This window comes from Fictibacillus sp. NRS-1165 (assembly GCF_050468105.1).
GTDB lineage: Bacteria > Bacillota > Bacilli > Bacillales > Fictibacillaceae > Fictibacillus_C > Fictibacillus_C terrinigri.
The window spans coordinates 115,343-228,472 of record NZ_JBDPNU010000025.1 but is presented as its reverse complement, the minus strand read 5'-3'; the positions used below and the strand labels follow the sequence as shown (position 1 = coordinate 228,472).

Genomic DNA, 113,130 nt, shown 5'->3' with positions numbered 1-113,130 from the left:
GGATTGATCATAAAATACTTCTCCATGGTGGGAGCGTACGGCATGGCAGGCACATCTGGCCCGGCAAGACGTTTGATCGGTGCATCCAGTTCGAAGAGGCAATGTTCACCGATGATCGCGGAAACTTCACTCATGATGCTTCCCTCTTTATTATCTTCAGTCAAAAGCAATACTTTGCCTGTTTTTGAGGCGGCTTCAATAATCGCTTCCTTATCAAGCGGATAAACCGTCCTCAAATCAAGAACATGAGCTGAAATTCCGTCTTTCTCAAGCTTTTCTGCAGCCTGGAGCGCAAAATGTACACATAAGCCATATGTAATCACCGTAAGATCTTCCCCTTCACGTTTTACGTCCGCTTTGCCGATCGGCAATGTATATTCTTCTTCCGGAACTTCGCCTTTAATCAAACGGTAGGCACGTTTATGCTCAAAGAATAAAACTGGGTCCTCGTCACGGATCGCAGCCTTCAGAAGGCCTTTTACATCATACGGTGTGGACGGCATAACAATTTTTAATCCCGGAACATTGGCGAACAATGCTTCCACCGATTGGGAATGGTACAAAGCACCATGAACGCCTCCGCCATATGGAGCACGTATTGTGATCGGGCACGTCCAGTCATTATTTGAACGGTAACGGATTTTTGCTGCCTCTGAAACGATCTGGTTTACGGCTGGCATAATGAAATCAGCAAACTGCATCTCTGCTATCGGCCGCATGCCATACATTGCTGCACCGATTCCAACACCTGCAATAGCAGATTCAGCAAGTGGTGCATCAATCACACGGTCTTCACCGAATTCATCAATCAATCCAGCAGTAGCACGGAACACGCCTCCGCGCACTCCCACGTCTTCCCCTACCACAAATACTCTTTTATCTCGTTGCATCTCTTCGCGTATAGCCTGTGTTACTGCATCTATATATGAAATAATCGGCATCGTTTCTCCCCCTTACTCTGCATAAAGAAAGCGCATGGCCGACTCTGGGTCTGCATACGGCGCTGCTTCTGCATAATCAGTTGCTTCGTCAATAATCGCTGTGATCTCTTCATGGCATTGTTTCTCATACTCGTCAGTTAGAACGCCTGCATCTTTTAGATATTCAGCAAATGTAAAGATGGAATCCTTTGCTTTTGCTTCTTCCACCTCTTCGCGCGTACGATAAGCACGGTCATCATCATCACTGGAGTGAGGAGTCAGCCTGTAAGAAACGGCTTCGATTAATGTAGGGCCCTCCCCGCGGCGTCCTCGGTCTGCAGCTTCTTTTACAGCTTCATATACCGCTAATGGATCGTTTCCATCAACAGTCACACCAGGGATGCCATAACCTAAAGCACGATCTGAAACATTTTTGCACGCCAACTGCTTCTGAATAGGTACAGAAATCGCATATTTATTATTTTCACACATGAAGATTACAGGAAGTTTGTGAACACTGGCAAAGTTGATGCCTTCGTGAAAATCCCCCTGATTGGAAGAACCTTCTCCAAATGTGGTAAATGTAACAAGGTCTTTTCCTTCAAGTTTGCCGCCAAGTGCCATTCCCACGGCATGAGGCACCTGAGTGGTAACCGGGGAAGAACCCGTCACGATGCGGTATTTTTTCCCGCCGAAGTGGCCGGGCATCTGCCTTCCGCCGCTGTTTGGATCTTCAGCTTTTGCAAAACCAGAAAGCATTAAATCTTTTGCTGTCATTCCAAACCAAAGTACGACACCCATATCTCTGTAATACGGTAATACGAAATCTTTTTCCCGGTCGAGTGCCATGGCAGCTCCTACCTGAGCGGCTTCCTGCCCCTGACAGGAAATCACAAATGGGATTTTTCCTGCGCGGTTCAACAGCCACATACGCTCATCAATTTTTCTGGCCATCAGCATCGTTCTATACATTTCAAGGACATTCTCGTCCGTCAAACCAAGTCTTTCATGGCGGTTTTCTCCCATGATATATCCCTCCTATTATTAGAAATGAATCGCTTTTCCGTCGACAGCAAGTGCTGCTTCGCCGAACACTTCAGAAAGTGTAGGATGAGGATGAACAGTCTGGGCGATTTCCCAAGGTGTCGCATCCAAAACCCTCGCCAGACCCGCTTCCGAAATCATATCGGTAACATGAGGACCGATCATATGGACACCTAGAAGATCGTCTGTAGCTTCATCCACTACAAGTTTAACAAATCCATCAGATTCTCCATAAACAAGAGCTTTGCCAATCGCTTTGAACGGAAACTTTCCAACCTTAACAGTATACCCTTTATCTTTTGCTTCCTGTTCTGTATATCCGACACTAGCCATTTCCGGGCTGGAATAAATACATTTGGAAATCATAGAATAATCAATGGTGTGCGGTTTCTCATTGGAAAGATGTTCAACAGCTGTGATTCCTTCATGGGAAGCTACATGAGCAAGCTGGAGTCCGCCGATGACATCTCCAATCGCGTAGATATGGCTTTCAGCCGTCTGATAATACTCATTGGTTTCAATGAATCCTTTTTCTACTTTAATCGTTGTGTTCTCCAGGCCTATCCCTTCAACATTCGCTTGACGGCCAACGGATACAAGGATGGTTTCTGCTGTGAATGATGCCGTTCCGCCTTTATGCTCAGCATCAATATGAACCTTGCCTTCTTTTTTCAGTGTCTTCGGAAGGACTTTCGCACCTGTAACCAGTTTGATGCCCTTCTTCTTAAGGATTCTCGCAGCTTCCTTGGAAATGTCCGCGTCTTCCGTCGGAAGAATGCGGTCTGCATATTCAACGACCGTAACTTCTACACCGAAGTCATTGAGCATGGATGCCCACTCGATTCCGATAACGCCACCGCCAATAATCAGAATGGAAGAAGGCAGCGACTCCATCTTCAAGGCATCATCAGAGGACATGACCAGTTTGCCGTCAAGCTCTAATCCCGGCAATGTACGTGGCCTTGAGCCAGTGGCTATGATGACATTTTGAGGGATGAGGATTTCATTCTCATCTCCATTATTAAATTCGACCGAAACGGTTCCGGGCATCGGAGAAAAAATGGAAGGACCGAGGATACGGCCTGTCCCCTCAAACACCTTAATGTCACCTTTTTTCATAAGGTGCTTTACACCGTTATGAAGCTGGTCGACAATTTTTTGTTTGCGTTCCTGGACTCTATTAAAATCCAGTGATACACCCTCAATGGAAACACCATATTCAGCTGCTTTTTTAGAAGTCGCATATACTTCAGCACTTCTCAGTAAAGCCTTGCTTGGAATGCATCCTTTATGCAAGCATGTTCCGCCAAGCAGCCCTTTTTCAACGACCGCCACTTTTTTGCCGAGTTGAGCGGCACGGATGGCAGCAACATAACCGCCAGTTCCGCCGCCCAGGATCACTAGATCAAATTCAGTTGCCATAACTGTTTCTCCTTTTTCGGTTTAATACGTTCGGACAGAAACACCTGATACATAATATTCCTTAGCTTCTTCCTCGCCTTTGAGCACACGCAGTCCTCCTTCAGCCAGGGCCTGCAGTTCATTTTCACCTGGCTGGACGATGACATCAGCAATCCATTCCACACGTTCAATTATTTTTTTCACAAATTCCTTGCCATAAGCAAGTCCTCCGGTAATGACAATCCCATCTACTTGTCCTTTCAACACCGTACTTGCTGAGCCGATTTCCTTTGCCACCTGGTAGGCCATCGCATCATATACCAGTTTCGCCTCTTCATTGCCTTTTGCGATCATCTCTTCGACCCTTACCGCATCGTTTGTTCCAAGGTATCCGACAAGACCTCCTTGCCCGACCAGCTTCTTCATAATCTCATCGGCATAATATTCGCCCGAGAAGCATAACTCCACCAAATCCCCCACAGGCACGGTACCCGAACGTTCAGGAGAGAAGGGGCCTTCTCCATGAAGACCATTATTAACATCAATCACTTTACCGTTAAGGTGTGCACCGACCGTTATTCCTCCGCCCATGTGCGCAACGATCAGCCTTAGGCTGGAGTATGGCTTGCCGAGTAAAGACGAGACCCTTCTTGCTACCGCCTTTTGGTTCAGAGCGTGAAAGATACTCTTTCGCTTAATCTCAGGGATGCCGGATATTCTTGCGAGAGGCTGCAGCTCATCAACGACAACCGGGTCCACAATAAATGCAGGGATATTAAGCCCCGATGCAATTTCAAATGCGATGATGCCGCCGAGATTAGAAGCATGCTCTCCCGCGTATCCATTTCTAAGATCGTTAAGCATCACATCGTTCACATGGTAGGTGCCGCCTTCGATGGGGCGCAGCAATCCGCCGCGCCCAACAACAGCACTCAATTTAGAGATATTGATCCCTTCATGATCAAGGGTTTCAAGGATCGTATTCTTTCGAAATTCGTATTGATCAATACTATTTTCAAACCGATTAATACTGTCGCTGTCATGACGTATTGTTTTTTCAAAAACAGCACGTTCATTGTCGAAAATCCCGATTTTGGTAGAGGTTGATCCTGGATTGATGACTAGCAAGCGATATTCATTTGTTGGCACCATAAAAACCTCCATTCAAGCCGAGATTATCGGGTTCTATTGGACAGCGTATGACGTTCGTTTAGAAGGAACTGGCTTCTGGAATTGCGGATTATTTCAATCCGTTCTTCAGCGAGCCTGTCAGCTGCCAAATACGTTGGAATACCGTCTCGTTTAGAAATCTCGATCACTTTCGCGATGTTGTCATATATCGTTTCAACTTTTTTCATTGCACGGTCGTGGTTATAGCCATTCAATTCATCCGCTACGTTGATTACACCGCCTGCATTGATCACATAATCCGGAGCGTAAACGATTCCCATTTCGTGGATGGCATCTCCATGGCGGGTTTCGCGGAGCTGGTTATTTGCTGCACCGGCGATAACTTTTGCCTTGATCTCTCCAATGGTCTGGTCATTAATGATCGCTCCTAAAGCACAAGGTGCGAATATATCGCATTCCACTCCATAGATTTCGTCCGGATTCACCGCTTTAGCACCGAATTCTTCAACGACACGGTCAACGGCTTCTTTATTAATATCCGTTACGATAAGCTGAGCGCCTTCTTCGTTCAAGTGGCGGCAAAGATTGTAGGCCACATGCCCGACACCCTGTACTGCGATCACCTTTCCTTCCAGTGAATCTGTACCGAATGCTTCCTTCGCTGCGGCTTTCATTCCACGGTAAACGCCATAAGCGGTTACTGGAGATGGATTGCCTGAAGAACCGAATGCCGGGGAAACACCTGTTACGAATGGAGTTTCCTGGTAGATGATATCCATATCTTCTACAGTAGTACCTACATCTTCAGCTGTAATATATCGGCCGTTCAGCCCTTGGATATAACGGCCGAACGCACGAAACATCTCTTCGTTCTTGTCTTTTTTCGGATCTCCGATGATCACTGTTTTGCCGCCGCCAAGGTTAAGTCCTGCGGCCGCATTTTTGTATGTCATTCCGCGTGCCAGTCTCAAAGCATCTTCAAATGCTTCTTCTTCAGAGTTGTACGTCCACATTCTTGTACCGCCCAGTGCCGGCCCAAGTGTTGTATCGTGAATCACTACGATGGCTTTTAATCCTGATTGTTTATCCTGGCATACTACCACTTGTTCATAATCATAAGTTTCCATGTATTTGAATAGTTCCATTTTATTTTTCCTCCTGTTTGTTTATATTTTTTCAAGCGAATATACGGCAAGAGCAATTGAATACAGCTTGCTTTCAGCCGTATCAGCCCTCGACGTCAGAACGATTGGTGCTCGGGCGCCCGCAACAACGGCCCCCACTTTGGCATTCGCAAAATAGATGAGAGACTTATACAATGCGTTTCCTGTTTCGATGGCCGGGACAACAAGCACATCCGCTTGCCCGGCCACCTCACCCGATATCCCTTTATGTTCAGCTGCTTTGACTGAAATGGCATTATCGAGAGCAAGAGGGCCGTCCACGATGCACCCCTTGATTTGTCCTCGCCTGTTCATCATGGCTAGCGCACTCGCATCCAGGGTAGCCTGCATGTTCGGGTTAACGGATTCAACAGCCGCCAAGACCGCAACCTTAGGCATAGCCACACCGATGCCCCTTGCAACTTGTACGGCGTTCTCGATGATCTGTGCTTTTTGCTGAAGATCGGGAACAATGTTCATGCCCGAATCGGTTAAAAAAATAAGCCGGTCAAAGCCTGGAACTTCAAACGCTGCCACATGTGACAATACCTTTCCGGTACGCAGCCCGTTTTCTTTATGAAGGACTGCCTTCAGCAGATCTGCGGTTGGAATATGGCCTTTCATAAGGATGTCGGCTTGTCCGCCGCTGACTGCCTTCACAGCTTCCATTGCCGTATTTTCAGGATTAGCCTCCACTATCTGCAGGTCTTCACCCTCCTTCAGCTCGTGCTGCCGAAGCAAAAATTGTATTTTTTCTTTATTTCCAGCAAGGATAAATGATGCAATTCCTTTTTCATAGGCCTGCTTCACTGACAGAATGACTTCTTCATCTTCAGCAGCAGCTACCGCTACCACTTTTTTTGAATCCGTTGAATTGGAGTTCAGCAGTTGTTCTAGTTTCAATGTTCAGCCTCCTTTTTGCCACCCTGCTAATACCTTGCAAGAACTGTGCCAACTTTTTCACCCATGGAATCAGCAATTTTTCGAATGGTAATATGAATATAATTGCATAGCATGAATAAAATTGCATGCACTTTCATTCATATTGACTGATTCCATACTTTTCAAGTTTATAGTACAGGCTACGCAATGAAATACCGAGCACCTTTGCACACTTGGTTTTATTGCCCTGGACCGCAGCTAATGTGGTCTCTAAAATCTCTTTTTCGACTTTCTCGATTTGGAGAGCAAGCGGCTTTATATCTTCAGCCTCGGTAATACGCAATTTTTGCTCCTCCGTCTTTTCCAGGGACGGCAGATCGATATGGCTCGAGCCTATCGATTGTTCATGAGGATCCATATGGATCATCGCTCTCCCAAGCACGTTCTCGAGCTCTCTGACATTGCCTGGCCATTCATACTGTTTTAGTATTGCTTCTGCTTGCACTGTTATTTCCTCAATATTTTTTCCATAATCCTGATTGAGCTTATGAATCAGGTGTCTTGCCAAAAGCCGGATATCCTGTTTTCTGGCACGAAGCGGCGGAATATAGATCGGCATTCTGTTCAGGCGGTAATAAAGATCTTCCCTGAAAGCACCTTCACCAATTTTTCTTTCCAAATTAATGTTGGTCGCCGCAATCACTCTGACGTTGATTGGAATAGACTTAGTTCCTCCGACCCTTCTTATTTCTTTTTCCTGAAGAACACGGAGAAGCTTGGCCTGCATGGCGGGGGCAAGCTCACCGATTTCATCTAAAAATATGCTTCCTCCGTTAGCCTCTTCAAAGAGGCCTCGTTTACCTCCGCGCAATGCACCAGAAAAGGCACCTTCTTCATATCCGAACAGCTCGCTCTCAAGCAAAGATTCTGAGATGGCAGCACAATTGACCCTGATAAATTTATTGTATTTCCTGCTGCTTCCGTTATGGATCGCATGAGCAAAAAGTTCTTTTCCTGTCCCGGATTCCCCTCTAAGGAGTACGGTAGCAGGTGTTGAAGCCGCCAGCCGGGCCTGCTCAACAGCAAATTTCATTTCCTCCGACTCACCTTTTATATCCTCAAACGAATATTTGGCCTCCAGCGTCCTGATAATTTGCCGTGCTCGGCTAAGCTCCTCTGTAAGAGATTTAATTTCGGAAACGTCGTGAATGACCCCGACACTGCCTTTCAGCACACCGTCAACGATGATCGGCGCTACATTTACCACAACATCACGCCGCTGTGGCCCCACTTTTAAACGAGCCCCTCTGACAGGCTTTCGCGTTTTAAGAACCTGCATATGAATACTTTCGCCTTCAGAGATATCTATTGTAGCAGGCTTTCCTATTACCTTCTCCGAGGTGAGGCCGGTTAGTTTTGTATAGGCAGGATTGATCATCAACCCTTTTCCCTCTTCGTCAACAACCGAGATGGCCTCTTCTGAAGACTGGATAATCGCATGAAGCATCGACTGAATACTTTTCAGATTGGTTACTTCCTCTGCCAGGTCGATCATTTCGGTAATGTCTTTAAATACCGCAAAAGCACCCATCTTGTTTCCGAATTCATCAATGATTGGAATACGGGTTGTAATGATTTTAGTACCGTTATCGAGGATCTGCTCCTGGTTGATCTCTTCTTTGCCGTCAGACATCACCCGCGGCAGCTGGCTGTTAGGGATCACTTCCTGGACCGGGTGGCCGATCACATCTTCTTTTTTGCTTCCTGTCATCTTTTCTGCACTTTTATTGAACAATGTGACAGAAAGGTTTTCATTGATGGCGATCATGCCATCATGTGTCGAATCAAGAATCGTATTGATCTTATGTAGCTTGCTTCTATAGGAAGGGATGTAATGTTCACTCGCAGACAGCGCCTGAGAGAACTGCCAGGCAATGGACGAAGGGATGAGACTCACTCGTTTCCCAAAATGAACCCTCGCTGTTTCTAGTGTTAATCGGCTGGTAAAGTCGATTAAAAAATCAACAGCAGGGTCAGCAGCTCCTTCCAAACTGTCTGCAAAAGGAATACTAAATTGCGCTGCGAGACGCTTTAATCCTTCAGAAGCTGAAGGTTTTACAATAATTATGGCACTGATCTGAATCACACGGGATGATGACAACAGGTGTACCAGAGGCTCAAGATGCTCCCCGGTCCCATAAATAACTGCTTTTTGCATACCCAGCTCCTTATTTTTGCAATTATTTTCATACCTACATCATACGGTTTTATGAAAAGGGTTGCAAGGATGGAATATTCATCGACAGCATTCCTCAATTACAGTAAAATAAAAAGGGACAAAGGAGAGGACCTTCGATGCAACGTTTAATCGCTCTGCTCATTATGGTGATCCCGGGCATTCTCGGGGTAGTCGGGATAAAATTAATGAGAGATGTATTATTTGGCATCCTTCATAACGGATTCGGTGCTCTTTGGCTTCAGTTTTTTGCCGGTTTCATCCTGTTTGTCTTTGGCCTTGCGTTTGTAGGGGGATTCATATTCTACCGGGACCGAAAACGAAACAAAGTTCAAACCCGTTTCCAAAAAAAATAGCCCGCAGAAGAATTTTTCTTCGGCGGGTTATTTTTTTCAACAAAAACAGAAGACCCGTATTGGAGCCTTCTGCGGATAAGCAATAAGGAGATATACATTCAATGGTTAGGAAGGAATAGAACTGCAAGTTTGTTTTCTCCTTATTTCCTATGCGGTTAAACAGTCATACTTGATTTATGCTCGATCCTCAGCTTGTCTGCGACCATAGCAATAAATTCAGAATTGGTTGGTTTTGCTTTTGACATGGATACTGTATAACCGAAAAGGGATGAAATACTGTCAATATTGCCACGGCTCCAAGCCACTTCAATCGCATGGCGGATCGCTCGCTCAACCCTGCTGCTCGTCGTATTGAACTTTTTGGCAATGTCAGGGTAGAGAACTTTGGTAATGGAACCCAGTAATTCAATATCATTGTATACCATGGAAATGGCTTCACGGAGATACATATAGCCTTTAATGTGGGCAGGAACACCAATTTCATGAATAATACTGGTAATGCTCGCGTCGAGATTGCGCGGCTGTTTAACCGTATTCACGGCAGCCGAACGAGCTGCAGAAGGACGCTGTACAAAAGATTTTTCTGCTCCGCAGATCTGGCGGATCTGATTTGCAAGATTATCCATATCAAACGGTTTCAAAATGAAATAGGATGCACCGAGTTCAACCGCTTTTTTCGTAACATCTTCTTGTCCAAAAGCCGTAAGCATAATGACGTTCGGCTGTGGAAGGTGATCATTCGAGCGAATCCTCTCCAATACCGCCAGCCCGTCAAGATGCGGCATAATAATATCGAGTACAAGAACATCAGGATTTTTATCTTCAAGGACGTTCAGGCACTCCTGCCCATTGTAAGCGACACCAATCACTTCCATATCGTCCTGGTTTGCTAAATATTCTTTTAATAAACTGATCAATTCACGGTTATCGTCGGCTAAACAAACTTTTATTTTTTGCACGGATATTCCTCCCTATCCAACATTTTCTTCATTTCTCCTATAAGATTTCCACAAAAATCCTGTTTTCCCTTTATTTTTTCTCAAATTTTTAATGATGGTTAAAATAGCACATTTTCTCTTCAATTATCTTAAATTTTCGACACTATATAACTTTTCTTAACCACGCTTGTCGAATTTTCTTTATCTATATGTATTGTATAAAATATTCATACAAATGTCTATGAAAAGCAAAGAAAGTTTTCCTTTTGATGGAAAGGAAAAAGCAGAGGCTGCTGTTAACTCGCCTTCTGCTTTTGTTTTCCGTATATATCTATACCTGCTTCGTCGAGCATCCATTCAATGTGGACACCGTACCCTGAAGTTGGATCATTTACAAATACATGTGTAACGGCACCAATGATTTTTCCGTTCTGGATAATCGGGCTCCCGCTCATCCCCTGAACAATACCTCCCGTCGTTTTTAAAAGCTTGGGATCGGTAATTTTGATGACCATTCCCTTTGTCGCAGGGAATTTTTGAGGGATGGAACTGACCACTTCCACCTGGAACGCCTGTACCTTTGTTCCATTCACAACCGTCAGAATCTTGGCCGGCCCTTCTTTTACTTCATCTGAAAAAGCAATCGGCAATGGCTTATCCCATCGTCCATTTGATAGTCCATCATTCAGTTTTCCGAAAATACCGAACGGACTGTTTCTTGAGATGCTCCCAATGCTTTCATTTTCCTCTGAAAAACGAGCCAATTTCTCACCCGGATGACCATTGCTTCCTTTTTCGATGGAAGTAACGGTGGATTTCAGTATTTCTCCATTATTTACGACGATTGGCTGTTTCGTATCCATATCAGAGATGACATGCCCGAGAGCCCCGTATTTATGGGATTGAGGATGAAAGAATGTCAGCGTCCCCACTCCTGCAGCAGAATCCCTGATATAAAGCCCAATTCGGTAGGATAAATCATGTTTATCCTGCAGCGGCTGCAATTTTCGATGAAAGGTTTTTTTGTTTCTAATCACTGTTACATCAAGCATACCGCCTGTTTTTCCGGCTTTTCTCACAAATGGCGCGACGTCGCCCATTTTTGCAATACTTTCCCCGTTAATCTTGGTAATGATATCACCAACTTGAATATCTGCGATTTCGCCTGGTGATCTTTTACCTTTTTTAGTATCTACAAGATGATGGCCTACGACCAAAACACCTAAAGTATTCAGTTTAACCCCGATTGATTGTCCCCCTGGCACCACTTTCAATTCCGGCAGTACATTTATCCCCATTTTTTTCACCGGAAAGCCGCCTGCTTCGAGCGTGACCACAGAATCACCATCCTCATGAGCATTGACTGAAAATGAGTGTCTGCCACTCGTTTTGCCTATTGATAAGATTGCTTTTGTACCTTTAGAAGCAACCTCAGTTCCCGAAGGCAGATTGGAAACCACACGGTCTTGTCCTTTAAAAACCCTTACTGCTGAAGGAAGACCGACGTAATCCTGAACCGGATGAAGAAAACCGATTCCCACCAGGCAACCAAGGAGGATCACACCTAAAATCCGCCTTATTTTATCTTTAACCATCTTTCACTCTCCTCGCTCCTTACCCACACCTCCAACATGGCTGTACTACTAATTTTGCCTTAGAACTGTAAGATTATAACCGCCCAAAAAGAAAAAGCTATCCTTAAATGGATAGCATTACATACGTATAATGGAGAAGATTGGGATGGAGGCTCAAGAAGTTTTTTTAATTTCTTCAGCCAGATCCAACAGTTCCCTGGCATGCTGTTTCGTCAGTTCCGTGATCTCCACTCCCGAGATCATTCTTCCGATCTCATTGACTTTTTGTGTGGTTTCGAGCGATACGACATGTGTTGTTGTACGTTTGTTAGACGTTTCTTTGGATATATGCAAATGCGTATCCGCCATTGCTGCGACCTGCGGAAGGTGGGTAATACACAACACTTGAGAGCCTTCTGAAACCCTGAATATTTTTTCTGCGATCGCCTGTGCTACACGGCCGCTCACACCAGTATCCACTTCATCAAAAATGATGGCAGTGATTCCCTGATGATGTGAAAAGATGGATTTCAGCGCCAAAATAACACGGGAGAGCTCCCCTCCAGAGGCTACTTTTGCCAAAGGCTTTAACGGTTCCCCAGGATTGGTCGAGATGAAGAACTCCACTTCATCTGACCCATATTTACCGAAATCCTGTTCGCGTATTTGCCCGCCTTCTTGCTGCAAAGAATTGATCACAATATCAAACACCGTTTTCTCCATGTAAAGCTCTTTAAGCTCCTGAAGGATCTCGTTAGTCAGGCGCTCAGCAAGGTTCTTTCTTTTTTTGCCGAGCTTTTGAGCATGTTTCTGGAGAAGCTTTTCCTGATTTTGAAGCTGCTGCCGCAATGCTTCGATATTGCCGTCTTTATTTTGAAGTACGTCCAATTCTTTTTCGATCTTACACGCATATTCCAATATTTCATTTACACTGTTGCCATATTTGCGTTTCAGTTTACTGATCTCATTCAATCTCGTCTCGATAAAATCGAGCCGTGCTGGATCAAACTCCATCGTTTCGAAGTAATTTCGAATGGTGAAAGCAGCTTCTTCCAAGGCATAAAAATGGTTGGCCACATTCTCCTCCAGCTGGTTGAGCTCCTCGTCGAGATGAGCTACATTCTGCAGATGGCTTAAAGCGACAGAGATGTTTTCAATCCCTTTTTGCTCCCCGTACAAGGACTGATACGAATCCTGAAGGCTGTTGAACAGCTTCTCATAGTTGCCAAGCCTAAGCTTCTCTTCCTGCAGCTCTTCATCTTCATTGGGCAATAATTCGGCGTTGCTGATCTCTTCCAGCTGGTATTGGATCAGATCCACCCGCTGATTCATCTGCTGCTCATTCTCTGTCAGGTTTCTTAACTGTTTTCTCAGTTCCTTATAGTCATAATATACATCTTGATAATTACTGATTAGGTGTTCCATCTCATCACCGCCAAAGCTGTCGAGTAGCGAAAGGTGCATCTCGGGCTGCATTAAATATTGTGTCTCATGCTGGCCATGGATATCAACCAAAGATTGCCCAAATTCTTTTAAGAGCGAAAGCGTGACAAGCTTCCCGTTAATTCTGCATACACTTTTGCCGGACTCCATGATGTCCCTTTTCAGTACGATCATTCCATCCTGAATATCGATTCCCAGTTCCTCAGCTTTTGTAAAAACAGGATGAGGAGAATCCACTAGAAATAGGCCCTCTATTTCCGCTTTATTCGTTCCGTAACGTACGAACTCTGAAGATCCTCTGCCTCCTATTAAGAGACCTATGGCATCAATGATTATGGATTTCCCTGCACCCGTTTCCCCCGTCAATACGGTTAGCCCTTTATTGAATGAAATGGTTAACGCATCAATAATCGCAAAATTGCGGATGCTTAATTCTGCCAGCAATTACATCACACCTTACTTTTTAAGCTTTTGAGCAAAACCGTTCATTTTAAAGCATGTCCAAGAACCGCTGCGAAACGTCGGGAGAAACGTCCTTTGACCGGCAGATTACCAGGATCGTATCATCACCGCAAATCGTTCCCATAATTTCCTCCCAGTCCAGTTTATCGATCAATGCGCCAATCGCGTTTGCATTGCCGGGCAGCGTTTTCATAACAATCAAGTGATCAGCCTGATCAATGCTTACAAAGCTGTCGATCAGTGTCCTTCTCAGTTTCTGAAGGGGGTTGAAACGCTGGTCCGCCGGCAGGCTGTACTTGTATCTTCCGTCCGACATCGGCACTTTGACAAGGTGCAGTTCTTTAATATCACGGGAAACCGTAGCCTGTGTCACATTAAAACGAGCATTGCGCAGCTCCTCGACCAGGTCATCTTGTGTTTCAATTTCTTTATGTGTAATAATTTCTCTTATTTTAATATGACGTTGGCCTTTATTCACGTCTTTCACCTCATTTAAATATCGATTGAAGCTTAAAATCCTTTAATCATCTGCTCTTATCTTATAATATTGTCCCGTTCTTGTACATCTAATAAAATAGCCCGTATCACTGATTTGCAATACGGGCCATTGTTTATTTATTCATCTGCATCCGTTTTTTTGAACAGCTGGTGGGCCTCTGTTACGACTTCTGCAATTTTTTCTTCTTGAAATGGTCGTTCAGCGGTTTCGGCTTCAGTCTTCAAATGAACGAGAAATTCGATGTTTCCTTCCCCGCCGGTTATAGGAGAATAAGAAAGATTTAGGACATTGTAGCCTTCATGGAGAGAAAATCGGATAATTTCCCCGATCACGCGTTCATGAATGACAGGATCCCGCACGATTCCTTTTTTTCCAACATCAGCTCTTCCAGCTTCAAATTGAGGTTTGATTAAAGCCATAACCTCTCCGCCTGGTTTTAAGATCGTCTTAAGTACCGGCAAAATCAGCTTCAATGAGATAAACGAAACATCAATCGTAGCAAATTCCGGCAGGCCGAATTGAAGATCTTCCCGCTTAACATACCTGAAATTTGTTCGTTCCATAACAGCTACTCGTTCATCCTGACGGATCTTCCACGCCAGCTGGTTATAGCCGACATCAAGGGCATAAACGAACTTCGCTCCATTTTGAAGTGCGCAGTCGGTAAATCCACCAGTGGATGCCCCAATATCCAGCACAATTTTCCCTTCAAGCTCCAAATCAAATGCCTTGATCGCTTTTTCAAGTTTTAATCCGCCCCTGCTCACGTAGGGCATTGCGTTGCCTTTGACGGCAAGAGGGGCTTCAATATCGATTTTTAAACCTGGTTTGTCTAAACGTTCGCTGCCCGAATAGACAAGCCCGGCCATTATTGAACGCTTTGCTTTTTCCCTCGTCTCACTTAGCCCCCGTTCAACGAGCAAAACATCGATCCGTTCTTTCTTCATGTATATAGACCCTTTTTCTTTTTTTCTAAAACAAGTTTTTTTGTCCGCTCCACTACGTCTTCTGTTGTCATTCCAATCTCTTCTAGAAGTTTGGTCACACTTCCATGTTCAATAAAACAATCTGGTATTCCCATTCTGTCGATCATTGTGGAGTAAAATTGATGTTCGTTTGCATATTCCAGAACGGCACTCCCGAAGCCGCCCTGCAGGACTGCTTCCTCAATCGTAAGAATCGGCAAACCCTCACGCAGGATTTCCAACATCATCTTATGATCAAAGGGCTTGATGAAGCGCGCGTTGACCACCCTTGCAGAAACACCTTGTTTAGCCAGGGTTTCCCACGCCTCCAAAGCCATTGGGATCGTTGTTCCAAAGGTAAGAATGACAGCTTCATTTCCTTCTTTCAATACGTCCCAGCTTCCGATTGGAATTTGTTCATACTCGGTATCCATTTCTACACCAAGGCCGTTACCTCTCGGGAAACGGATGGCAATCGGTCCATCGTCATATTGGACAGCCGTATGAACTAAGTGCTGAAGTTCGTTCTCATCTTTCCCCATGGCGATCACGAGATTCGGTATATGACGCATAAAAGCAATATCAAACACACCTTGATGGGTCTCACCGTCCGCACCTACGAGCCCAGACCTGTCCACCGTAAGAATAACATTAAGATTCTGTCTCGCCACATCGTGGAGAAGCTGATCATACGCACGCTGCAGAAAAGTAGAATAGATGGACAGCACAGGCTTCATGTTTTGAGTGGCCAGCCCCGCTGCCATGGTCATCGCATGCTGTTCTGCGATTCCTACGTCAAAAAGGCGTTCAGGAAACTTCTGTGCATACCCTTCAAGCTGCGAACCTACAGTCATAGCAGGTGTTATAACAGCGATCCGATCATCCTTTTCAGAAAGGTTGGCTAGTGTATCACTCACGAGTTTACTGTAAGAAGGAGCAGCCTGCTTCGCTTTAATCTTCTCGCCTGATTCGATTTTATATGGGCCCACTCCGTGCCAGTGATCGGTTTGGTCCTGTTCTGCTGGCTTGTACCCTTTCCCTTTTTTGGTCAATACGTGAACAATCACTGGGCCTTCTGTTTTCTTCGCATAACGAAGGTTCTCCTCAAGATCAGACAAGTCATGGCCGTCAACGGGCCCAAGGTACGTGTATCCAAGTTCTTCGAAGAACATGCCAGACACCAGCATGTATTTTAAACTGTCCTTCAGCCTTTCGGCTGTGGCAGCGAGTTTACCGCCAAATGCCGGGATTTTGCGGATAAGAGATTCCAGTTCGTCCTTCGCTTTATTATATTTCTTAGCCGTTCTCATTCGCCCGAGTACGCTGTGGAGAGCACCGACGTTCGGAGCTATGGACATTTCATTGTCATTCAGCACAACGATCAAATCTTTTTTCTCATGTCCAATATGGTTCAATGCTTCAAGCGCCATCCCGCCTGTCAGAGCGCCGTCCCCAATAACGGCTACTACCTTTTCATCGGTTCCTTTTAAATCACGCGCGATGGCCATTCCCATAGCCGCTGATAAAGAAGTGGAACTATGGCCGGTTTCCCAGACATCATGTTCGCTTTCCACTCGTTTAGGAAATCCGCAAAGACCTTTATATTGACGCAATGTATCAAATTGCGAAGTTCTCCCTGTCAGCATTTTGTGGATATAGGCCTGGTGGCCCACATCCCAGATCAGCTTGTCCTTCGGGCTGTCAAAAACCTTATGAAGGGCAAGAGTCAGTTCGACTACCCCTAGATTGGCACCGAGATGCCCGCCTGTCACAGAAAGCTTGCTGATTAAGAAGAGACGGATCTCCTGCGCAAGCTTCTTAAGCTGTTCCTGATCGTACGTCTTTAAGAACTGAGGGTTTTGAATATCTTCCAGTTTCATGGAAAATCCTCACTTTCCAATTTAATTCCTTCTCTTTCCTCTATTAGAAGAAGTATCAAATAGTTTAATCTTTAACTTTTCCTCAAAAAAATATATTAAACGGCCCACTTGAAAAATAATAATTGTGGCATGGTGGATCGCATATGATTTTCCAAACGCTTTTCCCCCAACGGTTAGCGCCGCAATCACCCCCGTAAACAGGATGGAGATCGTGTGCTCAAACACTGTTCCTTCCCCATGTCCGAGGTTCATGGTCAATTCTACAATAACTGCCGCTGAAGCCGTTCCGCTGATGATGCCTGATATATCCCCTATTACATCATTGCAGAAATTGGCTACCCGGTCAGCATTCCTTGTAATAAGAATAGCATGCCGGGCACCGGGCACCTTTTCTGATGCCATCGCATGAAAGGGAACTTCATTCGCTGCAGTAGATGCTACACCAATAATATCAAAAATTACACCAATAAGAACAATAATTAACACAATGACCATTCCCATACCCCACGAAACGCCGCTTAGGAGCAGGGTGGAAGCCACTGAAAAAATTGCCGCTAACACGAGCGTGATAACGGCAATGCCTGTACTCCATTTTAGCGATTTATGAAATGAATGCTTCATAAAATCTCCCTAAATATAATGAACGCCTTACGCCAGAATCCTGCGTAAGGTCTCCATTTAAATTATGTATGAGGAGTGGTCATTCAAAAAGTAAACGCTGCGGCTTAGGTCCAGTAGGTTTTCCCAAGAGGAAACGGAGATGTCGCCATATCCGCGGTTTCCCTTTACTTCCTCCTTAACGGTGTCGCCAAACGTTAGACTGGATTGCCACTTAGTCCGCACTATAATCCTTTTTGAATGTCGCGGGAACAGTCTAGGAGTTTTCCTCAACAGCCCTTACCCATTTCCCTAGCCTCTTTTGCAGAGATGATTTCATACGGCATGAACAGATTTCAGGCGGCCAACCCTCCATCGTCCTTATGTCCATAATCCCCTCAAGCTCCACTCAAGGCAGGCTACGCTGCATGTTTCTGCATGTAGCAGAACATTGGCAGGTTCAAACCCCATTTCACAGCAAGGTATTACAACGCAAGCCGCAAAGATGGGGGTCTCCGCGGAAGCAGGGTCAACGCCCACATGCCATTGTGGATCGCCCTGCGACCTTAACTCCCAGCGTTAACCCAAGGCTGGGCGCCTCAAGCCAACACCAGGAACTTCATCGATGTGCCCTTTGGCGGATTTTTAGGCCCGCCTTCAAGAATGGGAGACTGACTAGAATACTGCACCACTCCAAAATATTCTCTATCATACCATAAAACTCGAATGCCAACAATACGGCTGAAACACTAGTGGTTTCTACTTACAATATAATCCGTGATCCCTTCCAGTATGACAGGATCAACTTTCGCTTCCCGAAGGTTCTCTTTTGCCAGCTTGATATGGTGGGCGAGCTCTGCTTTTGCTCCATCAAGCGTGAGAAGTTTTGGATAGGTGCTTTTAAAATTATTTTCATCACTTCCAGCTTGTTTTCCCATGAGCTCGGAATCACCGGTTACATCCAAAATATCATCCTGTATCTGGAAGGCGATTCCCAAGTGCCTGCTGAACGCTTTCAGGCGTGCGAAATCTTCGGTGTCCGCGTCTGCCAGGACCGCACCAAAAAGAACGGATGCTTCAAGGAGGCGCCCCGTTTTTCTTTCGTGGATCGATTGCAGCTCTTCCAGTGTAAGCTCCTGATTCTCTGATTCCATGTCCACTGCCTGCCCGGCTACCATCCCTTCTGCTCCGGACGCTTCAGAAAGAATGGAAAGGAGTGAAACTTTCTGCTCAGGTGAATATACATGGCTTCCTGCGATGACCTGAAAACTGAACGTTAGCAAAGCATCGCCTGCGAGGATCGCGATCGCTTCTCCAAACGCTTTATGATTCGTTGGCTTCCCTCTCCTGTAATCATCATCGTCCATGCAAGGAAGGTCGTCGTGGATGAGTGAATAGGTGTGCACCATCTCGAGTGCACAGGCAGCTTCCAGACCCACTTCCGCCCTCTTGCCGAAAGCATCGAGAACAGCCAGCGTTAAGATGGGGCGAAGCCGTTTGCCGCCTGCCTGCAGCGAATAAAGCATGGAGTCTTTTAAAAGGCCAGGAATGGATTTTTCAGCTAGGAAAGAGGGAAGATAATCATTGATGAACTGCCTTTTGTCTTGCAGGTAGTGTTGAATATCCATGATTATTTCTCTTCTTCCTGAATGATAAACGGGGCTGCTTCTCCATTATCTTTCATGATCGTATCCATTTTTTTTTCAATGTTCTGAAGTTTGGTATGGCATACTTTTGACAGAGCCATCCCCTGCTGAAACAAATCTATACTCTCTTCAAGAGGGACATCCCCTTCTTCCAGCCGTTCAACGATGTGTTCCAGCTGTTCCATTGCTTCTTCAAAGGTAATATTATTTTTCTCAGCCATTATTTTTCTCCTCCAATCCCCAAACCTGGCAATCCAATTTTCCATCCTGCAGCCGGACCTTTATGGTGTCTCCAGGCTGTATCTGTTTCACGCTTTTAACGAGCTGCTCGTCTTCCCTATACACAAGACTGTAGCCTCTCTCCATAACTGCCAGTGGATTTAGGGCATTCAAACGTGACAGTTTGCCTTGAAATCCCGACTGGCTCCCCTTCACTTGCTGCTGCATAGAACGTATTAAGGATTTTCCAAGCTTCAACTGCTTCTCTTTCATTTTCAGGATCTGATCTCCTGGTGAAAAATAGGACAGCTGTTTCTGCATTTGACGGATTTTGCTTTTCTGGCGTTCAATATTGCGATTCATCTCTCTTGTCATCATCTCAAGCACACGGTCGAGTTCGACTTCTTTCTGCTTGATCAGCTGATCAGGATAGCGGAAAGCATAAGATTTTTGCAGTCTTGACAGCCGCTGGCGGTACTGGGCGATCTGGTCACCAACCGCCCGGGTCAATCTGAAATTGCGTTGAGCGAGCCTGTCATGCAGTTCGGCAATATGCGGAACGGCCAATTCAGCAGCTGCAGTAGGTGTTGGTGCCCTGAGATCAGCTACAAAATCCGCGATCGTAAAGTCCGTCTCGTGTCCGACAGCAGATATGACGGGAATGGTTGATCCATAAATGGCCCTTACTACCAGCTCTTCGTTAAAAGCCCATAATTCTTCTATCGAGCCGCCTCCTCGTCCAATAATAAGAACATCAGAAGGTCCCCTATTTGCTTTTTCGATCGCTTTTGCGATAGATGCCGCGGCACCTGAACCCTGAACAAGTACTGGATATACCGTTACTTTCGCAATGGGAAAACGGCGCCTGATCGTCGTTATAATATCCCTTACAGCTGCTCCGGTCGGTGAAGTGATAACTCCAATCTCATCCGGAAACGAAGGAACCTTCTTTTTACGGGAAGAATTAAACAGCCCTTCGGATTCAAGCTTTCGCTTCAGCTCTTCGTAGGCTAGGAACAAATTGCCTACTCCGTCTTTTTTCATGGTCCTTGCATAGAGCTGATACTGGCCCTGAGGTTCATATACGGAAATTTCACCCTGAATCAGTACCTTCATCCCTTCTTCGGGCTGAAAGGATAGAAAACGGTTATTTCCGGAAAACATGACTGCATTGACTTTGCTGTGCTCATCCTTCAGAGTAAAATACAAATGACCGCGGCTATGTCGTTTGACATTGGAAAGTTCTCCGCGGACCCATACGTTATTCAAGTTGTCATCTTCTTCAAAAACCCGCTTAATGTAACGGGTAACTGAGCTTATCGTTACATAACGGTCATTTTGCATGAAACGTCTCCTTTTTCGCACTTACCGCATTTCTTGCTGGTACACTATTTTGAAAAATGCTGGACAATTTTTACGAGAACACCGTTTACAAAACGGCCTGACTCTTCTCCTCCGAAGACCTTTGCAAGTTCAATCGCTTCATTCATTGATACATTAACGGGAATATCCCCAAGAAACTGCATTTCGTAAACAGCGAGGCGAAGAACTGCCTTTTCAACATTCGCTAAACGGGAAAAACTCCAGTTTTCCAAATGATTGGAAATGATTTCATCGATCTCCTGTTTATTTTCAACAGTGCCGAACACAAGGGAATGAAGAAATTCATCTTCCTTTTCTCCTTCTTCCAATACATGCGCGATCGCAGCTTCCGGTTGGATATCGCTGACCTCAATTTGGAACAAAGATTGAAATGCCTTTTCTCTTGCAAGCCTACGTTTCATTTTTTACTTCCTTTCGTTCGTACCATAATATAAGTGAAATCATATCATATGTCCTAAAGAGTTAACAATCGCAAAAAAATAAAGGGGATATGAGAATCCCCTTTATCAGTATGCTTCAGGTGCTTCCAGCTGCTTTTCTTTTGCTTCAAACTGGACACCGACAACAAATATGTTGATCTCACTCGCCTCAAGGGCTGTCATATTCTTAAGTCCCTGCCGGATGTGATCCTGGATAGACTGTGCCACTTCAGGTATGGAGACACCATAATTCATGATCACATAAACACTGATGGCAATCCCTTCTTCTCCAAGCTCAACTTTTACACCCTTGCTATGAGATTTTTTCCCAAATCGCTCGGCAACACCCGTCGCAAAGTTCCCTCGCATTGAAGCGACTCCCTCTACATCAGAAGCAGCGATGCTTGCAATTACTTCAATAACTTCAGGAGATATTTCCACTCGTCCAAGTTCAGAATGATGCTCTTCCATTTCAAATGTAAGCTCACTCATTGTTTACACCTCCATGCTATTTTACAGACTTTGACGTCAAGTCATGAATTTCTAAAAACTTTGTATTAAAGTCGCCGTTTACAAATGTAGCGTGATTTAGAAGGCGCAAGTGGAACGGGATCGTCGTATGGACACCCTCAATCACAAATTCATTCAATGCCCTCTTCATTCGGTCGATTGCTTCTTGTCTCGTTTTTCCGTACGTGATCACTTTCGCAATCATCGAATCATAGTACGGAGGAATCGTATAGCCCGGATAAGCCGCTGAATCTACGCGCACACCCAATCCGCCAGGCGGCAGGTACATTTCAATCTTGCCTGCAGACGGCATAAAATTCTTATCCGGATTCTCGGCGTTAATACGGCACTCGATGGCCCATCCCTGGAATTCAATATCTCCTTGGGAAACACTTAAATGTTCACCAGAAGCTACACGGATCTGCTGCTTGATCAAGTCAATTCCGGTAACCATCTCTGTCACCGGATGTTCAACCTGTATGCGCGTGTTCATTTCCATGAAATAAAAATCACCCGTATTATGGTCAAAGATAAATTCAACGGTTCCGGCCCCTGAATAATTAACCGCTTCTGCTGCCCTCACAGCGGCACGTCCCATCTCCTCGCGTTTTTCTGGGGAGATGGCGGGTGATGGTGTTTCTTCTAAAAGCTTCTGCAGCCGTCTTTGAATACTGCAGTCCCTTTCACCAAGATGCACGACATTTCCGTAATTATCAGCAAGTACTTGAATTTCAACATGGCGGAAATCTTCAATGAACTTTTCAATGTATACTCCCGGGTTTCCGAAAGCTGTTGCAGCTTCCTGCTGAGTGATGGAGATTCCCTTTATGAGTTCAGCCTCTGTCTTCGCGATCCGTATTCCTTTACCTCCGCCGCCAGCAGTGGCTTTGATAATAACAGGATACCCAATTTCTTCCGCAAGTTCAATTGCTTCTTCTTTACTCGAAATGATTCCGTTTGAACCGGGTACGATCGGTACGCCGGCTTCTTTCATCGTCGCGCGCGCAACGTCTTTAATCCCCATTTTGTTGATCGCATCAGCACTTGGCCCGACAAACTTTACGTTGCACTCGGAGCAGATCTCAGCAAAGTCAGCATTCTCAGCCAAGAATCCATAGCCCGGATGGATGGCGTCACTTCCTGTAAGCATCGCCGTGCTCATTATGTTTGTGAAGTTTAAGTAGCTGTCTTTGGAAGATTTTGGCCCAATGCAATATGCTTCATCGGCAAGACGAACATGCAGGGCATCCTTATCTGCTTCAGAATAGACAGCTACTGTTTCTATGTTTAATTCTTTACATGCTCTGATAATCCGGACGGCAATTTCCCCCCGGTTCGCAACTAACAGCTTTTTAATCATTGTAGAAGACACCTCTATTCCGCTTTAACTAAAAAGAGGGGCTGTCCATACTCTACGAGTTGCCCGTTTTCAACAAGGATTTCAACGATTTCCCCGTTTACTTCTGCTTCAATTTCATTAAACAGCTTCATCGCTTCAATGATACAAACGATGGAATCTTTGCTGACTTTATCCCCTGTTTTGACATAAACAGGGGTTTCCGGTGATGGGGATGCGTAGAACGTACCAACCATTGGGGATTCAATCTTATGTAAGTTGGCATCTTCTTTCTTTTCAGCCACAGGAGCTGCTGGAGCTTCTGCAGGTGCTGATGGTGCAGCAGCTGGCTGAACAGCTTGTGCAGGAGGCGCGGTTTGAATTGCTGCCGGTACAGCTGCTTGCTCTAAGTCTTGCTGTATACTTGTCTCATTTTTCTTAAGGACGATTTTTTCACCGTCATTTTCATATTGAAATTCGTCAATACTGGATTTGTCAATTAGTTTAATCAGTTCTCGGATTTCTTGTATTTTAAACACGAAAATTCCACTCCTTTTTCAATCGATACACGGTGTTGTATGCCGTATCTTAGCACCTTCTATTGTTACCTGGTACTAGCAAATCATATCATAATCTGGGCCTAAAGAATAGTTTTAATCGCTATACATGTACATAATACATGTAATCTGCATTGAATGTAAGCGATTGCTCCATTTTTTCTTCAGTATCATCTTGACCAACGTTCAGGCTTAACATACTACTTTACGAAAATTCCTGATTATAAAAAGCCGGGGCGTTATCCCCGGCTTATTTTGCAGGTTTTTGAAATTCGACTGCCACTTGCTTGTTTCCTAGCTGTTCTTCTGCTTTTTTCATAATTTTAACCGCCTCATTTGAAGAATGCTTCCCTTTGACGATGATTCTCACTTCATTATCCATCGTGTTGACGAGAGCATCATCGTAGCCCATGGTTTTAATTAAGGTCTCCAGTGTGGACTCTTTCATCGTGAGAGATTGAAGCTCTGATATTTTTGCAAGTGCTTCAGCCTGTACCTCAGCAGAGGCATTTGGAGAAGCAATCGCTGCCGTATATTTGCTGCTCAGTTCATCTCGTGTTTCGTCTCTTTTCATTCGAAGAGCGGTAAAAAGATCATCTCCTGCCGCACTCGTAACAGCCGCATCAGATCCTTTCTTGTTCTTTGCTGGCTGCTCCTGCTTGGTAGAGGCTGTATTTTTCCCTTTTTCAAGATAGGCAAGGTCGTCTCCTGAACCTGGAGCCGTAATATAATATACGGAAAGGACGATAATCAAGCTAAGCATCGTTAGCAGCCAAACGGTTTGTTTCTTTAATAGCATTTCTATTCCCCCTCAAATTTTTTCGGTATCACTGACACTCTGTCACTTCCGATATCAAAAACCTTTGTTACTGCATCTATGATCATTTCTTTGATGCGCAGGTTTTCTGCTCCTTCAGCGGCAACAATCACTCCGCGGACTTTTGGCTTCTCCGTCGTAATGATGATCGGCCTTTCTTCATCTCCGCTCTTTATCGTCACCACTTCTTCATCCGTTTTAATATCATTGATCGTTCGTTCCCCGCCATTTTTATCCGTTTCCTTCGTAGTCTGGTTTTGCCTTCTCTCGTTCTTCTCGATCTCCTTCGTCTCCGTCGTATCCAGGGTAACCATTACCCTTACCTTCTTTACGCCGGAGATCTGCTCGAGGATATCTCTCAACTGTGTTTCATAATTGTCTTCGTACTCTCTGAACTTCTTTGAAGAAGAGGTCCCGGATGGTTTAAATACCGTTTTTGCTTCGTCCGGAGCTTTAATGCCAGCGGTCGGCAGACTTCCATTTTCCGACGGTGACGGGCTGAAAATTTTACTCGCAATCATGATGGCGAAGCCCAGCAGCAACAGCAGCCATATATAAGGTGGCGGGCCTTTTTTTCCATTTCCGCCGGGCAGCAGGGCCATTATTTTTTGAAGCCCGTTCTTGCTGCTGTTGTTACCCGCCATTTTCCTCTCCTCCTTCCGTAAAGATCAGTACGTTTTCCTTTTTCATCTGCCATTTCTTTGCTAGGAACGTTTGAATCGGCTTCGCTTCTATTTGTGTTTCTTTCTCTTTCTGAACAGGCTGATCGGCGTTAATTTCTACTTTCTTGACTGCAGGGACTGAAATGTCCTTCTGATCTCCGCCCTGTCCAATGACGACGTGGACTGAATCTATTGTTTTTGCTGTCAGCTCGCCTTGAGACGGTCCACTTTTCGGTATCAATTGCAGACTCAGTATCGCTACACCATAGTTTGCCTTCAACTCCTCTTTAACTAGGTTTTCCATGTGGACACGCGTTTGTTCTAAAATATATGCAGATTGGGAGTCTTGTATTTCTTTTTTATTCTTTTCTATCGAATTTTTTATATCACTCTCATTAAATTGATGCTCTACGCCAATCGCCTCAAACACTTTGTCCACATTGGAACCTGCAATCTTGAGGATCGGATTGAGGATGGCCAGAATGAGGAGCAGGCCGACCACCATTTTGATATATTTTTGAAAGCTGCTGTTTGGGATGAGCAGATCTACAATGACCGCAAGAAGAATGATCAGAACGATATTCGAAATCCAGTCCGTCAAAAAATTCATCATGGCCTCCCGCTAACGGATCATTAATGATAGATTTCCAGCTGCTACAATAACAGTTACCGCAAGAAAAAACATGATGGAGACGGTTGCCAGGGCAGCAAAGATATACAGGACGCTTTTCCCTATAATCCCGAGGCATTCGATGATTGGGCCGCCCCCTAACGGCTGCAGGACAGCAGCCGCAAAACTGAAGATAAATCCTAGCGCAAGTACTTTAATGGCCGGAAATACAGCCAGGAGAAACAAGATGGCAACGCCTGCAATCCCTACAGTATTCTTTAAAAGGACGGAAGCGCTCATCACTGTATCCGTTGCATCTGTGAACATCCTGCCGACGACCGGTATGAAATTGCCGGTAATAAACTTGGCCGTTTTGACCGTGATCCCGTCAGCGACCGCTGTTGTCGCTCCCTGAACGCTGATTACACTGAGAAAAACCGTGAAAAAAACCGCCAGAGCTCCCATTGCAAGTGATCTTAGCAGCTTGGCCAGCTGTGTGACCTTATGATGCTCAGACAGTGTACTCACAATGCTTAACAAGGCCGACAAGAAAAGAAGCGGAAGAACAAAATTGTTGATAAGAAGGCCGCTCGAGTTTACAAGGAACACGATGACCGGATGAAAAAAAGCAACGGATGTCACACTGCCCACGGTGGCCATCAAAGCAAGCAGCAGGGGGACGAGGGCCATCATAAAGTCCATCATTGTGCTGATGGCCCCCTGAGCATACTGCATGGCAATATGAAAGCTGTTTAAAGCAAGGATGATGAGCACCATATAGATGATAGAATAGGCCACCCTGCTGATGCTGTGGTGTTCAAAGGCATTCTGTATCGTCTGCAGCAGCATGCTGAAAACAGTGAGCAAAATCAAAGTGCCAAGGAGTTTTCCTTGAATGAGAACTTCATAGAATAAGTACTTTAATATGCCTAACGCCCATGCTTTAATACTGAAATCTTTTTCCCCTTTTATGAAATCAAGCAATGATCCTTTTTGGGTTTCCGGCAAAAATCCCCCATATTCTGTCATAATGGTTGTCCAATATTCTTTAATGTCTTCTACTCCCAGCTTGGATAGCTGTTCATCCATGATGTTCTGGGTGATGGAAGAGGCGCTCGCAGGCTGCACCTCGCTGCCCCATGTATAAAGGCCATAGAGTACAAGAAATAGAATGAGAATTTTAGTAGAAAAAGTTTGGTGCTGAACCGTCTTCATCACCTCCTACCTCGGAATCAGGTTTATGACCGTCTCAATGATGATAGATAAAATCGGAATGGCCATGACAAGAATGAGGATTTTACCGGCGAGTTCAATCTTGGCAGCAATTGCGCCCTGCCCAGCATCCCTTGTAATCTGCGAACCGAACTCGGCAATATATGCGATGCCGATGATCTTCATAATGGTTTCAACGTACATTAGATTGATATGTGCTTCTTCAGCCAGGTGCTCCAGCATTCTTAACACTAGAGCAATCTGGTCGATCAAAAATAGGAAGATTGTAATTCCCACAACGAGCGTCAGCAAAAAGGCAAAGGATGTTTTTTGTTCTTTCAGTATGAGGGCAAGAAACGTACCTATTAAACCTAATCCCACGATTTGAAGAATCTCAATGTTGGATACCCCCTTCAGTTTTGAAAAAGAAAGACGCCTTTCACTTTTTGAAACAGGTCGCTTAACAGTGAAATAACGATAAATAATGCCACGATGAACCCTAGGAGTGTCACCCAATGTGCATAATCTTCTTTTCCAACCATCTTCAGAACACTATGCAGCATCGCTACTATGATTCCGAGACCGGCGATTTGAAAGACGACATTCACGTCAAAACCCATCTGATTTCCTCCCATGCCTAGAACAGTAAAATGATGAGAAGCAGCCCGGTAAGTATGCCGAGGCTTTTGTACACTCTTTCATACTTCACCTGTGCTTCGTTCGCTTCAGCAAGCTCCCTCTCAAGATGTGAGAGGGTTAGTTTGATCTGTCTTTGCTGGTTTTCCCGGTCGTGCCGGCCGAGCGTTGCACCAAACTGCCTGAGAATTTCAATCTCTTCTTTATTGAACGCAGAAGCATCAGACAGTCCTGCTAAACTTTCTTCCCATGCTTCTAGAACAGAGGAAGCCGATTCATCCAGTCGATTAGATACCTCAAGGAAAAAGCGGGCGACCGGCCCTTTCAGCTGGGAACTCAGATGTAAGAAAGCTTCATCCAGCGGAATGAGGCCGTACATGATTTCTGCCTCAAGAGATTGAAGGCCTACCTTCAGCTGCCTCAGCTGCTTCGGCCTTTCTCTTACCTTTTTAGCCAGTTCAAAACCGATCCATGTGGTCGACACAAGAATAAGGACAGCTCCCAACCAGTTCATGTGATCGCCTTCAGTTCTGCCGTTATACGTTTTTGGTTCGCATCATATATTCCTCGGACGGTGCCTGGCTTGCCTGTCCTTGTCAATTCAATATACCTGTCAAAAAGCTTCATCTCAGCAAGCGGAGATATGGCAGGACGCCGGAGCGCTTCTTCAAGGGAGTGTCCGTGAACGGTCATCATCATTCCCACTCCGGCATTCATCGCCTCGAGTATGGCCTCTGCATCTTCTTTTCTTCCAATTTCATCTACGATGAGCACTTCGGGGCTCATCGATCGGATCATCATCATCATTCCCTCAGCTTTTGGACAGGCGTCGAGCACGTCCACTCTTTGGCCCAGCACAAACTGCGGGATCCCCTTCACACTTCCTGCAATCTCTGAACGCTCATCAACAATGCCAACCTTGCTTGAAGGTATTTTCTTCTCTGGGCATCCCGTACTGACCGCTCGGGCCAAGTCCCGAAGCAGGGTAGTTTTTCCTGTCTGCGGAGCTCCGACAATCAGTGTGTTCAGCCAGCGGCGGTTTTCATATAGACTCGGCAGGAAAGGATCTGCGCTCCCGATTTTTTCTCGTGCGATACGGATATTATAGGAACCAATGTCCCGGATTGCTTTTACTTCCCCTTTTTCAGTGATTACCCTGCCAGCGAGCCCCACACGGTGTCCGCCCTTTATCGTGATATAGCCTCTCTTCAATTCTTCCTCAAGAGCGTACAAGGAATAGCGGCTTAACTTATTGATCAGCTGTACCCCGTCCTCAGGACGGACGAGATAATATCCCGAGCCGCAGGAAGGATACTCCGGCTGGCCATTAATAATCAGCTCCAGTGGTCTCTGCAGGCGAAAACGGATTTCCTCCAGTTGTCCGATCCGTTCTTTCGGGTATTTTTTTATGAGTTCACAAACAGCTTCCGGCAACACAGCCATCACATTTTCCAAGCGCACCACCCCAAAAAGAAATAGGTATTATACCTTATGCTTGCCAGCACGCTTTATGACCTGCATAAACACAAAAAAGCTCCATTCCCCGTTTGGAATGAAGCTTTGTGGCCGTATTGACTTACGCTCGAGAAACGTAGTCGCCTGAACGTGTGTCGATGATTAATTTGTCGCCTTGGTTGATGAAGAAAGGAACTTGTACAATCAAGCCTGTTTCCAGGGTAGCAGGTTTGGACCCGCCTGAAGCAGTATCTCCCTTAATTCCGGGTTCTGTTTCAGTAACTTCCAATTCTACCGTGTTCGGAAGTTCCACTCCAATCGTTTCTCCTTGGTACGTCATGATTTGCACTACCATGTTCTCAAGAAGGAATTTCAATTCATGCTCAAGCTGAGCAGAAGTCAGCTCAGTTTGTTCATAGGTCTCGTTGTCCATGAATGTGTGTGTATCCCCAGAAGCGTAAAGGTATTGCATTCTTCTGTTCTCAATATGAGCTTTCGCTACTTTTTCACCGCCGCGGAATGTTTTTTCCTGAATGCTCCCTGTACGGAGATTGCGAAGCTTCGAACGAACGAAAGCCGCTCCTTTACCCGGTTTTACGTGCTGAAACTCCATCACTTGCCAGATTCCCCCGTCTACCTCAATGGTTAATCCTGTTCTAAAATCATTAACTGAAATCATCGTTTTTCCTCCTGATACTAACCTAAAATAAGCAGTTCTTTTGTGGAATGAGTAAGAGATTCATTCCCCTGTTCGGTAATAAGGGCATCATCTTCAATCCTTACTCCGCCTAAACCGGAAACATAGATTCCCGGTTCCACCGTTACCATCATCCCCGGCTCAAGAATGGTGTCTGAATGGACAGCAAGACTAGGCCCTTCGTGAACGTCAAGGCCAATGCCATGGCCCGTCGAATGCCCAAAATATTCACCGTAGCCTTGTTCGGCAATGTAATCCCTTGTTAAGGCATCTGCCTGTTTTCCAGTCATTCCCGGTTTTATTCCCTGCATTCCCCGTGCCTGTGCTTGATAAACCGTTTCATAAATCTTCCGCAGCTCTGAAGAAATTTCACCTACAGCAACTGTTCGCGTGATATCCGAGCAATAGCCTTTATAGTATGCTCCAAAATCAAGGGTTACCAGTTCCCCTTCACTGATTTTCTTCTCAGAAGCTACTCCATGGGGAAGTGCAGAACGATAGCCAGATGCGACAATTATATCGAACGAAGAAGATGCTGCCCCATTCTTCCTCATGAAAAATTCAAGTTCATTGGAGACTTCAAGCTCCGTCCGGCCTGGCCTTATGTAAGAAGTAATGTGGGAGAAGGCTGCATCGGCAATTTGTGCGGCTTCCTTTAATATCTTAATCTCTGAATTATCCTTAATCAAGCGTAACTTTTCAATAAGGCCGGAAATTGGCACAAGCTCTGTATCCTGGCTGCTTGTATACTTCTCGTATGTCCGATATTGTGAGAAGCTGAGATAATCCTGCTCAAAGCCGGCTTTCTTGATCCCCATTTCCGCTGCAGCTTGTACGGCTTTTTCCTGAATCGCTGAGGTATGCCTGATAATCTCAAAGTCTTTCGCCTGTGCTGCTGCCTGATCCACATACCTGAAATCCGTTATGAGCTTCGCTTCTTTTTCAGAGATCACAAGCACACCAGAACTTCCAGTGAACCCGCTGAGATATCGTCTGTTCTTCCCGGATGTTACAATGATCCCATCGATATGATGCTTTTGTAACTCCGCTCTTAATTTCTCTAATCTTGACATGCCTTTTCCTCCCCTAATGACAAATTTCAGCTGATCTCATGCAGCAGCGCTAACACCGCAAGTTCATACCCTTTGAATCCAAGTCCAGCGATCTGTCCTGCTGCAACAGGTGCAATGACGGAATGATGACGAAATTCCTCTCTTGCATGAATGTTTGAAATATGTACTTCGATAACCGGGATATTCACACTTGCAATGGCATCCCTAATCGCATAACTATAATGTGTAAAGGCCCCTGCGTTCAGGACAATCCCGGAATATTCTTTCTCTGCTTCATGAATCCAATCCAATATGGCTCCCTCATGATTGGATTGTCTGCATTCAACCTTTACGTTTTTGCTTTCACCGAAATGAATGAGTTGTTTTTCCAGAGCGGCGAGCGTATCATTCCCATAGATGGTAGGTTCCCTGGTACCGAGACGATTCAGATTCGGGCCGTTGATGACCAGTATTTTATCCATGATTTGGTCCCCTTAAAAAATAGAATGTTCCATGAACATTCTATCATACCGTCATTTTTTTGAATAGTTAGGTATTTTCCCGGCTTTGTGCTGATTGCAGCTCCTGAAACTCAAACGATATCGAGTATCCTACGAATACACCATACAAAATATACAAGCACAGTGTTGTGGCAATCGTATTCCTTCCTAATTGACTGATTGGCTCTAAACCCGGAAAGATGGGATGAAGCAAGTAAAATACTATGACCCAGAGAAGGATACCAAAGGTCAGGCCACCCACCATACTTTTAACTCTTGATAGCAGATAGCGGTAGCAAATAGCAACCAGGATGGAAATTAGAGAAATGGCGATCACGCCGATGAGCTGGCCAAGCCATTGGGATTTCCACTTTCCTAGCGCCCATGGTGCCAGAATGAGTGCCGGTCCAATTTTGGACAAATTGAGGTAGTAAGCAAAATAACCGACAATCCCCCAGAACAGTCCTCCAAAAAACCCTACACTCACCACCCTGGCCATAAAGGACATCGCCTCATCCCGTTTGTTCTTGTCCTGTTTAAAATCATTCATTGGAAAACACCTCCATAGTTACAGTATGTCCCGTTTTCTTCCTCCACTTTCAATAAGTTGTGTTCTATTAATATTCCGTGTTAAAAATGTATAAAATGGGAAAAATGAAGATAACGCACGATTGCCTAGAGGTTTATAGCGTTTTCCTGTAGAATTAAGCTAATAAACATAAAGGGTTGAGGTGTAGAAATGACAGAAAACAAAAAACCGGCATACGGCGGCCAGGCAGTCGTCGAAGGGGTGATGTTTGCCGGCAAGCACACATATGTTACCGCCATCCGCAGGAATGATGACAGTATTGAGTACTTTGAATTGCTTAAACGCTACAACCCCTGGCTGAACAGAATTAAAAAGATACCTTTTCTGCGGGGGATCGCAGCGATACTTGAGGCCAGTTCAAACGGAACCAAACATTTGAACTTCTCTACTGAACGGTATAACATCCCTCCGGGAGAGGAAATAAAAAAGGATGAACCTTCCTCATCCAAAGCAATGTTCGTTTTCAGTCTGGCGGTAATCGGAATCATCTCTTTCTTGTTTGCAAAATTCGTTTTCACTCTTGTTCCTGTTTTTCTTGCAGAAGCATTCCGGCCTTGGGTGGAAAGCCATATCGGCCAAAACCTGCTGGAGGGATTCTTTAAGTTTCTCTTTCTCTTATCGTACATTTACTTTGTTTCTTTAACTCCAACCATAAAGAGAGTTTTCCAATACCACGGAGCGGAACACAAAGTGATCAATGCCTACGAGAACGGTTTTGAACTTACCGTTGATAATGTTAAGAAACAATCACGGCTTCACTACCGCTGCGGAAGCAGTTTTATCCTGTTTACAGTAGTAGTAGGAGTCTTTATCTATCTGTTCGTTCCATCTGATCCCCTATGGCAGAGAGTCGTTTACAGGCTCGTACTGATTCCCGTAGTCCTCGGTATTTCTTTTGAAGTTTTGCAGATTACGAACAAACTAAGGAACGTCCCTGTTCTAAAATATCTCGGGTTTCCGGGTTTATGGCTTCAGCTTCTCACCACGAAAGAACCTGACCGTGAACAGACTGAAGTGGCCATCCTTTCATTTAACGAGATGCTCCGGCGGGATGCCGAGCATGAAAAAAGAAAACTTGAAAACAGTACAAAAATCGTTTAAACCTTCAAGGAGGTGAACCTGTTGCATCGCAAATCATTTCATCCAGTCATTTGGGTCATTATCGTGTTGGCAGTAATTGGACTTGGGTCACAATTAATCTTTTCACCTCAAAAGTTAATCACGCAGTTGCTCATGGTCGGGGTGATTGTCGCTCTCTTTTACTTTATTTTTCAGCGGTTTCGTCCCGGTGAGAACGGAAAATACAAAAAAGCGGTAAAGCAGTCCAAACGAAAGTATAGCCAGTCTGCTGCACCGATTAAAAAGAGCCTGACTTCAAACAAACCAGCTCCCTTCAAAAAGCGAAAAAAAGAACATCACCTCACTGTGATTGAAGGAAAAAAGAATAAGAAAAAAAATCGAGCTTCTTTTTAAGCTCGATTTTTATATGGAGTCCATATTTTCTTGCCTGCTACCCACCGGTTCAAGAACTCGGTCCCCTGCAGATAACCGAAGTCCATCATTGCGTTTTTTGTTTCTTCCGGAAGCTCAAAATCCACGACGGAAATTTCCTTGATCGGGATAAATATGATGTCCCTGGCATCATATTTGGAAATATGCCGATTATCGTGTGCTTCCATCATCGTTTGAAACAGCGCTTTAAAAAGATTAAAGGCATTGTTCACTTTATGTGCTGGAATATTTCCGTACGATGAGCTTAACTGAAAGCCAAGGACCGGCCGCTCTGATGTCCGGTCTTTTCGCTGAAACAGCCAGATCGGAAAATTGCTCAATACCCCTCCATCCACAATATAGCTTTTTTGCCCAAGACGGTTATAAAGTGTGATGGGGTAAAAAAAATAGGGAATACTGCAGCTCATTCTCACTGCCCTGGCAACGGGAAACTTCTCTTTCAGCAGCCCATATTCCTGAAGGTCGTCTGGCAGAACGACCAGCCGGCTCCTCGTAATATCAGAAGCTATGATTTTAAGGGAATCGTCCGGCAGGTCAGCAAAAGTCTCGATCCCTTTTGCCTTTAAGAGCTCCTTCACCCACCTTTCCAGGGCTTCTCCTTTATACAGGCCTAACTTCCAGTAAACCTTCAGCCAATTCATAAAAGGAACCGGCAGCCACGATTTTTTTTCATCGAGAAACTGTTTCAGTTCCACGTTATGAATCAGATCTTTCAGTTCAGCGGAAGTATATCCTGCTGCTACGAGAGAAGCGACGAGCGCCCCGGCACTCGTCCCGGCTACGCGTTTGAATTGAAGGCCCCTCTCTTCTGCTGCCTGTATGGCTCCTATCAAAGATATGCCTTTTATGCCTCCGCCTGAGAAAACCCCATCCACCATCATCATGAATTCCCCCCTTTATTATCCTAATCAAGAGGGGAAGTACAATATTCAACCAAAATAAAAACAATCATAACCGCGGTTATGATTGTTCCTGATTTTTTTGCTGTATCTCTTTCAAGGCCTCAACTCTTTGCGGATCTTCCTCAAAATATTGCAGGAGATCCCCGATCCTGTCGATGGCATTCCAGCTTAAATGATGCTCGATCCCTTCTACGTCGTCAAAGATTTTTTCCTGGTCAACACCGATGACTTTTAAAAAACCTTCCAACAGTTCGTGCCGGTAAACGAGGCGTTTGCCTAATTTTTTCCCGTTTGGCGTCAATACGAATCCGCGATACTTTTCATAGACGAGGTATTTTCCTTTATCCAGCTTTTGTATCATTTTTGTAACTGAGGAGGGATGTACTTCCAGACTTTCAGCAAGATCAGAAACCCTGGCGTATCCTTTTTCTTCAATTAACGCATAGATTCGTTCAATATAATCTTCCATGCTGGGCGTTGGGGGCATGCTGTTCCCTCCGATTCATTCTTTCACTGCTCTGTTTAAAATATTACTATACAAAAGAAAGGGTGACAAGGCAGTATCAATTCTGTGCTTTCTTTCTAGCTGTTTTGGTTAATATGGATCATGCTCAGGACACCGCAAAAAAAGCCCAAACGCAATACGCTTGGGCTTTATGGCAGATGGATCACTTATAGTCCGCACTTTAATTGTGTGTTGCAGTTCGTGCACGTGTTGCAGCCGCCGATTTCCTTTACTTTTCCTTTTCGGCAGACTGGGCACGTGTTGCCAACCTCATTCCCGACAGTTACGTCTGTTGAGCGAAGATCGGTAATCGTATCTACAAGTACTACTTTACTTTTTTCTTCTTCCCCAAGGTTCATTTCTGTTTGTTCAAATGATTCCTCAGCTTTCAGCGTTAAGACTTGAGCGTCACGGCTTCCGTCCACGTATACGGTCCCGCCTTTTGCTCCGCCTTTGTATAACCGCTCATACACTTTTTTCACCTGATCGACAGAATAGCCCTTCGGTGCGTTCACCGTTTTACTGATGGAGCTGTCTACCCATTTCTGGATTACACATTGCGTGTCCGCATGCGCTTCAGGTGACAGTTCCATAGCGGAAACAAAGAACTCAGGCAGGTTGTTTTCGTCTGCTCCTGGATTTCGGTCCAAATATTCTTTGACGATATCCGCCTTTACTTCGATGAATTTGCCCAGCCTTCCGCTTCTGAAGTACGAGAAAGAGAAGTAAGGTTCTAAACCTGTGGAGACTCCAACCATTGTCCCTGTGCTTCCAGTTGGTGCAACCGTTAATAAGTGAGAGTTTCTGATGCCGTACTTTAAGATGCCTTGACGAATATCTTCCGGCAGTTTTTTCATATAACCGGTCTTGATGAAGTTTTCACGAAGCTGTTTCGTTTCTGCTTCCGTCTTGCCGACGAGGAATGGGAAGCTTCCTTTTTCTTTGGCCAACTCGATGGATGTACGGTAAGCAGTCGTCGCGATCGTTTCAAAGATCTTATCTACCATGCGGTTTCCTTCTTCGGAACCATAGATGGTTTCACAGTAGATAAGAAGGTCATGAAGACCCATGACACCTAGTCCGACACGGCGTTCCCCTAGCGCCTGAACACGGTTTGGTTCAAGGAAGTAAGGTGTCGCATCGATTACGTTGTCTTGCATTCTAACTCCGACTTCTACTGTGCGCTCCAATTTCTCAAAATCAATCGTCTTGTTCTCTTTGTCTGCCATGTTGCCGAGGTTAACGGCAGCGAGGTTACAGACAGAATATGGAGCAAGAGGCTGTTCTCCGCACGGATTGGTAGCAACAACCTTCTGGCCGTATGCTACAGCATTCGTCATATCGTTGGCATTATCAATAAAGAAGATTCCGGGTTCAGCTGAATAGGTTGCGCAAATGTTAATGAGGTTCCAAAGCTCTCTCGCTTTAATTCTTTTATAAACCCGGATGCTGTAGCCCTTTTCTTCCCAGACTCTTACGTCACCAGCTTCATGCCATTCTTCATTGTAGGCTCTCATTTCTTCCGGTGTGTAATTTTCAACGTTAGGAAAGCGAAGAGCGTATTCCTCATCGTTTTCTACAGCTTCCATAAATTCTTTTGTAATCGTTACAGAAATATTGGCACCTGTAAGGAATTCAGGGTTATGGACGCTATAGGTTCCGCCGTCACGCAGCATGCGCTCGGCTTCACGGTGTACATCGGCGTCAAATCCGCCCGTACCCGGAATCTCTTTATAGCGAAGAATTCCTTCATACATGGCTTTCTCTGTCGGCGTCAGCGGTGTAAATTTCAGCTTGTCCTGAGCAACCTGCTTAATCTTTTCGTCCTCTGTATTTTCGATGAGGTAACGAAGGATCCTCGGATTTTGCATTTTTGAAATGATGAAATCGATAATGTCAGGGTGCCAGTCCGCCAGCATGATCATCTGGGCACCTCTGCGAGAGCCGCCTTGTTCGACCAAATGGGTCAGCTTCGCAATGTCATCGAGCCAGGATACCGAACCGGAGGACTTTCCGTTCACTCCGCGCGCCAATGCGTTCTTCGGTCTTAAGGTCGAACCGTTCGTTCCTACACCGCCGCCTCGGCTCATGATCTCCATGACCTGTTTGCGGTGGTCGGAGATTCCTTCACGTGAGTCCTTCACATACGGCATGACGTAGCAGTTGAAGTACGTGACGTCCGTTTCCGCTCCTGCACCGTACAGCACACGTCCTGCCGGGATAAAGTTTATATCTGAAAGTTCTTTGTAGAACTTCTCGAACGAATCCTTGCGCTTCTCCTCGGTCATCTCCACGCTTGCAAGCCCCGTTGCATTCCGTTTGGCAATCTGCTCATAATAAACCTCAAGCGGCTTGTCCATCACATCAAGGGAACGGTTGATGATCCCCGTTTCTGCTTCCTCTGGCTTCTCGAGCACCGCCTTAAATTCGTCTTCTACCCGGACACGCGCCGTTTTCGCATCCCAGTCAATGCTGACGATGTATCCGAGTCCTCTGGCCGGGAACTTCGGATCTTCTTTTACCGTTAATACAACGAAATCTCCTTCTTTTAACGTCTTCCTTTCCGTGTCTTTAAAACTGTATCTGTCCAGCATAACTAACCGTGATACACCTTTATGTGTCGTTTTCATGTCGCTTGTTACTGGATGTACTTGAGGAAATTGCTCAATATCCTTATTCAGCATCTCAATGTTAATTCCTGAAGGGTCATGTACTGCTACTCCCATCATTCTCCTCCTTATGGTTAAATCCAAACTTTTTCTATATGTTGTATGTAGTTAAGTTACCACTATACTATATATAGGTAAACCTGTTGTCAAAACATTTATCTTGTCAAACAAGAAAAACCAAGCTTTTTTAAGAAAAACATAGCAATTGATGATTTTCCTGCTTCAAATCCCCTCAATTCTATCCATTTAACGATTGAAAAAAAAACCAAACAGAGAAGCCTTGAGATATCAAGCTTTACCGGATTCCGGTCTAATAAAGCAAAAAAATTTTTCTGCCTTGACATAAGCAGAAAATAAAAACCGAGACAACAAAATCTTGCCCCGATTTTCCCCTTATCGTCTAAATGTCCACTCTTTGCTCCTATATCTTGATTCTGCGATCTGTTCTACTTCCTTCTCCTGCTCACCGGTTAGAGTATAGGGCTTGAGATCGAGCTGTAATCCTTCCTCAAACCCTGCACGGAAAGCTTTCTTCGCTTCTTCTTGTGTGACCGGTGTTTCCCTGAGCTGGTTCATCGCTACTGCTTTATTTTTAAATGCCTTCTGCATCCTCGCACGGACACGCTCACTGGAGTATACAAACAGATCAAAAAGCTTGTCTTCATCAAGATCCAGCAGGATGGAACCATGCTGCAGAATAACCCCTTTTTGGCGGGTTTGTGCACTGCCGGCTACCTTCCTGCCCTCTACTACAAGCTCATACCAGGAGGGCGCATCAAAACAGACGGCGGAGCGGGGATTTTTAAGCCCTGCTTTTTCTTCTTCAGTTCTTGGAATGGCAAAATAGGCGTCTAAACCAAGGTTCCTGAATCCTTGCAGAATTCCTTCGGATATCACCCTATACGCTTCTGTCACCGACTTAGGCATATTCGGATGCTCTTCGGTAACAATCACACTGTATGTAAGCTCTTGATCATGGAGGACTCCACGGCCACCTGTCGGACGGCGCACAAATCCAAGGCCATACTTTTCTACCGCCTCAAGATTGATCTCCTTTTCGGCCTTCTGAAAATAGCCGATGGACAACGTAGCCGGATTCCAGCCGTAAAACCGGATAACCGGCGGAATTTTCCCTTCACTATGCCACGTCAGCAATGCTTCATCCAATGCCATATTATAGGCAGGATCACAATTTCCAGAATCAATAAATAACCATTTTTCTCTCTCCATATAACTATCTCCTTTTTCATACCCTATTAGTTTATCAAAACTATCACTCCTGTCAAAACATCAACTACTGCCAATTTTTTTATATTATTCTTTTGATTATGAAGGGCGGTGAAGATATAATTAGAGGAGATAGAAAAAAGGAGTGCAAATGAAATGGAATGGATTATTGTTGTTGCCATTTTGGCAGCGGTTCTCGTGTATCTCGTTGTGACCGCGCTGTATCAAAAGAAATATTTAAAAACGCTGAGCGAAGAGGAGTTCAGAGCTGGTTACCGCAAGGCACAGCTGATTGATGTCCGTGAACCGGAGGAATTTAAAAAAGGCCACATCCTTGGTGCAAGGAACATTCCGCTTACTCAAATGAAACAGAGAAAAATTGAAATCCGTCAGGACAAGCCGGTCTATTTATACTGTGAGAGCGGCATGCGCAGTGCCAGAGCCGCACAGTTCCTGCGTAAAAATAAATATACTGACCTTTCACATTTGAGAGGCGGATTTAAAAAATGGACAGGCAAAGTCAAATCATCCTAAAAAAGGTTCGGGATCAATCTCCCGAACCTTTTTCTTTTCTATTCTACTTTACTACATAACGTAAAACTGGTTTACGAGCGGCCATCGCTTCATCCAGCCTTTTGACAACGGTAGAATGCGGGGCCTCCTGAACCACTTCAGGAGATTTTTCCGCTTCCTGAGCGATTTGAATCATCGCATCGATGAATTCATCAAGGGTCTCTTTTGACTCTGTCTCCGTCGGTTCGATCATGATTGCCTCCTCCACACTGAGAGGGAAATAGATCGTCGGCGGATGATAACCGAAATCCAGCAGACGTTTTGCCATATCAAGTGTACGTACCCCAAGCTTCTTCTGTCTTCTGCCAGACAATACAAACTCGTGTTTACAATGCTGGGTGAATGGCAGATCGAAATGCGGCTCAAGCCTTCTCATTAAGTAGTTCGCGTTAAGCACGGCGTACTCTGATACCTTTTTAAGCCCTTGTGGGCCCATCGTTCGGATATACGTATAGGCACGCACGTTGATGCCAAAGTTTCCGTAATACGGTTTGACTCGGCCGATGGATTGTGGACGATCGTATTCAAACGTGAATCCTTCGCCCTTTTTCTTTAAAACAGGCTTCGGAAGGAACGGAATTAAATCCTTCTTTACTCCAACCGGACCGGATCCAGGTCCGCCCCCGCCGTGAGGTCCTGTAAAAGTTTTATGAAGATTTAAATGGACAACATCAAAGCCCATGTCCCCTGGACGAGTATAGCCCATAATGGCATTCATATTGGCACCGTCATAGTAGAGCTTTCCGCCAGCTTCATGGACGATCGCTGCCATCTCAAGGATATGCTCTTCAAAAAGACCGAGTGTATTCGGGTTCGTCAGCATAAGAGCCGCTGTATCTTCGCCAACGACACGGCGAAGATCATCGAGATCAACGAGTCCGCGCTCATCCGATTTAACAGTGATCGAATCAAATCCAGCAACGGTTGCTGATGCCGGGTTCGTTCCATGAGCTGAATCAGGAACGATTACTTTCGTACGGTGCCTGTCGCCGTTTGCTTCATGGTAGGCACGGATCATCATCAATCCTGTCCACTCCCCATGAGCACCAGCTGCCGGCTGAAGGGTAACCTCATCCATTCCTGTAATTTCAGCAAGAGAAGTCTGCAGGTTATAAAGCATTTCCATGGCACCTTGCACCGTTTCTTCGTCCTGAAGGGGATGCATCTGTGCAAATCCGGGAAAGCGTGCCACGTCTTCATTAATTTTTGGATTGTACTTCATCGTACAGGATCCAAGAGGATAGAATCCGGAATCTACACCATGGTTGCGTTTGGAAAGAGCTGTATAGTGGCGCATGATCTGCAGTTCGGATACTTCTGGAAGCCCAGCTGGCTCTTCACGGATATAATCGGAAGGAATGAGGCTGTCCAGGCTTACTTCAGGGACATCAAGACCGGAAAGGCTGTATCCGACTCTGCCCTCTTTCGATAGTTCAAAAATAAGTGCTGTATCATGATTGTTCATTATAGACCCTCCAATACCGTTGCCAGTTTGTCAATCTCAGCTTTTGTGCGCAATTCGGTAACTGCAATGAGCATATGATTTTTCAGTTCAGGATAATCCCGGCCAAGATCATATCCGCCGATCATACCGTTTTCCAGCAATTTTTTATTGATCTCTTTGACCGGTCCGTTTAGCTTTACGACAAACTCATTAAAGAAAGGGGCTTCATATGCGATCTTGAGTCCTTTTTCAGCAAGCACATTTTTCGCATAATGTGCTTTTTGGATGTTTTGAACTGCGATCTCTTTCATTCCCTGTTTACCGAGGGCGGTCATCGCAACGGAAGCTGCCAGCGCGTTCAATGCCTGGTTTGAACAGATGTTGGAGGTCGCTTTATCACGGCGGATATGCTGCTCACGCGCCTGCAGCGTCAACACAAAACCTCTTTTGCCGTTTTCATCGACCGTCTGTCCGACGAGACGGCCGGGAACTTTTCTCATCAGCTTTTGTGTGACAGCAAAATATCCGCAGTGAGGTCCACCGAACCCTTGTGGAATGCCGAAAACCTGTGCATCTCCCACAACGATGTCAACTCCAAATTTACCAGGAGGCGTCAGCACACCTAAAGAAAGCGGATTGCTGGAAACAACAAACATCGCTTTTTGATTGTGTACGATTTCTTCGATTTCTTTCAATGATTCTACCTGGCCAAAAAAGTTAGGATATTGTACGAGTACACAGGCGGTCTCTCCGTCTACTGCTGTTTTCAGCTCGTCAAGATCGGTAAGACCGTCCTTTGTGCCTACTTCAACGACTTGAAGAAACTGTCCGTTGGCATACGTTTGAAGAACCGCACGCGATTCTGGATGTACGCTTTTGGATACGATGATCTTTTTGCGTTTCGTTTGTCCTGCGGATAACAATGCCGCTTCCGCCAGGGCTGTTCCCCCATCGTACATGGATGAATTGGCTACATCCATGCCTGTAAGTTCACAGATCATCGTCTGAAATTCGAAGATCGCCTGCAGTTCTCCCTGAGAGATCTCAGGCTGGTACGGAGTATAAGCAGTATAGAACTCTGATCTGAGTGTGACATGGTTTACAATGGACGGTGTGTAATGATCATAAACACCAGCACCTAAAAAGCTTGCAAAGTCTTTCGTATTTCTGTTCTTTTGCGCAAGACTTGACATGTATGTGACAAGTTCCGGCTCAGGAAGGGCTTCTTCAATTTGAAGATCTCCTTTAAATCGAACCTTTTCTGGAATATCTTTGAACAGTTCTTCTGTCGATCCGATACCGACAGCTTCCATCATTTCTTTTTTATCTTGCTCTGTCATCGGCAGATAACGAAACGTCATATGAATATCCTCCCCAGTGGCTAATTAGCCGCGTTTATAGAACGGCGACTTAACGATGACCGCCTTTAATCGTTTTTGTCTCACTTGTACTTCCACTTCGGTTCCCAGCTCAGTAAACTCGCTTTTTATGAGAGCCAGACCGAGGTTTTTTTTCAGTGTCGGTGATTGAGTTCCTGTTGTGACTTCACCAATGAGGTCCCCATCTTTAAAAACTTCATAAAGAGACCGGGGAATACCTTTGTCGATCATCTCGATGCCTACCAATTTTCGGGGTGCACCTTCTTCTTTCTGCTGTTTAAGGACTTCCTTGCCAATAAAATCTGCTTCTTTATCTGTTTTAACAGCGAAACCGATTCCAGCTTCAATCGGAGTGATGTCCTTTGACAGTTCCTGGCCATACAGCGCAAGCTTTGCTTCAAACCTCAGCGTATCTCTCGCACCTAAACCGCATGGAAGGATCCCTTCTTCCTCACCCGCTTCAAGGATGACATCCCATAATTTTACCGCAGCTTCAGGACGGCAGTATATTTCAAATCCGTCTTCTCCTGTGTAGCCTGTGCGGGACACGAGTGCTTTCATGCCCTGCAAGTCCACATCGTTTTTAAATTTAAAAAAGCCAATGGAGGACAGATCGGTATCGGTCAGCTTCTGAAGAATCTTTTCTGCAGCTGGCCCCTGTAAAGCGAGCTGTGAAGTAGAATCAGAGATATTGGTCAGCTCAACGCCTTCCGTTAGATGGGACTGAAGCCAGTTGAAATCTTTTTCAATATTGGAGGCGTTGACGACGAGCAGGTAATGCCGATGATTATGCTTATACACGAGCAGGTCGTCAACAGTGCCCCCGTTTTCATAGCACATTACGGTATACTGTGCACCGCCGTCTTTCAGCTTTGAGATGTCGTTGGTGAGCATGTATTGCAAAAATCCTCCTGCCCCTTCACCTTTTACCTCAAATTCACCCATGTGCGATACATCAAAGAGTCCTGCTTTCGTCCGGACAGCGTCATGCTCTTCCCCGATACGGGAAAACTGGACAGGAAGCTCCCATCCGCCAAAGTCAATGACTTTGCCGCCATGGCCCTTGTAAACGTCAAAAAGTGGTGTTCGTTTTAAGTCCCCCATTACTCTTCCTCCTTTTAATCCATCATTGGTAATATTCAAAAAATTCCAAGTAAAAATCACACAAGTTGATCCGCTGAACAGGATATACACAAAAAAGGACAGAGAAATACCTTTGCCAGGTATCCCTCTGTCCTTTAACCAGTAAGTTTCTCAGGGGCTAGCCCCTTCGTTTCTTCGTTGGTGGCCGCGTGACCGCGGACGCTCTCCAGAGACGCGTCAAACAAGAGTCTTTTTGCCTGAGAGTTTCGCTCCTGCTTGCTCCTTCGGCGCTACCGAAATAGTCTCTCCTCTTGCTTTCATTCGCAAGTATGCAATTTTATTCCATCGTCCATACTAGATATATGTTTTTACCTTGGAAACACATTATTATCCTATCATTATTTTAGTTTAAAAAGCAACGGCATTTTGTGAATCAGGTGGGCTATCCGTACAGAGAAAGGAAAGCGATAGATGAACCTCAATATTATCTTTAACCGGGACTGGCATGAAGAATTTGCGAAAAGAATGGAAGATGACGGACCATGGACAAAATGGGAATTATATAATCTTGCGCTAGAAGCGGAGAAGAACCTGTCCATCCCAGAATTTCTCGGCCTTCAGGCGCCGGATCATCTCCCTCAGCTGACGTTCCTTCCCCATCAGCTTGAGGTCGCAAAAACGGTAATTGAAAAAATGAACGGAAAAGCCATTCTTGCTGATGAAGTCGGTCTCGGAAAGACGATTGAAGCCGGCTTGATCCTTAAAGAATATATGATACGGGGACTCGCTAAAAAGGTGCTCATTCTCGTGCCTGCATCCCTCGTGCTTCAATGGACCGGCGAGCTCAATCAAAAATTCTTCATTCCCGCAGTCGCTCAGAAAAAATCCTATGTGTGGGAACAGTGTGATGTCGTCGTCTCATCTATTGATACGGCAAAAAGGCAGCCGCACAGGGACATCGTACTCAATCAGGATTACGACATCATCGTTATCGATGAAGCACATAAACTTAAAAACAAAAATACAAAAAACTACGAATTTGTACAGCATCTAAAGAAAAAGTTCTGTCTGCTGCTGACAGCCACACCTGTACAGAACCGGGTGGAAGAAATCTTTAACCTTGTCAGCCTATTGAAACCGGGCCATCTTGGCAATCAGGAGAATTTTGATAAAGACTTCCGCAACGATAGACATTCACTAAAAAACGAAGAGAAGCTAAAACAGCTGGTCAATAAAGTGATGGTACGGAACCGCAGGGAAGATACTGGCTTAAAATGGCCGAAACGCCTGGTCAAAACGATTCCTATCACACTATCTGAGAGTGAGAGAGACTTGTACAATAGCATCTCGGATCTTAAAGATTTGCCTGCTTTCAATCGAAGCAAGTTCTCGATCCTGACATTGCAAAGAGAGGTATGCAGCTCAAGGGAGGCTTGTTTTCTTACATTAAAGAACATGCTTCAGAAAGACGCGGGCAACATCGCCACTGAGCATACCATTCTTCCATTGATGAAAAAGATTGAGAACGTTACACAAAATTCAAAAGCACAGCAGACGCTCGAGCTCATTCAATCCATTAATGGCAAGGTGATTATTTTTACAGAGTACAGAGCGACACAGCTTTATTTGCAATGGTTCCTTCAGCAGCACGGCATCTCCTCAGTCCCTTTTCGGGGAGGCTTTAAGCGAAGCAAGAAAGACTACATGACCTACTTGTTCAAAAACCATGCACAAGTTCTCATCGCGACTGAAGCCGGAGGTGAAGGAATCAACCTGCAGTTTTGCCAGCACATCATCAACTACGACCTTCCCTGGAATCCAATGCGAATTGAACAGCGGATTGGGCGTATTCACCGGATTGGGCAAAAGGGAGACGTTCATATCTATAATTTCGCTACACAGGGCACCATTGAAGAGCGGATCTTGAACCTTCTGTATAATAAGATCAATCTATTTGAAAGTGTCATTGGGGAATTGGATGAGATTCTTGCAAAATTCGAGCTGAAGAACATCGAATCCTATATATCAGACATTATGCTGAACTCTGAGAGCGAAGGAGAAATAAAAGTAAAAATGGACAATCTTGCCGCTCTTATTAATCTGGATGGGGGCATCAAAAAGAAAGGTTGGGAAGAACATGCAGCAGCACGAGATTCATCGCTTTCTTGAGCGCTATTTCGAATCGAACGACTGTGTCATCGAACAAAAAAATCATAGCTATATGAAAATCCAGCTCACTGTTGAGCTGGATAAACTGCTGATGAACCGGCCCTTTTACTGGCACTATCTGGAGAAAACAGGCGGAACACCAAATCCGATGGCTCTTACCCTCGTGACCGGCCAGCAGCATCCACCCGAGGGAAACGGGGAGTTTATTCACTTCGGTTCACCGAGACTGCATCAGATTTTTGCATCCACCAAGAAACTTGGTTCATTCATCCGGATGTACGAAGCCATCCGCCAGGACCCCGGGAAAAATATCCCCTTAAATCCATGGCTCTGCGTAAATTTAAAAACCTCTTATCAATGTGACCGTAAAAAGGATATTATTTCTTCTTACGGCATCCATCTGATTACAGGAAGGATCGTAAGCAATTTTCATGATCAGCTTCGCGGACTCCCTCTTACTCGTAAAATCCCGGATTTCTGCTACACACTGTCTGCCTTCATCCGTCCGATGAGCGGTTTAAAACGAATCGAAGCGATCGTTGAGCAGCAAATCACCGAGGATGACCATAGCTGGGCGGAGGATGCGGAAAATCGGTGGCGTGAAGACGAAGAATTACTGGATCGGTTTTATGAGGATGAAATCGAAAAGCCGGAATATTACCAGGTTGAAAAAGAGGCACTGCGAACGCAATATGAGCCGAAAATAACCGTAGACATCATAAACGGCGGACTTTTCTATCTGTCTGATTCCTTTCTATCACAAGCATTCAACTAAAAAAGGGGCTTTATCAGCCCCCGATGTATGACATCTCGATTTTTTCCTTCTTGCCCGTGTCGATTCTTCTCTCATCCGAATAACGGTCTGTACGGCTTTCCCAAAGACTTGTGATCATCTGGTCCAGGTCTTTTTTTGTTGCACCTTCCCGCAAAGGTGTCCTAAAATCCACTCCCTTTGAAGCAAAAAGACAAGTGAATATCTTTCCATCAGCAGAGAGCCTTGCCCTCGTACAGGCAGAACAGAACGCATCACTGATCGATGAGATGATGCCAATTTCATTTTCTCCGTCAGCAAACTGGAAGCGGGAAGCAACTTCGCCATAGTAATTTTCACGCACAGGGCGAAGAGGAAGCTCGGTTTGAATGGTTTTAAGGATTTCTTCCTTGGTTACCACTTCCTTCATATTCCAGCCATTTGTCGTGCCCACATCCATAAATTCAATGAATCGCAGAATATATGGGGTCCGTTTAAAGTATCGCGCCATCGGCACAATTTCCTGCTCGTTTACTCCTTTACGGACCATCATGTTTACTTTGATTTTAAGACCGGCTTCATGGGCAGCCTGCATCCCCGCCAAGACGGGTTCCACTCCAGTGCCTCTGCCGTTGATCCTGCCAAAGAGCTCAGAATCCAATGAATCAAGACTTACTGTCACCCGGTCCATCCCAGCTTTCTTCAAATCTTCCGCAACACGGGGAAGAAGCACACCATTCGTCGTCAGTGCCAAATCCTCAAGGCCTTCCAGCTGATTCAAGCGGCCGATCAGTTCAGGAAGGTTCTTCCTCATCAGTGGTTCACCGCCGGTTATCCTTAGCTTCGTTACCCCTAAGGAGACGAAGCGTTCTGCGATCGTTACAATTTCATCAAAGCTCAGCAGCTCCTTTTTATCCAAAAAAGAGTAGTCTTTATCAAATATTTCTTTCGGCATACAGTACGTACAGCGAAAATTGCATTGGTCAGTGACAGAGATCCGCAAATCTTTTAGCGGTCTTTTAAGCTGATCGTAAATCTCCTTTTCCATAGCCATTTTCATCACACTTCTTCTTTAGAATGATAGTTCAACAGTACCATACTTCCAGGCAATTGAAAAATGAAGGTTACTTCCTCCTCCTCCTGAACATCAACCCCAGTGAAAGGGGAACCATGCCAAAAAGCGAAACGAGCACTGGCTGCTTGCGTTCCGCTTTTTGCTGTTTCACTTTTTGTTTTTCCTCAGGAGAACGGCTCATCCTCTTGACGATTGCTTCAATGACAAATTTAAAATAGGCATTCACAGGCCATCACCTTTTTATTTTTTTTCAACAGTCTGTCCTGAATCGGAGAGCTCTAACCTCGCTGCGATTTTTTCAACGATATTCGCAGGATCTTCGCCTGATGTCTCCAGTACCCAATGGCATTCCCTGTAAAATGGGAGCCGGGAATCATACAGCTTCTCCATCTCCCGCTTTTTCTCATGATCAAACAATGGCCGGCTTTCATCCTCTTTTAGTCTTTCAAAGATTGTATCGAGAGGACAGCTTAGAAAAATAACGAATCCGTTTTCCAGCATGTATTTTCTGTTTGGCTCCGAAACAGCCATCCCGCCTCCCGTCGTAATGACCGCATCCTGCTGCGGAAGTTCAGAAAGAATGGAAGCTTCATAGCTTCTGAACACTTCTTCTCCAAGCAATGAAAATATTTCTGCTACTTTTCGACTGTATTTTTCTTCGATGTAGTGATCGGTATCAACGACCGGCAAGTTGAGCCTCTTGCCGAGCAGCGAACCGATCGTGGTTTTCCCGGATCCCATGAATCCTGTTAAATAAATCGGTTTCAACTCGCACCCTCCACCCATTTCGTAATGCTTTTTGTCTCGCTATTATAATATATTACAACGCTTTTTGTCTGATGGTTTCCCAAACTTGCAGATATTTTTATTTCAATGGCACGAGGATCGCCCATGGAAATCGCGCAATCCACAACGCCTTGATCGAAGACAATGCGGGTGGGCGTATCCTTATTTTTTCCAGATTACTGATTGCTTGCCTGCTGGACTTCTCAATCATGGCACCGAGCTGCAGCTGTTGACGCTGTGCGGTGAGGAACTGTTTTTCGCCGAGATAAATGAGAAGCTGATGGGCAGTGAGCATGGAGAAGATCAGACAAAAGACGAGAACCGCCGGGAAAATATATCCCCGGCTATTCATTTAGGATTCACCTGGATTTGTTCTGCCTGTCTGACAAAGCGTTCGTACACACGCGAGGCGGTGTCAGTAATCGATAAAGAAACTAGCTTTCCTGTGACGGATGCGTAAAAGCGCTTCACCGAAAACAGCCAGGTTTCATATCCTTGTCCATTGATCTGTTTCGAATACGATTTTGATATAAGGAAAAAGTGATGGTCTGGCCCGAAGACGAAGTTAAGATAAGCTTGTCCTCGCTTGCCGCTGCGTTTACTGATTCGCTTATCGCCTGGCCGATCCCTGAATAAAATGATTCCAGCTCTTCCATCTGGACACCGCTTTGTACCGGCGGAGATAAAACCTTTATAAGAAGTGGAGAAAAGCTCGCCAATACGATAACAATAGACATTGCTATCAATGCTTCAAGAAGCGTAAACCCTTGCCGGCCCATTTTCATTGTTTCCTCACATCGCATTCTCTGTAGGTTCTACCGTTCTTTCCTGTAAATTCAATGCAGAGCCCTCCTTCTAGCATCCTCCATTGAAATTCAGCTGTTTGTCCGCGGATAAAAGAAGAACCCCCTTCATCACCGCCCCAGGCTTCAATGGTCATTTTGTTGGATAAAAGCTGTAAAGCCTCCCTTTCCTGCTTAATTGTAAAACGTTCAGTATACAGGGCGTGCAATGCAAGGCCGACACCACTGATAACGATTGAAAACACGCTTAAGGCAAGGAGTGCTTCCAGCAAAAAATATCCTCTAGAATTTTTCAGCATAGAACCTTCCTTTTCCCAGCAGAAAAACCATTTTATATTTGCCGGCTTCCGTTTTTATGATCAGTGTTCCTGAATTGCTGATGTTTCCGCTTTTGTTATAAGTAATCTTTAACGGCATCGTGGACGATTCAAATCTAATTTGTTTGGGGTAATTAACGTTCTTATGCAAGTCGTTCATGGCCGTGGCAATAATATAGCGATTCTCATCGGGTAAAATATGCAGATGCATGACCTTGTGATCATTTATCGCTGTTCGTTGGGTGAAGTATAAATCGCGTTTGAACTGCTCCAGGAAAAAGTGTACTTCTCTGCCTTTATAGTATTTCTGTAAGGAAACAGAGGCAATGCTCAAAAGAATACTTCCGATGGAAAGAACAATGAGCAGCTCCAGCAATGAGTAGCCGCAGACCCATTTAATCCGCCGCTTCAACTACCGTCCCGCCTTTTAGTTCAAGAGCATTCCCGTTCGGGCATTTAACCGTATCCACATAACCTTCTGATACCAATGTATTTAAGTCCGTGAGTTTCTCCTCTTTATCCGCTTCATAAGCACCTACTTGTCCCTGAACAAGGTCAAGTGTTGCCCTGCATCCAAGGTTCTTTGCGACTCCAAGGTTCTTTGCCATGCTTGGAAGCGCGATTAGGAGCAACACTGAAATGATGAGCAGAACGATCATCATTTCGATCAAAGTAAAACCTTTTTCGTTGATTCTTTTCATTTGGCTCTCCTTTTTTATTGAATAGAATCCATCATTTTAAACATCGGAAGGAGCATCGAAACAAACATGGCAAGAATCATGCTTCCGATAAATAAAAACAGCACCGGTTGAAGAACGATGATGTATTTTGCCATTCGTTCTTCTGCATAACTGATCAATATTTCACTGTAAGCAATCAATTCTTTTCCGAGCGATCCGTAAGATTGCCCATGTGCAATAATCATAGACAGCTCAGGAACAAAGTATCGTTTTTGGGCAACAATATCTTCAAACCTTAAACCGTTCACAAGCTCCTTTTTCATTAAGGCCGCCTCGGTCTGAAAAAATCGCATGTATTGACTCTGTTCGAGGATCTTCAACGCCTCATTGATTGCCAAACCGCCTTTTAAAAGGCTGCCGAGCTGAATGGAAAATTGGTGGGTGATCAGGACGATAACGGTCCGTTTTAAAACGGGAATCCTTAAGAGCAAAGAGATTCGCCTGGAGGGAGACATTTTCTTCGTGAATGTGAAATACAATAGCGCTGCACTGACAATAAAGGCAGCGAACATAAAAAAGAGGAACGGAATTTTTTTTAGGATGGAGATCATCACCATCGTAAAGTAAGGGAATTTGATGTCTAAGGAGGAGTATAAGGATAAAAAGTGTGGGATCAGCATGCGGAACAAAACGAAACAAATACACAAAACGACAACGAACAAAAAGATGGGATACCATACAGCTTTTATGAATCGTCCTTTCATTTCTTCCTTCTTCTGAAGCATTTTACCTCCTTCCATTACACTGAACCGCAAATCACCATGTTTTTCAGACAGCTCCAAAAACCCGAGCACATCGCTGCGAAAAATTCTCATTTGCCAAAGCTTCGTGAAGAGCATAGCCTCTTTTCAGGCAATCGTACACCCTGTGAAGACCGTCTTGCATCCAGCGGTTCTGATGGAGCTTAAGGATAGAAATCGCTTTAGGCAAAGAATAACCCTGCTCCATCAGACGGCCAAGGCGCAACAAAAAATCGCCCTGCTGTCTGTTCGTCCATCTCCTTCCTCTGCTCACAGCCGGACCACCCCCCACCTCTCAAGACTCTGGGAAGGAAGAAATCCTAAAGCGATGCCTTGTTTTATAAAATGATTCAATGTTCTGGTCTCATCCGGCCGATCCGAGTTGCCTCGAACCCACTCAATACCTTTTTCCAGCCCGGATCCTGACAGCAGTTCATAAATACCCATTCGTTTATTTTTTCTTCGTATGAAACATTGCGTTTCGCAGGCTTCACTGCAATAGGGGCAGCTCACCGATAACAACCGCTGAGCAACAATCCCGAGAAGTGTCTGTTCTAGTTCCTGCACAGTGACACCAAATTCAATCAACCGGTACAAGCAGCCTAGAGCATCTTCCGCATGGACAGTCGAAAGCACTAGATGCCCGGTCATTCCTGCCCGGATAACGAGTTTAGCTGTCGTTTGATCCCGGATCTCGCCAATCATGATCACATCCGGATCGTGGCGAAGGATAGATTTAAAGCCCTCTCCGTACGTTATTCCTGCTTTTTCATTCACTTCCATCTGCAAAAACAGATCGATTTTCTTTTCTATTGGATCTTCAAGAGTGAGGATGTTGCGCGTAGATAGGGATTGGATATGCTGGAGAAGAGAATACATGATCGTCGTTTTTCCTGAACCAGTTGGTCCTGAAAAGAGAATAAGTCCGCTTGCCCTGTGCAAAAGAGCATGCAGTCCTTTCAATGAATCCGGAAACAATGCTAATGATTGAAACTCAGCGGGATGTGTTTGGGGAAGCAGCCGGATGACGAGGCTTTCGTGAAAGGCCGTTGGAAGTGTGGACAGCCGGAGATGAAGGAGCCGGTCCTGTAGAGCGATGTCCATCGAACCGTCCTGGGGCCTGCGTCGTTCACCGATGTCCATTCCAGCTTTAAATTTGAAATGGGAAAGAAGTCTTTCAAAAAATCCGTAGGGCAGTTCTTCCACCTGATGCAGCCGGCCATCCACTCTGAACTGGATCAGGCCTTTTTCCCTTAGAGGGACAAAATGAATATCGGAAGCATTGGTGCTCGCTGCGAGTTGAAGGAGTTCATCACTTTTCTTTTCAATGGGCAACGCGTTATCACCTTCTTTCTTATCTTACAAGTAAATATACGGCAACATCCGCTACATTCCTTCAAAAATTTTACACTTGCATGCATAAAATTTTCGACAATACCCATACTAAAATTATTCCGATGGGCTATAGCCAAGTGGTAAGGCAACGGACTTTGACTCCGTCACTCGTTGGTTCGAATCCAGCTAGCCCAGCCATCTTTTACGAAGAACACCTGCCATGTGTTCTTTTTTTGTTTTCCAAATCCAGTTAGAATGGCATTTACAATCGAGTAAAAATTCATATATAATACAGAGGGAATGAGTTCTTCGGTGAAAAGGGAGGGATACATATGGCAAGAATGTACAAGGTTTTGGGCTTTTGGACCGGTATTATCGCAGTAATGGCCTATCTTGGGGACTTAACGAACATGTCACTGCTTTTTTTGGGCCAAACCATTTTGTTTGTTTCACTAAGCTACTTAAATTTATCTGAGCGTATGTATATTTACATTTTCGGAGCTTATTTAACAGTCTTTTTTGTCGGTTTTACATACTGGACGACGTTCATGATGACTCCCGGAGCGGGCGGTCATTAAGAGATGCGCAAGCGTCCCTGGCGCTGAGCTAGACATTACTTCTATGCAAAAAAGAAAACGGTTGCCGTTTAGCGGCAGCCGTCTTTTTTTTGGATAAGAACCTGAAAATATGAGCTGATGGAGTCCTCCATAATCAATGAACGAATGGCTCTGTTCTTTTTATGAACGGGTGAAAAGGGATCCAGGCTGCTGGAATCCTGGAGCAGCTCCAGTAATCCGTTCTCGAGGAGAAAACTGGACTGGCCATGAAAACAAGCGGTTCGAAACCCCGCTTTTTCACCCATTGCTTTTACACAGTCCCAATGGATATGAGACGTAAGATCCATTTCTCCAGGAAATTTCAGCGGATCGTTGATTTGCTGATGCCGGTAATAGCCTCTCAGGCTTCCGTTCAGAAGTTGAGGCATTCTCCATTCTTGCCTCGTATATCCGTAGTCGACGAATATAACGGCTCCGTCTTCAACCCAGCCATAAAGAGCAGTAAGCCAGTTTGTCATAGCCAGCGGAATTTCTATAGTCTGTCCGATTGAGAGGTCTCCAAGATGTTCATCGATCCACATGAGGAGTTCCGTATTCTGCAATGGCTTTTCTAGCTCCATAAGGTTTCCTTTATTGTCGATGGATACCATGATCTCTGCCATACCGTCAACCTCTTTTTTAACCACGTCAACCGGCATCGCATCAAGGAGTTCATTGGCAAATAGGATTCCTTGAAAAGATGAACGTACAGCTCTCATAGCATCGATCGAGTCAAAATGGGTGACAGGGCCCTCATAAAACCTGTCCTTTATTTTCCTTGTGTGAGAAGGGCTCGATTCAACTGCGATATACTCCAGAGGCGGATAGCCTTTGGCCTTCCATTCATTGAGAACATTTTTTGCAAACCGCCCGTCTCCTGCTCCGATCTCACATACGACAAATGGCAGCTGCTGTTCCTGAAACATGCGGTAAAACACATCCGCCCATACGGCTCCAAACACTTCTGAAGCTGCACTGCTTGTATAAAAATCTCCGTTTCTGCCGATTTTCTCCCGTTCCTTCTGATAATAACCGAGTTGAGGGGTGTAAAGAGCCAGGCTCATATAGTCGGAATATGAAATAGCCTTATCCGGAGAGCTCATAATCCTCTCCTTGATGACAGAGAGCATGTTAAAAACCGCTTAAGAAAGGATTGGAGTCCATTTCTGCACCGATGGTTGTCTCCGGTCCGTGGCCCGAGAGAACCATTGTTTCCTCAGGAAGATTCAAGAGCTTATCGTGAATGCTCTTCAACAGGAGAGCCTGATCTCCCCCATATAGATCAGTTCTTCCAATACTGCCTGCGAAAAGAGCATCTCCAGAGAAAACGGTCTCCGCACTTGATACATAATAGGATACACTCCCTGGTGAATGTCCCGGCGTCTCAAGCACATGAAGGGCGAAACTGCCGATTTTCAGCTCTCCCTCCCCAGGAATCAGGTGATCCGCTTTCTTAGCGCTAATATTCTGCATAAAATGTGCAGACCCGTTCTTGTTCGGATCGACCAGCCAGTCCTTTTCCTTTTTATGGACATAAACTGGAATATTCCACTTTTCCCTGACATCATCCACAGCTCCGATATGATCGAAGTGGGCATGCGTCAACAATACTGCAAGCGGCTTTACTCCCCTTTTTTCTATTAACGAAATAATCTTTTTGCTCTCACTGCCCGGATCAAAAATTATGCCTTCCTTCTTCTCGTTCCATAAAATATATGTATTCTCCTGAACTGGTCCGACCGTCAGCCGCTCCCATTTCATACGTATCCCTCCATTGCATTCTATTTCCCCCTATTTTACACTAAAATAAAAAAAGATGCGGAGGTGATGGCTTGTCGCTTTTTTATGGAATCGAGATGAAACCCGCTGAGAAAAAACTCCCTGCCGCCTCGGCCCAGATCGTACGAAAAACGGCGGAACTGGCTAAGGTAATTGACCGCTGTGAAAAGATCGTTATTGTAAAAGCAATGGAGGAAGCACTCGCCTTAAAAGAGTACTATGAAACTCAAAACTTGTTCGAAGAACTGCATCCCTTGCTCTCTCCAGCTCACTTCCAGCCAACCGGCCGTTTTCAGGACTATGGATTTCAATCCGTTTCTCAGCGCCATTATCTTTTTGAAGACACTGTTCTCTCCTTTAGGATAAACAGAGGAACGGACCAGGAGATAAGCATGTTTCTCTTTCAGCTCGACGAACATCTAATCGGCACAGATCAAGAGGATGACGGCTCCAACTACTTTGTTGACAGAGAGGAAAAAGAGCTCATACAAAAATATGCAAGTGCTTACAATGTAATCATTACAGCCCGTTCTTAAAAAATGGAGACTGTACAAAAGTTAACAAAACAAGTAAAATAGTACAAGGCAGTACACGGTTTATTTGCTATACATAGGTAATACAGTAAGAAATTTCATTACTCCAGAGTAAGGGGGCATAGGATATGGCTTTAGCCATTATTTTCGCACTTGTTACAATTTTTGCTGCTTTAGGTTTACTGCGTTCATTAAAAATTAAAAATATGTTAGGTTCCGGTTTTGCATTTCTTACATTTGCCGTGTTTGGCTGGTTTACCATCATGACCTTTATTGATGTGTTCACTGGCGGTGGATCTACAGGCCACTAACCAAACAGCAAAAACCATCGGCGATTCATTCGCTGATGGTTTTTTGTTTATCCCTGTAATTTATTCCGAACACTTTCGAGTTTGGATTTCATGGTCGAATGCTTGTCTCTTCGGTCATCGATCCGGATATTCGTCGCCACCCGCTGAATCCCCTCCTGAAAAGGCGCTTCATGCATTTCTTTAATGACGTTTAATAAAACATCCAGATCGCCTTCCACAATCGTATTCATTGGAGTCAGCTCGTAATTGATCTGATCTTCATATTTTTCCAGAACTCGCTGTATTCCTGCAACATATGAGCTGACACTCGGGGATTCCGTCCCGATCGGTATAACGGTAATATCGATAATGGCCATGTTAACCTCCAGTAAAAAAAAGTTTTGAGAATAGTAACAGTGTATCATGGTTTACACCATAAGAAAAAACCAGCATCTGTGAAGTGCTGGTTCCTCCCTATCTTACATGTAAAGGCTGGCCAGAAAAATGCCAAGCGTATTTTGATAGATTTGCTGAAATTGGGAGAGCGGGAGAGGATTTACACCTATCCCCAATTCGATCGTAAAACCGGGTCTTCGAAACTCCTGGATGAACCAGTCCTTATATCCCGCATAGCTGTCTACATAGCGAACCGCTTTATAACCGCTCACCCGTTGAAATTCCTCAGCGATTTTTTCAGCCTCATCGGGTTCTTCCTTTTCAAAGCCCCAATAAAATTCCTGGCCCTGGGTATGAAGAGCGATCACCCGGTGAAAATTCTCATCGATCGTCAGATTGGCCATCGCTCTCGCTTCTGGTTCTGATAACGGATAATCTCCTGGGTAATCTCTTGGCGCAGGTTCTGCCGGTTTTCGTGCTTTTTCAATCTCCCACCGTGCCGGAAGCTGGTTGTTTAAATCTACACCTCGGATGTTCGCCTTCCAGTCTTTGAAATCAGGATTTTGTTTATTTAATGTCTTAACGAGGCTTCGGTAAGGCTCCGTATCCGGCGGGCCGTGCAATACAAGATCGACACCGTCAGGATCGACCATAGGAACGGCGGAGAGCGTCGTTTGCTCATAAAGGGAGAGCATATTGATTCCCCGAATAGGGACATTGTTCGTCAGCGCCAAAAGATAATCATTTAAGAACACCATCATGATGCCGGTCGTAATCCACTCGTTAGCATGAAAAGAGGCATTCATATGCACTTTCTTTGGTCCTCTTCCCCATTTCAGCTGGAAAAGTTCCTTGTTTAAAACCGACTGACCAAAACAATCCGAGCGAATGAAGGGATAAAGAGAACATAAACGCTGGAGGTCGTTTTTCAGCAAAGTGAAATCATACGGTACACCTGCAGAAACCACACGATTTACTGCTCGTTCCGGAACGTTCACAACCATCCCCTCTTCAAGCAGCTGTGCACTTACCTGCTGATTCATTAAAAACAGCCCATCTAACGGAACATTGTATCTACGGGCGAGAGAGTGAAGGCTGTCTCCCTTTTTTATCGTAATCTTTTGATGAAAATAACCAGGAATAAGCACCGTAGACCCGGGCAGCAGCTGATCGGGGTCCGTTTCCCGGTTGGAATCCAGCAACAGCTGTAAGGGGAGTCCAAATAATTGGCTGTAATAGGAAAAAGTATCTCCCTTTCTTACCGTTATTTTCATAAGCTCCTCCTCATCTTCATGTAACCTCTGCTTTTCAATGTATTCATACAGATGCACAGTCATGTATGAAAAAAACCATGCTGCGCATGGTTTTCGAGAGTACGTGCGATTAAAGAACCGTTTCCTCATGCAGTTTTTTCGCCATCCAGGCGCCGCCGTATACTCCGGCATCATTTCCGAGGGAAGCAATGGCAAATTCCGCTCCTTCTTTGACACGCGGCAGTGCGAACTTATCAAAGTTCTGTTTAACAGGCTGGAGAATTTTGTCCCCTGCTTTTGAAACGCCGCCGCCGAGAACAATTTTCCCAGGGTTGATGGCATTTCCGAGGCTCGCAATCATGAATCCAAGGTGGTAGCCAACAAGCTCTAAAACGTAAAGTGCAAGTTCATCTTTTTTATCTGCTGCATCAAAAACATCCTTGGAAGTGATCCCGCCTTCTTTTTCTTGTTCCTTATGCAGAATGGAATTTGGATACTTCTCAAGCCCTTCCCGGGCGAGACGGCAGATTCCTGTTGCAGAAGCGATGGTTTCAATACAGCCGGTCTTGCCGCAATTACACGGAGCGCCTCCCTCGGGAATGGCTGTGATGTGTCCGATTTCCCCCGCCATTCCATTCGTTCCGTGAAGGATTTTTCCGTTGGCTACAATCCCGCCTCCAACTCCTGTTCCAAGCGTCACACAAAGTAGATCCTTCGCTCCATCACCTGCGCCTCTCCACATTTCTCCGACAGCCGCAAGATTGGCATCATTATCAACAACAACAGGCAGCCCGGTTTCCATCTCAAGCCGTTCTTTCAACGGGAAGTTTTCCCATCCGATATTGACCGCATGATAAATGAAACCGCGGGACAGATCAATAAAGCCCGGCGCCCCCATGCCAATCCCGTTCAGCCTGGACTTCTTTTCGCCAAACTCTTCCAATACAGAGTCGATGCTTTTTGCGATATCTGTCGTGATATTCTTCCCTTTATCCGAGATGTCAGTCGGGATTTCCCACTTCTTGATCAGATCGCCATAGTCGCTGATAAACGCCATCTTAATTGTTGTTCCGCCAAGATCTACGCCTACATACCATTTCTCATCCATAGCTGTCACCCTTTTATCTCAATTTTGCTAGCTGAATTTTTGAACATTCGATTTAATGATTAGGAGCGCCATTCTTAGTTCCTGCTGGTCAATTAGTCCTGAATCATAGAGAGTCCTGATTTCATCCTGCATCATCTCCAGGTCAGCCAACCGATGCCCGGTGTAGACAAATATGCCGAACCTTTTTAAGAGCTGCTGCACATCATATAGCGTTTTCATTTTATCACCCTGATTATTATAGCAGAGACTGACGAAAAAAACCGCTGAAAAGACAGCGGTTTCTTTCAATTTCTTTTAGATGTAACTGTAAAGAGATCACGCAAGTTCTGACTGCATGTAATGCAGCAGTAAAGTTGCGGTATGGCGCAATGATTGAACGTGTGTGCGTTCATAGGCATGGGAAGCATCAATTCCAGCTCCGACCAGCCCATGCTTAATGTCATAGCCTGCTTTAATGGCAGCAGAGGCATCAGAACCGTAAAAAGGATAGATGTCCACACGGTAGTTGACACTATGCTCTTCTGCGAGCTGGACTAAATGCTTGCGCAGTCCATAATGATACGGGCCGCTTGAATCCTTCGCACAGATCGAAACCGTATACTCATCGGTCGCCTGCCCGTCGCCTATCGCGCCCATGTCGACCGCGATGTATTCTACGGTTTCTTTTGATATATTGGAGTTTCCGCCGTACCCGATCTCCTCATTGTTTGAAATCAGGAAATTCACGGTATAAGGAAGTTCAATGCTTTGGTCTTTAATCACCTTGATCAGATGCATCAAAATACCGACACTTGCTTTGTCATCCAGATGCCTTGATTTAATAAAACCGCTCTCTGTGATTTCTACCCTCGGTTCAAAGGATACAAAGTCGCCCACCGAGATACCGAGCTTTTCTGTATCCTCTTTTGTCTTCACCGGCTGGTCAATCCGGACTTCAATATTTACTTCGTCCCTTTTTGCATCTCCGGCATCTTTATAAACATGGACAGATGTTTGATGCATAAGAATCGTCCCTGTATAAATTTTTCCGTCAACAGTATGTATGCTGCAATATTCCCCTTCGACTGCGTTCCAGCGGAATCCCCCGATCATGGCCAGTTTCAGGCGCCCGCTTCCCTTGATCTCTTTCACCATGGCCCCCAGTGTATCCACATGCGCTGTCAGCAAGCGGTGCTTGGAGTCATCCTTTCCTTTGATCGTCGCTATAAGCCCGCCTTTATGGTTAATGTAATACGGAACGTTTTCCTTTTTCAGAAAATCACTCACATAGGAAATCGCTCGTTCCGTATAACCTGACGGACTCGGAATGCTTACTAGATCCTTGATATTCTGCAGTATTTCTTGTTCATTGATCATGATGTGCCTCTCTCCTATAATCGTCTAATTCATCACTATAACAATTTCTTTCCTTCTCATTAAATTCCTTCTTCTTTCTTGTGCTGGCCATGCATAAACATGGAACAACAGTCTGTCCAGCGGGGTGGTTAATTCCTATGAAAATGAGAAATTGGCTTGGTGTCGTTCTGCCTGTTTTTTTTGCGATACTCTTTTTTATGTATCATTTTGGCAAGGAACCTGTCAAAGAAAGTATCATCTTTTTTCCCATTGACACCCAAGTGACCTTCACAAAAGCAAATACAAATGTTTCTTTAGGCGGCTCGACTGCTGAAAACTACACGCTCGATTGGCAAGTATCCTCAGAAACGAACAAGCCTGCTTATCTTCGTCAGGATATCTCCTTGCTGTATGCGAACGGTGTATTAAGCAGCACGATGAACAAGTGGGAACAGGACACCAGAACACTTAAACAGTCGAAAAAAGTGACCGGCAGGAACGATCAATTGGTTCATAGCATCAGCTATCACTATGCTGAAATTCATAGAAATGAGGATACCTACCGAAGCGCACAGGCAATGAGCAAAAACTATCTTTATGTTTTTAACAATGGCAGCTCCTACACTTCTTTCCAAAACGCAAAGAACAGCAAGGATCGTTCTGTAAAAACCAAGCTGGATGTTAAGACCTATCAATATCTTCAAAAGACTTGGATGGGAGCTAAACAGTTCTACAATATAAATGGTGCGAACTATCATGCTGTGGCGCTGAACGATCTGCCCCAATTCCAAGAACGTCCGCTCCCTGGTTTTACACAAGGCCAAACCAATAAAATTATCGGCAGCCTGTGGGAAGGGCTGTACAAAAACTATTTTCTTGGTGTTAGGAAAAGCAATGGCTCAAAGGCAAGCCCGATAGGAAGCAGCATGCCGCTTATCCTGTTCAGCAAGGATAAGACCCATCTTATCGTCCTGTTTAGACTCAAAGACGGAGAGTATATCCAGCTCATTCAATATACGAGATAATAAGCTGATTCAACTGATAAATTGAAAAGGCTCTCCTATAATCTAAAAGACGGCTTCGTGTTTTCAACGATTCACTTTCGCTTGTTGTGAGCCATACCGCTTTCCAGCCAGATTTAGCGGCTGGGTAAATATCCTGGTCCCAAGAATCACCAACATATAAAGGTAGGCCGCAATTCGTCTGTTCTTGAACTTTGAAAAAGATGGCAGGATCAGGTTTTTGCACTTCCATCTCGTCTGAAATGAAGATATGTTGAGGCTTAATCCATTTCGTCAGGTTTAATGCCTCTATTTTTTTTCTCTGGACTGTTTCCGCTCCGTTGGTAATGATGCCGATCAGCATATTACGATCAAAAAGGTCTTGCAGCATTTCGGACACCCCTGCATACAGCTGACAATACGAGGGGATGTACTCTCGGAGACGTTCCTCAAATCCGAGGGCAGCCCTATTTGATTCTGCTTCTAGACCGCATGACCGTAAAGAAGCTATAAACCGTTTTTTCTGATAGGCAAGACGGGAAAGAGCGCCGCACTCATAGTCACCCCAAAAACGGTCGCAGTTTGTTTTGAAAACTTTAAGCCACTCACGCCTCATATTCTCCTTGGCGCAACCCAGAATCATCTGTTCTTCACATAATTCTGAGAAGCTTTGCACAGCGGCAAGTCCAAAAGCACGGTCATAATTAAAAAGTGTATTATCAAGGTCAAAAAAGATTCCGTTTGCTTTCATTCCAAAAAGAAGAGGCGCGAACAGCGCCTCAAAACATTTCCTTCATAAATTTATCCCGCACACCCGGGAACGACATCATTCTGCCAACCGCGAATCTACGGAGCAAAGGGACTCCCAATATGACATTGAGCAGCCGATATCTGTACTGATAACCTATCAGGATCAAGGCAACAACAATGACAAGCTTAAATACAAATCTAGTCACAGAGCATTCCTCCTTGCTCTTACTTTTTGCCTTGATTGTACAAATTATTCCCTGAGCTTTATTCAATATAAAGGGAGTAATCTTCCGGTGTATTAATATTGATAAAATCATGGGGATTCCAATGGCCGGAGTCTTCTGTGATGAACTTCGTATCTACATTCTGCAGCAAACTATACATGCTCCGCTTCCCTTCAGAAAGAACCCGGGTTATGACTGGCTTACAGCTTATATGATACAAAGCCGCAAGCGGCTGCCGGCATTCTTTCACGACAGGCACGACTGCTTGAACACGCTTAGCTGTCGCCGCGGCGGTTAAGAGCATGTCATATATTTCAGTTTTCATAAAAGGCATATCACACGTGATCACCGCATACCATTCAGCCTGCTCACTGCTGTTCATCGCCGTGAGGATCCCTGCCAGCGGCCCTTGTCCTTGTATGTATGATAGATCCATGATCACCTTTGCAGTCGAATCGGACAGTTTATGAGCGATTGAAGGATGCGCGACGAGATCCACAGAGGATACAGCAGGCTTCAAACAAGAGACCGCCCGTTTATAAAAATATTCCCCATCAATACAGGCGAATGCTTTATGAAAGGGAAAGCGCGACGATTCTCCTCCGGCAAGAACTACCCCCTTACACATTTTCTTTAGATCCATAAAATTAGAACTCCTGCTGTTAGTCCCGCTGCTGTGCTTGAAGCAAAATTCACCGCATTGTTCGTGATGACTGACCAGCCTTTTAACTTGTCACATTCCACTCCGCAATGAAACCTCTCTTCCACTTCAGCTCCACATCTCTTACATCTGTATGAAACCTGTACCGTCCCGCCGATTACGGTATCGAGCATATTGCCAAGAAACCCTGCCAAGCCCGCCAGGGAGAAAACGATAAGAGACTGCGTGCCGTTAAAAAACATCAGTGAACCTGCCGCACTGATCAAAAATGAACCGACTGCAGCCGCCGTGAGGCCAAGAGATGACACCGCACCCGATATCCCTCTTTCCACTCGCCTCCTTCTTAGAATGTGGTACGGTTCTGCTCTTGAAAGGACTCCCACTTCAGAAGCCCATGTATCCGCTGCAGCTTCTGCTAAACTGCCGATCAAGAGAAGCAGCCAAAAAGGATGCGGAAATAATAAATAGCCTGCTCCTGCAAAAAATGCACCGCCGCCATTCGCAAGGACTTGGCCGGAATCTCTCCCTTTCGATTCTTTTACGATGGTCCGCATCTGCAGCTTTTTTACTTTTCCCCATTTACTTAAAAGTGAGGAGGTGATAAAAAAAAGAAGGAGCAATCCGAGACCTTTAAAACCAAAAGCCCCGTAAACAACCATTCCCAGTCCCCAGCTGGCCAATCCCCCGCTCAGTGTGAGCATGTTTATTTTATAGGCCGCAAAAACAAACCCGGCCAGGATGAAACCAAAGACGAACCATGCCATCATGATTCCGCCTTATGAACACCTTGATCGGTTACAATCCATTGGACTGGGACATCAAACGGCTCAACCGGTATGGAACGTAAGAGCTGAAGGTCAAAAGCAAGAGAGACCGTACTTCCTTCGTAGGATGCGAGATACCGGTCATAAAAGCCTCCGCCAAAACCGATGCGGTAGCCCTGTGGACAAAAGATTAAGCCAGGTACGATCATCAAATCGATATCAGCACGAGAGGAAAGCTCGGTTTTCGATAAAATTGGTTCATAGAGGTCCATGTATACATTTTCAAGGTCCAAAAAAGAGGTGATTCTGTAAAAATCCATCCTCCGCTCACCATCCGTGCTGCACTTTGGAGCACTGACGTCTTTCCCTTCTTCCCATGCCTTTGTTATAATCCCCCTCGTATCGACTTCAAACTCTCTTGAAACGGTAATTCCGATATGATTTGATTCCATCCATAACGGCAAATTGAACAACTGTCTGGCAATTTCTTTACTTTTCGCTTCATGTGACGCTGCGTCCAGAGTCAGCAGTTTATTTTTCATTTCTTTTCTTAAGTTTTTTTTCGTCTCCATGCCGCATCTCCTCTTGAATCTTCTTATTTCTTATTTCACCAGTTACCGATCGAACGGCAAATGTATAAATACTGTGGTTCCCGTTTCAAGACACTTGTGACCCAGATCGTTTCCCCGTAAGCCTTTACGAGTGGCTTCGCTACCATTAGCCCGATCCCGCTTCCTCCATATTTCTTGTACATACTTTTTTCAAAAAATGTAGTCTGTAATTGCCAAACCTTACCCTGTATAGTTACAGCATACAACTATAAAGGAGTGATACAAAATGTTTATTAAGCTTACAAAGGAACAGAAAGACATGATGATTGGTGATATTCAATCGTTTTTCTCCCAAGAAAGAGATGAAGACATTTCAGAATTTGCTGCACAAAGAGTTCTTGATTTTGTTAAGGAGTCCCTTGCTCCTCACTTTTATAATGCTGCCATCCTGGATGCTAAACATGTGATTGAACAGCAATTTTCCTCCATGGAAGATGAAATACTTACTCTGGAGCGTCCAATAAAAAGATAACGCTCCTGATTTTCGTGAATAAGAGAGTGTCTTGGAATCATCAACATAGACACCTTAACACATAATCCGCCGACAGCAAAAGATGAAATAAGAAAAGCCGCCTAAACCCTTATCTGACAAAGGTTCTGACGTTTTTTCCGTCTATGAATACCGATAAACGTTCCTTAACCTTTTTCAAAACTTAAAAAACAAGTGTGCAATGCAATAACATTTCGCTTCCTGTTGCATATAGATATGGGGAGCATCAACTTTTACCGCTAAAGAATAACTCTGCTTTGACACCCCTTTCAGCAGGGCTATTCTTTAGTACTGTATGATTAAAACCCAACGAAAAAACAAGAAAGCCGCCTAATCCCTTGTCCTGCAAGGTTTTTAGACGGCTTTTCTTCACATTACTTCGTTTCGCGATGCAATGTATATTTTTTTAGTCTTGGGCTGTACTTTTTAAGCTCTAAGCGCTCTGGGTTATTACGTTTGTTTTTCTTCGTAATATAGTTGCGATCACCAGTTTCAGTGCAAGCAAGAGTGATGTTTACACGCATGTATTTTCCCTCCAAACCTTAACCATTTCAAAAATGGCGTACTGCTTTGATTGATTTGTTTCCAAATTAATTCATACTTTAATATAATACCAGACACATTTCATTTCAGCAAGTGCAATTTATTCAAGACGCTCGTAAGCTTGAATATAATCGACAACAACATCCACGAAGGTGGCATGTGACCAGGTTAAAGGGGCAACAGACAGCGGCTCACCAGAGAAGGGATGAAGCTGTTCAGGCAGGACACCGCTCGAAAACGCATGGGAGACCACCCAGTGCATATAATCCCTGCATTGCTTGAGATCATGTCTGTCAGCTGCTGCTGCAATTTTCCATTTGGCGAGCCACAGCGTACAGATCAGCCAGGGATTTCCGGGCACCTTCTCCACTTCATGTGTCTGTTGAAAATAATAATCATTAAAATACCGGGCGACTCCGCCGATCGGTGTTTTGATATACAATTCCCGCTCAATCGCTTCCATCGTCGACCGCACTCTGTCATCGTCGGCAGAAAAAACACCAAAAGCGAACAGGCCATACATGCTGCTTTCGATCGTATAATCTTTCGTTATTTCCCCGTTATCTTCATTGACATAAATCCCCCGGAGGAATCGGCCGGATTCAGGATCATAAAGATGGGTTTCCATGCCTTTTTTTATGCGTTCAGCTCCCGCTTTATACCTTGCCGCCCTGTCATCCTCCCCGAATAGAAGAGCAAAAGAGTGTGCAGCTATCAGTCCGCCATAAACTGCCGAGCACGTAAACGTGAAGATTCCCCTTCTTTCCTCCCACAGATCATAGGATGGTTTAGGAAGGTCCAGCCCTTCATTCATGAACTGAAGAAGAAAACGAGCTCCTGGCCTTACAAGCGAACGATAGAGCGACTGGGCAAATTCGATGTCTCCTGTCTCTTTATAATGCTCCCAGAACGCCCATAATACCAAAGCCGTTTCATCTTCTTGTATCGGCAGCTGTTTTTTGCCATCTTTTCCGACAGTCGGATGCCAGCTTGATCCGATCGAACCGTCCGGATTGTATTTATGGTGCAGAAAGCCTTCCTTTGTCAGTACTTCTGCACATCTTCTATAGAAATTTTTGACCATACCCTGATAACCCGCTTTAGCGATCGCCGCTGCCACCAGCGCACCATCCCTCGGCCACATGTAGCTGTAATGGTCACGGTTATATTGCTGGATATCCGAATCATTGGCCGCCATGATGTAGCCATTCTCATTTGTTTGCGTCCTTACGACGAGCAGGCTCCGCTTATACAGTGTGATGATCTCTTCCTCCAGATCGGTTTCCGCTAAAGTGGATTTATTCACCCACCTTCGCCAATAGATCATAATCTTATCCAGAGTCAGTGACGGGCCGATTTCCTTAATGTATTCATTCAATGCCAGAACCTCTTCCCGGTTCCGGCCGATGGTCATCCAGTAAAAAGCATCAACGCTCTCTTGGCCGCCTATTTCATGTTCTACAGAAAAAGTGCTGTCAACAGATCCTTGGGCGATCGGATTGATATGCAATGCCCCATCCTCAGCATCCTTCCAAGTTCCTTCAGCACTTTGAAACCTTTTGATCCCTGTCGTATATTGTGATATGCCTTGTTCACCAAAAAGAGCATTAAACAAAAAATAGCGGTTCTTTTTATAATGAATGAGCGATTGGGAATCAGGTGCGAAATACGCTGTATCGCCAACCTCTGTTTCATAAATGTTTAAATCCTGATGGAAAAAGAGACGGATCTTCTTTTCCTTATTTGAGGTATTCGTTACTTTTATCCTGCGTAAAAACATGTTTTCACGCTGATGTACACCGTCTTCGCAAACCAGACGTATGCCCATCTGTTTGTTCTCAGCCGTACAGCAGGTAACAAGAGAATCTTTATGGTAATCCGTGTGGATATCCCACGCGCCTGAAGACAGCCAGGAGAAATGGCCATCTGACCATATCCCCACTCTGTTGGCGTGTCCCTGCACATGGTTTTGCTGTCCGACATAAGGATAATAAATGTCTCTTATCTGAAGATGCTGATCAATGTTGACGAGAATTTTGCCGTTTCCGGCTACAAGCTGCCTTGGCATGATCGTTTATACCTTCTGGTACTGCCGGATTTTATCGATGAACTCCGCCGCAGCTTCTTTTGCCTCATCCATGTTCGACCCTTGGGAATAAACCGTGAAAACCGGCTGTTCAACGTCCGGAAGAATAAGAGTCCAGCCGCCTTCCGGATGAAAAACCTTGATCCCGTCAACAAGCTCAACGTTATTGTCCCGTATGTCCTCCATAAGCTTTCTCATGACCTTGCCCTTTTTATCCCACGGACAAGGTACAAATTCCCTCAGCATATTTACATTTGGCAGCAACTCAACCAGTTCTGACAATGCGATCTGCTGTGTAGCCATCATCTCCAGGATATGAATGAGAGCATACTGGGCATCGTACTGAAAGTTCATCACACCGCTGCCTACTTCCATGATGGAACGCGGGTTCGCTTTTGTGCGGATGAGCCTTCCGTTCAGCCGGCCGGCCAGGCTGTCCAGATCGGATGAGCCATAGACGGGGATCGCCATCTCGTTTTGTTTTCCCTCATAAAATGTAACGAGTACGTATAAAGAAAGCATCGTTTCCTCATCGAGCAACTTTCCGGATTCTGTGATCAGGCTGAGCGTTTCCCCTGCCTCACCGACCAAAATTCCAAGATTGGCATTTGTCACTCTCACAAAGGATGCCATTTCCTCGGGTCCAGTCTCTGAAGGAACGGTTAAAAACTCACAATCCAATTTATGAAAAAGAATCGGTATAAAACTCAGATACGGCTGGTGGTTGTAGTTTACAACGATGCGAAACTTTGAATTTCTGATTCTTTTTTTGTTAACGGTCTGCAAAAGGGCTTCGATGTATTCTTCGTTCTTGTAATTGTTGTAGGTGCCTTTCCCGATCATATCAAATGCGGCGCGGCGGTAATCTTCCTGCCAATACGCATTCTCGATCTTCCTTTCCAGATCAGGGTGAATGGGAAGGCCTTTATGGTCATAAAACTCGATGAAGACTTGCTTCTCTCCGCCCCGATTTGAGAATCGGATATAGACGCCGCCTTGAAGATTATCCATCTCGATAGCGAAGCGGACGACCGGAGCAACCGTCGGACTTGTATCAAGGGTATTCACTCCGGCTGACAGCAGTCCCTGGATAAAGGCCTGTTTGATCATACCGGAGAATGAATGGGAATCGCTGGCGATGGCGATATTGCATCCATAAGGCAGCACTGCTCCATAAGCAGAAGCAAGTCTAGCGATATAATCCGGGGTAATTTCTACATTGGCGATCCCTGAAACACCGCGGCTGCCGAATAAAGACTTCGTTGCTTTTCTTCCCCAGATCAGTGAAGTATGAACGAGCGCTTCATCGTAGATCTCTTTTTCCGGCCAGATTTTAACTTCCGGCTTTAAAGTGGACCGTTTTCCGATCTTGCAGTGATTGCCGACAACCGCGTGCTCGTAAATTGCCGCTCCCTGTTCAACCATCGTACCGTTCGCAAGGGTAGCCCCACGAAGCTCACTTTCAGATCCAACGTAGACGTCATGCCATAGGATACTTTTCTTTATTGAAGCTTTTGAGGAAATCACATTATTTCGGCCAATAACTGAATAGCTCTTAATATCTGCTCCCGCTCTGATCACTGTTCCATCGGCAATATGAACAGGGCGTTCCAGCTTTGCACCATCTTCAATGACCACATTGTCTCCCACCCAGATACCCTGATCGATCTCATGGCCTGAAAATGGCAGGTTCACTATGCCGTCAAGCATATCACGGTGTGATTGTCTGTACTGATGCAGGCTCCCGATGTCCGACCAGTACCCGTCAGCAGGATAGCCATACAGCGGACGCTCTTCCTTCATCAGGAGAGGAAACAAATCTTTGCTGAAATCCGTCTGGACATCCTTTTCCATGTACTGAAAGATTTCCGGTTCAAGAACATAAATGCCGGTGTTGACTGTATCGCTGAAAACTTCATTCCAGCTTGGCTTTTCTAGGAAACGGATGATCTCTCCATCCTGATTGGTCATGATCACCCCATATTCAAGCGGGGATTCCACCTGTTTCATAAAGATGGTAACGAGAGAGTCCTTTTCCTCATGGTATCGGATACCCTGTGACAAATCAAAATCAGTCAATGCATCTCCGCTGATTACGATAAATCGTTCATCCAAAAAGTCCTCTGCATTTTTAATGCTTCCTGCGGTCCCGAGCGGTGCCGTTTCCTCAAAGTAATGCAGATTTACGCCAAAATCACTGCCATCTCCAAAATAATTCTTTATGGCTTCTGGCATGTAGTGAAGAGTCACTGCAATATCGGTGATGCCGTATTTTTTCAGCAGCTCTATGCTGTATTCCATTACTGGTTTATGCAGCAGCGGCACCATTGGTTTTGGCAGATTACAAGTCAGTGGACGAAGACGGGTTCCTTTTCCCCCAGCCATAATTACACCTTTCATTTACACACAGCCCCTTATACCGGATTTTTTTGTAAACATTGTTTATACAATGCGCTTGTTTGCTGAGCAATTTCATTCCAGTTAAATACGGTTTCTGCTTCTCTTTTGCCGTTGATGGCGAGAGTGCGCCTTAACTGTTCATCTTGAGCAAGCGTCAGGACTGCCCATGCGAGACTTTCTGGATTACCGGGATAGATTTTAAGCCCGGTCTCTTCATGGCGGATAATGTCTTTCAATCCGCCGGTGTCTGTAACAACGGTAGCTTTTCCAGCCGCCATACCCTCCAGGGCGACTATACCAAACGGTTCATATAGGCTCGGAAACAGGGCAATATCGCATTCAGACAGCAGCCTGTTTCTGTCGTCATCGGATACAAAACCCGTGAAGGTGACATGTCCTTCCAGCCCTTCGTTATGAACCATGCTCCTGTACTCGTCAAGCATCGGGCCTTTTCCAGCGATGATAAACTTGATGCTGCCCATCCGCTGTTTAACAAGATGAGCTGCTTCGATGATCGTCTGAAATCCTTTTTCTTTTACAACACGCCCTACAGAGAATACAAGGATTTCATGTGGATCCTTAAAACGGAATCCCTCGGTGACATCTTCTGTCTGAATCAATTCAGGATCGACGCCATTGGGCAAAATGTGTATCTTTTCTTCTGGCACTCTGAATACTCTAGCCACTTCCTCTTTCATATAAGGGCTGCACACGATTACTTCGCTTGCCTCATAGCAGAGTTCCCACTCTTTTTGATTGATCTCATACTGAAGATCATTATGAATGCCATTATTGCGGCCATGTTCAGTCGCATGGATCGTCGCAATCAGCGGGATGTTCAGTTCGTGCTTTAACCCTTTTGCAGCCACACTGACAAGCCAGTCGTGGGCATGGATGCAATCAAAATTTATTTTTTTGGCAAGCTCTCTCCCCTGATCGGCGATCGCCAGGTTGAGGCTGCCCGTCCAATGGAAGAACTCCTCTGTCTGAGGCTGGTTTGACCTTACTCGATAGACGTGTATTCCTTGGTTGATCTCATGTTCAGGGTATCCATCCACATGGCAAGTGACGACATGTACTTCGTTCCCTTGCCTAACAAGCGTCTTTGCCAGATCAAAGACATGCCTCGCGAGGCCTCCTACGACCATCGGAGGAAACTCCCAGGATAACATCAGGATTTTTTGTTTTTCTTTTTCGGAATGCTGGTTGTATTGCTGCTGTATATAGAGGTCATGTGGAGTTTCAAAATAGCTCGTATCAATGCTTTTTAAAAATGGAAAATCTTTTTCAAAAACTTCGATTGATGCTGTAGTTTGAGGATTCTGCTTGAACAGTTCTTTGATGGTATGAAAACGTTCAATATGGGTTTTAAAACGCTCATTGGCGTATTGTGCCGACGTCTCATTGTCGACGATAAACGCCCAGTCTGAGCTGGCGGCAAGCATCCATTCCCTGATCATCTGTTTAACGTAACGCTTGGCAACAGGTGTCAGAGGAGAATGGAGAGCTACCGCTGAAATGATCTCTCTTTCACATTTATGCAGATGCCGATACATCCACGCGTTTTTCTCATTTAACCAAACCTCGCCGTATTCATTGCGCCCCCATGTTGAAAAAGAGGCGTGGACGGTTTCAAGGTCCTGGTAATGGCGATTAATAAATTCAGTAGGCGTTATCCATTCGACTCTGCCTAAGCTCGCTTGCTGAAACGCAGCGATCCAATCCGTACCCTCGAACCACCAGTGACCGAACAATTCTGCATCAAAGGGTGCCGTGATCAGATGCGGCGGGAAGCATTCGTGTTCTTTTTCGCTGAGACGGGCCTCAATCGTTTCTGTAAAATGCTCCGCATGCTGCTTTACTTTTCCTTCCGCCCATTCACGGACATAAATCTGTTTCTCTTCAACTTGGCCTGTAATGCGGTGATATTTGAGGCCAGTATCAATCCTGATTCCTTCAGGATGGATATGAGGAAGGATATAATCAAGCTCACGATTATAGGCGATATCCCGGTAAAACTCACGGTAATCAACGTCACCTGGATAACCCGTCATTGAGCTCCATACTTTTCCTGATATTTCACGGTTTCTTGGAAACAGTGCGACTCCATGCGGCGAAAAGACGGGGGAACCGATTCCTCTTGCAGATTTGGGGCTGCTGTTCAAGAGCGTTTGTTCATCAACAAATGTGTACAAGATTCCTTTTTGATGCAGCAATTTGTCAATGCCAGGAGTGTAGGCACATTCAGGAAGCCAGAAGCCTTTAGGTTTTTCACCAAAATGCTGTTCAAATGTGGAAATGCCCATGTCGATTTGAGCTTGCAGAGCTTCATGGGTTTGAACATAAGGCAAAAACGCGTGCGTTGCCGCTGTCGTGAAGCACTCCACCGCTCCTCGGGAATGAAAATGCTTGAAACCATTCAGCAGATTCTGATCCCATTTGAAGAACGTATCACGAATACTCTTATATCGTTCACTGTAAAATCGGATTACCTTTGCTTCTTCCCGATCGAGAGAGCGCACCTTTTCTTTTTTTATGAGATTTTCGGTGCTGTCCAAATACTCAAGATATCTCCTCTGAAGGACGGGGTCTGACAGCATTTCCATCACCGGCGGAGAAAAAGAAATATTCCAGGTGAATCCTTCAGGCTGTTGCTCAAGAACCCATAGCAGCGGGATGTAAGTCTCTGTCATTGCTTCGAACACCCATCGTTCTTCAAGCCGGTTGGCCTCTCTATGTTTTACGTAAGGAAGATGGGCATGCAGGATAAATGTGAAATAGCCACTTTTCATCGATTGAAAGCTCCTATCTGATTTTTTGATAGTAAGAATAACTGCTGAAGTTCTCCATCCATTCTGGAACTTCCGCGTTGCCATTCTTCCAGTTCATCACGCTGCTGGTACGGTGTTCGTTCGATTGGTCCCTCGGTGTCTCAACCGGATTGGACCTAAGGACCGTAAAGAAGCTGCCATCAAACGTTCTCGTCCCGATGTCGATGACATACGAACGATCGGGTTCCAGGTGCTGAATAAACCAATTGTTGGTCATCTCCGGTATATCAATTTCAAAGTTTCGATGGGCGTTGTGCCCTTGGAATGTGATGTCTGTAACATCATAGATTTTCATTCGTTTAGGCAACTCACTCCATGGAGTTCTAAAATGGTGTTCAACCATCTTGCGCTTCATCGATGAAATGCTCCAGTAGACATAAATACTTGTGGGAGATTGAACCATGGCAAACAGTGTATCTTCATCAAATTCATACGGCATCACCCACTGGATGGTCTGTTCCTGTTTTGGGGGATCGGCGGGAATGGCTTGCTTCTCTTGCTTCTCTTTTTCGTCTTCCCTCACTTTTCCGGCTTCCTGGCGATATTTGTTCCACCGGTACTGGACTTTTCCGAGCGACATGTTCATCTTTTCGGCGATCTGCTGAAGGGTAAGGCCCTTTTCCTTCATTTTAACGATCTCATTAATCATTTTTTTCACCCCGGTCGTTTAGTAAAGACATAGGTCTAATCCATCTTGCAGAATAGTATTTATATGCCTCCCGATTAATTTGAAGTAATCGTATCATCACAAAATTCATTTCACAATAAACGAAATTTGTAGAAAAATGTAGGTTGCTTAGCATGTCTAATAGAATAGGCTGTGTAAATTTTTTGAAAACGTTTGCTTTACAAACTATTTGCAAAAAACTTTCGAAAATCGCCAATTTTCTACAAAATACAAAGGATTTTTAAAGGCTCAACTGATGGAAGAAGGTTTTTGTTTGTCGAATTTACACAAAAAGGCGGACGATTTGGCGAAAAATCTATTCTTCCTATGAATACTATGGTATAAAAATAAGTGGAATGTTTTTAAAAGAGGAGGATACTATGGAAATTATCATTTTTTCCCTATTGGCATTAGGAATCATTTTACTCGTCGTCTCGTTCCGTAAGGACAAAAGCAATAACCTGGAAGTGCAGCTGGAAAACTTCTCGATTCAATTGATGAAAGAAATGTATCAAGTGAAGAAAAAGCTCAAAGTGCTTGAAGATGAAATGATGATCAACGAGAAAGCTAAATAATTTGATTACGAGGGATTCATGATGACAAACAATACATTAAGAGGTTTCTCTGCAGGTATGATCCTGTCTGCTGGTTTAATAGCAATCGTTTATTTTACACAGGCACCGCCGGAGAAAGAAGCTGAATTAAATGATAATACAGTCAATACATACCTACACTCCAAAAATATGACCGCGATCACTACTGAAGAACTTCAAACCCTGAAAGCCAGCCGGGCTGCTGCAGCTCAAAAAACGAGTGATCCTGCTCCTAAGGTAAAAGCCGAGGAAAAAGTTGTCTACAATGCGACTGTGCACGTTTCCAGAGGAATGAGCACAGGCGAGGTTTGTGATTTTCTTGAGAAAGAGAAAATCATCAAAGACAGCAAATCGTTTCTAAAATACCTGCGCAGCCATAAACTCGAAGGAGAAGTTAGGTTTGGAACCTACAAGGTGAACAGCAAGATGGATTTCAAAAAACTTGCAGATACCCTCACATAAGGTATAAACAAAGGGAGCCGGCTTTTACAGCTGGCTCCCTTTTTATTGGACTATTCATTTAAACCGTAGCGTTTACCCTTTACGAGAAAGATAATGTTTTCAGCGATATTCGTTGCATGATCTGCCGTTCTTTCGATATAACGGCAAACGAAAGATAACTGGGTGATCTGAGCGAGCGACTCAGGATGCTTCGTCATCAGCTCTAAAAGCTCCTGAATAATCTTGCCGTAAAGATCATCTACTGAATCATCTGTATCTGCAAGGTTTTTCGCCAGTACTACATCTTCGTCAACGTATGCTCTGATGGAGTCCGAGAGCATGCCGATCGCGATGTCAGCCATCCTCGGAAGGTCAACAAGAGGCTTGATCAGAGGCTTTTCCCCGATCCGTATCGTTGATTTAGCGATGTTGACGGCAAAATCAGCCATTCGCTCAACATCGGAGGAAATCTTAATCGCTGCAATGATTCTTCGAAGATCTGAAGCGACAGGAGCCTGCTTTGCGATCAGCAGAATGGCCGCATCATTGATCTCGTCTTCAAGCTGGTTGATCCTCTGGTCGTTTTCAATGACTTCAAGTGCCTTGTCGACGTCTTGTTCTTTCAATGCTTCTATTGACTCTTTTAACGCAAACTCTGTTAATTCACCAATTTCAACGAGCATTTCTTTGAGTTCATTCAATTTGATCTGAAAGTTTTCACGTACTACCATTTCGCTTCACTCCTCAAGTTATTATCCAAAACGGCCAGTTACATAGTCCTCAGTTCTTTTGTCAGAAGGAGCGGAAAAGATTTTGCTCGTATGATCATATTCAATCAGTTCTCCCATCAAGAAAAACGCCGTACGGTCAGAAACCCTTGCCGCCTGCTGCATGTTGTGCGTAACCATAACGATGGAATAATTTTTTTTCAATTCAAGAGCGAGCTCCTCAATTTTAATGGTTGAGATCGGATCAAGCGCAGAAGTTGGCTCATCCATTAAGATGACATCGGGCTTTGTGGCGATGGCTCTGGCAATACACAAACGCTGCTGCTGGCCTCCTGACAACCCTAAAGCAGAAGTATTAAGACGATCCTTTACTTCATCCCACAAAAACACATCTCTTAAAGAACGTTCTACAATCTCATCCAATTTCCCTTTTTTCTTGAGTCCATGAATCTTAGGGCCGTACGCGACGTTTTCATAAATGGATTTTGGAAAAGGATTCGCTTTCTGAAACACCATGCCGACTTTTTTCCGCAGATCCACAAGGTCTACTTTTCCATTGATCAAGTTCTGATGGTCATAATTGATCTCACCGGACATCCTGACACCGGGGATATTTTGAATCATTAGATTAAGCGTTTTGATAAACGTTGATTTTCCGCATCCAGACGGTCCGATGATGGCTGTGATCTCATTATTGTAGATTGCGAAATCGATGTCTTTCAGCGCCAGATTTTTTCCGTACCATAAGTTTAAGTTCTTGATGTCAAAAACGGTTTTCTCTTCTGTCAATACTGCTTGTCCCATCATTATCCCCCTTATCCGAAGCGGCCTGTTATATAGTCTTCCGTATCCTTTTTCGATGGATTGGTAAAGATCTTGTCTGTTTGATCAAACTCAACCAGCACTCCGTTTAAGAAGAAGGCGGTCTTATCTGAAATACGTGAAGCCTGATGCATGTTATGCGTCACAATAATAATGGTATAATCCTTTTTCAGTTCCATGATCAAGTCCTCTATCTTGGCATTAGAAATGGGATCCAATGCAGATGCCGGCTCATCAAGGAGCAGAATATTAGGCTTCATGGCGAGAGTTCTGGCAATACAAAGACGCTGCTGCTGGCCTCCTGAAAGGGAAAACGCAGATTCATGAAGCCTGTCTTTTACCTCGTCCCATAAAGCTGCCTTGCGAAGGCTTTCTTCTACAATTTCATCGAGCTTTTTCTTCGAACGGATACCATTAAACTTCAAAGCGTGCGTAATATTATTGTAAATGGATTTTGGAAATGGGTTAGGCTTTTGGAACACCATGCCGATTTCTTTCCGAAGAGCGACAACATTGATGTCATCTCCGATGAGGTTTACATCTTCATAGATGATTCCTCCGGTGCTCCGGGCGCCGGGAATCAGATCATTCATACGGTTAATGGAACGAAGAAACGTTGATTTCCCGCATCCGGACGGGCCGATCAGGGCTGTAACCGCATTTTTTTCAATGGAAAAACTGACGTCCTTTACTGCATGGTTGTCTCCATAGTAAATATTCAGTTTTTCAATATTCAAAGCAACCGGTTTATTCTCTTTCTCTATGTTCGATTTTTTTGTTAATGGTTTTGAATCTTTTTTTTGTTCCATCTCAATTTTCATGGTCCCCCACCTATTCTCTAACATTTATTTAGAAGCCGTTATCTTTTTGTGAACGGCACTGCCGATCCATCGGGCAAGCAAGTTAAAGATTAATACGGAGATGATCAGCACAGCCGATGATCCGTCTGCCACTTCACGCACATCCGGGATTAAGCCCTGTGTGTTCACAGCCCAAATATGCACAGCAAGTGTTTCGGCTGGACGGAACACGTTTAGAGGAGAAGTCGAATCGAACGGGTTCCAGTTTGAAAAATCAAGTGTTGGCGTGGTAAGTCCCGCTGTAAAGAGCAATGCTGCCGCTTCACCAAATACACGGCCTGATGCAAGAATCGCACCAGTTAGAATGCTTGGGAACGCTGCAGGCAGCAGAACGGTTTTGATCGTATGCCAGTGGGTGATGCCAAGAGCAAGACTTGCCTCTTTTTGATCTCTTTGAACCGTGCGAAGGGCATCTTCACAAACCCGAACCATAACGGGAAGGTTAAACACGGTAAGCGCAAGAGCACCTCCAAGAATGGAGTAACCCCAGCCTGTCAGATTAACAAACATCAATAATCCAAACATGCCAATAACAATTGAAGGCAATGAAGCCAATACTTCAATACACGTTCTGATCGCGTTCGTAAGCCTGCCTGGACGGGCATACTCCGCCATGTAAATACCGCCGCCAAGACCAAGCGGAACAGTGAACACCATAGTAAGGAACAAGATGTAGAACGAGTTAAACAGCTGGTTTCCGATTCCTCCGCCTGCTCTGAACGAGCTGGATGGCGAGGTTAAAAATTCAAGATTAAGCTTTGAAAATCCATGAAAGATAATATAGCCGAGCAGTCCCACTAGAACCGTAACAATGGTTGCTGCGATCAAGTAAAAAATAGAGGTAGCAATACGGTCTGTAACTTTGCTGTTCATTAGAACTGCCTCCTAGAAGAAAGATAACGAATTAAGATAATAAAGATAAATGACATCGCTAAAAGAATAAGTGCCAATGACCAGAGGACATTATTTTCAACACTTCCAAATGTGGTATGCCCCATGTTCAGCGTAATGATCGTCGTTAATGTAGCTGATGGATCAGTGATTGCAGATGGAAGTGTACGAACGTTGCCGATGACCATCTGAACAGCAAGTGCTTCACCGAACGCACGAGCCATCCCAAGAACAACCGCGGTCAAAAGGGTTGGCATAGCCGCAGGAATCAATACTCTCCAAATGGTTTGCCATCTTGTCGCACCAATCGCGTAGGAAGATTCTCTCAGACCTTTTGGCAGAGAACTCATCGCATCTGTCGCAATACTGGTAACCGTAGGCAGAATCATAATGGAAAGGACAATCATACCCGCAAGCAAACTGAATCCTTGTCCACCCACTGAGTCACGCAGGAACGGAACAAGAACGGAAAGGCCGATGAATCCATAAACAACAGATGGAATACCAACGAGTAATTCAATGACTGGCTGAAGGATCTTTTTTCCCCAGGAAGGCGCAATTTCCGTCATAAAGATCGCACCGCCGATACCGAGTGGAGCTGCGATTAGAGCAGATAAAAAAGTAACAGCAAAAGAACCTACTATAAATGGAACGGCACCATACGCCGGACTCTCTGCATTGGTTGGATTCCAGTTCGTGCTGGTTAGAAATTCATATAAACTTACCCCATTATTAAAGAAGGCTTGTAAACCTTTCGTACCCAGGAAAATCGTAATGGAAATCGTGGCAGTGATGATGATGAGCGCACTGATTAATACGATGGATTTCCCCCGCAATTCCATTTGGAGTAAAGATTTATTTGATTTTTTTAGCAGCCTTTGACTGGCTGTCATTGTCTTGTTATCCATTTTTCGTACCTCCCCAAAACGCCCTAACAGGGTAAATATCCACTTCTACGGGGACACTTACCCTGATTTAGGCCTCTTAACTTTCTGTTTGGTTATTACTTTTTCGTAATTTTCCCTTGAGCATCACGTTTAACTTCCATTTTGCTAGCAGGGATGTATCCTTGATCAGGGACAAGTTTATTTTGAATCTCATCGCTCATTAAATAATCAAGGAACTGTTTTTCTAAGCCTTTTGGCTCTCCTTTAGTGTAAGAGTGCTCGTAAGCCCAAATTGGGAATTTACCTGTTTGTACGTTTTCATCAGTTGGTTTAACTCCGTCGATGCTAAGTGGTGTTACACCGCTGTTATCTGTGAAGTAAGAGAAAGCAAGGTATCCGATCGCACCAGGAGTTTCTTTGATCAGCTTTTGAACCGTGTTGGAAGAATCTTCTGTAGCTGCGCCTTCAACAGGTGCGTTGCCGTCAAGAGCGTATTTTACGAAAGTAGCACGAGTACCAGAAGAATCAGGACGGTTGATTAGAGCAATCTTTTGGTCTTTTCCGCCGAGCTCTTTCCAGTTCTTTACTTTTCCTGTAAATACTTTAATCAGATCTTTTTTAGAAATATCTTTGATGCCTACTTCCGGGTTAACTGCTGCAGACATACCAACAACAGCAACTTGGTGATCTTTAAGCTTGTCAGCTGGGATTCCTTCTTTTTCTTCAGCAAAAACATCTGAGTTACCGATCTTAACAGCACCTTCAGCAACTTGGCTCAAACCAGTACCACTTCCGCCTGCTTGTACTTGGATATCAGCGTCAGGGTTTTCTTGAGTGAATTGTTCTGCTGCTGCTGCAACAAGCGGCTGCATTGCACTTGAACCAGAGATAACGATGGATCCAGATGCTTTTTTGCCATCTTTATTTCCATCTGTTGAAGCACCTTCATTGTTTTTGTTTCCACATGCTGTAGCGAACACGAGGAGCATAGCCAATACTGCTAAAAGGTAAGCGGATTTCATTTTCTTCATTGTTTTAGGTCCCCCTAGTATGATTTTAAAAGAATTTTGCATTTGATAGAGATTTTGCTTATTCGGTATGTCCTTGTCTCTATCGCACACCCCCAACAAGTTCTGTTAATCACTTCACAATATTAGAATAAGCGACGATTATTAATGCTGTTTGAATGGAATGTAAAGAGATTGTAAATAAAACAAGACTACAGTACTATGTTTTTCTAACTAGAATGAATTATACAAATGAAAAAACGCGCCCAAAGGACGCGTTTTTTTTCATCTTATCTAGTTATTTTTTCTTATTTCCGTCTGTTTTCAGCTTAAAGTATTCATCTAGAGCAGCTGCACCGATCTCATTGTTGATCGAGCCTTCACGTACATTTGGCACGACAACGGCAAAAGCAACTTCCGGATGATTATACGGTGCATAACCGATCAGTGTTTTGTTGTTTAAACCAGATTTCTTATCCACCTCGGCCGTTCCGGTCTTGCCTGCCGGGTTATAAGACTTATGTTTGAAAAAGGCTGCCGACGTTCCCCTGCTGCCGACCATAACCTGTCGGAATCCTTGATGAACAACATCAAGGTATTCTTGCTTCATTTCAATTTTGTTCATGACATTTGGTTCAAACTTATAGACGAGTTTGCCCATTTTACCCGGCTGAACTGACGGTTCACGAACCTCTTTCAGGAGATGAGGCTGCATTCGGTATCCATTATTGGCAATGGTGGAGATATATTGAGCCATCTGAAGAGGTGTATACGTATCGAACTGTCCAATCGAAAAGAACATAGCCTGTGCCAATTGGTCACTCATACCTGTGTTATAACCGGTTGCTTCAGAAGGGAGATCGATCCCGGTCGGAACACCAAGACCGAACTGGCTGTATGAATCCCTTAATACTTTAAATGCTTCGTCCACATGGCGGTCAATATAACGCTTATGTGAATAGTCATATCCGGCAAGCTTCATGGCAATATTCCACATATAAACATTCGAGGAAGCTTCCAGTGCTTTTACCGGACCGATGCTTCCCAAGTTTTCGTGGGATTTCATCTTTCTTCCGTCTCCAAACGTCAGCGGTGCATCGTAAAAATGAGTGTTTGGTGTGATGGCACCCTGCTGAAGACCCGTTAGTACTGTTGCTCCTTTAACCGCAGAACCCATGGCGAAGGAATTATACACCGTTCCAAATGGGGCATTCTTGTACTTCCCTGTCTTTTTATCATATTCTTTACCTGCCATGGAAAGCACTTCACCATTCTCCGGATTTAGCATCACCACATAAGCTTCCGTCAAATCACGATTTGCGTAAGCTGACCCTCCGGACTTGGCTTTCTTCAGTTCTTTTTCAATAATTTGTTCGACTTTTTGCTGAAGCTGCATGTTAATGGTAAGTATCAGGTCCTTCCCCCTGGAACCTTCCACTTCAACCGGATCGCCTACCGGGTTGCCCGATTTGTCTGTGACAAACTGCATTTTTGACTTTTGTCCCCTAAGCAATGATTCATACTGCTGTTCAAGAAAACTCGTTCCTACTAAATCATTGCGTTCGTTTCCCCGAGAAATGTAATAATCCATTTTACTCTGAGGGATCTGTTTTACCTGTCCAAAAAGAGCTTTGAACGTGTCGCCATATGGATATGCCCGCTTGGCATCAGGTTTGATATCCACCCCCGGCAATTCACCCAAATGCTCACTTATCTCCGCGATCTCTTTTTGCGTGGCGCCGATTTTAATTCGCTGAGGCGTCAGGGCGTATCCCCTGTCCATCTCCCGCTTAATGGCCAGTACCTCGATCTGTTGGGGAGTAAAGCTATTCAGATCCTTCTTTGTTATCTGATCCAGCATCAGGTTGTAATAATCATCATCGCTGAGACCTTTTTTCTCTTTTTTACTGATCCTGCTTTCTACTTCCTTCTTGTTTAAAAAGATAAAATAATCTTTCTTGTCCCGTTCTGTCACACTTTTTGTATCCTTTTGAATATAGCGCGCCAGTTTTTTTGCGACGGCCTGCCGATCCTCGGGACTCGTTTTTTGTGTTCGTGTATACGTAATAGAATAAAGAGGCTTATTATCCACCACGACCCGGTCCTGCGTGTCGAACATCTTTCCTCTTGGTGCATCAAGCCTTGCAGTTACGTTTTCTTTTTTGTCCGCCGATCGATGATACTCTTCACCCTGAACTATCTGTACATAACCCAGCCTGAAGATCAATACCGAAAACAAAAAGAACACGGCAAGAAACAGCGCATTCAAACGCATCGGTACATGATTTCTTTTCTTTTTTTCTTTAGTCATTCATTCCACCCTTACTTATGTATGGAAATCGTCGTTTCCATTTTCGACAAATTGATTTACTAAAATAATTTTAACAGTTAATCAATCTTTCCGAAAGAAAAATGTCATATCCTAGTTCGATCTTCCGTATCTTTATTGTGCTGTGAATAGTTCGCCAGAATGTCTGTTTTTTGAAGGGTGGGAAACCGTATGGAACGTACGCAAAAATAAATGATAAAATGTCCTGCTCCTAAAACAGGCAGCAGTACGGGAATACAATAGTCTCCGTTAAAATAAGTAATGGTTACCATTAAAACCACAATGGAAAGAATTCGTCCTGCGTTTAAGTGCAATTCCCTTACGACAATATATTCTACCCGCATCGGTCCCGCGTTTTCCGACCGGCCGATCACATCGTAAGTCAGTGATACATAGGGAACAAGAAGCAAAGGGTAAGCGATCGAAATTACGACTCCATAAAAGAGAAGCAGGGGAAACGTCACTTTCAGCAGAAAAAGGAAAGGCGACAGGAAAAGGATCAATCCGCCGGCAAAGATTGATTTTTTTCTCCGTTCTTTGGTCATCATCCGTGAAACGATAAAATAACCGACGAACGATACGGCAGATTGAACAAGCCCAAAAGTTCCGAGCGCAAATTCACTGTCTGAAATGATGTACACCCAAATAACAATTAAAAAAACGAACGTCCCTTCCCTGAAACCCTGAAAAAAGTGGGCATTTAAAATGCGTCCCCAATTTATGTTGGTTGTCCTTGATTTCAATACCTGCCAGACAAAAAACTTCCCCTCTGCCTTCTGCCTGCTCAAGAAAAAACTTATGACGACCGCAGTGAAAAATAAGACCAATGAAATGCTGAAGATGATGCGATACCCCGTAAACTTATCCAGCTGGGAAATTAAAAATCCCGAGGTCATCGGGCCGACCATCCCTGATAGAGAGGTGAGCACGCCAAGATAGCCATTAAAATTATCCCGTGTATCCGGTTCGGTCACTTCAAAGGTAAGGACATTAAAAGCGAGCCAATAAAAGCCAAGCCCGGCACCGAGCAGGCCGCCAAGTATAAGCAGGTAGTCACTTGCCTCTTTTCCGAGAAAAAGTACATATAAATAAAAAAAGGATAAAATGGTAACACCGATCCGAAGTACAATCACCCGGTCAATTTTTTTCGTGAGCTTCCCTGCAATAAAAAAGGCAACCGGCTGAATGCACACAATCGACAAATTATAGAGAGCAATATCCTTCAGTTCACCCGATTGTTTCCACAAATAAATGTTAACAAATGTATTAGAAAGCGCCGTACTCAATGAAAACAGCCCGCCTACGACAAGCAGCAATAACAGTTCTTTCTTTCTGTCCGTGTATCCAAACAAATTGAACTTCATTTTGTTCTCGCCCCTTTGCAATTCACATGTAGTTTTCACAACTTCAAAGGGGCTATTCGCCAATCAGAGAATTGGTTTTTATTGTAAATCGGTAAATTAAAAACCGGCCAGTGTCTTTTTAAAAAGACACTGGCCGGTCCATGTAGCATTATTTTGCTTCGTTATAGCGTTTTTCAACTTCATCCCAGTTTACTACGTTCCAGAAAGCATTGATGTAGTCAGGACGCTTGTTTTGATACTTCAAGTAATAGGCATGCTCCCAAACATCAAGGCCCAAAATCGGGGTTTTGCCTTCCATCACAGGGTTATCCTGGTTTGCTGTGCTTGTTACTTCGAGCTCACCGTTATTAACGACTAACCAAGCCCATCCGGATCCGAAACGGCCTTTAGCGGCATTTGCAAATTGTTCCTTGAATGCGTCAAGGCTTCCAAATTTGCTGTTGATGCGTTCCGCTACTTCACCAGTAGGTTCGTTGGATCCGCCTGGCTTCAGGATCTCCCAGAATAAGCTGTGGTTCGCATGGCCGCCGCCATTGTTTCGAACAGCAGTGCGGATGTTCTCAGGAAGTGAATCCAGGTTAGAGAGAAGCTCCTCGAGGCCTTTGCTTTCAAACTCAGCTTGGCCTTCAAGCGCTGCGTTCAAGTTATCCACATACGTTTTGTGGTGACGATCGTGGTGAATATTCATTGTAGTTTCATCGATGTGTGGTTCTAGTGCATTTGCAGCATAAGGTAAAGCAGGCAGTTCAAACTTTGCCATGTTAATCTCCTCCTTGGTATGTAAGCATTTTTTATATTTCATTTTGGAGAAAAAACCCCAAAATTGAAAACATAGTTAAGCAACAATAATGTTTAATAAGTATCCCAACTCATACATTATCAGATTTACCCGGAACTTTCAACGATTTAACCCTTTTTAATCCAAAGCTTATTATGTACATTTCGTGATGCCTTTTATCCCCGTGATCGTTTTGATTGTGCGGCTTTTTTGTACAAACAAAAAACCTTCACCATTCATGGTGAAGGTTGGATATGTATGAACATGGTGGCTCGAGACGGAATCGAACCGCCGACACGAGGATTTTCAGTCCTCTGCTCTACCGACTGAGCTATCGAGCCAAGATTTAGTATTTCTGTCCATCGGTCCCTGTCTCTTCCTCTACAAGAGAAGCTGACGCTGGGTATCCGTCGAGACAACTCGCCGCCTAATCACGAATGTGTTGCTCGTGACTGAGCTATCGAGCAAAATTGGTTGCGGGGACAGGATTTGAACCTGCGACCTTTGGGTTATGAGCCCAACGAGCTACCAGACTGCTCCACCCCGCGATGATATGAATGGTTGTGGACGATGTGTCCGAGTATATGACTGTCTCTTCCTCTGCGAGCATTTTCTTGGATGTTCAAGCGTCGAGACAAGTGAGCAATCATTCAAATAAAAAATGGAGGAGGTAGAGGGATTCGAACCCCCGCGGGCTTTTACACCCCTGTCGGTTTTCAAGACCGATCCCTTCAGCCGGACTTGGGTATACCTCCACTTGAAGAAAAATGGTGGACCCTGTAGGACTCGAACCTACGACCAATCGGTTATGAGCCGACCGCTCTGACCAACTGAGCTAAGGGTCCATGTGGTAAAGTTGAATATATGGGTATGTATGTAAGAAATGGGGCGACCGATGGGAATCGAACCCACGAATGCCGGAACCACAATCCGGTGCGTTAACCACTTCGCCACGATCGCCATCGCCTAAAAAATATGGTAGCGGCGGAGGGAGTCGAACCCACGACCTCACGGGTATGAACCGTACGCTCTAGCCAGCTGAGCTACACCGCCATATTTTGGCTCCACAGGTAGGACTCGAACCTACGACCGATCGGTTAACAGCCGATAGCTCTACCACTGAGCTACTGTGGAACAATATGCTGTCCCCTTAGGGACAAGAATTACTATACCATTTTTCTGCTATGTAAGTCAACCTTTTTTTCGCTTTTTGCGAAATTCCTTGGTGAGACAGACATAAATATAGCACGTCCCCAACATTATAGCAAGCCATTTTTTAAATTACGACAAATAGGAAATATCCAATCATGACCGCCTGAATGATGACTTTAGCAACAGTACCCCCCAAGAAACCAAGGACAGATCCAAATCCCACCTTTACGGATTCTCCCATTGATTTGCGCCCGATCAGCAATTCCGCAAGAAATGCACCTAAAAACGGGCCGGCGATGATACCGGCTACAGGTATGATAAAAGGGCCGACGAGCAAACCAATCGTACTTCCCCAGATGGCCGCTTTAGACCCTCCCCTTCTTTTTACACCGTACAAATTGCTGAAGTAATCGACAACGAACAAACTCGCCAGCAAAAATACTTGTACTGCGATAAAGAAGACCGTGAATGGCTGAAAGGAGTAAAAGATACCGTAAAGCACGAACCCGAGCACCATAAAAAGAGCCCCAGGCAGAATGGGAAAAATCAAGGCGGCAAATGCCAGGAGAAATGACACGCCGATCAATATCCAATAAAGAAAATCCAAAATAATGCCCCCTTCACCATCCAGTTTACCGTTCCAGCACAGCCTCAGCAATATTTACCGAATGGTCACCGATCCGCTCAAGGTTGCTTATAAAGTCAACATACACCACACTCTCTTGTCCTGTGCTCAAATTGTTGTTTATGTCCTGGATATGCTTCTTTCTCAGTGTTTTCTCCATTTCATCAATATCATCCTCAATCGTTAAAACCTCTTCTGCCATCCGTTTATCATTTGTTTCAAGAGATATGATGGCCTTGGTGAGACAGGATTGAGTCAGCATCATCATGTTCTCAAAATCACGTGTTGTAACTTCCGACAGCTTAATGTTATTCCTGGCCATGAAACAGACCATATCAATCATATTTTTTATATGGTCACCGACTCGTTCAATGTCTTTGCATAGATTGAGAAGCATTGTGTGCTCTGTTGATTCGTTCTTTGACAAGGAATGAATGGATAATTTAACGAGAAACTTCGTGATTTGTCGGTCAAACCGGTTGATTTCCTCTTCATACTGCATGGCGATGTCCGCATGCTTGTTTTTCCGTGTTTGGAAGAAAAGAAGCGCCTGGTTGAGCCCTTCCCGTGAATAGGCTGCCATTTTCAGCAGCTCCTGCCGTGCTTGATGCAAGGCAAATTCCGGTGAACTGTTGATGACTTTTTGATCCAATTTGACCGTTTTATTGTCGACAGACCACTCATCATCTTTGATCAGTTTCGAAACAATAAAGACGAGCAGCGAAATAAACGGAAATAAGATGATCACATTCCCTACATTAAAGATACCATGCGCAAAAGCAATCTCCATGGTCGGCTGCAGTTGGAGGCTGCCTGAAATCCATTCGATCAGCCCTTTGTATGGAACAAAGAAAATCACAAATATAATCGTCCCAATCACATTAAACAGTACATGGACCAGTGCTGCTCTCTTCGCGTTCTGAGAGGCGCCGACCGCTGCAATAACAGCTGTGATCGTCGTTCCGATATTATCTCCAAAAAGAACGGGAAGCGCACCTGTTAAATGAATAAGGTCCATGGAAAACATCTGCTGCAGGATGCCAACGGTCGCGCTGGAGGACTGCAGAATCATTGTAGCTATAGTTCCAAGGGCGATGCCCAAAAACGGCTGCTGGTTTAAATGTTCAGTGATGTTTTTAAAATCCAGGGAGGACTGCAAAGGTTCCATCCCGGCCCCCATCAGCTGCAGGCCGTAAAATAACCCGCCAAGACCGAATAAGATTCTTCCGATAAATACATATTTGTAATCCCTGATAAAAAACACAAAGAATGCCCCTGCAGCAAGCAGCGGAAGACCGAAACTCGCAGCATCAAATCCAATGATGAACGCAGTAAATGTTGTACCGATGTTGGCCCCCATTATGATGCCAACAGCCTGGCGTAGTGACAGCATCCTGGCATTCACAAGCCCTACCGTCAGAACAGTGGTGGCTGAACTGGACTGAATCAGCATGGTCACGAATAAACCCGCCAGTATCCCGGTAAACGTATTGGTCGTCAGACTGTCCAAAAGATTTCTCAGCCGGTCGCCCGCTGAGTTTTGCAGACCCTCACCTAAATATTTAATTCCAAAAAGAAAAAGGCCGAGCCCGCCTATGAATTGAAACAGCATATCCTGAACGCCCAATGAATTGACAACCCCTTTATCTAATCTCCTTATGTCATTATCTAGTTTTATGAAGGACATGTAAAGATGCTTCGCAAAACCTTTACAAAGGAATGGTCTGCGCATTGTTTGTTTCCCCATTATTCGCTAAAATTAAAAACAGACCATTCATGAAATGAGGAGTTCAATGAAAATTTTCAGCCATTTTTTCAAAAGCCTGTATTCACCTCCGACAATTGCCCGTCTCCGTTATCAGGGAATCGGCAAAGCCATCGGCTATGTATTTTTTTTAATCCTGCTAACTTCGATCCCCGTGGGCATCAGCTTTTCCTTATCCTTTAAATCAGGCCTCGAAGAGTTCAAGCAATCAATGACCTCCGAGATTCCTGATTTTACGCTTCAAAATGGAAAGCTGGCCTCCGATCTGAAAAAGCCGGTTATCCATACCGACAGCAGCGATACCTTTATTTTTGACACAACCGGAACGATCAAAGAGGATGACCTTTCAGATTATACAAATGTCATTGCTCTCTTGCATAATGAAGCTATCGTTATATCCGGCGGTGAGACACAGAAAGTCCCATATAACAGTTTAGGGGATTTGAGTCTGACCAAAAAGGACATCAGCTCCTGGACCAACACCTTGGTCGATCTTCTGCCTATACTGCTTCCTTTGTTATTTTTGTTTATCTATGTGTTTACGGTCGCATTAAAGTTTATCGGTGTCACGGTATTAGCCGTCATCGGTTTGGTACTGCAGAATATCAGCCATCGAAACCTATCTTACAGACATTTATGGGTGATGTCTGCTTATGCAGTCACACTTCCTACTGTATTCTTCGCCATCATGAAAGTTTTACATACAGAGGTGCCGTTTTCTTTCCTCATTTACTGGGCAGTTGCATCTATATTTCTTCATCTTTCTATAAAAGAAACACCTTTGCCTATAGGATAAAAAAGAAGGAGCCTTCCGGCTCCTTCTTTTGACTTTGCTATTTTTGGAAAAGACCTTTTATCCCATCAATGATAGAAATGATAAAATCGATAAACTTTTGCAGAAAAGATTGGGTTTCTTCTTTATTCAAGAAACCATCTAAATTATCCCGAACATTCTGAAGCTGATTTTGAACGTTATCCCAGTTGATGTTCAGATCCTTCATTCGATTAAATAGGGACACAAGTCCGTTTAATTCTTCATCTGTCAGCTGAATGCCGAGCCGCTCAGCGACACGTTTGATCAAGTCACGCAGTTCGTCTTCATTTTTAACCGGATGATCAGCCAGCTCTTGTTTAATTTCTGTGATCAGCTGTGTTGCTTCCTTTGTGCCGATTCTGTCACCAAGCTGTGCAGTTTTTACAACCTCTTCATTAGCCACTTGCTTTTTTTCTTCAGAAATATTTATGTTGGATTTTTGTTCATAGGCCTTCAGGATACCGGTAAGAGCAGCAGTGCCGGATACCTCAAACGGCGCGGTGACATAAATATCCGCGTCCTTAACCCCAGCCGTAACAAGCGCATTAACGATCATGCTGTCCGTTACCCAGTTGATGTTTTTTGAATCGACATGAAGCCCTTTGCCTTTCTCAGCAAGTGTAATTTTTGAAGAAGAGATGGCACGGGTTCCTAACTGTGCTTTGGAAATGTACTTCCCTAGATATTGGTGCTCTTCTTCATTCGACACCGTTACAGTATCCACATTGGAGTCTACACCCATCTCATTCAAAATCTGTTTCTTTTGGTCCGGTTTCAAATCTTCGCCAAGTGTTACGATTACATCTCCTGGCGCTGCATCAGCAAATGCTTTTAAAGGTACCATCAACGTAAGTACAACCATTATTGGCACTACCCATTTTGCGTTCCATTTCATCTTTATTCTCCACCTCATTGTTCGTATTTCCCTTTTCTCCACTATCTGTGTCTCTTTCTTCTCAGACACATTTCCATTTTACACCACACAACTTTCAGGGAGCAATTTCTAACTTGAAAATGAAGTGTGTAAAAAAGGAATAACCCCCGCGGCTGCAGCATATATATTCTCCATATATCAAAAGGGGGACAAGCCAGTGAAAAAGTTTCTGCTCTTCTGCCTGTCTTTATTAATCGTCTATACGATCGCCTATGATCTCAAAATCGGAACCCTACAGTCCTACAGTTCAAAACCTGCCCCCGTTGCTGCAGTTAGTATAAAAAATAGCATACCTTATAAAAAAGTCAAAGTTTCTTCTGGAGATACCGTTCTCTCCATCATTGAAAAAGTCAATCCTGAATCACTTTCAAAGCCGATTCCTGAAATCATCAAGGACTTTCAACGATATAATCACAATATTCGGCCGGAAAGCATTCAAGTTGGAAAAATGTATAATTTTCCGGTCTACAAGCAAGTAAAACACTAGATTTCTTGCCAAACTAAAGGAACCCTTGATAAAATGTACTACTGTACAGATGTTGATTCATATCTGTCATACTTGAAATTAAAGGAGCGGTTCACCAATGAGTGAAATTACGCATCGTTCAAAAACGAGACCAGTCAAAGTCGGCCCATTAACGATCGGCGGCAGTGACCAGGTCATCGTTCAAAGCATGACGACTACAAAAACACATGATGTTGAAGCCACCGTTGCAGAAATTAAACGCTTAGAAGAGGCAGGATGCCAAATTGTCCGTGTCGCCTGTCCTGACATGCGCGCAGCAGAGGCTATTGCCGATATAAAAAAACAAATATCCATTCCGCTTGTCGTAGATATCCACTTTGATTATAAGCTCGCACTTAAAGCGATTGAGGGAGGCGCTGATAAGATCCGGATCAACCCGGGCAACATCGGGCGCAAAGAAAAAGTAGAAGCTGTCGTTAAAGCGGCGAAAGCTAAAGGAATTCCCATCCGTATCGGTGTTAACGCCGGTTCACTTGAGAAGAAATATCTTGAAAAATACGGATATCCGACAGCAGAAGGCATGGTTGAGAGTGCGCTTGATCATATTAAGATTCTAGAGGACCTCGATTTTCATGACATTATCGTATCGATGAAGGCTTCTGATGTTAACTTAGCGATCGAAGCTTATGAAAAAGCTGCCCAAGCCTTTGATTATCCTCTTCATCTCGGCATCACCGAATCCGGAACTCTTTTTGCCGGAACCGTAAAAAGTGCGGCTGGATTGGGTGTTATTCTTAACAAAGGAATCGGAAACACACTCCGTGTATCGTTAAGTGCGGATCCAGTTGAGGAAGTGAAGGTAGCAAGAGAACTCTTGAAATCGTTCGGGTTGCTCTCTGATGCGGCTACATTGATTTCTTGCCCTACCTGCGGAAGGATTGAAATTGACCTGATTTCGATCGCCAATGAAGTAGAAGAATATATCTCTAAAGTCCGTGCGCCGATCAAGGTTGCTGTGCTCGGCTGCGCTGTTAACGGACCAGGAGAAGCGCGAGAAGCTGATATTGGAATCGCAGGCGCAAGAGGCGAAGGTTTGCTTTTCCGCCATGGAGAAATAGTACGCAAGATCCCAGAAGATCAGCTGCTTGATGAGCTGAAAAAGGAAATTGATAAATTGGCTGAAGAGCATCATGCTAAACAACAAGCAGAATTAGTAAATTAACAAAAAGCCCGCCGGCAAGTCCGGCAGGCTTTTATGCTCCGATAGTTAAAAGAAGGGGGCAAACAATAAACCGATGACAATGGAAGCAATCCCGATTCCGATTGCCCAGTAACCAGAAGTGGTTGCTCCGCGCCTAGCTGCAATAAAACCGCCGATAATCCCGGCAGCTCCGAAAAGCACAGGAAGAATAAACAATGACAGGACAGACAGGATAACGGAGAACATTCCGATTACCCTTCCTGCCTGGCCGCCGCCATCTCTTTCTTCATGTCTTTCTCTTGCTGTACGCTCACGCTCGTCTCGGGGACGATCATACTCAGGAAGGGCTGCTCCGCTTGTGATCGGGACAACATCAGCAGCCATTTCCTCTCTGTAATCCGAATCCCGGTTAACAGGTTCTCGACTGTATTCCGATTCAAATTCTTTATCTTCTGCCATACCAAATCCCTCACTTTCTTTGGTGGAGCGTTTTTAGTATGGCTTTAATAAAGGTAAATATAGTTGTTAATTTAATGAAAAGCTGAGCAAACAAAAAGGAGCGGTGTACGCTCCTTTTCGTTATTGTTTCCGTTTAAAGGTATGGCAGCATGTTTCAGCTGATTTATGGGCACTATCCTTATGCTTCGCATCGCCGATTAAATCACCGCTTGCTTCCATGTCATATTTATTGTTCGCGTGTTTATCGATTTCAACCAAGATGGCGTCAGCAACACAGTTGTTGCCTTCTCCCCAATACGTGCAATTGGCTACATTACATTTTACTGTTGGCAAAATGGCTCCCTCCTTTTGCAGATAGGATTCCACATTTGCAAGGGACTCATACAACGTTCAGTTCACATACCTGACAGACTCCGTAAATTTCGAATTTATGGCCGGTTACTGTAAAATCAGACAGGTCTGAAGTTACATTTTCCATTGGACAGGCATTGATTTCTTTTGTTTTTCCGCATTTTAAGCAGATTAAATGATGATGGTGCTCCCTTGTTGGACACGTGAAACGAAACTTTTTCTCTCCCTCCAGCTCTGTCTCTTCTAAGATATCCAGATCAGAAAAGGTGGAAAGATTCCGGTAAATCGTGTCAAAGCTCAATCCCGGATAGTTCTCCTTCAGCGAATCCTGAACGTCTTTGGCACTTAAATACCTTTTTTCATCAGAAAACAGCTGAAGCATATCTTTTCGCTTATCGGTATATTTATAGCCCTTCCTTTTTAATAAATCAATGGCGGTTGAAACGTCCATACTGCACCTCCACTATTGGTTAATTGCAATTTTTCTATTGGAACGCAGCTTCTTCCACAGAAGAGAGAGTAATAAAATGATGACCGAGATCATAACGATCGTTCCTCCTGGTGCGAAGTCCAGGTAATACGAAAGAATCAGTCCAAGAATGACGGCTGTTTCACCAAAGACGACGGACAGCAGAAAGGTCTGTTTAAATCCATTCGCGAGCCTGATACTCGCCGCAACCGGCAGGGTCATCAATGAAGACACAAGAAGGATGCCTACAATCTTCATGGATGAAGCAATGACAAGAGCCACTAAAACAATAAAGAAAAAATTTATCCATTTTCCTTTGATCCCAGAAACCGCTGCCTGTTCTTCATCAAAAGAAAGAACAAATAATTCTTTATATAAAAAGATAACAAAGGCAAATACGATCAGCAAAATAAAGAAGATCGTCCATACATCAGATTTTTTTACAGCCAGCACGCTTCCGAATAAATAATTAAACAAGTCCGTATTGAATCCATTGGCAAGTGAAATAAAGATCACACTCAGTCCTATTCCGGCTGACATGATGATTGGTATGGCAAGTTCTTCGTAATGCTTATACACCTTGCGCAGCTGGTCGATCCCTACTGCACCTCCTACCGAGAAGACCATCCCCATATAAATCGGATTCAGCCCGCTGAAGAATCCGACATTACGGCCAAGCATCAGGTTTGCTGCGATGCCTGCCAATGTAATATGGGAAAGTGCATCCGCGATTAAAGATTGCCTTCTAACAACAATGAATACGCCAAGTACAGGGGCCAATAAGCCGATCATAATTCCTGTAATAAACGCATTTTGCAAAAACTCATATTGAAAAAACGGGAATGACATCCACTCTTCCTCCGGTTAATGTTGATGTTCTAGTACATGGACATGATGCCCATACATTTGTGAAAATCCTTCTTTAGAGACCTTTTCAAACTCGGCAGTATTGCCATGAAAGTGCAGCTGTTTATTCAAACAAGCGACATGGGTAACATAGTCAGACATGACTCCTATATCATGAGTAACGAGCAGCAGCGTCAAGCCTTTCTCACGATTCAAGTTCTTCAGCATCTGATAGAAGCCGGCAACGGATGCAGCGTCTACACCGACCGTGGGCTCATCCAGTATTAACAATTTCGGATCGCTAACAAGCGCTCTCGCGATGAACACCCTTTGCTGCTGTCCTCCAGAAAGCTCCCCGATATTCCGGCTCATATAGTCTGCCATGCCTACGGTTTCAATCGCCTGCTCAATTTTTCGTTTATGCACTTTGTTCAAAAAACGGAAAAGGCCAACCTTTCCAAAAAGACCCATCGATACTACTTCATAGACCGTCGCTGGAAAGGCCGTATTAAAACTGTTGGCTTTTTGTGATACATACCCGATTTCATCCCAATTTTTAAATAGGCTCAATTGCTGTCCGAACAAATATACATTGCCGGATTGCGGTTTTAAAAGTCCTAAAAGACATTTGATCAAAGTGGATTTGCCAGAGCCATTCGGACCAACCAAGCCCATGAACGATCCTACGGGGATCTCAAAAGTGATATGTTCAAGAACGTTTCGGTCTTGATAATGGAATGAAAGGTCCTCTATTCTAACGGCAGGTTTATTTTGCTTTGACATACGCGCCTCCATCTAATAGTAACGGTTACGATTTAAATTCCAATAAATTATACAAGAAACCCCTCATTTTGTAAAATAGCACGATTATCCTCTCAACTTTTTCAACAAGTTTTGTTTTAAAGTTCCGTGATCATGAAGAATTTCATCTGCTCGAGACAGCTTCTCTTTTGGCATTGTTGTCAAGAGCGCAAGAACATGAGCACCTGAATCAGCGCCGGATTGAATACCGAGTGGTGCATTTTCAACGACAATCCATTCATCGGCTGCAAAGGGGAACTGTTTGAATACTTTTTCATAAGGCTCTGGGGAGGGCTTCCCTTTTTTTACATCATCTCCCGTGATGACAGCATCAAATGAAACCGGCAGCTGTTTAAGCACTTCATGAACAAACTCTTTTCTGCTTCCTGAAGCAAGGGCGATCGGAATTCCTGCTTCCTTTAAAGCCTTTATGGCCTCAACCGTATCTTTATAAAAGGAATACTGCGAATGCTGAACAAAAAACGCCCGTTTAATATGATAAATAGACTGCTGTTCAAGTTCAGATAATTGGAGAAAACGATGTTGATCAACATGAGTGATGGTCTGCATGCCCGGCATGCCTTCCAGCTCATAAAAATAATCTTCACTGATGTTATAACCCTGTTCCCCAAAAGCATAATTCCATGCTTTCGCATGGTCTTTCATCGTATCCACCAAAACTCCGTCCATATCAAAACATACTGCTTTATAAGTCATGATGTATCTTCCTTTTCTGAGTTAAATGTCTGCCCCCCCTACTGTTAATAACTTAAAAAAGAAGGAGTAGTCAAGAAGAAGGCATTGCGTTATAATTTTTAATTGGCAGCTCTTCAGCTGCTGGGTGGGAGAGGGATAAGTAAATAAAGAAGGGAAACACTTGAACGTATCAAAATTTTTTCAGTTAGAGAAATACAGCAGTTCCATAAAACAGGAAGTATTGGCAGGTGTGACTTCATTTTTCACTGTTGCTTATATCATTATTGTCAATCCGCTAATACTGGCTGATGCTGGTATGCCCTATTACGGTGTACTTCTGGCCACCATTCTGACCTCTGTTGCCGGATGCTTTTTTATGGGGTTCTATGCAAACGCCCCGATTATTTTGACACCGGGTATGGGAGTCAACGCCTTTTTTACGTATACGATCATACAAGGAATGGGACTCTCATGGAGAGAAGCGCTTGCAGCTGTTATCATCTCCGGTATTTTATTTCTCATTGTCGCATTCACCCGTCTGAAAGATGTACTGTCTGAAAGTATTCCTGCTTCTTTAAAGCATAGTATAACGGTTGGAATTGGATTATTCCTCGCCTTTATCGGCTTGCAAAAAGGCGGAATCATTGAAGCCAGCTCAACTACATTTGTAAAGCTTGGCTACCTGGGAAATCCGGCCACATTGCTCACCATCATCGGGCTAGTTGTTACTCTATTCCTTTTTTCAAGAAATGTAAAAGGCAGCTTCTTGATTGGGATTGCGATTACATGCCTGATCGGTTACCTTACAGGATGGGCACATGGTACAGAAGATGACCATAATACGCTTGAATTAGAACCGTTTATGCAGCTCTTTTTCGGTGCGGATTTTAGAGGCGTCTTCAGCCTTCCATTCTGGATTGCCACTTTTTCTCTTACAATGATTGTTACATTTGAAAATATGGGGCTCCTTCATGGCCTGCTGCCGGATCACAAAAAATTTCCTAAAGCTTTTCAGGCTAATGCCGTCACATCGCTCATTTCCGGTATTTTCGGTACAAGCCCTACCATTTCAACGGTGGAGAGTGCTGCTGGAATTTCCGAAGGAGGAAGAACCGGTTTGACGAGTGTCGTTACAGGAATCCTGTTCGTTGCCTCGATTGCTGTCACACCATTCTTGAGCATGATTCCCAACGGGGCGATCGCTCCTGTTTTAATCATTATCGGCGGATTGATGGTGCAGAACATCCAGCATATTCCCCTTTCCGATTTTACAGAAGGATTTCCTGCATTTTTGATCATCGCGCTCATCCCTTTAACCTACAGTATCGTTGACGGGCTGGCTTTTGGATTCATCGCTTACCCGGTATTAAAAATGGCCGTAGGAAAGCGTAAGCAGATTCCTGCTCCTCTTTATGTTATTGCATTATTATTCCTGATTAATTTCATGTTTCATTCTGTGATATAAATATTTAAAAAAGCCGCTTCGAGCGGCTTTTTTTTGTTCACTTTTTTTCCGCTCTTTCATAGGATAGGGTGAACAGGAGGGGATAACATGAATCCTTTTATGGTCCACATGGTCAACACGAAACTTAATCAGCTGACTGCCCAGGAACTCGTTCAGCTGGCAGGACAGTATCATTATCCAGTTTCCATGCAGGAAGCCACGAAAGTGATCGGGATTTTAAGAAGATATAACATAAACATAACGAATGCGGCCCAGCGTGCTGAAATCATTGAAGCCATTGCCTCAGAAGTGAGCCGCGAGAAGGCAAATTATATCCAATACTTAATTAACAATTATTTAAACAGATAAAAAAGAGGCGAAGGGTTCGCCTCTTTTTTATACGGTTATACGGTTAGGAGCTGCTCCTGCAAGCTTGGAACAAATTCTTTGCTCTTCAGCATTTCGATCTCCAGCTTGTATGGAGGTTTTTTGTTGCTCTTATCCGTCCCCACATAAGGAGTTTCCAGTATTTTAGGCACATCGCCGAGCTGCGGATGGTGGACGATATAGTTTAACGCATCGAAACCAATTTTTCCGAATCCAATATTTTCATGGCGGTCCTTTCGGGCACCCCGCTCATTTTTGCTGTCATTGATGTGAAGGACCTTCAGACGGTCGAGACCAATCAAGTGGTCAAACGTGTTCAGAACCCCATCGAAATCATTGATGATGTCATAGCCTGAATCATGAGTATGACACGTATCGAAACAGACTGAAAGCTTATCGTTAAGGTGCACCCCTTCGATGATTGCAGCCAGTTCTTCAAACGTACAACCGCACTCAGACCCCTTGCCTGCCATTGTCTCCAGAGCAATCTGAACATTTTGCTCCGGTGTCAGCACTTCATTCAAACCTTCGACGATCTTCTTAATTCCTTCTCCGGTTCCTGCGCCAACATGGGCTCCAGGATGAAGAACGATTTGCTTCCCGCCGATCGCTGCTGTACGTTCGATCTCTGAACGCAGAAAATCAACACCCAGCTGGAAGGTCTCCGGCTTAACGGAATTTCCGATGTTAATGATGTATGGTGCATGGACGACAAGTTCGGCTATGCCGTTCTCTTGCATATGCTTGATCCCCGCTTCAATGTTCAGATCTTCTATCTTTTTTCTTCGGGTATTTTGGGGCGCGCCAGTATACACCATGAACGTATTTGCTCCATAGGAAGCAGCTTCTTCACTTGCACCCAGGAGCATTTTCTTTCCACTCATCGATACGTGTGATCCTAGTTTCACCATAATCCTTCTCCCTCTCTAACCTTAATCATTACTTTTTATTTCGGTATTGCCTTTTTTCTAATCTTCTCTTTTCTTCTGCCATCTTCTTTTTATAACCAGGCTTAACCTTTTTAGGTTTTTGGACACTTACACCGGAGCTTCCCTTTTGAACAGAAGCCTTTTTCGTTCGAAGAGGCATCTCTTTCCATTCTCCGTTCTTCAGTTCTTCCTGAACAAACGGAATTTTACGCTGCTGCAGCTTTTGGATGGCAAGCTGGTCAGACGGTTCCGTAATAGTTGCCGCTATTCCAGTCATTCCTGCACGGCCAGTCCGCCCCGTACGATGAATATAATAATCGAGGTCAGACGGCAGCTCAAAATTTATGATATGGCTGACTCCTTTAATGTCGATTCCCCTTGCAGCCAAATCGGTAGCTACGACATATTGAAACTCTGCTTTTTGCACACGCTTCATAATATTCTTTCGTTCACGCGGAGGAACATCTCCGTGCAGGCGTTCAGCGTTCATACCTTCTGCCAGCATGGCGTCGGCTACTTCATCAGCGGTTTTCTTCGTATTCACGAAAATTAAACAGAGGTAAGGATTATATGCTTTAGCTACCTCAATCAACGTCTTGATTTTGTCTTTATGCTTCAGTGGTATCAATACGTGTTTAATTTCTTTTGCTGTTGCCTGTTCCGGACTCACGTGAACATGGCGTGGGTTGTTCATATATTTTTTAAGCAACGGCTGGAGCTTTTCCGGAATGGTCGCAGAGAAAACAAGCATTTGAATTTCTGTTGCCATACGCGCAGCCACCTGGTCAACATCTTCGATGAATCCCATATCAAGCATTTGATCTGCCTCATCAACCACCAGGGTGGTTGCAGTAAAGATATTAATTCCCTCATTGTTCACCAGATCTTTAATACGCCCCGGTGTTCCAATAATAAGATGAGGTGCATTCTTCAGGCGGTCAGCCATTCTTTTTCGGTCGGTTCCGCCTACGACAGTCTTAGCACGGATAAACTCGTCTTCAGGAAAGTATGCCGAAAGCTTTTCATACTCATCAAAGATCTGCTGTGCGAGTTCTCGGGTAGGCGCAGTGATGATCGCTTGAATTTCATTTTTTTCGGTATTGATCTTGTTGAGGACCGGCAAAAGAAATGCCAATGTTTTACCTGAACCTGTCTGTGACTGGCCAATAATATCATAACCATTCAGTATACCCGGAACAACCCGCTCCTGAATATCTGTTGGTTTTTTGAATCCTTGCTCGATCATTGCGTTTAATAAAAACGGTTTTATATTTAAACGGTCAAACGCTGTTTTCATTTTTATCACCTGACTTTTTTCCATTTGTATTGTCTACTTTTAGTATTATAGATGAAGTCTTGGAAATTAGCTATGAAGAAAAGGAATTCGGCGGTTTTGCCATGACATTCGCACACCTCCTGAGCCAAACTTTCATATCTTTAAGTGAAGGGTATTTTTTTGAAGGGAGGGTCAAACGATGCATCCATATCCCCCTATAGGTCCTCAACGCGGCCGGTCGACCGGTATGCCCCCAGGGCAGCGCTTTGCTGCTCCAGCAGGAATGCGGTCTCTTGCTGGTCTAGGCGGTGCAGCAAGATCTCCGTTGAACGTGCTGACGATGGTTGAAAACGTTCAAAAAATGCTGCAGATCGCTGAAACAATGGGGCCGATGTTCAAACAATACGGTCCAATGGTGAAAAATCTGCCGGACATGATGAAGTCATTAAAAGAATTCAAAGATAACACAAATAAAACGTTGAAAGAAAAAAAGGAAGCCAGAAACGAAAAAGCAAAAGCAAAAAAAGAAGCACAGGCAGAAGCTGGTTTAAGCAAGCCTAAAAAGAAAGAGAAGCCAAAAGCCGAAGCAAAGCCCAAGCCAGTAAAAATTGAACTGGACAGTGAAATGCTGGATGAAAGCAGCTTTCCTTATGATATACCGGCAGGAACGCCTGAAGACGCTAAAATAATCATCGGTCCTGCAGCGGGCAAAGTGAAAAACAAATCTCTGCCTGCGAAAACAGTAAAGAAGAGGCCGGTCAAACGCGTGCAGCCACCACCGAAGCTGTTCATTTAGCCTTAAGTGCGCTTCATTGTTTTCTTAAACACTCTCCTTTATAATGATAAGAGATGTTCAGACTACAATCATCTGAACAGCTGACTTTTTTAGTTTATAAGGGAGAGATGAAAATGAAGGTTGTTAGAATATCTCCTCGAGGTTACTGCTATGGCGTAGTAGACGCCATGGTATTAGCAAGACAGGCGGCTAAAGACCCATCACTGCCCAGACCTATCTATATTTTGGGCATGATTGTTCATAATAAACATGTTACTGACGCATTTGAAGAAGAGGGAATCATCACACTGGACGGGAAGAGCCGTCTGGACATCATTCGCAACATCGAATCTGGCACGGTGATTTATACAGCGCACGGAGTGTCTCCAGAAGTCAGACGCATCGCTCATGAAAAAGGGCTGATCGAAATTGATGCTACGTGTCCAGACGTTACCAAAACTCATGACTTAATCCGTGAAAAAGAAAAAGAAGGGTATGAAGTCATCTATATCGGCAAAAAAGGCCACCCTGAGCCGGAAGGTGCGATTGGAATCGCTCCGCATGCGGTTCATCTCATTGAAAACACTCAGGACATTGCCAATTTGACGATTGAGAAACAAAAGATTCTCATTACGAATCAGACGACAATGAGCCAATGGGACGTAGCTGAGATCATTAAACAGCTGCTGATTAAATATCCAAACGCGGAAGTTCATAAAGAGATCTGTTTGGCTACACAAGTTCGTCAGGAAGCCGTGGCTGAGCAGGCGAAAGAATGTGACCTTGTTCTGGTCGTGGGCGATCCGAAAAGCAACAACTCCAATCGTCTGGCTCAAGTCTCACAAGAAATTGCAGGGACACCGGCTTACCGAATTGCTGATGTTACAGAGATCAACCTGGATTGGCTTAAAGATGTGAACATTGTGGGAATTACATCCGGCGCGTCTACACCCACCCCCATTACGAAGGAAGTCATATCTTTTCTAGAGAAGTACGATCAAAAAGATCCTTCCACTTGGGATAAAGAACGAAAGGTTGGTTTAAGTAAGATCTTGCCAAAAGTGAAAACGAAACAATAACAAAAAGGCTGACGAAACGAACGGTTTTGTCAGCCTTTATTATTGTTAAAGCACATTGATGATATTCCTAATGGGCAACGGGTTGAGACCGTCAATTATTCAAAAGAATAAGAAAGGATCAGTATGAACTTCCGAAGAAAAGAATTCCGTGGCATATCCCTTTCTCTTCATTTCATCCGTTAAATACTCACAGAGGCCTCTTTTCATGATTTTCTCCACGTTATGCCCCGGGTCAATAATGGAAAGTCCAACAGCCTGTGCATCATGGGCATTATGATAATACATGTCTCCTGTGACAAGCACATCAGCTCCCTTCATAATCGCAGCAGAAATAAACTTGTTTCCGTCACCGCCGACCACTGCGACTTTTCTGATGGGCCCTGAATGGCCTTTTACAGCACGCAAAGAAGAAACATCCAGAGTTTCTTTGACATGCTGAATAAATTGTTCGAACGACATCTCCCGAGCCAGACGGCCGATTTTACCGATACCGAGGGTTTCTCCCTGGTTTTCAAGCTTATAAAGATCATAGGCCACCTCTTCATACGGGTGAGCTTTTTTCATAGAGGATACAACCGGTTTCACTAGGTCTTCCGAAATGACTGTTTCAACCTTGATTTCTATTACCCTTTCGATCTGCCCCTGCGTACCGATAAACGGTTTTGTCCCTTCAAGGGGCTTAAACGTACCTTCGCCAGTTGTGTTAAAGGTACAATGGCTGTATTGGCCGATATGACCTGCTCCAGCAGCCGACATGGCCTCTCTGACTGTATCAGCATAATCTTCCGGTACATAAACCGCCAGCTTGACGAGCGATACTTCTCTGGTGCCCTTAAGAACTTCCGTCTGTTCAAGCCCTAAAGCTTGAGCCAGCCAGTCGTTCACACCGCCTTTAGCGACGTCCAGATTTGTATGAGCCGCATATACGGCAATGTCATTTTTAATAAGCTTCTCAATGATCCTGCCCTGCGGCATGGAAAGATCAATTTTCTTGAGCGGGCGATAAATCATCGGGTGGTGAGCTATAATCAATTCTGCTCCTGTTTCAATCGCTTCATCTACTACTTCTTCCAGGACATCCAGGGCAATCATGACCTTCTTTACAGGCTTGTTCAAATTTCCGACCTGCAGCCCGATCGGGTCTCCTTCTTCCGCAAGGTGCTTAGGGGCGAGAGTGTTCAATTCAGCAATGACTGATTGCCCGTTGGCGAATTTATTCATGATTTCAGTACCTCCTCCACTGATTCAATCCTTTTTAGCAGTTGCTGTTTTCGTTCCATCAAATCAGGAGATTGGCTTGATTCCATTTGCAGCATAATTTTATTCCACTGCTCAAGCTCACCCTTCCATTTTTCAATGAACGTTTTATTCTTTTGTTTCATTAAGTAAGGTCCAAGCAATAATTCAAGGGATTCATCCTTCGTATAGGGCTGAACGCCCTCCTGGATGTCGGCCACCAGAACTTCATAAATCTTGCCGTCTTCTTTTAAAATTTCTTCATGAGTTAACGTCCAGCCTTCTTTGATCAACCACTTTCTGATCGAATCTGCCCCCACATTCGGCTGCAGCACCAGCCTTTTAACACCTGCCAGCTTTGATTTGCCATTTTCCAATATACTGGTGATCAGTTGGCCACCCATACCGCAAATCGTAATAACGTCCGCCTCGTTCGGAGAAATCACTTCAAGGCCGTCTCCTTTGCGGACGGATATTTTCGTTTGGAGATTTGCTGATTGCACTTCTTTTAATGCCGATTGATAGGGTCCTTCATTCACTTCACCTGCAATTGCATATGCCACTTGGTTTTCAAGCACTAAATAGCACGGTAGGTAAGCATGATCAGAACCGATGTCAGCCATAACTGACTCACGGTGCACATAATCTGCTACTGTTTTAAGTCTTAGGGAAAGTTTATCTCGTTTCATTTTAAATCCACCTGTTTTTATTATCGTACTACTATTATAATCATGTCACCGGACAAAAGTAAAAAGCTGACTCAATCATTCGCCATGAGGCAGTTGATTGGAGCCAGCTCCTTTTTATTTTTTCTCTGAAAGCCATTTCGAAATGATCTGCTGCTCTTCACCTTTTACGACACCAGCTGGCATTCCGCCAGATTTACCGTTTTTAATAATATCCGTGATTTGTTCTTTTGAATATTTGGCTCCGACTTTTTGAAGGTTAGGACCAACCGCGCCTTCCAGGTTTTGGCCATGGCAGGAAGAACAGTTTTGTTTGAAAATTGCTGCAGGGTCAAGGGCAGCCTGTTCTTTTTCCTTTTTCGCTTGTTCCTGATTATGTATTCCCCAAAATGACATGCCGATAACGAGAATAATGCCAATTACTCCCGTAAAGACAAAAGGAATAAGCGGATTACGTTTCATCATTTTTCCTCCTTCATCTGTTCTACATTTGATGTACATTTTGTCTGCTTATGTAAGTGCTAACAATCCATATCCTATTTTACTTGAAAAAAGAGTCGAAGGAAAGAAAAAGTTAAACTTTTACTGGTTTTGTAAAATGCCCCTCAAAAGAAAAACCGTCCGCAGATGCGGACGATCACGTCACGATACCCTTTTCTGCTTCAATACGCTGTCTAGCCTCTTCACGCAATTTATACTTTTGAATCTTACCGGATGCCGTCATCGGGTATTCGTCGACAATTATCATGTATTCAGGAATTTTGAACTTAGAAATCTTGCCTTGGCAAAAGGCAGCCAATTCCTCTTGACCGATGCTGTGGCCTTCCTTTACCTGTATGCAAGCAGCAACTTTTTCACCGAAGGTTTCATCCGGAACACCGATTACCTGAACATCTAGAATAGAAGGATGCGAATACAGGAACTCTTCCACTTCCCGAGGATAGATGTTTTCACCTCCGCGAATTATCATATCCTTTAACCGGCCTGTAATCGCTACATAGCCATCATCGTCCATAACAGCCAGATCACCTGTATGGAGCCAGCCGTCATGGTCAATGGCCTCTTTGGTCGCGTCTGGCATCTTATAATATCCTTTCATCACGTGATAACCCCTTGTGCAGAGTTCCCCCTGTATTCCAGGAGCTACCCTTTTACCTGTGGCAGGATCAATCACCTTGATTTCAACACCTGGATGTTTCCTTCCAACCGTTTCAACCCTTTTTTCAATAGGATCATCCGGTGTCGTTTGAGTAAAGACCGGAGAGGTTTCCGTCTGCCCATAGGCAATCGTTATCTCTGACATTCCCATTTTGCTGATGACGTTCTTCATGACCTCAATCGGACATGTGGAACCCGCCATGACACCTGTTCGCAGAGAACTTAAATCATATTGGTCAAACTCTGGATGGTTCAACTCTGCGATGAACATCGTCGGTACACCATGAAGAGCGGTGCACTTTTCTTTTTCCACCGTTTCAAGGACTTCCTTAGGACTGAATTGTACGATAGGAACCATAGCCGCGCCCGCGGAAACCGCAGTCAACGTTCCGATTACACACCCAAAGCAGTGAAAGAACGGTACCGGTATGCATAAACGGTCTTCATGTGTTAGCCTCATTGCTGCTGCCAACCGGTGAGCGTTTCCAAGAATATTGCTGTGTGTCAGCATAACTCCTTTTGGGAAACCAGTCGTTCCAGAGGTATATTGCATGTTAATGACATCGGATGGCTCCAGGCTTAATTCTCTGTCAAGCAGCTCATCTTCTGTGATGTTTTCTCCTGAACGAAGCATCTCTTCCCAGTTTGACATACCTTCTGGCTGGCCTTTGCCCATATAGACGAGCTGATCCAGCAGCGGAAACTGTTCACTTTTGGACTGAATATGGTAGGCCATGTTTACATATGAAGTGTTCTTGAATCCCTCAATGAGGAACAAAGCTTTTGCGTCAGACTGTTTAAGGAGATATTCCAATTCATTCTGCTGATAGCTGGTATTAACCGTTACCAGCACTGCTCCTGCCCTTGCAGAACCGAATTGCAGCAGTATCCATTCCGGCACATTGGTCGCCCAGACGGCGATGTGATCTCCTTTTTTAATACCGAGTGACATTAATCCTTTAGCTACTTTCACAGTTAAATCGTAAAAATCTTTATAGGAATACCGAATTCCTAAATCGCTGTATACAACAGCTTCACGAGAGCCGAATTTCTTAACTTGCTCTTCAAGATATTTTCCAATAGTTACGGATTGCAGCTCTGTCATAATTCACCCCAATGATTAGAATTAACAGCCTATTTCTCTGGATATTACCATCCTTTGAATCTCGGACGTTCCTTCACCGATTTCTGTCAGCTTTGCATCACGGAAATACCGCTCCACATGGTAGTCTCTCATGTACCCATATCCGCCGTGGATCTGTACAGCTTCCGAACAGATCTGCATACAAGCCTCTGATGCATAAAGCTTCGCCATGGCAGCTTCCTTTGAAAACTTTTTCCCTTGGTCTTTTAACCAGGCCGCTTTGTACACCATGTTTCTAGCAAGCTCAATTTTCATGGCCATATCAGCAAGTTTAAATTGGATGGCCTGGAACTTAGAAAGGGCGGTCCCAAACTGTTTTCTTTCTTTTGAATATGAAAGCGCCTTGTCATAGGCTGCCTGTGCGATCCCGACTGCCATGGCCCCAATGCCAATCCGTCCGCCATCAAGTGTAATTAAAAACTGTTTAAAGCCATCGCCGCGCTTTCCAAGCAGGTTCTCCCCCGGAACTTTTACTTGATCAAGAATCAGTTCCGTTGTATTTGAAGAATGGAGCCCCAGCTTCTCATAGTTATCGATCACTTTGAACCCTTCAGCATCCGTTGGAACAATAATCGCACTGATCTCTTTATTCCCATCTTTTTTCCCTGTAATCGCTGTGAGTGCGAGATGCTTGGCATAGCTTGCATTGGTGATGTAGCACTTGCTTCCGCTGATGACCCATTGATTGTCTTGTTTCACCGCCACCGTTTGCGTTCCGCCTGCATCTGAACCAGCGTTCGGTTCAGTGAGACCAAAAGCACCCATCGATTCTCCAGTACAGATCGGAACAAGATACTTTTGCTTCTGCTCTTCTGTTCCAAACAAATAGAGAGGAGCGCCGCCAAGAGAAACATGTGCTGAATACGTTATACCGGCAGATCCGCAAGCCCGGCTCAGTTCCTCAACGGCAATCGCAAAAGAAATCGTATCGGCCCCTCCGCCCCCATACTCTTCAGGGAATGGCAAGCCCATGATCCCCAGCTTCCCTAGCTTCTGAAAAATTTCCACAGGAAACTTTTTCTCTTTATCTCTTTGTTCGGCTCCAGGAGCTACCTCTTCATCTGCAAATTCCCTCATCATTTTTTGAATCATAGCTTGCTCATCTGTCAATGCATAATTCATGGATGACCCCACCTTTTGTATAATTTCACCATTGTGTGTAATCGCTTTCAAGTTTATTATAGATATAAAGGCAGAATTTTTACAACATTAACATTATTATTTTCGGGTTTGTTTTCCTTCTTTTGGAAGTCTAATTTTGCGAAGACGATTTGCATTCAGTAAAATTTATCAGTAAAATATATAATAATAACTGGTAAAAATGTTATTCTATCCTATTTATTCGAGCACATGACGTCCGCTACCGGCAAAATAAAAAGCCTGCCGGACAGGGCAGACTTAATATTTATTCTATTCCAAGAAATCCTTTAATCGCTTGCTTCTGCTCGGGTGACGAAGTTTTCGGAGTGCTTTAGCTTCGATTTGGCGAATCCGTTCACGTGTTACACCAAAAACTTTACCTACTTCTTCAAGCGTACGGGTACGGCCGTCATCAAGACCAAATCTTAGACGCAAAACATTCTCCTCTCTGTCGGTGAGGGTATCGAGTACATCTTCGAGCTGCTCTTTTAACAGCTCATAAGCTGCAGCTTCAGAAGGAGCAAGTGCATCCTGGTCTTCAATAAAATCACCTAGGTGAGAGTCATCTTCTTCACCAATCGGTGTTTCAAGTGAAACAGGTTCCTGAGCGATCTTCAGGATCTCACGTACTTTATCCGGTGTAAGTTCCATTTCCGCACCTATTTCTTCAGGCGTCGGTTCACGGCCTAAGTCTTGCAACAGCTGTCTCTGGACACGGATCAGTTTATTAATCGTCTCCACCATGTGGACAGGAATACGGATGGTTCTTGCCTGGTCAGCTATGGCTCGTGTGATAGCCTGTCTGATCCACCAAGTCGCATACGTACTGAACTTATAACCTTTGCGATAATCAAATTTCTCTACCGCTTTAATAAGTCCCATGTTGCCTTCCTGAATCAAGTCAAGGAAGAGCATGCCGCGGCCTACATAACGCTTGGCGATACTTACTACGAGCCTAAGGTTTGCCTCAGCAAGGCGGCGCTTTGCTTCTTCATCACCGTCTTCAATTCGTTTAGCAAGGGAAATTTCTTCTTCTGCAGAAAGAAGATCAACACGGCCAATCTCTTTTAAATACATTCGTACAGGGTCATTAATTTTTACCCCCGGAGGAACGCTGAGATCATTGAGGTCGAATTCCTCCTCTTCCTTGCCTGCTTCAAATTTTGGCTCTTCCTCGTCTGAATCGGACTCATCGGTTACTTCTACACCCTGTTCTTCAAGAAAGTTGTAGAACTCATCCATTTGCTCTGAATCCTGATCAAACGGCGCGAGCTTGTTTGTAATGACCGTGTAAGTCAGTACTCCATTTTTTTTCCCTGCTTCAATTAACTGCTCTTTTACTTGATCGATGGTTAATTCGCCCTCCGTCTCGCGACGGTTCGGTTTCTCAGCCATTCGATCCCCTCCTTCCACACTTCAACAAAAAAATAATCAGCCTTTTAATTCTTTTTTCATTTGAAGTATCTCCATTGCTATTTGGGCCGCCCTGGCAAAATCTTGCCCGCGTTCCGCTTCCTTTTTGTGCTTTTCTTTACTCTGTATCTCCAACCACTTTGGATAGTTGGTGATCTGTCTTATATAATCACTCATTTCCTTATCGGAAAGATGTTCATTGACAGTCAGCATCGCCAGTTCAGAAGCAATCTTCTTTAACCTGTCATCTTCAATGCGCTGCAGGAACAAACCAACATTGGGCAAATTTCCTTCTTCATAGAAGGCATATAAATAAGCTGCGACCGCATTGTGTTCTTCAATGTTAAAAGATGCTCCGAGTAACTCCTGAATCCTGATGGCAACGTCTGTATTTTTCAGCATATGCGCAAGCAGAATCCGTTCAGCATTATGATAGGCTGGCAAAAGGGGTTTGTTGTAGTAAGTATTATACCTAGGATTATTATTCCTGTTTGTGTCAACATTATCCTTTTTTCGCCTTTGCTGCTTTGCTGTGTAGAATTGCTGCTGTTTTAGAGCTTCCAGAGAGAGGTTGAATTCATCAGCCAGCTGCCTTAAATAGTGATCTTTTTCAACGGCATTGGGCAATTGGCTGATTTCCTTGATTATCTCTTCGATATAGAGCATCCGTTCTCCTTCATCGCTGAGATTTTTCCCTCTTCTGTAGTATTGAATTTTAAAAGCCATTACGGTTAAACTTGCCCCTATTACATCCCTGTTAAACTTCTCGGCTCCATATTTTTGGATATAGTCATCGGGATCAAGACCATCTGGCATCTTCGCGATTTTCACATTGCAGCCTGCCTTTAACAAAATGGAAGAAGCTCGAAAGGTAGCTTCTACACCCGCATGGTCGGAGTCATAACAGATAACCACGGAAGGTACATTTCGTTTCAGGAGTTTAGCCTGATCTTCTGTCAAAGAGGTGCCGAGCGTAGCCACCCCATTTTCGACGCCTGCTCTCCAGGCAGCGATCGTATCAACATAGCCTTCAAATAGAACAGCCTGCTGTTTTTTTCTCATTTCTGGTCGAGAAAGATGCAGGGCATACAGGTTTTTCCCTTTATTAAACAGCATCGTTTCAGGACTGTTTAAATATTTCGGTTCACCTTCACCTAAAATCCGGCCTCCGAAGCCGATGACTTTACCGTTCTTATCCCAGATGGGAAACATAATACGGTTTCGAAACCGGTCAAAATATTTTCCGTCGAAATCCCGTTTGCCCAGCAATCCAGCTTTTTCACATAATTCCAGTGAGAAATTCCTTCTGCTCAGGAAGTTAGTGGCTGCATCCCATGAATCAGGAGCAAACCCGATCTGAAAGCGGGAGATCACTTCATCTGAAAACCCTCTGTCCTTTAAATAGTCGAGTGCTTTTAAACCTTGCTCAGTATTGAGCAGATAATGATGAAATAGTTTCGCCAAAAGCTCATGTGCCTCACCCATGACTGCCCGGTTATCCGTTGACTTGCTGTTTCCAGGCTGACGTTCCAGCTGAGGTAAATCTATTCCTGTTCGCTGTGCAATATGCTTTACCGCCTCAAGAAAAGAAAACCCCTCAATATTCATTAAAAAAGAGAAGGCATTTCCGCCTGCTCCGCAGCCGAAGCAGTGGTAGATCTGCTTATCAGGCGAAACAGAAAAGGAAGGGGATTTCTCCCCGTGAAAAGGGCATAAACCAAAGTAATTTCGACCTTGTTTTTTTAAGGTCACATAATCACTGACAAGTTCAACAATGTCTTGCGAGGTTCGAACTTTTTCGATCAGTTCGTCCGGAATTCTTTCTGCCATGTTTAAACACCGCTTTATTACTTTCCATACTGTGAAAAATCACACAGGTTATAGTTATTCGTTAGGAATTAATGAATTCCTTCAATATTCGACAACATTTTTTTAAATTGTCCAGTGAAGCGTTCAAGATCTGATTCCTGAAACTTCGCTGGCCCTTTTGTACGATGACCGGCTCTTCTTTCTTTCCCGGAAATGTACCTTTCAAAAAGCATTTTTTCCATATCTTCTTCCCGGTATATAAAGCCGCGGGGATGGAACGTAACCACACCTTTTGGAACCAGGATACTGGCGAGGCCAAAATCCTGTGTAACTGCAATATCCCCCTTCGTTGAATGATTCATGAGATACAAGTCGACTTCTTCACGATTGGCATCAACCAGAATCCATTCTACACCTGGTGAAGGAGCCGTGTAGTGGGCGTATGAAATGACAAAAAATGCCGATAAATTAAATTCCCGACAATGTTCGATAATCACGTTCTTAATCGGAACCGGGCATGCATCTCCGTCTATCCATACTTTTCGTTTAGAATTAGGCATAAAATAAATTTCTACATCCTCCATTAGAATCCTTCTACAAAATAAGCTTGTCGAAGAAAACCTTTTTTTGTTTTTCCTTCGTGCAGAAGAATGATATTTCATAGAAATCAGTCTTTCCCGTGCGTTGGAAAGAACATTCTTATCCTATTCTAGGTTCCATTGTTAACTTTTAATCACAATTTTATATTATAGCTAAAAATTTATAATAATGCCAGAAAAATAACTGCCGAAGAAAAAGCGTACAAAATCTTTGGATTTTGTACGCAGAATGCTTATCGGTAGTTCTTGCCTATATAAATGTTATAGATGAGATTGGCAGATTCCTCTACGGCTTTGTTAGAAACATCAACCACCCTGCAGCCGATTCGGTCTATCGTTTTATTAAAATAGTCGAGTTCCTGTCTGATGCGGTCGATATTCGCATAGTTCGCCTCCGAGTTCAGCCCTAAAGCCATCAGTCGTTCTCTGCGGATATCGTTTAATTTTTCAGGTGTGATACTTAATCCGAAACATTTTTTTGCAGACACTTTGAACAATTCGTCAGGCGGTTCTACTTCTGGAACAAGAGGTACATTGGCGACCTTCAGCCGTTTGTGAGCCAGATACTGGGAAAGAGGCGTTTTTGATGTCCTCGATACTCCTACCAAGACAATATCCGCTTTCAATATGCCCCGCGGATCCCTTCCATCATCATACTTTACCGCAAACTCAATGGCCTCTACTTTTCGGAAGTAATCATCATCGAGCTGATGGACGATTCCCGGTTCATATCGGGGGACCTGCTGAAGAAGCTGCTGCATCTGATTCATCATTGGTCCGATGATATCTACTGCAACCACTCCGGATCCAAGTGCCTGCTGAAGGAGAAATTCCTTCATCTCAGGTATAACCAATGTAAACGCGATCAGCGCATGATGCTCTTTCGCTAACGCTACAACTTCTTTGATGGTTTCCTTATCTTCTACATAAGGAACTCGTTTTAGCTCAATGGCCGTTGAATTAAATTGGCTGGCCGCGGCTTTTACAACAAGCTCTGCAGTCTCACCAACAGAATCAGATACAACATAGATCATTGGGCGATTTATTTGGTCAGTCATCATTACCTCCTGATTGCGAAGATCATATAATCATTTCATCCCTGGCCAATTCAACAAAGGCCTTGGTAATATTCGTTTTCGTGATTCTTCCAACGACTTCATAACCTTCGTCGTTGGAAGCTTTCTTTACGACCGGCAGCCCATCGATCTGCTTTTGAATGAGAATTTGGGCTACATCCAATAAATGGTCTTCTTTAAAACAATATGTGATGTTCGGCATCCTGGTCATAATAATATTGATCGGAATGGCGTTCAGTTCCTGTTTTCCCATACTGGCTCGCAATAAGTCTTTTCTCGAGACGACGCCTACAAGATGAGAGTTTTTATTCACGATGAACAAAGTTCCCACGTCTTCGAGAAACATGGTACAGATGGCTTCATATACCGTCGCCGATTCAGCAACAACGACAGGGATTGAAGAGAATTCATGGACCTGTATCTTCTTGATCTTCTCAGTCAACAGCTGGGAACCTGTTTTGCCTGTGTAAAAATAGCCGACGCGCGGTCTGGCATCCAAATAACCGGCCATGGTCAAAATAGCAAGGTCTGGCCGCAGCGTTGCTCTCGTTAAATGCAAACGGTCTGCAATATGTTCTCCAGTTATAGGGCCATGGTCTTTTACGATTTGCAATATTGTTTCTTGCCTTTTATTCAGTTCGATTGTTCGCACCACCTTAGCAAACTTTAAATGTGTTATACTCTTAATTAAACATTATATACTAATTATGGGAGCAAACGAAGCTAAAAGGTATAAAAGCAGCATGATTATTCAAATTTATTCAATTGATCAATAAATTTTTTAGATTTGAAGTACAATCCCGAGTATTCATTGATATAGGTAGAAAGAACGAACCTGATCTCGTCCTTCGTCTGTTTTTTTAATGATATATTTCCAAGACGGTTTAGATCAAAATGATAAAACAAGCGGAGTAGCCTTGCTGTCGCTTGCGTAAGAGGAATGAGGTTTGGATCCATTGGATGGCATCTGTCACAGAGAAATCCGCCTTCCCGTATGGAAAAGGCAAATTCACCTTCCGTTCTGCCACAGTTCGCGCAATGGTTTACCTGGGGTCCAATGCCTGCTTGCTGCAGCATCTTCATTTCAAAAATAAACGTGATCACCTCTGGATCTGCACCGTCATTTATTAGATTAAAAGATTGCCAAAGATGTTCAAATAAATAGGGCTGCGGTGTTTTCTCTTCTGTTACCTTACCAAGAAATTCGACCATATAAGCACAATATGCGGTTTTGAATAAGTCTTCCTTAATGCCTCGGAACGAGTCGATGATCTCCCCTTGACTGAGAGACCCCAGCCCCCTGCTTTGCTGAAAAACAAAATGTCCATATGTAAATAGCTGCGCAACAGAAGAGAGGCGACTTTTTGGTTTCTTCGCCCCTCTTGCCATAACACCGATTTTACCGTTTTCTCTCGTAAAAAGAGTAAGAATTACGTTAGTTTCGCCGTAGTCCACTTTTCGGATGACGATTCCTTCAACCTTTTGCAGCATGATTGCACCACCACCAGGTCATTTAATGAAGGCACCTTATTGGATGGGAGAGTCGAATTGTGCTTGCTGATCTTCTTGCTGCGCCCCACTGGTTGACATGTCGACCTCAAGTTCTTTAAACAACAAATAGGTATCAATACTGCCCGTTTCGCAAAATACCTTCCAGGTAAATTCTTTCATCGGAATGCTCCACCTTTCACGTTGTTTTTTAAAACTCCCTTGCCTTTAGGTTTGCCTTAAATATCGTTTTCATGTGAAGGAAAATATGGAAGATCAATATTCGTCTTCGTTAAATCCAAATTCTTTTAAGTTGCTCAGCTTGTTTCTCCAATCATTCTGAACCTTGACAAAAAGCTCCAAAAAAACTTTAGATCCCAGTAAATTTTCAATATCCGTCCGAGCCCGTTTACCAACCTCTTTCAGCATCGAACCCTGTTTCCCAATAATGATTCCTTTTTGGGATTTTCGTTCAACAATGATCGTGGCATTAATAAAAACCACATCACGGTCATCCCGGCGCTGCATTTGTTCGATTACGACAGCAATCGAATGAGGAATTTCTTCTCTCGTAAGGTGCAGTACTTTTTCACGGATCAGTTCACTGACAATAAACCGTTCAGGATGATCGGTTACCTGGTCCTCGGGATAATATTGCGGCCCCTCCTCCAGGTAATCTGTGATCTGGTTCATGAGGGTATTGACGTTGTTGCCTTGAAGAGCCGAAATCGGGATGACTTCCTGTACCTCCACCTTGTCCCTGTAAAAGTCAATCAGAGGCAGAAGCTGGTCAGGATGAATGGTATCGATTTTGTTAATGACAAGGAAGATCGGCTGTTTGATGTCCTTCAGTCTATCGATAATAAACTGATCTCCTCTTCCATATCCTTCTTCAGCATTGATGACAAATAGGATTAAATCTACTTCCCTTAATGTCTGCTGAGCGATTTTAGTCATAAAATCGCCAAGGCGATGCTTTGGTTTATGGATACCCGGAGTGTCGATAAAAATAACCTGTGCTTGATCCGTTGTATACACTCCTTGGATCTTATTTCTAGTTGTCTGCGGCTTGTCACTCATAATCGCGATCTTTTGGCCGATGATATGATTCAATAATGTTGATTTTCCAACGTTCGGCCTTCCGATAATCGAAACAAAGCCTGATTTGTAACCTGTTTTATTCATTTAAATCCCCCGGTGAAAACGCCCCTGGAAGCAATTCCTCCACAGTCGTCTCCTTAATGTCTCCTTTTAAATTGGTCAAATAAACTTTCATGCCAGGCGGGCAAAATTCTGAGATCACTTGTCTGCACGCTCCGCAAGGCGGTACGGGCCGGTCGGTCTCTGCGACGACTGCTAGTGCGGCAAACGCTTTGTCTCCTTCTGATACCGCTTTGAACAGCGCAGTCCGTTCTGCGCAGTTTGTTACACTGTAAGCTGCATTTTCAATATTTGCACCCCGGTACACTTTCCCATCTTTTGTTAAAAGTGCAGCGCCTACCTTAAATTTTGAATATGGCACATAAGCAAATTCTCTTGCTGAAACCGCTTCCTTAATCAAATTTTCTTTTTCCATTTCGAGTTCCACCTTTCAATAGCAGCCCGGTTCTTGTTTTAGCGGCTGACATCTATGAGAAATAGTGTAAGGCAGGTTTAAAAAATAGGAGTAATCCGATTATAACAGCAATTACCGAAAAAACCAAAACCGCACCTGCCGCCATATCTTTGGCTTGTTTCGCCAATGGATGAAAATCGTCCGTGACCAGGTCCACAACACGTTCCAAGGCTGTATTCATGATTTCCAGACAGATCACTGACCCAATGACAAGCAGCAAAATAGCAAACCTCTCGGCTGAAAAATGAAGGGCGTAGGCGGCCAGTAAAACGATACAGCCCACACCAAGATGAATTTTGATGTTTTGTTCACCGGAAACCGCAGCTTTGATTCCCTCCCAGGCATATCCAAAACTTCTAACAAACCTGCGGGCTGATGGCCCCATCTTATCGGGTCAGCCCGTACTCGTTTAAAATTTGATCTTGACGGCCGAACATTATCTTTTCATCTTGCTCGTTCATATGATCATAGCCTAAGA

Annotated in this window: 125 protein-coding genes, 8 tRNA genes and 1 riboswitch (2 of these 134 only partly in view); of the genes, 21 read left to right on the top strand and 112 right to left on the bottom strand. The window is 44.4% G+C overall.

Annotation, left to right across the window (positions count from 1 at the left end; all coding sequences use genetic code 11):
* The 7 genes from ABHN01_RS11840 to ABHN01_RS11810 form a co-directional block, all read right to left on the bottom strand.
* Window positions 1-941: the 5' portion of an alpha-ketoacid dehydrogenase subunit beta gene (locus tag ABHN01_RS11840; RefSeq protein WP_429875695.1), read on the bottom strand. The gene continues 43 nt to the left of window position 1, outside the view; only the first 941 of its 984 coding nucleotides appear in the window; its start codon is at window positions 939-941; its stop codon lies off the left edge, out of view.
* 12 nt (window positions 942-953) lie between these two features.
* Window positions 954-1,946: a thiamine pyrophosphate-dependent dehydrogenase E1 component subunit alpha gene (locus tag ABHN01_RS11835; protein ID WP_429875694.1), complete on the bottom strand. Its 993-nt coding sequence runs from the start codon at window positions 1,944-1,946 to the stop codon at window positions 954-956.
* A gap of 18 nt (window positions 1,947-1,964) precedes the next feature.
* The gene (gene lpdA, locus ABHN01_RS11830; protein ID WP_429875693.1) at window positions 1,965-3,386 is read right to left on the bottom strand and encodes a dihydrolipoyl dehydrogenase; all 1,422 of its coding nucleotides are present in this window, start codon (window positions 3,384-3,386) and stop codon (window positions 1,965-1,967) included.
* 21 nt (window positions 3,387-3,407) lie between these two features.
* Window positions 3,408-4,514, bottom strand: a complete 1,107-nt coding sequence (gene buk / locus ABHN01_RS11825; protein ID WP_429875692.1) for a butyrate kinase — start codon at window positions 4,512-4,514, stop codon at window positions 3,408-3,410.
* 26 nt (window positions 4,515-4,540) lie between these two features.
* Entirely contained in the window at window positions 4,541-5,641 is a 1,101-nt protein-coding gene (gene bcd, locus ABHN01_RS11820; RefSeq protein ID WP_429875691.1) for a branched-chain amino acid dehydrogenase, read from the bottom strand.
* Window positions 5,642-5,662: 21 nt separating this feature from the next.
* A complete protein-coding gene (gene yqiS, locus ABHN01_RS11815; protein WP_429875690.1) occupies window positions 5,663-6,562 on the bottom strand; it encodes a phosphate butyryltransferase in 900 nt (299 codons plus the stop codon).
* Window positions 6,563-6,695: 133 nt separating this feature from the next.
* The gene (locus ABHN01_RS11810) at window positions 6,696-8,759 is read right to left on the bottom strand and encodes a sigma 54-interacting transcriptional regulator (RefSeq protein ID WP_429875689.1); all 2,064 of its coding nucleotides are present in this window, start codon (window positions 8,757-8,759) and stop codon (window positions 6,696-6,698) included.
* Between the two features lie 137 nt (window positions 8,760-8,896).
* Here ABHN01_RS11810 and ABHN01_RS11805 point away from each other — a divergent pair, with 137 nt between their 5' ends.
* Window positions 8,897-9,133, top strand: coding sequence for a DUF2627 domain-containing protein (locus tag ABHN01_RS11805; RefSeq protein ID WP_290400801.1), 237 nt, complete (start codon window positions 8,897-8,899; stop codon window positions 9,131-9,133).
* A gap of 155 nt (window positions 9,134-9,288) precedes the next feature.
* On the opposite strand, the gene spo0A is transcribed toward ABHN01_RS11805, so the two are convergent.
* From spo0A to ABHN01_RS11675, 26 genes are all read right to left on the bottom strand, one after another.
* A complete protein-coding gene (gene spo0A / locus ABHN01_RS11800; RefSeq protein ID WP_290400802.1) occupies window positions 9,289-10,092 on the bottom strand; it encodes a sporulation transcription factor Spo0A in 804 nt (267 codons plus the stop codon).
* A 275-nt stretch (window positions 10,093-10,367) separates the two neighbouring features.
* Window positions 10,368-11,666 (bottom strand): SpoIVB peptidase, encoded by a 1,299-nt coding sequence (gene spoIVB / locus ABHN01_RS11795; RefSeq protein WP_429875688.1) that lies wholly within the window; start codon window positions 11,664-11,666, stop codon window positions 10,368-10,370.
* 153 nt (window positions 11,667-11,819) lie between these two features.
* On the bottom strand, window positions 11,820-13,532 hold the full coding sequence (gene recN / locus ABHN01_RS11790) for a DNA repair protein RecN (RefSeq protein WP_429875687.1): 1,713 nt from the start codon (window positions 13,530-13,532) through the stop codon (window positions 11,820-11,822).
* A gap of 46 nt (window positions 13,533-13,578) precedes the next feature.
* Entirely contained in the window at window positions 13,579-14,028 is a 450-nt protein-coding gene (gene ahrC, locus ABHN01_RS11785) for a transcriptional regulator AhrC/ArgR (protein WP_290400805.1), read from the bottom strand.
* Window positions 14,029-14,165: 137 nt separating this feature from the next.
* Window positions 14,166-14,996, bottom strand: coding sequence for a TlyA family RNA methyltransferase (locus ABHN01_RS11780; protein WP_429875686.1), 831 nt, complete (start codon window positions 14,994-14,996; stop codon window positions 14,166-14,168).
* On the bottom strand, window positions 14,993-16,894 hold the full coding sequence (dxs, locus tag ABHN01_RS11775; RefSeq protein WP_429875685.1) for a 1-deoxy-D-xylulose-5-phosphate synthase: 1,902 nt from the start codon (window positions 16,892-16,894) through the stop codon (window positions 14,993-14,995). Before dxs ends, ABHN01_RS11780 begins: the two co-directional genes overlap by 4 nt.
* A 21-nt stretch (window positions 16,895-16,915) precedes the next feature.
* Window positions 16,916-17,515: a hypothetical protein gene (locus ABHN01_RS11770; protein WP_290400808.1), complete on the bottom strand. Its 600-nt coding sequence runs from the start codon at window positions 17,513-17,515 to the stop codon at window positions 16,916-16,918.
* Window positions 17,516-18,240: 725 nt separating this feature from the next.
* Window positions 18,241-19,125, bottom strand: coding sequence for a polyprenyl synthetase family protein (locus ABHN01_RS11765; protein WP_429875831.1), 885 nt, complete (start codon window positions 19,123-19,125; stop codon window positions 18,241-18,243).
* Window positions 19,122-19,358 carry an exodeoxyribonuclease VII small subunit gene (locus tag ABHN01_RS11760; protein ID WP_429875684.1) on the bottom strand — a complete coding sequence of 79 codons (237 nt, stop codon included), beginning with the start codon at window positions 19,356-19,358 and terminating at the stop codon, window positions 19,122-19,124. The genes ABHN01_RS11765 and ABHN01_RS11760 overlap by 4 nt, the downstream gene beginning before the upstream one ends.
* Complete coding sequence (gene xseA, locus ABHN01_RS11755) at window positions 19,351-20,700, bottom strand: exodeoxyribonuclease VII large subunit (RefSeq protein WP_429875683.1); 1,350 nt, start codon at window positions 20,698-20,700, stop codon at window positions 19,351-19,353. Before xseA ends, ABHN01_RS11760 begins: the two co-directional genes overlap by 8 nt.
* Window positions 20,701-20,744: 44 nt before the next feature.
* On the bottom strand, window positions 20,745-21,140 hold the full coding sequence (gene nusB, locus ABHN01_RS11750) for a transcription antitermination factor NusB (RefSeq protein WP_290400811.1): 396 nt from the start codon (window positions 21,138-21,140) through the stop codon (window positions 20,745-20,747).
* A gap of 105 nt (window positions 21,141-21,245) precedes the next feature.
* The gene (locus ABHN01_RS11745; protein ID WP_429875682.1) at window positions 21,246-21,650 is read right to left on the bottom strand and encodes an Asp23/Gls24 family envelope stress response protein; all 405 of its coding nucleotides are present in this window, start codon (window positions 21,648-21,650) and stop codon (window positions 21,246-21,248) included.
* Window positions 21,651-21,666: 16 nt separating this feature from the next.
* Complete coding sequence (gene accC / locus ABHN01_RS11740; protein ID WP_290400813.1) at window positions 21,667-23,028, bottom strand: acetyl-CoA carboxylase biotin carboxylase subunit; 1,362 nt, start codon at window positions 23,026-23,028, stop codon at window positions 21,667-21,669.
* Window positions 23,029-23,042: 14 nt separating this feature from the next.
* Window positions 23,043-23,543, bottom strand: coding sequence for an acetyl-CoA carboxylase biotin carboxyl carrier protein (gene accB / locus ABHN01_RS11735; protein WP_429875681.1), 501 nt, complete (start codon window positions 23,541-23,543; stop codon window positions 23,043-23,045).
* Window positions 23,544-23,811: 268 nt separating this feature from the next.
* Complete coding sequence (locus tag ABHN01_RS11730; protein WP_290400815.1) at window positions 23,812-24,360, bottom strand: SpoIIIAH-like family protein; 549 nt, start codon at window positions 24,358-24,360, stop codon at window positions 23,812-23,814.
* A 2-nt stretch (window positions 24,361-24,362) separates the two neighbouring features.
* A complete protein-coding gene (gene spoIIIAG / locus ABHN01_RS11725) occupies window positions 24,363-25,022 on the bottom strand; it encodes a stage III sporulation protein AG (protein WP_290400816.1) in 660 nt (219 codons plus the stop codon).
* On the bottom strand, window positions 25,012-25,650 hold the full coding sequence (gene spoIIIAF / locus ABHN01_RS11720) for a stage III sporulation protein AF (RefSeq protein ID WP_429875680.1): 639 nt from the start codon (window positions 25,648-25,650) through the stop codon (window positions 25,012-25,014). The genes spoIIIAG and spoIIIAF overlap by 11 nt, the downstream gene beginning before the upstream one ends.
* A 12-nt stretch (window positions 25,651-25,662) precedes the next feature.
* Window positions 25,663-26,865 carry a stage III sporulation protein AE gene (gene spoIIIAE, locus ABHN01_RS11715; RefSeq protein ID WP_429875679.1) on the bottom strand — a complete coding sequence of 401 codons (1,203 nt, stop codon included), beginning with the start codon at window positions 26,863-26,865 and terminating at the stop codon, window positions 25,663-25,665.
* A gap of 6 nt (window positions 26,866-26,871) precedes the next feature.
* A complete protein-coding gene (gene spoIIIAD / locus ABHN01_RS11710) occupies window positions 26,872-27,261 on the bottom strand; it encodes a stage III sporulation protein AD (RefSeq protein ID WP_290400968.1) in 390 nt (129 codons plus the stop codon).
* A 14-nt stretch (window positions 27,262-27,275) separates the two neighbouring features.
* The gene (gene spoIIIAC, locus ABHN01_RS11705; protein WP_290400819.1) at window positions 27,276-27,482 is read right to left on the bottom strand and encodes a stage III sporulation protein AC; all 207 of its coding nucleotides are present in this window, start codon (window positions 27,480-27,482) and stop codon (window positions 27,276-27,278) included.
* Window positions 27,483-27,499: 17 nt separating this feature from the next.
* Window positions 27,500-28,012, bottom strand: coding sequence for a stage III sporulation protein SpoIIIAB (gene spoIIIAB / locus ABHN01_RS11700; protein ID WP_429875678.1), 513 nt, complete (start codon window positions 28,010-28,012; stop codon window positions 27,500-27,502).
* Window positions 28,009-28,953: a stage III sporulation protein AA gene (spoIIIAA, locus tag ABHN01_RS11695; RefSeq protein ID WP_429875677.1), complete on the bottom strand. Its 945-nt coding sequence runs from the start codon at window positions 28,951-28,953 to the stop codon at window positions 28,009-28,011. The genes spoIIIAB and spoIIIAA overlap by 4 nt, the downstream gene beginning before the upstream one ends.
* A gap of 121 nt (window positions 28,954-29,074) precedes the next feature.
* Complete coding sequence (efp, locus tag ABHN01_RS11690) at window positions 29,075-29,632, bottom strand: elongation factor P (RefSeq protein WP_429875676.1); 558 nt, start codon at window positions 29,630-29,632, stop codon at window positions 29,075-29,077.
* 17 nt (window positions 29,633-29,649) lie between these two features.
* On the bottom strand, window positions 29,650-30,723 hold the full coding sequence (locus ABHN01_RS11685; RefSeq protein WP_429875675.1) for a M24 family metallopeptidase: 1,074 nt from the start codon (window positions 30,721-30,723) through the stop codon (window positions 29,650-29,652).
* Window positions 30,724-30,749: 26 nt separating this feature from the next.
* Window positions 30,750-31,184 (bottom strand): type II 3-dehydroquinate dehydratase, encoded by a 435-nt coding sequence (aroQ, locus tag ABHN01_RS11680; protein ID WP_290400824.1) that lies wholly within the window; start codon window positions 31,182-31,184, stop codon window positions 30,750-30,752.
* Between the two features lie 67 nt (window positions 31,185-31,251).
* Window positions 31,252-31,752 carry a YqhR family membrane protein gene (locus ABHN01_RS11675; protein ID WP_429875674.1) on the bottom strand — a complete coding sequence of 167 codons (501 nt, stop codon included), beginning with the start codon at window positions 31,750-31,752 and terminating at the stop codon, window positions 31,252-31,254.
* Window positions 31,753-31,941: 189 nt separating this feature from the next.
* Here ABHN01_RS11675 and ABHN01_RS11670 point away from each other — a divergent pair, with 189 nt between their 5' ends.
* Together ABHN01_RS11670 and ABHN01_RS11665 are read left to right on the top strand one after the other, a co-directional pair.
* Window positions 31,942-32,892, top strand: coding sequence for a DUF1385 domain-containing protein (locus ABHN01_RS11670; protein WP_429875673.1), 951 nt, complete (start codon window positions 31,942-31,944; stop codon window positions 32,890-32,892).
* A gap of 12 nt (window positions 32,893-32,904) precedes the next feature.
* On the top strand, window positions 32,905-33,264 hold the full coding sequence (locus ABHN01_RS11665) for an SA1362 family protein (protein ID WP_290400827.1): 360 nt from the start codon (window positions 32,905-32,907) through the stop codon (window positions 33,262-33,264).
* On the opposite strand, the gene ABHN01_RS11660 is transcribed toward ABHN01_RS11665, so the two are convergent.
* From ABHN01_RS11660 to ABHN01_RS11645, 4 genes are all read right to left on the bottom strand, one after another.
* Complete coding sequence (locus ABHN01_RS11660; RefSeq protein ID WP_429875672.1) at window positions 33,261-34,187, bottom strand: patatin-like phospholipase family protein; 927 nt, start codon at window positions 34,185-34,187, stop codon at window positions 33,261-33,263. The genes ABHN01_RS11665 and ABHN01_RS11660 overlap by 4 nt on opposite strands.
* Window positions 34,188-34,263: 76 nt before the next feature.
* Complete coding sequence (gene mntR, locus ABHN01_RS11655) at window positions 34,264-34,692, bottom strand: transcriptional regulator MntR (RefSeq protein WP_091004697.1); 429 nt, start codon at window positions 34,690-34,692, stop codon at window positions 34,264-34,266.
* A gap of 185 nt (window positions 34,693-34,877) precedes the next feature.
* The gene (locus tag ABHN01_RS11650; protein WP_429875671.1) at window positions 34,878-37,436 is read right to left on the bottom strand and encodes a vitamin B12-dependent ribonucleotide reductase; all 2,559 of its coding nucleotides are present in this window, start codon (window positions 37,434-37,436) and stop codon (window positions 34,878-34,880) included.
* 336 nt (window positions 37,437-37,772) lie between these two features.
* Window positions 37,773-38,609, bottom strand: coding sequence for a lipoate--protein ligase family protein (locus ABHN01_RS11645; RefSeq protein WP_429875670.1), 837 nt, complete (start codon window positions 38,607-38,609; stop codon window positions 37,773-37,775).
* A gap of 153 nt (window positions 38,610-38,762) precedes the next feature.
* Here ABHN01_RS11645 and ABHN01_RS11640 point away from each other — a divergent pair, with 153 nt between their 5' ends.
* On the top strand, window positions 38,763-39,140 hold the full coding sequence (locus ABHN01_RS11640) for a rhodanese-like domain-containing protein (protein ID WP_290400829.1): 378 nt from the start codon (window positions 38,763-38,765) through the stop codon (window positions 39,138-39,140).
* 43 nt (window positions 39,141-39,183) lie between these two features.
* Here ABHN01_RS11640 and gcvPB read toward each other — a convergent pair whose 3' ends face one another.
* From gcvPB to gcvT, 3 genes are read right to left on the bottom strand one after another with little or no spacing between them, the layout of a single operon-like run.
* Window positions 39,184-40,644, bottom strand: coding sequence for an aminomethyl-transferring glycine dehydrogenase subunit GcvPB (gene gcvPB / locus ABHN01_RS11635; protein ID WP_429875669.1), 1,461 nt, complete (start codon window positions 40,642-40,644; stop codon window positions 39,184-39,186).
* Window positions 40,644-41,984, bottom strand: coding sequence for an aminomethyl-transferring glycine dehydrogenase subunit GcvPA (gene gcvPA / locus ABHN01_RS11630; RefSeq protein ID WP_429875668.1), 1,341 nt, complete (start codon window positions 41,982-41,984; stop codon window positions 40,644-40,646). The genes gcvPB and gcvPA overlap by 1 nt, the downstream gene beginning before the upstream one ends.
* Before the next feature lie 24 nt (window positions 41,985-42,008).
* Window positions 42,009-43,106 (bottom strand): glycine cleavage system aminomethyltransferase GcvT, encoded by a 1,098-nt coding sequence (gcvT, locus tag ABHN01_RS11625; protein WP_429875667.1) that lies wholly within the window; start codon window positions 43,104-43,106, stop codon window positions 42,009-42,011.
* Between the two features lie 214 nt (window positions 43,107-43,320).
* Window positions 43,321-43,406: riboswitch (glycine riboswitch) on the bottom strand.
* 150 nt (window positions 43,407-43,556) lie between these two features.
* Here gcvT and ABHN01_RS11620 point away from each other — a divergent pair.
* Together ABHN01_RS11620 and ABHN01_RS11615 are read left to right on the top strand one after the other, a co-directional pair.
* Window positions 43,557-45,254 (top strand): DEAD/DEAH box helicase, encoded by a 1,698-nt coding sequence (locus ABHN01_RS11620; protein ID WP_429875666.1) that lies wholly within the window; start codon window positions 43,557-43,559, stop codon window positions 45,252-45,254.
* Entirely contained in the window at window positions 45,223-46,029 is an 807-nt protein-coding gene (locus ABHN01_RS11615) for a YqhG family protein (protein ID WP_429875665.1), read from the top strand. Before ABHN01_RS11620 ends, ABHN01_RS11615 begins: the two co-directional genes overlap by 32 nt.
* Window positions 46,030-46,042: 13 nt before the next feature.
* On the opposite strand, the gene moaA is transcribed toward ABHN01_RS11615, so the two are convergent.
* The 12 genes from moaA to comGA all read right to left on the bottom strand — a co-directional run bounded on the left by moaA (window position 46,043) and on the right by comGA (window position 51,801).
* Entirely contained in the window at window positions 46,043-47,053 is a 1,011-nt protein-coding gene (gene moaA / locus ABHN01_RS11610) for a GTP 3',8-cyclase MoaA (RefSeq protein WP_429875830.1), read from the bottom strand.
* 76 nt (window positions 47,054-47,129) lie between these two features.
* Window positions 47,130-47,306, bottom strand: coding sequence for a YqzE family protein (locus ABHN01_RS11605; protein ID WP_429875664.1), 177 nt, complete (start codon window positions 47,304-47,306; stop codon window positions 47,130-47,132).
* Between the two features lie 14 nt (window positions 47,307-47,320).
* Window positions 47,321-47,848 carry a shikimate kinase gene (locus ABHN01_RS11600; protein WP_429875663.1) on the bottom strand — a complete coding sequence of 176 codons (528 nt, stop codon included), beginning with the start codon at window positions 47,846-47,848 and terminating at the stop codon, window positions 47,321-47,323.
* Complete coding sequence (comGG, locus tag ABHN01_RS11595; protein WP_429875662.1) at window positions 47,845-47,973, bottom strand: competence type IV pilus minor pilin ComGG; 129 nt, start codon at window positions 47,971-47,973, stop codon at window positions 47,845-47,847. The genes ABHN01_RS11600 and comGG overlap by 4 nt, the downstream gene beginning before the upstream one ends.
* Entirely contained in the window at window positions 47,946-48,218 is a 273-nt protein-coding gene (locus ABHN01_RS11590; protein ID WP_429875661.1) for a hypothetical protein, read from the bottom strand. The genes comGG and ABHN01_RS11590 overlap by 28 nt, the downstream gene beginning before the upstream one ends.
* A gap of 115 nt (window positions 48,219-48,333) precedes the next feature.
* The gene (locus ABHN01_RS11585; RefSeq protein WP_429875660.1) at window positions 48,334-48,651 is read right to left on the bottom strand and encodes a prepilin-type N-terminal cleavage/methylation domain-containing protein; all 318 of its coding nucleotides are present in this window, start codon (window positions 48,649-48,651) and stop codon (window positions 48,334-48,336) included.
* Window positions 48,648-48,968, bottom strand: a complete 321-nt coding sequence (locus ABHN01_RS11580; protein WP_429875659.1) for a hypothetical protein — start codon at window positions 48,966-48,968, stop codon at window positions 48,648-48,650. The genes ABHN01_RS11585 and ABHN01_RS11580 overlap by 4 nt, the downstream gene beginning before the upstream one ends.
* The gene (comGD, locus tag ABHN01_RS11575; RefSeq protein ID WP_290400840.1) at window positions 48,952-49,398 is read right to left on the bottom strand and encodes a competence type IV pilus minor pilin ComGD; all 447 of its coding nucleotides are present in this window, start codon (window positions 49,396-49,398) and stop codon (window positions 48,952-48,954) included. Before comGD ends, ABHN01_RS11580 begins: the two co-directional genes overlap by 17 nt.
* Window positions 49,382-49,687 (bottom strand): competence type IV pilus major pilin ComGC, encoded by a 306-nt coding sequence (gene comGC / locus ABHN01_RS11570; RefSeq protein WP_290400841.1) that lies wholly within the window; start codon window positions 49,685-49,687, stop codon window positions 49,382-49,384. Before comGC ends, comGD begins: the two co-directional genes overlap by 17 nt.
* A 14-nt stretch (window positions 49,688-49,701) precedes the next feature.
* Window positions 49,702-50,541 carry a competence type IV pilus assembly protein ComGB gene (gene comGB / locus ABHN01_RS11565; RefSeq protein WP_429875658.1) on the bottom strand — a complete coding sequence of 280 codons (840 nt, stop codon included), beginning with the start codon at window positions 50,539-50,541 and terminating at the stop codon, window positions 49,702-49,704.
* Window positions 50,495-50,740, bottom strand: a complete 246-nt coding sequence (locus ABHN01_RS11560; RefSeq protein ID WP_429875657.1) for a type II secretion system F family protein — start codon at window positions 50,738-50,740, stop codon at window positions 50,495-50,497. Before ABHN01_RS11560 ends, comGB begins: the two co-directional genes overlap by 47 nt.
* Window positions 50,737-51,801, bottom strand: coding sequence for a competence type IV pilus ATPase ComGA (gene comGA, locus ABHN01_RS11555; RefSeq protein ID WP_429875656.1), 1,065 nt, complete (start codon window positions 51,799-51,801; stop codon window positions 50,737-50,739). Before comGA ends, ABHN01_RS11560 begins: the two co-directional genes overlap by 4 nt.
* Window positions 51,802-51,924: 123 nt before the next feature.
* On the opposite strand from comGA, the gene ABHN01_RS11550 reads away from it, so the two are divergent.
* Together ABHN01_RS11550 and ABHN01_RS11545 are read left to right on the top strand one after the other, a co-directional pair.
* Window positions 51,925-51,999: transfer RNA gene (locus ABHN01_RS11550), tRNA-Gln, on the top strand.
* Between the two features lie 134 nt (window positions 52,000-52,133).
* Window positions 52,134-52,379 (top strand): DUF2626 domain-containing protein, encoded by a 246-nt coding sequence (locus ABHN01_RS11545; protein ID WP_062235012.1) that lies wholly within the window; start codon window positions 52,134-52,136, stop codon window positions 52,377-52,379.
* Between the two features lie 68 nt (window positions 52,380-52,447).
* On the opposite strand, the gene ABHN01_RS11540 is transcribed toward ABHN01_RS11545, so the two are convergent.
* Window positions 52,448-53,500: an SAM-dependent methyltransferase gene (locus ABHN01_RS11540; protein WP_429875655.1), complete on the bottom strand. Its 1,053-nt coding sequence runs from the start codon at window positions 53,498-53,500 to the stop codon at window positions 52,448-52,450.
* 28 nt (window positions 53,501-53,528) lie between these two features.
* A complete protein-coding gene (locus ABHN01_RS11535; RefSeq protein ID WP_290400845.1) occupies window positions 53,529-54,158 on the bottom strand; it encodes an MBL fold metallo-hydrolase in 630 nt (209 codons plus the stop codon).
* Window positions 54,159-54,229: 71 nt separating this feature from the next.
* On the opposite strand from ABHN01_RS11535, the gene ABHN01_RS11530 reads away from it, so the two are divergent.
* Window positions 54,230-54,712 (top strand): hypothetical protein, encoded by a 483-nt coding sequence (locus ABHN01_RS11530; RefSeq protein WP_429875654.1) that lies wholly within the window; start codon window positions 54,230-54,232, stop codon window positions 54,710-54,712.
* A gap of 125 nt (window positions 54,713-54,837) precedes the next feature.
* Complete coding sequence (locus ABHN01_RS11525; protein ID WP_290400847.1) at window positions 54,838-55,020, top strand: DUF2759 domain-containing protein; 183 nt, start codon at window positions 54,838-54,840, stop codon at window positions 55,018-55,020.
* Window positions 55,021-55,067: 47 nt separating this feature from the next.
* Here the strand turns inward: ABHN01_RS11525 and ABHN01_RS11520 are convergent, their stop codons facing one another.
* From ABHN01_RS11520 to ABHN01_RS11500, 5 genes are all read right to left on the bottom strand, one after another.
* Complete coding sequence (locus ABHN01_RS11520; RefSeq protein ID WP_290400848.1) at window positions 55,068-55,376, bottom strand: MTH1187 family thiamine-binding protein; 309 nt, start codon at window positions 55,374-55,376, stop codon at window positions 55,068-55,070.
* Between the two features lie 102 nt (window positions 55,377-55,478).
* A complete protein-coding gene (locus ABHN01_RS11515) occupies window positions 55,479-56,669 on the bottom strand; it encodes a M14 family metallopeptidase (protein ID WP_429875653.1) in 1,191 nt (396 codons plus the stop codon).
* A 109-nt stretch (window positions 56,670-56,778) separates the two neighbouring features.
* Window positions 56,779-57,756, bottom strand: a complete 978-nt coding sequence (locus ABHN01_RS11510) for an ROK family glucokinase (RefSeq protein ID WP_290400850.1) — start codon at window positions 57,754-57,756, stop codon at window positions 56,779-56,781.
* 27 nt (window positions 57,757-57,783) lie between these two features.
* The gene (locus tag ABHN01_RS11505) at window positions 57,784-57,975 is read right to left on the bottom strand and encodes a YqgQ family protein (RefSeq protein WP_290400851.1); all 192 of its coding nucleotides are present in this window, start codon (window positions 57,973-57,975) and stop codon (window positions 57,784-57,786) included.
* Between the two features lie 96 nt (window positions 57,976-58,071).
* On the bottom strand, window positions 58,072-59,112 hold the full coding sequence (locus ABHN01_RS11500; protein WP_429875652.1) for a M42 family metallopeptidase: 1,041 nt from the start codon (window positions 59,110-59,112) through the stop codon (window positions 58,072-58,074).
* 137 nt (window positions 59,113-59,249) lie between these two features.
* Here ABHN01_RS11500 and ABHN01_RS11495 point away from each other — a divergent pair, with 137 nt between their 5' ends.
* On the top strand, window positions 59,250-60,116 hold the full coding sequence (locus ABHN01_RS11495) for a hypothetical protein (protein WP_429875651.1): 867 nt from the start codon (window positions 59,250-59,252) through the stop codon (window positions 60,114-60,116).
* Here the strand turns inward: ABHN01_RS11495 and ABHN01_RS11490 are convergent.
* The 5 genes from ABHN01_RS11490 to ABHN01_RS11470 are packed head-to-tail and all read right to left on the bottom strand — an operon-like array spanning window position 60,097 to window position 63,063.
* Window positions 60,097-60,843 (bottom strand): HAD family hydrolase, encoded by a 747-nt coding sequence (locus tag ABHN01_RS11490; protein ID WP_429875650.1) that lies wholly within the window; start codon window positions 60,841-60,843, stop codon window positions 60,097-60,099. The genes ABHN01_RS11495 and ABHN01_RS11490 overlap by 20 nt on opposite strands.
* Before the next feature lie 28 nt (window positions 60,844-60,871).
* Window positions 60,872-61,048, bottom strand: coding sequence for a hypothetical protein (locus ABHN01_RS11485; RefSeq protein WP_429875649.1), 177 nt, complete (start codon window positions 61,046-61,048; stop codon window positions 60,872-60,874).
* Between the two features lie 58 nt (window positions 61,049-61,106).
* On the bottom strand, window positions 61,107-61,709 hold the full coding sequence (gene mobA / locus ABHN01_RS11480; RefSeq protein ID WP_429875648.1) for a molybdenum cofactor guanylyltransferase: 603 nt from the start codon (window positions 61,707-61,709) through the stop codon (window positions 61,107-61,109).
* Window positions 61,700-62,491 (bottom strand): DUF92 domain-containing protein, encoded by a 792-nt coding sequence (locus tag ABHN01_RS11475; protein WP_429875647.1) that lies wholly within the window; start codon window positions 62,489-62,491, stop codon window positions 61,700-61,702. The genes mobA and ABHN01_RS11475 overlap by 10 nt, the downstream gene beginning before the upstream one ends.
* Window positions 62,491-63,063, bottom strand: a complete 573-nt coding sequence (locus ABHN01_RS11470) for a 5-formyltetrahydrofolate cyclo-ligase (RefSeq protein ID WP_429875646.1) — start codon at window positions 63,061-63,063, stop codon at window positions 62,491-62,493. The genes ABHN01_RS11475 and ABHN01_RS11470 overlap by 1 nt, the downstream gene beginning before the upstream one ends.
* A 265-nt stretch (window positions 63,064-63,328) precedes the next feature.
* Here ABHN01_RS11470 and ABHN01_RS11465 point away from each other — a divergent pair, with 265 nt between their 5' ends.
* Window positions 63,329-63,574, top strand: coding sequence for a DUF2164 domain-containing protein (locus ABHN01_RS11465; protein WP_429875645.1), 246 nt, complete (start codon window positions 63,329-63,331; stop codon window positions 63,572-63,574).
* A gap of 392 nt (window positions 63,575-63,966) precedes the next feature.
* On the opposite strand, the gene rpmG is transcribed toward ABHN01_RS11465, so the two are convergent.
* The 5 genes from rpmG to ABHN01_RS11440 all read right to left on the bottom strand — a co-directional run bounded on the left by rpmG (window position 63,967) and on the right by ABHN01_RS11440 (window position 72,101).
* Window positions 63,967-64,116: a 50S ribosomal protein L33 gene (gene rpmG / locus ABHN01_RS11460; protein ID WP_007202187.1), complete on the bottom strand. Its 150-nt coding sequence runs from the start codon at window positions 64,114-64,116 to the stop codon at window positions 63,967-63,969.
* Window positions 64,117-64,235: 119 nt separating this feature from the next.
* Window positions 64,236-66,203 carry a glycoside hydrolase family 15 protein gene (locus ABHN01_RS11455; RefSeq protein ID WP_429875644.1) on the bottom strand — a complete coding sequence of 656 codons (1,968 nt, stop codon included), beginning with the start codon at window positions 66,201-66,203 and terminating at the stop codon, window positions 64,236-64,238.
* Between the two features lie 6 nt (window positions 66,204-66,209).
* Window positions 66,210-68,621: a sugar phosphate nucleotidyltransferase gene (locus ABHN01_RS11450; protein WP_429875643.1), complete on the bottom strand. Its 2,412-nt coding sequence runs from the start codon at window positions 68,619-68,621 to the stop codon at window positions 66,210-66,212.
* Between the two features lie 14 nt (window positions 68,622-68,635).
* Window positions 68,636-71,413 (bottom strand): 1,4-alpha-glucan branching protein domain-containing protein, encoded by a 2,778-nt coding sequence (locus tag ABHN01_RS11445; protein WP_429875642.1) that lies wholly within the window; start codon window positions 71,411-71,413, stop codon window positions 68,636-68,638.
* 13 nt (window positions 71,414-71,426) lie between these two features.
* Window positions 71,427-72,101: a DUF4912 domain-containing protein gene (locus ABHN01_RS11440; protein WP_290400863.1), complete on the bottom strand. Its 675-nt coding sequence runs from the start codon at window positions 72,099-72,101 to the stop codon at window positions 71,427-71,429.
* A gap of 398 nt (window positions 72,102-72,499) precedes the next feature.
* Between ABHN01_RS11440 and ABHN01_RS11435 the strand changes: the two genes are divergently transcribed.
* Together ABHN01_RS11435 and ABHN01_RS11430 are read left to right on the top strand one after the other, a co-directional pair.
* On the top strand, window positions 72,500-72,694 hold the full coding sequence (locus tag ABHN01_RS11435; protein WP_429875641.1) for a hypothetical protein: 195 nt from the start codon (window positions 72,500-72,502) through the stop codon (window positions 72,692-72,694).
* Between the two features lie 18 nt (window positions 72,695-72,712).
* Complete coding sequence (locus tag ABHN01_RS11430) at window positions 72,713-73,174, top strand: hypothetical protein (protein ID WP_429875640.1); 462 nt, start codon at window positions 72,713-72,715, stop codon at window positions 73,172-73,174.
* Window positions 73,175-73,224: 50 nt separating this feature from the next.
* On the opposite strand, the gene phoU is transcribed toward ABHN01_RS11430, so the two are convergent.
* From phoU to ABHN01_RS11340, 18 genes are all read right to left on the bottom strand, one after another.
* Complete coding sequence (gene phoU, locus ABHN01_RS11425; RefSeq protein WP_429875639.1) at window positions 73,225-73,884, bottom strand: phosphate signaling complex protein PhoU; 660 nt, start codon at window positions 73,882-73,884, stop codon at window positions 73,225-73,227.
* Window positions 73,885-73,905: 21 nt separating this feature from the next.
* The gene (gene pstB, locus ABHN01_RS11420; RefSeq protein WP_429875638.1) at window positions 73,906-74,685 is read right to left on the bottom strand and encodes a phosphate ABC transporter ATP-binding protein PstB; all 780 of its coding nucleotides are present in this window, start codon (window positions 74,683-74,685) and stop codon (window positions 73,906-73,908) included.
* A gap of 11 nt (window positions 74,686-74,696) precedes the next feature.
* On the bottom strand, window positions 74,697-75,524 hold the full coding sequence (gene pstB / locus ABHN01_RS11415) for a phosphate ABC transporter ATP-binding protein PstB (protein WP_429875637.1): 828 nt from the start codon (window positions 75,522-75,524) through the stop codon (window positions 74,697-74,699).
* A gap of 24 nt (window positions 75,525-75,548) precedes the next feature.
* Window positions 75,549-76,436 (bottom strand): phosphate ABC transporter permease PstA, encoded by an 888-nt coding sequence (gene pstA, locus ABHN01_RS11410; RefSeq protein WP_290400869.1) that lies wholly within the window; start codon window positions 76,434-76,436, stop codon window positions 75,549-75,551.
* Window positions 76,436-77,347 carry a phosphate ABC transporter permease subunit PstC gene (gene pstC, locus ABHN01_RS11405; protein WP_425589603.1) on the bottom strand — a complete coding sequence of 304 codons (912 nt, stop codon included), beginning with the start codon at window positions 77,345-77,347 and terminating at the stop codon, window positions 76,436-76,438. The genes pstA and pstC overlap by 1 nt, the downstream gene beginning before the upstream one ends.
* 110 nt (window positions 77,348-77,457) lie before the next feature.
* The gene (locus tag ABHN01_RS11400) at window positions 77,458-78,372 is read right to left on the bottom strand and encodes a phosphate ABC transporter substrate-binding protein (protein ID WP_290400871.1); all 915 of its coding nucleotides are present in this window, start codon (window positions 78,370-78,372) and stop codon (window positions 77,458-77,460) included.
* A 274-nt stretch (window positions 78,373-78,646) separates the two neighbouring features.
* Window positions 78,647-80,659, bottom strand: a complete 2,013-nt coding sequence (locus ABHN01_RS11395) for a peptidoglycan D,D-transpeptidase FtsI family protein (RefSeq protein WP_429875636.1) — start codon at window positions 80,657-80,659, stop codon at window positions 78,647-78,649.
* A gap of 104 nt (window positions 80,660-80,763) precedes the next feature.
* A complete protein-coding gene (locus ABHN01_RS11390) occupies window positions 80,764-82,041 on the bottom strand; it encodes an MFS transporter (RefSeq protein ID WP_429875635.1) in 1,278 nt (425 codons plus the stop codon).
* A 148-nt stretch (window positions 82,042-82,189) separates the two neighbouring features.
* The gene (locus tag ABHN01_RS11385) at window positions 82,190-82,801 is read right to left on the bottom strand and encodes a superoxide dismutase (RefSeq protein WP_429875634.1); all 612 of its coding nucleotides are present in this window, start codon (window positions 82,799-82,801) and stop codon (window positions 82,190-82,192) included.
* Window positions 82,802-83,084: 283 nt separating this feature from the next.
* Window positions 83,085-83,160 (bottom strand) — tRNA-Phe (locus ABHN01_RS11380).
* Between the two features lie 130 nt (window positions 83,161-83,290).
* A tRNA-Met gene (locus tag ABHN01_RS11375) sits at window positions 83,291-83,367 on the bottom strand.
* A 114-nt stretch (window positions 83,368-83,481) separates the two neighbouring features.
* Window positions 83,482-83,574: transfer RNA gene (locus ABHN01_RS11370), tRNA-Ser, on the bottom strand.
* Window positions 83,575-83,587: 13 nt separating this feature from the next.
* Window positions 83,588-83,664, bottom strand: a tRNA-Ile gene (locus tag ABHN01_RS11365).
* Between the two features lie 39 nt (window positions 83,665-83,703).
* Window positions 83,704-83,779: transfer RNA gene (locus ABHN01_RS11360), tRNA-His, on the bottom strand.
* 16 nt (window positions 83,780-83,795) lie between these two features.
* Window positions 83,796-83,872 (bottom strand) — tRNA-Met (locus ABHN01_RS11355).
* A 6-nt stretch (window positions 83,873-83,878) separates the two neighbouring features.
* Window positions 83,879-83,953 (bottom strand) — tRNA-Asn (locus tag ABHN01_RS11350).
* Between the two features lie 142 nt (window positions 83,954-84,095).
* Window positions 84,096-84,578, bottom strand: coding sequence for a DUF456 domain-containing protein (locus tag ABHN01_RS11345; RefSeq protein ID WP_429875633.1), 483 nt, complete (start codon window positions 84,576-84,578; stop codon window positions 84,096-84,098).
* A 25-nt stretch (window positions 84,579-84,603) separates the two neighbouring features.
* Window positions 84,604-86,208, bottom strand: a complete 1,605-nt coding sequence (locus ABHN01_RS11340) for a Na/Pi cotransporter family protein (protein WP_429875829.1) — start codon at window positions 86,206-86,208, stop codon at window positions 84,604-84,606.
* A gap of 181 nt (window positions 86,209-86,389) precedes the next feature.
* On the opposite strand from ABHN01_RS11340, the gene ABHN01_RS11335 reads away from it, so the two are divergent.
* Entirely contained in the window at window positions 86,390-87,157 is a 768-nt protein-coding gene (locus tag ABHN01_RS11335; RefSeq protein ID WP_429875632.1) for a DUF1189 domain-containing protein, read from the top strand.
* 37 nt (window positions 87,158-87,194) lie between these two features.
* Here the strand turns inward: ABHN01_RS11335 and ABHN01_RS11330 are convergent, their stop codons facing one another.
* On the bottom strand, window positions 87,195-88,070 hold the full coding sequence (locus tag ABHN01_RS11330; RefSeq protein WP_429875631.1) for a DUF1002 domain-containing protein: 876 nt from the start codon (window positions 88,068-88,070) through the stop codon (window positions 87,195-87,197).
* A gap of 196 nt (window positions 88,071-88,266) precedes the next feature.
* Here ABHN01_RS11330 and ABHN01_RS11325 point away from each other — a divergent pair, with 196 nt between their 5' ends.
* On the top strand, window positions 88,267-88,596 hold the full coding sequence (locus tag ABHN01_RS11325; protein WP_429875630.1) for a hypothetical protein: 330 nt from the start codon (window positions 88,267-88,269) through the stop codon (window positions 88,594-88,596).
* Between the two features lie 97 nt (window positions 88,597-88,693).
* On the top strand, window positions 88,694-89,797 hold the full coding sequence (gene ispG, locus ABHN01_RS11320) for a flavodoxin-dependent (E)-4-hydroxy-3-methylbut-2-enyl-diphosphate synthase (RefSeq protein WP_290400879.1): 1,104 nt from the start codon (window positions 88,694-88,696) through the stop codon (window positions 89,795-89,797).
* 45 nt (window positions 89,798-89,842) lie between these two features.
* On the opposite strand, the gene ABHN01_RS11315 is transcribed toward ispG, so the two are convergent.
* The 6 genes from ABHN01_RS11315 to ABHN01_RS11290 form a co-directional block, all read right to left on the bottom strand.
* Window positions 89,843-90,235, bottom strand: a complete 393-nt coding sequence (locus ABHN01_RS11315) for a DUF308 domain-containing protein (RefSeq protein WP_290400880.1) — start codon at window positions 90,233-90,235, stop codon at window positions 89,843-89,845.
* Window positions 90,236-90,355: 120 nt separating this feature from the next.
* The gene (locus ABHN01_RS11310; protein WP_290400881.1) at window positions 90,356-90,568 is read right to left on the bottom strand and encodes a DUF1540 domain-containing protein; all 213 of its coding nucleotides are present in this window, start codon (window positions 90,566-90,568) and stop codon (window positions 90,356-90,358) included.
* Window positions 90,569-90,614: 46 nt separating this feature from the next.
* Window positions 90,615-91,037 (bottom strand): Fur family transcriptional regulator, encoded by a 423-nt coding sequence (locus ABHN01_RS11305; protein ID WP_290400882.1) that lies wholly within the window; start codon window positions 91,035-91,037, stop codon window positions 90,615-90,617.
* Window positions 91,038-91,049: 12 nt separating this feature from the next.
* A complete protein-coding gene (locus ABHN01_RS11300) occupies window positions 91,050-91,904 on the bottom strand; it encodes a metal ABC transporter permease (RefSeq protein ID WP_429875629.1) in 855 nt (284 codons plus the stop codon).
* Window positions 91,905-91,919: 15 nt separating this feature from the next.
* Window positions 91,920-92,684, bottom strand: a complete 765-nt coding sequence (locus tag ABHN01_RS11295; protein ID WP_429875628.1) for a metal ABC transporter ATP-binding protein — start codon at window positions 92,682-92,684, stop codon at window positions 91,920-91,922.
* A gap of 84 nt (window positions 92,685-92,768) precedes the next feature.
* On the bottom strand, window positions 92,769-93,419 hold the full coding sequence (locus ABHN01_RS11290) for an HAD family hydrolase (protein WP_290400885.1): 651 nt from the start codon (window positions 93,417-93,419) through the stop codon (window positions 92,769-92,771).
* Between the two features lie 160 nt (window positions 93,420-93,579).
* On the opposite strand from ABHN01_RS11290, the gene ABHN01_RS11285 reads away from it, so the two are divergent.
* Together ABHN01_RS11285 and ABHN01_RS11280 are read left to right on the top strand one after the other, a co-directional pair.
* Complete coding sequence (locus ABHN01_RS11285) at window positions 93,580-94,863, top strand: NCS2 family permease (protein ID WP_429875627.1); 1,284 nt, start codon at window positions 93,580-93,582, stop codon at window positions 94,861-94,863.
* A gap of 87 nt (window positions 94,864-94,950) precedes the next feature.
* A complete protein-coding gene (locus tag ABHN01_RS11280) occupies window positions 94,951-95,211 on the top strand; it encodes a DUF2624 family protein (RefSeq protein WP_429875626.1) in 261 nt (86 codons plus the stop codon).
* Between the two features lie 35 nt (window positions 95,212-95,246).
* Here the strand turns inward: ABHN01_RS11280 and ABHN01_RS11275 are convergent, their stop codons facing one another.
* Together ABHN01_RS11275 and ABHN01_RS11270 are read right to left on the bottom strand one after the other, a co-directional pair.
* On the bottom strand, window positions 95,247-96,140 hold the full coding sequence (locus ABHN01_RS11275) for a deoxyribonuclease IV (protein ID WP_429875625.1): 894 nt from the start codon (window positions 96,138-96,140) through the stop codon (window positions 95,247-95,249).
* Window positions 96,141-96,168: 28 nt separating this feature from the next.
* Window positions 96,169-97,455, bottom strand: coding sequence for a DEAD/DEAH box helicase (locus ABHN01_RS11270; RefSeq protein ID WP_429875624.1), 1,287 nt, complete (start codon window positions 97,453-97,455; stop codon window positions 96,169-96,171).
* 178 nt (window positions 97,456-97,633) lie between these two features.
* Between ABHN01_RS11270 and vrrA the strand changes: the two genes are divergently transcribed.
* On the top strand, window positions 97,634-98,230 hold the full coding sequence (gene vrrA, locus ABHN01_RS11265; RefSeq protein WP_429875623.1) for a VrrA/YqfQ family protein: 597 nt from the start codon (window positions 97,634-97,636) through the stop codon (window positions 98,228-98,230).
* A gap of 113 nt (window positions 98,231-98,343) precedes the next feature.
* Window positions 98,344-99,288 carry a 4-hydroxy-3-methylbut-2-enyl diphosphate reductase gene (locus ABHN01_RS11260; protein ID WP_429875622.1) on the top strand — a complete coding sequence of 315 codons (945 nt, stop codon included), beginning with the start codon at window positions 98,344-98,346 and terminating at the stop codon, window positions 99,286-99,288.
* A gap of 99 nt (window positions 99,289-99,387) precedes the next feature.
* Here the strand turns inward: ABHN01_RS11260 and ABHN01_RS11255 are convergent, their stop codons facing one another.
* The 16 genes from ABHN01_RS11255 to ybeY form a co-directional block, all read right to left on the bottom strand.
* Window positions 99,388-100,509: a Nif3-like dinuclear metal center hexameric protein gene (locus tag ABHN01_RS11255; RefSeq protein WP_429875621.1), complete on the bottom strand. Its 1,122-nt coding sequence runs from the start codon at window positions 100,507-100,509 to the stop codon at window positions 99,388-99,390.
* On the bottom strand, window positions 100,506-101,213 hold the full coding sequence (locus ABHN01_RS11250) for a tRNA (adenine(22)-N(1))-methyltransferase (protein ID WP_290400893.1): 708 nt from the start codon (window positions 101,211-101,213) through the stop codon (window positions 100,506-100,508). Before ABHN01_RS11250 ends, ABHN01_RS11255 begins: the two co-directional genes overlap by 4 nt.
* Before the next feature lie 114 nt (window positions 101,214-101,327).
* Entirely contained in the window at window positions 101,328-101,672 is a 345-nt protein-coding gene (gene cccA, locus ABHN01_RS11245; RefSeq protein WP_429875620.1) for a cytochrome c550, read from the bottom strand.
* Between the two features lie 175 nt (window positions 101,673-101,847).
* Window positions 101,848-103,473, bottom strand: coding sequence for an AMP-binding protein (locus tag ABHN01_RS11240; RefSeq protein WP_429875619.1), 1,626 nt, complete (start codon window positions 103,471-103,473; stop codon window positions 101,848-101,850).
* Window positions 103,474-103,494: 21 nt separating this feature from the next.
* A complete protein-coding gene (locus tag ABHN01_RS11235; RefSeq protein ID WP_429875618.1) occupies window positions 103,495-104,634 on the bottom strand; it encodes an acyl-CoA dehydrogenase in 1,140 nt (379 codons plus the stop codon).
* Window positions 104,635-104,922: 288 nt separating this feature from the next.
* Window positions 104,923-106,047, bottom strand: coding sequence for an RNA polymerase sigma factor RpoD (gene rpoD / locus ABHN01_RS11230; RefSeq protein WP_290400897.1), 1,125 nt, complete (start codon window positions 106,045-106,047; stop codon window positions 104,923-104,925).
* Between the two features lie 36 nt (window positions 106,048-106,083).
* Window positions 106,084-107,895, bottom strand: coding sequence for a DNA primase (gene dnaG, locus ABHN01_RS11225; protein WP_429875617.1), 1,812 nt, complete (start codon window positions 107,893-107,895; stop codon window positions 106,084-106,086).
* Window positions 107,896-107,963: 68 nt separating this feature from the next.
* Window positions 107,964-108,458: a YaiI/YqxD family protein gene (locus tag ABHN01_RS11220; protein ID WP_429875616.1), complete on the bottom strand. Its 495-nt coding sequence runs from the start codon at window positions 108,456-108,458 to the stop codon at window positions 107,964-107,966.
* A 248-nt stretch (window positions 108,459-108,706) separates the two neighbouring features.
* The gene (locus ABHN01_RS11215) at window positions 108,707-109,531 is read right to left on the bottom strand and encodes a pyruvate, water dikinase regulatory protein (RefSeq protein ID WP_290400973.1); all 825 of its coding nucleotides are present in this window, start codon (window positions 109,529-109,531) and stop codon (window positions 108,707-108,709) included.
* A gap of 22 nt (window positions 109,532-109,553) precedes the next feature.
* A complete protein-coding gene (locus ABHN01_RS11210) occupies window positions 109,554-110,204 on the bottom strand; it encodes a helix-turn-helix transcriptional regulator (RefSeq protein ID WP_290400900.1) in 651 nt (216 codons plus the stop codon).
* 92 nt (window positions 110,205-110,296) lie between these two features.
* Window positions 110,297-111,040: a DNA repair protein RecO gene (gene recO / locus ABHN01_RS11205; RefSeq protein WP_429875615.1), complete on the bottom strand. Its 744-nt coding sequence runs from the start codon at window positions 111,038-111,040 to the stop codon at window positions 110,297-110,299.
* 36 nt (window positions 111,041-111,076) lie between these two features.
* Window positions 111,077-111,220 carry a YqzL family protein gene (locus tag ABHN01_RS11200; protein ID WP_290400902.1) on the bottom strand — a complete coding sequence of 48 codons (144 nt, stop codon included), beginning with the start codon at window positions 111,218-111,220 and terminating at the stop codon, window positions 111,077-111,079.
* Between the two features lie 93 nt (window positions 111,221-111,313).
* Window positions 111,314-112,222: a GTPase Era gene (gene era, locus ABHN01_RS11195; protein WP_290400903.1), complete on the bottom strand. Its 909-nt coding sequence runs from the start codon at window positions 112,220-112,222 to the stop codon at window positions 111,314-111,316.
* On the bottom strand, window positions 112,215-112,613 hold the full coding sequence (locus ABHN01_RS11190; RefSeq protein ID WP_290400904.1) for a cytidine deaminase: 399 nt from the start codon (window positions 112,611-112,613) through the stop codon (window positions 112,215-112,217). Before ABHN01_RS11190 ends, era begins: the two co-directional genes overlap by 8 nt.
* Before the next feature lie 52 nt (window positions 112,614-112,665).
* The gene (locus ABHN01_RS11185) at window positions 112,666-113,037 is read right to left on the bottom strand and encodes a diacylglycerol kinase family protein (RefSeq protein WP_429875614.1); all 372 of its coding nucleotides are present in this window, start codon (window positions 113,035-113,037) and stop codon (window positions 112,666-112,668) included.
* Between the two features lies 1 nt (window position 113,038).
* Window positions 113,039-113,130: the final stretch of an rRNA maturation RNase YbeY gene (gene ybeY, locus ABHN01_RS11180; protein ID WP_429875613.1), read on the bottom strand. It continues 379 nt past the right edge of the window; the window shows 92 of its 471 coding nt (coding positions 380-471); its start codon lies beyond the right edge, outside the window; the stop codon is at window positions 113,039-113,041.

Coding starts and splice junctions, on each gene's coding strand:
- ABHN01_RS11835 (WP_429875694.1), bottom strand. CDS start 1,946: ATGGGAGAAAACCGCCATGAAAGACTTGGTTTGACGGACGAGAATGTC.
- lpdA (WP_429875693.1), bottom strand. CDS start 3,386: ATGGCAACTGAATTTGATCTAGTGATCCTGGGCGGCGGAACTGGCGGT.
- bcd (WP_429875691.1), bottom strand. CDS start 5,641: ATGGAACTATTCAAATACATGGAAACTTATGATTATGAACAAGTGGTA.
- ABHN01_RS11810 (WP_429875689.1), bottom strand. CDS start 8,759: ATGCAAAAAGCAGTTATTTATGGGACCGGGGAGCATCTTGAGCCTCTG.
- ABHN01_RS11805 (WP_290400801.1), top strand. CDS start 8,897: ATGCAACGTTTAATCGCTCTGCTCATTATGGTGATCCCGGGCATTCTC.
- spoIVB (WP_429875688.1), bottom strand. CDS start 11,666: ATGGTTAAAGATAAAATAAGGCGGATTTTAGGTGTGATCCTCCTTGGT.
- ABHN01_RS11780 (WP_429875686.1), bottom strand. CDS start 14,996: ATGAAGAAAGAACGGATCGATGTTTTGCTCGTTGAACGGGGGCTAAGT.
- dxs (WP_429875685.1), bottom strand. CDS start 16,894: ATGAAACTGGAAGATATTCAAAACCCTCAGTTCTTAAAGACGTACGAT.
- ABHN01_RS11770 (WP_290400808.1), bottom strand. CDS start 17,515: ATGAAGCATTCATTTCATAAATCGCTAAAATGGAGTACAGGCATTGCC.
- ABHN01_RS11760 (WP_429875684.1), bottom strand. CDS start 19,358: ATGGCTGAGAAAAATAATATTACCTTTGAAGAAGCAATGGAACAGCTG.
- xseA (WP_429875683.1), bottom strand. CDS start 20,700: ATGCAAAATGACCGTTATGTAACGATAAGCTCAGTTACCCGTTACATT.
- nusB (WP_290400811.1), bottom strand. CDS start 21,140: ATGAAACGTAGGCTTGCAAGAGAAAAGGCATTTCAATCTTTGTTCCAA.
- ABHN01_RS11745 (WP_429875682.1), bottom strand. CDS start 21,650: ATGAGTGAGCTTACATTTGAAATGGAAGAGCATCATTCTGAACTTGGA.
- accC (WP_290400813.1), bottom strand. CDS start 23,028: ATGATTAAAAAGCTGTTAGTTGCGAACCGGGGGGAAATTGCCGTCCGG.
- ABHN01_RS11730 (WP_290400815.1), bottom strand. CDS start 24,360: ATGCTATTAAAGAAACAAACCGTTTGGCTGCTAACGATGCTTAGCTTG.
- spoIIIAG (WP_290400816.1), bottom strand. CDS start 25,022: ATGGCGGGTAACAACAGCAGCAAGAACGGGCTTCAAAAAATAATGGCC.
- spoIIIAF (WP_429875680.1), bottom strand. CDS start 25,650: ATGAATTTTTTGACGGACTGGATTTCGAATATCGTTCTGATCATTCTT.
- spoIIIAE (WP_429875679.1), bottom strand. CDS start 26,865: ATGAAGACGGTTCAGCACCAAACTTTTTCTACTAAAATTCTCATTCTA.
- spoIIIAC (WP_290400819.1), bottom strand. CDS start 27,482: ATGGGTTTTGACGTGAATGTCGTCTTTCAAATCGCCGGTCTCGGAATC.
- spoIIIAB (WP_429875678.1), bottom strand. CDS start 28,012: ATGAACTGGTTGGGAGCTGTCCTTATTCTTGTGTCGACCACATGGATC.
- efp (WP_429875676.1), bottom strand. CDS start 29,632: ATGATTTCAGTTAATGATTTTAGAACAGGATTAACCATTGAGGTAGAC.
- ABHN01_RS11685 (WP_429875675.1), bottom strand. CDS start 30,723: ATGTCAAGATTAGAGAAATTAAGAGCGGAGTTACAAAAGCATCATATC.
- aroQ (WP_290400824.1), bottom strand. CDS start 31,184: ATGGATAAAATACTGGTCATCAACGGCCCGAATCTGAATCGTCTCGGT.
- ABHN01_RS11675 (WP_429875674.1), bottom strand. CDS start 31,752: ATGAATGATTTTAAACAGGACAAGAACAAACGGGATGAGGCGATGTCC.
- ABHN01_RS11670 (WP_429875673.1), top strand. CDS start 31,942: ATGACAGAAAACAAAAAACCGGCATACGGCGGCCAGGCAGTCGTCGAA.
- ABHN01_RS11660 (WP_429875672.1), bottom strand. CDS start 34,187: ATGATGATGGTGGATGGGGTTTTCTCAGGCGGAGGCATAAAAGGCATA.
- mntR (WP_091004697.1), bottom strand. CDS start 34,692: ATGCCCCCAACGCCCAGCATGGAAGATTATATTGAACGAATCTATGCG.
- ABHN01_RS11650 (WP_429875671.1), bottom strand. CDS start 37,436: ATGGGAGTAGCAGTACATGACCCTTCAGGAATTAACATTGAGATGCTG.
- ABHN01_RS11645 (WP_429875670.1), bottom strand. CDS start 38,609: ATGGAGAGAGAAAAATGGTTATTTATTGATTCTGGAAATTGTGATCCT.
- ABHN01_RS11640 (WP_290400829.1), top strand. CDS start 38,763: ATGGAATGGATTATTGTTGTTGCCATTTTGGCAGCGGTTCTCGTGTAT.
- gcvPB (WP_429875669.1), bottom strand. CDS start 40,644: ATGAACAATCATGATACAGCACTTATTTTTGAACTATCGAAAGAGGGC.
- gcvPA (WP_429875668.1), bottom strand. CDS start 41,984: ATGACGTTTCGTTATCTGCCGATGACAGAGCAAGATAAAAAAGAAATG.
- gcvT (WP_429875667.1), bottom strand. CDS start 43,106: ATGGGGGACTTAAAACGAACACCACTTTTTGACGTTTACAAGGGCCAT.
- ABHN01_RS11620 (WP_429875666.1), top strand. CDS start 43,557: ATGAACCTCAATATTATCTTTAACCGGGACTGGCATGAAGAATTTGCG.
- ABHN01_RS11615 (WP_429875665.1), top strand. CDS start 45,223: ATGCAGCAGCACGAGATTCATCGCTTTCTTGAGCGCTATTTCGAATCG.
- moaA (WP_429875830.1), bottom strand. CDS start 47,053: ATGGAAAAGGAGATTTACGATCAGCTTAAAAGACCGCTAAAAGATTTG.
- comGG (WP_429875662.1), bottom strand. CDS start 47,973: ATGGGCGATCCTCGTGCCATTGAAATAAAAATATCTGCAAGTTTGGGA.
- ABHN01_RS11590 (WP_429875661.1), bottom strand. CDS start 48,218: ATGAATAGCCGGGGATATATTTTCCCGGCGGTTCTCGTCTTTTGTCTG.
- ABHN01_RS11585 (WP_429875660.1), bottom strand. CDS start 48,651: ATGAAAATGGGCCGGCAAGGGTTTACGCTTCTTGAAGCATTGATAGCA.
- ABHN01_RS11580 (WP_429875659.1), bottom strand. CDS start 48,968: ATGCTGAAAAATTCTAGAGGATATTTTTTGCTGGAAGCACTCCTTGCC.
- comGC (WP_290400841.1), bottom strand. CDS start 49,687: ATGAAAAGAATCAACGAAAAAGGTTTTACTTTGATCGAAATGATGATC.
- comGB (WP_429875658.1), bottom strand. CDS start 50,541: ATGAGAATTTTTCGCAGCGATGTGCTCGGGTTTTTGGAGCTGTCTGAA.
- ABHN01_RS11545 (WP_062235012.1), top strand. CDS start 52,134: ATGGCAAGAATGTACAAGGTTTTGGGCTTTTGGACCGGTATTATCGCA.
- ABHN01_RS11540 (WP_429875655.1), bottom strand. CDS start 53,500: ATGAGCTCTCCGGATAAGGCTATTTCATATTCCGACTATATGAGCCTG.
- ABHN01_RS11535 (WP_290400845.1), bottom strand. CDS start 54,158: ATGAAATGGGAGCGGCTGACGGTCGGACCAGTTCAGGAGAATACATAT.
- ABHN01_RS11525 (WP_290400847.1), top strand. CDS start 54,838: ATGGCTTTAGCCATTATTTTCGCACTTGTTACAATTTTTGCTGCTTTA.
- ABHN01_RS11520 (WP_290400848.1), bottom strand. CDS start 55,376: ATGGCCATTATCGATATTACCGTTATACCGATCGGGACGGAATCCCCG.
- ABHN01_RS11515 (WP_429875653.1), bottom strand. CDS start 56,669: ATGAAAATAACGGTAAGAAAGGGAGATACTTTTTCCTATTACAGCCAA.
- ABHN01_RS11510 (WP_290400850.1), bottom strand. CDS start 57,756: ATGGATGAGAAATGGTATGTAGGCGTAGATCTTGGCGGAACAACAATT.
- ABHN01_RS11505 (WP_290400851.1), bottom strand. CDS start 57,975: ATGAAAACGCTATATGATGTGCAGCAGCTCTTAAAAAGGTTCGGCATA.
- ABHN01_RS11500 (WP_429875652.1), bottom strand. CDS start 59,112: ATGATCAATGAACAAGAAATACTGCAGAATATCAAGGATCTAGTAAGC.
- ABHN01_RS11495 (WP_429875651.1), top strand. CDS start 59,250: ATGAAAATGAGAAATTGGCTTGGTGTCGTTCTGCCTGTTTTTTTTGCG.
- ABHN01_RS11490 (WP_429875650.1), bottom strand. CDS start 60,843: ATGAAAGCAAACGGAATCTTTTTTGACCTTGATAATACACTTTTTAAT.
- mobA (WP_429875648.1), bottom strand. CDS start 61,709: ATGGATCTAAAGAAAATGTGTAAGGGGGTAGTTCTTGCCGGAGGAGAA.
- ABHN01_RS11475 (WP_429875647.1), bottom strand. CDS start 62,491: ATGGCATGGTTCGTCTTTGGTTTCATCCTGGCCGGGTTTGTTTTTGCG.
- ABHN01_RS11470 (WP_429875646.1), bottom strand. CDS start 63,063: ATGGAGACGAAAAAAAACTTAAGAAAAGAAATGAAAAATAAACTGCTG.
- ABHN01_RS11465 (WP_429875645.1), top strand. CDS start 63,329: ATGTTTATTAAGCTTACAAAGGAACAGAAAGACATGATGATTGGTGAT.
- rpmG (WP_007202187.1), bottom strand. CDS start 64,116: ATGCGTGTAAACATCACTCTTGCTTGCACTGAAACTGGTGATCGCAAC.
- ABHN01_RS11455 (WP_429875644.1), bottom strand. CDS start 66,203: ATGCCAAGGCAGCTTGTAGCCGGAAACGGCAAAATTCTCGTCAACATT.
- ABHN01_RS11450 (WP_429875643.1), bottom strand. CDS start 68,621: ATGAAAGGTGTAATTATGGCTGGGGGAAAAGGAACCCGTCTTCGTCCA.
- ABHN01_RS11445 (WP_429875642.1), bottom strand. CDS start 71,413: ATGAAAAGTGGCTATTTCACATTTATCCTGCATGCCCATCTTCCTTAC.
- ABHN01_RS11440 (WP_290400863.1), bottom strand. CDS start 72,101: ATGATTAATGAGATCGTTAAAATGAAGGAAAAGGGCCTTACCCTTCAG.
- ABHN01_RS11435 (WP_429875641.1), top strand. CDS start 72,500: ATGGAAATTATCATTTTTTCCCTATTGGCATTAGGAATCATTTTACTC.
- ABHN01_RS11430 (WP_429875640.1), top strand. CDS start 72,713: ATGATGACAAACAATACATTAAGAGGTTTCTCTGCAGGTATGATCCTG.
- phoU (WP_429875639.1), bottom strand. CDS start 73,884: ATGGTAGTACGTGAAAACTTTCAGATCAAATTGAATGAACTCAAAGAA.
- pstB (WP_429875638.1), bottom strand. CDS start 74,685: ATGGGACAAGCAGTATTGACAGAAGAGAAAACCGTTTTTGACATCAAG.
- pstB (WP_429875637.1), bottom strand. CDS start 75,524: ATGAAAATTGAGATGGAACAAAAAAAAGATTCAAAACCATTAACAAAA.
- pstA (WP_290400869.1), bottom strand. CDS start 76,436: ATGAACAGCAAAGTTACAGACCGTATTGCTACCTCTATTTTTTACTTG.
- pstC (WP_425589603.1), bottom strand. CDS start 77,347: ATGACAGCCAGTCAAAGGCTGCTAAAAAAATCAAATAAATCTTTACTC.
- ABHN01_RS11400 (WP_290400871.1), bottom strand. CDS start 78,372: ATGAAGAAAATGAAATCCGCTTACCTTTTAGCAGTATTGGCTATGCTC.
- ABHN01_RS11395 (WP_429875636.1), bottom strand. CDS start 80,659: ATGACTAAAGAAAAAAAGAAAAGAAATCATGTACCGATGCGTTTGAAT.
- ABHN01_RS11390 (WP_429875635.1), bottom strand. CDS start 82,041: ATGAAGTTCAATTTGTTTGGATACACGGACAGAAAGAAAGAACTGTTA.
- ABHN01_RS11385 (WP_429875634.1), bottom strand. CDS start 82,801: ATGGCAAAGTTTGAACTGCCTGCTTTACCTTATGCTGCAAATGCACTA.
- ABHN01_RS11340 (WP_429875829.1), bottom strand. CDS start 86,208: ATGCTGTTTCAATTCATAGGCGGGCTCGGCCTTTTTCTTTTTGGAATT.
- ABHN01_RS11335 (WP_429875632.1), top strand. CDS start 86,390: ATGAAAATTTTCAGCCATTTTTTCAAAAGCCTGTATTCACCTCCGACA.
- ABHN01_RS11330 (WP_429875631.1), bottom strand. CDS start 88,070: ATGAAATGGAACGCAAAATGGGTAGTGCCAATAATGGTTGTACTTACG.
- ispG (WP_290400879.1), top strand. CDS start 88,694: ATGAGTGAAATTACGCATCGTTCAAAAACGAGACCAGTCAAAGTCGGC.
- ABHN01_RS11315 (WP_290400880.1), bottom strand. CDS start 90,235: ATGGCAGAAGATAAAGAATTTGAATCGGAATACAGTCGAGAACCTGTT.
- ABHN01_RS11305 (WP_290400882.1), bottom strand. CDS start 91,037: ATGGACGTTTCAACCGCCATTGATTTATTAAAAAGGAAGGGCTATAAA.
- ABHN01_RS11300 (WP_429875629.1), bottom strand. CDS start 91,904: ATGTCATTCCCGTTTTTTCAATATGAGTTTTTGCAAAATGCGTTTATT.
- ABHN01_RS11295 (WP_429875628.1), bottom strand. CDS start 92,684: ATGTCAAAGCAAAATAAACCTGCCGTTAGAATAGAGGACCTTTCATTC.
- ABHN01_RS11290 (WP_290400885.1), bottom strand. CDS start 93,419: ATGACTTATAAAGCAGTATGTTTTGATATGGACGGAGTTTTGGTGGAT.
- ABHN01_RS11280 (WP_429875626.1), top strand. CDS start 94,951: ATGAATCCTTTTATGGTCCACATGGTCAACACGAAACTTAATCAGCTG.
- ABHN01_RS11275 (WP_429875625.1), bottom strand. CDS start 96,140: ATGGTGAAACTAGGATCACACGTATCGATGAGTGGAAAGAAAATGCTC.
- ABHN01_RS11270 (WP_429875624.1), bottom strand. CDS start 97,455: ATGAAAACAGCGTTTGACCGTTTAAATATAAAACCGTTTTTATTAAAC.
- vrrA (WP_429875623.1), top strand. CDS start 97,634: ATGCATCCATATCCCCCTATAGGTCCTCAACGCGGCCGGTCGACCGGT.
- ABHN01_RS11260 (WP_429875622.1), top strand. CDS start 98,344: ATGAAGGTTGTTAGAATATCTCCTCGAGGTTACTGCTATGGCGTAGTA.
- ABHN01_RS11255 (WP_429875621.1), bottom strand. CDS start 100,509: ATGAATAAATTCGCCAACGGGCAATCAGTCATTGCTGAATTGAACACT.
- ABHN01_RS11250 (WP_290400893.1), bottom strand. CDS start 101,213: ATGAAACGAGATAAACTTTCCCTAAGACTTAAAACAGTAGCAGATTAT.
- cccA (WP_429875620.1), bottom strand. CDS start 101,672: ATGAAACGTAATCCGCTTATTCCTTTTGTCTTTACGGGAGTAATTGGC.
- ABHN01_RS11240 (WP_429875619.1), bottom strand. CDS start 103,473: ATGACAGAGCTGCAATCCGTAACTATTGGAAAATATCTTGAAGAGCAA.
- ABHN01_RS11235 (WP_429875618.1), bottom strand. CDS start 104,634: ATGAATTATGCATTGACAGATGAGCAAGCTATGATTCAAAAAATGATG.
- rpoD (WP_290400897.1), bottom strand. CDS start 106,047: ATGGCTGAGAAACCGAACCGTCGCGAGACGGAGGGCGAATTAACCATC.
- dnaG (WP_429875617.1), bottom strand. CDS start 107,895: ATGGCAGAAAGAATTCCGGACGAACTGATCGAAAAAGTTCGAACCTCG.
- ABHN01_RS11220 (WP_429875616.1), bottom strand. CDS start 108,458: ATGGAGGATGTAGAAATTTATTTTATGCCTAATTCTAAACGAAAAGTA.
- ABHN01_RS11215 (WP_290400973.1), bottom strand. CDS start 109,531: ATGACTGACCAAATAAATCGCCCAATGATCTATGTTGTATCTGATTCT.
- recO (WP_429875615.1), bottom strand. CDS start 111,040: ATGCTGCAAAAGGTTGAAGGAATCGTCATCCGAAAAGTGGACTACGGC.
- ABHN01_RS11200 (WP_290400902.1), bottom strand. CDS start 111,220: ATGAAAGAATTTACCTGGAAGGTATTTTGCGAAACGGGCAGTATTGAT.
- era (WP_290400903.1), bottom strand. CDS start 112,222: ATGAATAAAACAGGTTACAAATCAGGCTTTGTTTCGATTATCGGAAGG.
- ABHN01_RS11190 (WP_290400904.1), bottom strand. CDS start 112,613: ATGGAAAAAGAAAATTTGATTAAGGAAGCGGTTTCAGCAAGAGAATTT.
- ABHN01_RS11185 (WP_429875614.1), bottom strand. CDS start 113,037: ATGGGGCCATCAGCCCGCAGGTTTGTTAGAAGTTTTGGATATGCCTGG.